Consider the following 105,601-nt stretch of genomic DNA (forward strand, 5'->3'; position numbering starts at 1 on the left):
MWAGCAAGCTCAAGGCCCATAACTGTTCCTGGCACGCCTACTGCGAGACCATGCTCACGGCTCAATTTAGGATTAGCATTACCTTTTTCATCTAAAAAAATATCTTTATGGGCTTTTGCTGGCGCAGTTTCTCGATAATCAATAGCAATAGTTTTGTTTGATTCAGCTATATGCACCATCATAAAACCACCGCCACCGATATTACCGGCACGTGATAGTTAATTAACTGTTAATGCGGCTACTTCCTGTAACTCACTAAGTTAATTCATTGATTGCTTAATGAGTTCATTGTAATAAATGGATGGAATAGAGATAGATAAAAAACTGGCAGAAACAAAAACTTCACAAACCCGGATTTTTAGACAAAAACTCAAGCACTTGTTTTATATGCAAAAATAGATAAAAAGGTAAGACATTAAGTATATTAGCTAAACGAATACCTACACCAATGTGAGATAAGTCTCACAAACAGAAGTAACAGTTAGCTTGAAGGTTTTCCCAACTTAAACTGCTTTTTTAACATTTGTGCAAACATCACCCAATCAGCTAATAGACTATAAAGGGGGTACTCAAACGTTGCAGGTCGGTTTTTCTCAAACACAAAATGCCCTACCCATGCAAAGCCATAACCAATCACGGGTAAAAGCCACAGTTGCCACCACTGTTGGTTAATAAGCGTTAAAACGATCAATGCTATGATTAAACCACTTCCAACATAATGCAGTCTTCTACAAGTGGCATCTTGATGCTGTGATAAATAGAAAGGGTAAAACGACTTAAAATCTTGATATTTTTTTTCACTCATCTTATCGGCTCTACTTATAAATTATTGTGTTTGCGATTGATGCTAAACAGAACTGTACGCAAATTATTGTCCACAACATGACAGTTCTATTTACTTGGATAAACTAGAATTTCACCATCGACACTACCGATTGTTAGCTCAGATAAATGATTAAAGCCTTCACGAGCAAATAATTCTGCATGCTTAGGGTTATTCACAAAAACACCGATACCATCAAGCTCAGGCTGCTCGTCACACCAACTTAACACTGCCTGAACCAGCTTAGAGCCATTACCTTTACTCTGCTCAATTGGCGATAAAGCAATAAATTGCAAAATACCATATTGCTTACTCGGCAAGCTTTCTAAAATACTGTGCTCTTTTTTTATAAGTGCTTGGGTCGAATTCCAACCGGTACCTAACACCATTTTCAAACGCCAATGCCAATAACGGCTCTCACCTAATGGCACTTGATGAGTTATGACACAGGCTACTCCAATAAGTCTTTCACCATCGAACCAGCCAATTAAAGGTTGTTCTTGTTGCCAAAGTTCCGTTAACTCCTCGCGAATAGAGGCGCGTAGTTTCTGTTCGTAACTCGCTTGGTTTGTAGTTGCAAGAGCTTCAATAAAGAAAGGATCATCATGGTAAGCGTTATAAATAATTGATGCCGCCACGCGTAAATCTTCTGCAGTTAAATAAACAGCTCTGTGTTCTTCTAACGTGTTGTGTTCCATGTTTACACTCTTTACTAAACCAAGTTAATAGTTACAACTTAACAAGTTTAAAACATATTGCAATTTTAATGCGGTCACCTAGGCTTAAAGATATCTCAATAGCCAAGTACACGATAAATTGGGGATTAAAATGGATACAACTTCGGCAACACTTGCTCATTTATTTGAACAACTAGGATTGGATTCATCAGATGCGGGAATAAGCGTTTTTCTATCGCAACATACCATCAATGCAAATACGAATTTAATTGAGGCAGACTTTTGGAATAATGCCCAAAGAGCCTTCTTAGAAGAGAGTTTAAAAGATGACGCCCAGTGGTCAGAACTTGTAGACCAACTGGACGTTTTGTTAAGACAATAACTAAAGCTTCGCCGTCATTTAAACCATTTAAGTGCGATGACGCGAAATCGCTTCATTAAATTTTTTGATACGCAGTGTCACCCCAACCGACTAGCTTATTGTCACTAATGACAACTGGAGTACACTCATCTTTAGTAGTCTTGCCGTCGCCTTTACTCCATTGAGTACGGTAAAAGAGTACATTTACTTCTTTCTTAGGGCTCTCGGCATCAGCTTGAGTGACATAAGCTTCACTAAAATCAGCAGTCCCCATTAATACGGTAACTTGATCTCTCGCCATACCTATAGTGAGTTTAGATAAATTTGTTCTGTTTGTTTCCTGTTGTTTTTCCCAATATGAATGACTGCGTTTGCCTTCATGATCACCCACATTCAACACACAACCACTCAATGAAAGACTGCTTACAGCCATTAAAAACGCTAAACCCAATTTTGCTTTCATGATACTTCCTTATTATTTAAATGATTCTCACGTAATTTCTACTCAAACTGCTTTTGAGATACGTTATAATGTTGTCTATTATCATTAAGCTAAAAGCGTGCCAATATTTATATTGTTGATTTTATTAAACATTATTTAATTACTATTAATAAGTAAGTATTTTCACTAATCCATATTGAGGATTTTAACCAATTATGAGTCCAATCGAACAAGTCCTCGCCGCAGCGAAAACCATTGCATTGAATGGCCATACGCCGACTATGGCATTAGTTAAAGGTAAGCTCGGTGGCAAAGTCCCCATGCCTTTGCTCATCCAAGGGTTACAACAGTTTAAAGCTATCCCAAAAGATCAATGGCAGACCTTGCCAGATTTAGGTGATGCACTTGAATCAACCAAACCTTCAATCCAATCAGATTCACAGCTTATCGAACAAAAGTTGCTTGCTCAGATGCAACAAATGAAAAACGAATTTGAAGATAAGGTTAATTTACTTGAGCAACGTATTAATCAGTTAGAGAATCAATTAGAGAACCAATTAGAAAACCAATAGTCATTGTTTAATTGAAGTAAGTGCTTTAAATAGCAATCAGTTAAATACTTGGTGTAAGAAGTTAATAGCTGACAATAAAGTCAGTTGCGCTAATTCATCTCATGAACCACCCAAAAGTTAAACGGAACCCCATGTTTGTCACAGAGCTAAGATTTGAATGTTTTGCGGATACGACTATCACCGCAGCCGAAAAAGCCATTAACCATTACCTCGAATCTTTGCGAGCCAACGGTCAAGTATTGGGAAGAGAATTTGCCGTCGCATTTAATGAAGGTGAGTTTAAAGTTCGGTTATTAATGCCAGAAAAAACCAGTCTATCAAGTCGCCATAATAGCCCTTGGACGAAACAAGCGTTAAATCAGCTCACCGAAGCTAAACTACTTGCTCCTCGAGAAAAGTTTATTGGCCAAGATATCAACTCTGAAGTTAGCAATTCAGAAACCCCAAGCTGGCAAGTGCTTTATACAAGCTACGTTCATATGTGCTCGCCAATAAGAAGTGGTGATAACTTGTTGCCTATTCCCCTTTATCAGATCCCAGCAAGTTTTAATGGCGATCATAAACGGGTTATTCGCTGGCAAACAGAATGGCAAGCTTGTGATGAATTACAAATGGCTGCAGCCACAAAAGCCGAGTTTGCCGCTTTAGAAGAGATTACCAGCCATAAAAGTGACTTATTCAGAAGAGGTTGGGACATACGCGGTAGAGTTGAATTCATCACTAAGATACCGACTTATTACTACTTATACCGAGTAGGAGGCGAAAGCTTAGCCAGTGAAAAAGAACGCGCCTGCCCTCGTTGTGGTTCTAAAGAATGGCGTTTAGATGAACCCTTACTCGATATGTTTCATTTCAGATGTGAGCCTTGCCGCATAGTATCTAACATCTCTTGGGATCATCAGTAAATTGTTATGAAACCAAAAAAATAAAGCCAGACATTTGTCTGGCTTTATTATCTGTTATAAATACCCCGTTAATTGCTCATAACCTGATTAAATTATGATTTTTTGCCTTTAATCAAATCAGCCCACATCATTTTCATTCGTTGCCAAATGCCTGGGTGCGCGACATAGTTATCTTCAACAATTGGTTCAACAGGTGGCATCACACGAGGGGTCAATCCATCAATAAATGCCGCTAAACTGTCAGCGAGTTTATCTTTAGGCTTATCACCAGGAATTTCAATCCACACGCTGCCGTCTTCATTATCTACGGTTATCATTTGATCGCCATCACCTAACACGCCAACAAACCAAGTTGGTGCTTGTTTAAGCTTTTTCTTCATCATCAAATGACCAATCACATTTTGTTGCAAAGATTCAAAGTCTTGCTGATTCCAAACTTGCAGTAGCTCACCTTCTCCCCAAGTTGAATCGAAATACAAAGGCGCAGAAAAATATTCGCCATAAAATGCATTAATGTCTTGGTGCAGTTTAAGCTCTAATGCATGCTCTACATTACTGAAATCTGAGCTGTTTTTACGTTTAACTGTTTTCCAAAAAACCGCATCATCTGATTCAAGATCATACTTACCTTCAATACAGGCGGATCCTTGCCCAAGTGGGAAATAACGGGGAAACTCGCCTAATACATCCTGATAAGCTTGAATATAACGGCTAGAAAAATGATCCAATGAAGTTGAACAAGACACTTAAGATGCTCCAATTTTGGGTTATAATATAAGTCTATTTTGACACGGAAACAGACTAGATGACACACAATCACGACCCCTATAGTGATGCAGATGCACTTAAAGGACTGACTTTAGGTCAAACGACGCAATATCAAGCAGAATATGATGCTTCACTGCTGCAAGGGGTTCCTCGTAAACTGAATCGCGATGCCATTGAATTAACTGATACGCTTCCTTTTCAAGGCGCAGATATCTGGACCGGTTATGAACTGTCTTGGCTGAATGCCAAAGGCAAACCAATGGTTGCCATTATTGAAGTTTACCTCGCTATCGAAAGTGATAATTTAATCGAATCTAAATCGTTTAAACTGTATCTCAACAGCTTTAATCAAACACGCTTTGAATCAGTTGAGCAGGTACAACAAACGTTAGTTACTGACTTAAGCCAATGTGCCAATGGTCAAGTGACAGTCAAAGTCATTGAACCTAAGCATTTTAATACTCAACGCATTGTCGAATTACCAGGTAATTGTATTGACGATCTTGATATTGAGGTGGATGACTACGAGTTTAATCCTGACTATCTACAGGACAGTACTGAAGATAAAAACGTTGTCGAAACGCTCACATCTAACTTATTGAAATCAAACTGCCTTATCACCTCACAGCCAGATTGGGGTAGTGTCATGATCCGTTATCAGGGTCCTAAGATTAATCATGAGAATCTACTTCGCTACTTGATTTCTTTCCGCCAACATAACGAATTCCATGAGCAGTGTGTCGAACGTATATTTACTGACTTAAAACGCTACTGTAACTGTACTAAACTAACAGTATATGCCCGTTATACTCGACGTGGCGGTTTAGACATTAACCCTTTCAGAAGTGATTTTGAGCAACCACCTGAAACACATCGTTTAGCAAGACAGTAATGGTTCTCTAAAAATAAAAAAGCCTGCATTAGCAGGCTTTTTGTTAAATTGTACTTTCATGCTGATATACCGTTTGAATACTCGACTCAATGATTTCTCTCAGCCATTTGTTAGCAGGATCATGATGATGCTTAGTCGGCCAAATACTAAAAATAGAGATTTGCTGGCTGCTAAAAGGTAACTCCATCAAGTTGAGTTTAAAAATCTGCTGGTAACTCTTTGCATAAGTATATGGCGCGATACAAATGGCATCGGATTTACTTACACTCGATAACATCGTCAGCAATGATGACTTCTCTCCATACATTTCACGAACAGGCAAATGTGCAATTGAAATCAATTCTGCAACCCGTTGATTCTGTCGATGTAACCGATAAAACAAGTGCTTCGCACTAAAGTAAGATGCTTCATCAATACCATGTTTAAATACCGGATGGTTATCACGAGCAACACAAACCAGCCTTTCAGTGGCAAGCTGTTTGCTGGAAAAACTGGCTTCTGCTGGTGCAACAATATCAATAGCTAAATCAATATGCTGTTTCTTTAAGGCCTCGTATAAATCATCTTGCTCATAAATGGCTTCGATAAAAATAATTTCAACTCCTTTATCAGCCAGTTGTTGTTCAATACTGGACTGGATAAGGTCAATTACAGACTCATTAGCACTAACATGAAACACACGTTTTGAATCAAGCGGGTTAAACTCTTTAACGCTCATAATGCACTGTTCAATTCCCATCAGAGATGGATTCAGGGATTGATATAAATGATTTGCCATCGCTGTCAGCGCAATACCACGACCTTGCCTGACAAATAGCTCAGCGCCCACTACCACTTTAAAACGATTAACAGCATTACTCACTGAAGATTGAGTTAATCCTAAATGCTCTGCAGCTAAGGAAATGGATTGGTATTCACAAACACAGCAAAATACCCGTACAAGATTGAGATCAAACTTTGCAAGTTCATCATCTGTTTTTCTGTGTGCGTTAACACCACCTGGCAGCATGCTCTACCTCCATTCAATTAAGTAATTACGATAAATTTATCATCAATACATTCACAAAATAAATACCTTAACCCTCTTTTGCCATAGTTATCCTCAGTTATTAAATTGTTAACCTAATCATAATCAATTTAAATAGCTGAGGCTTAACATGAAAAAATCACTACTTGGTTTAGCAATTACCATCACCTTTACCGCACAGGTATCAGCAGCTCAACACGAACATGACCACATTACTGTTGACTATCATGGTAAGCCAGCAACTGCCGCGACCACAGAGTTCAACAAAGAATTAGCCAAGACGCTCAATTTTGACGATAAAGCGGCCTTTGAGCGTTTTAGTAAAAATAAGATTGCAGCATTTGATGAGGCAACGGCAAAGATACTACGCGCAGAGTTCACTTTTATCAGTGAAGAACTGCCAGACTCTGTAAACCCTTCTTTATATCGTCAAGCCCAGCTTAATATGGTGCCAAATGGTTTATACAAGGTACAAGACGGTATTTACCAAGTACGTGGTACTGATTTATCTAATCTCACCTTAATTCGCGGCGAGACTGGCTGGATTGCTTATGATGTTTTGCTAACTAAAGAAGCCGCTCAGCAATCAATTAAGTTTGCATTTGAGCACTTACCCGAAGGTAAAGACTTGCCTATCGTTGCGATGATTTACTCTCACAGCCATGCTGACCACTTTGGTGGCGCTCGTGGTGTGCAAGAACTTTATCCTGATGTCAAAGTTTATGGTTCCAATAATATCACCGCTGAAATTGTTGATGAGAACGTGCTAGCGGGCAACGTCATGAGCCGCCGCGCCGCATATCAATATGGTGCGACCTTAGGCAAGCATGATCACGGTATTGTTGATGCAGCTTTAGCGAAAGGTTTGTCAAAAGGTGAAATCACTTATGTTAAACCTCACTACGAACTCAATCAGCAAGGCAAGTGGGAAACCTTAACCATTGATGGACTAGAGATGGTATTCATGGATGCATCAGGCACGGAAGCTGCCAGTGAAATGATCACATATATTCCATCAATGAAAGCACTTTGGTCAGGCGAACTCACCTATGATGGCATGCACAATGTCTATACGCTTCGAGGCGCTAAAGTACGCGACTCATTGAAATGGTCGAAAGATGTTAATGAGATGATTAATGCCTTTGGCGATGAAGTAAATGTATTATTTGCGTCGCACTCTGCGCCAGTGTGGGGCAATGATGAAGTGAATCATTATCTTCGTATGCAGCGCGATAACTATGGTTTAGTCCATAACCAATCTATGCGCTTGGCCAACCAAGGTGTCGTCATCCAAGACATTGGCGATGCCATTATGGAAACGATTCCACAGAAAGTACAAGACGAATGGTACACCAACGGCTATCACGGTACTTATAGCCATAATGCCAAAGCGGTATATAACATGTACTTGGGTTATTTCGATATGAACCCAGCCAATTTAAACCCATTGCCGACCAAAGCTGAAGCCGAAAAGTTTGTTGAATATATGGGCGGCGCTGACAATGTCGTGCAAAAATCGAAACAAGATTTCAGCCAGGGCGAATATCGCTTTGTCGCTACCGCGCTCAATAAAGTCGTTATGGCAGATCCACAACACCAAGTCGCTCGTGACTTACTGGCTGATACCTATGAGCAACTCGGTTATCAAGCGGAAGGCGCTGGCTGGCGTAATATCTACTTAACTGGCGCACAAGAGCTACGAGTAGGCATTCAAACTGGTAGCCCTAAAACAGCCTCAGCCGATGTCATTAGCGAAATGGATATGCCAACACTGTTTGATTACTTAGCTGTGCAAGTTGATAGTATCAAGGCAGCAAGCCTTGGGGATATTACACTTAACGTAGTTACCCACTCAGGCGATAAAGAAACCAAGCAAACTGATAAGTTATTTGTTGAAATGAGTAACGGCAACTTAAGTAACATCAGTGTCGATACCCTTAAAAAAGCTGATGCTACGCTAACGGTTAACAAAAGCGATGTGGTCAAAGTATTACTTGGTCAAACGACAATGAAAGCGCTATTAGAGTCTGGTGATGCAACAATGGAAGGTGATCCTAAAGCCTTTGCCAATATTGTTTCAAGTTTAGTTAAATTTGAACCTGACTTTGAAATTGTGCCATTAAAGTAACTCAGCCTGAAATGTTTAAGTGCTGATGAATAGTCAAAAAAGAAGGTCGCTTAGCGGCCTTATTTTTTTCTGTCGCAAACACCATCAACAGATAACGAAATACAACTAGTTATTAATGTTAGTACTAATACTCGTATTAATTAAATCAATCCAACTCACTTCTTTCGCAATAACATCCACTTGATTCTCAACTCCACAATCTAAGCTTATGGCGAAACGGTAAACTTGATCAATGCGGCCTAAATAACACTGCCAATTGGAAGTAGTCACATATTCAGTCTGCTCGGCTTCACACTGCTCGTCTTCACACCGCAACCCTAAAGGGATCTTGTCTGACAAACACAACTCCTTTGGTAAAGTTTGAGTGTTTAGCAAGCATTGATATGTAACTGGCACTGAATGAAATTGTAGATTATTAAGCTCAAATGCAAACGATTTAAGTGACAATGCCAAACCTAAGCCCTTGGCTTTAATGTAAGACTCTTTTAAAGACCATAAATCAAAGAAGCGCTCTCGTTGCTGTTTTTCCGGCAATGCCAATAACGCAGCCTCTTCAGGTTTTGAAAAGTAGTGATTTAGAATGGAATGAATGTTCGTTGTTTCACGGCGGCGCTCAATGTCTACTCCAAGTTCTATTTCTGTTTGCTGTTGAGCTGCGCCATTTGTGTTTACCACCCCAATTAACAACCAGTCGCCACTGTGGCTAAGATTAAAGTGCAAACCCGTTTGCGCAAACTGCGCAGCCGTTAATTTCGGTTTACCCTTTTCACCATATTCAAATTGCCACTCATCTGGTTCAACACTAGCAAAATGCGATAACACACTGCGTAAATAACCTCGCACCATTAAGCCTTGCTCTCTAGAGGATTGCTGAATAAAGCGATCAACCTTTTTGACCTCATCTTCAGGCAGCCATGAACGCACGATAGATGCACTCGATTCATCTAATAAATCAGTATTAAGGGGACAGAAAAATAATTGGATGGCGGTTGACGGATTCAATCTAGGCTCGGGCTAAATAGGTAATGTTCCATTGTCGCTTGTTTTAGGAAGCTATTTCAACAAGCAAGGTAACTTATCTATCTGGTTGTGGAGGTAATATGCTGATGTTTAACCGTCAAAACATGGGATGACTGAGCTAAAGCAGCCCCTAAATCCTCCCTAATTTACTCGATAATAAAAAGGGCTGAGCAATGCCCAACCCTCACTCGTTTTACCTTATATATAAAAGGCACTCGTTACTCTGCCAGAGCTTTTACTGCCTTTTGAGGAAGCACATCGTAGTGACTAAAGTGCATCGAGAATTGCCCTTCACCACCTGTCATCGATTTAAGGCGAGTGGAATAATTACTCACATTCGCCAGCGGTGCTTCAACACTCACTTCTACTAATCCATTGCTGTTAGCTTGAGTGCCGCACACAATACCCCGTGCAGAACTAATGTCACCTGTGATTTCACCGACATGGTTTTGAGCCACATGAATTTGCATATCAACAATGGGTTCTAAAATAACCGGCTGAGCGAGTTTTACCGCTTCCATAAAGGCTTTTTTACCCGCCATAACAAAAGCAATCTCTTTTGAATCAACACTGTGATGCTTGCCATCAAGCAAGGTGACTTTCACATCCTGTAATGGGTACCCACCCATTTCACCCGCTAACATGGCTTCGCGAACGCCCTTTTCAACGGCTGGAATGTACTGGGTTGGAACAGATCCGCCCACCACTTTGGAAACAAACTCAAAACCTTGCCCACGGGCTAACGGTTCAACTTTCAATTCAACTTCGCCAAATTGGCCAGAACCACCAGATTGCTTTTTATGACGATATCGATACTCCGCTTCAGCCATAATGGTTTCACGGTAAGCCACTGCTGGGGTATCGGTATCCATGTCGACATTAAATAAATTTTGCGCTTTCTCTAAGGCTATTTGAAGATGTAAGTCACCTTGTCCTTGCAGCACTGTTTGACCTTCAGCTTCGTTGCGACTGATTTGTAAACTTGGATCTTCAGCCACCAGCTTATGTAATACTTCCGATATTTTTTGCTCATCACCACGGCGTTTAGCAGAGACTGCCAAACCAAAAATAGGTTGCGGGAATTTAAGCTCTGGTAAATGAAACTCATCTTCATCATGGCTATCATGAAGCACAGCGCCAACAGATAAATCTTCAAGCTTAGCAATGGCGCAAATATCACCAGGCAATGCTTGATTGACATTGATTTGTTTGTCGCCTTGAAGTTTCATTAAATGAGACACTTTAAACGGCTTGCGACCGCTACCAATAAACAATTTCATTCCCACAGAAATCGTACCTTGATACAAACGAAACACGCCCATACGACCAAAGAACGGATCTATCGCCACCCTAAATACATGAGCTAAAACATGGTCTGAGGCTTTTTGAGTGACATCTATCGGTTTAGCTTCATCGCCGTAGCCTTTAATAAATTGCGGCGGGTTCGCTTCAAGTGGGTTCGGCATTAACTTAACCAGTATTTCTAACAAGGAACTGATCCCAATATCTTGCTCAGCACTGGTAAAGCAAACTGGTACTAAGTGTCCCATTCTTAAGGCTGTTTCTAATGGCGCATGCAATTGCTCTGGCGTAAGTGATTCACCTTGCTCTAAATAAAGCTCCATTAAGGCTTCATCTTCTTCAAGTACAGTATCAACGAGTTCATCTTTTGCTTGAGTAGGATGGCTGAATAAGGTCTTAGCAGTATCGTCACAATGTAAATAGCAATCTACCACATCATCGACCAGACTATCTGCAGTGGCATTGGGTAAGTTAACCGGTAAACAACGGTGACCAAATTGATGCTGAATATCCATCATCACATCTGATACTTTCTGTTCATTACCATCCATGTGATTTATCGCGATGACTACCGCTTTACCTTGGCTTCGAGCAGCTTCAAATGCTCGCTTAGTGACGGACTCAATGCCAACGCTTGCATTCACTACCAACAAAACCGATTCAACACCTGGTAAGGGTAATAGTGCACGTCCAAAGAAGTCGGGTAATCCGGGAGTATCGATAAAATTGATGTGGTGAGATTGATAATCAAGATTTAAAAATGAAGGTTCTAAACTGTGTCGGTGAGATTTTTCTTGGGCAGTGAAATCAGCATGATTTGTACCCTTATCGACCCTGCCTTTTAAAGTGATTGCATCTGCGCGAAAGAGTAACGCCTCGAGTAACGAGGATTTTCCTGCGCCTGTGTGTCCGAGCACTGCCAGATTGCGGATTTGCTCAGTGGTAAACTCAGCCATGATGGCCTCCTTTGTTCACATTATTAAACTATCCATATCTTTGTCTTACTATACCCATGTTACCTCAAGATGCTTTGTCAGGCACAAGCTCGGATAACAATGCAAGGCGTAAACTGAGGTAATTGTTATTCACTTTTCAAAGCTTACAACGTAGCAGTGGTTTTCGAGCTTGCGCCCCGTAGGGCAAGGCAAATAGCACCAATCTGCGTTGTTATAAAATATCTATGTAGAATAACTATACTTCAATTTTATGCCTAGCATCTTGGCACTATTTGCCTTGCTGACTTTGCATCTTGAGGTAGCATGGGTATATGTTTACATTTGGCGATAAAACACCCATAAACTCAGTATAGATCGGTAACATTGTTGAATTATTGATACAGATCACCCTTTACAGCCGTAACGTTTTTTATAACAAAATCACCCATTCAGCTTACAAGTGTTAGCTCTTTCTGGTCGTATCAGTAATTAATTAGTTTCGGGTGATTGTATCGGTCTGAAACCTCAGGTACTCTGCATGCTCGATTGTGATAAAACGCTAATAATGAAGATGAACAAACGTTAATCTTCAGTATTTTTTAGAGAGTCCCAATAGATTGTACGGAGTGTTCATTCTGCTATGGCCGTCCTTAAATGACTGCAAACCGACAAACTAAACCCGCCGCTAAAGCAGTGGTAAAAAAAACCTCTTCCGATTGTGATGTTGCGAGCACACCTGTGCGCCATCGCAATGCGACAACGACTCCCGAAATGCGTCAATTTATTCAAACTTCCGACTTTAGTGTCAGCCAGTTGGCTAAAATTCTGAACATATCAGAAGCCACAGTGAGAAAATGGCGCAAGCGAGATTCCATCAGTGATACACCTAATACACCACATCATTTAAAAACGACTCTTTCGCCTATGGAAGAGTATGTGGTTGTTGGCTTGCGTTATCAGCTGAAAATGCCATTAGACAGGTTGCTAAAAGTCACCCAACAGTTCATCAATAAAGACGTTTCTCGTTCAGGACTTGCCCGCTGCTTAAAACGCTATGGCGTATCGAAACTCGATGAATTCGAAAGCCCGTATGTGCCAGAGCGCTATTTCAATCAATTACCGATTGTTCAGGGTACAGATGTAGCGACTTATACACTTAACCCTGAAACGCTTGCTAAAACTCTGTCATTGCCTGAAGCCACACCAGACAATGTGGTGCAAGTGGTATCGCTAACGATTCCACCTCAACTCACTCAAGCAGACAGTTACTCAATTTTACTCGGTGTCGATTTTGCAACCGACTGGGTGTATCTCGACATCTATCAAGACAACCACACACAAGCAACCAATCGCTATATCGCTTATGTGTTAAAGCACGGACCGTTCCATTTACGTAAATTGCTCGTCAAAAATTACCATACTTTTTTAGCCCGCTTTCCTGGTGCAACTGTGTTGCACTCCATGGAAGCGGCGAACCAAAAAAATAAATCAGCTAAGGATCAGCTGAACACTGGAGACTCAAAATGAGCCAAGCCCCTACAAATCCTGAGACCTCATCTCAAGATAACAACGAGTCGCAAGATACAAGACTGAACAAACGTCTTAAAGACATGCCAATTGCCATCGTCGGCATGGCAAGTATCTTTGCTAACTCTCGTTACCTGAATAAGTTTTGGGACTTAATCAGCGAAAAGATTGATGCCATAACAGAAGTGCCAGATACCCATTGGCGCGCTGAAGATTACTTTGATGCCGATAAAAGCACCCCAGATAAAAGCTATTGTAAACGTGGTGGATTTATCCCAGAAGTTGATTTCAACCCAATGGAATTCGGCCTGCCACCAAATATCTTAGAACTGACTGATACTTCACAATTGCTATCATTAGTGATTGCCAAAGAAGTGCTTGCAGATGCGGGCGTTACCTCTGAGTACGATACTGACAAAATAGGTATTACGCTGGGTGTGGGTGGCGGTCAAAAGATCAATGCAAGCTTAACGGCGCGCCTGCAATACCCAGTGCTTAAAAAGGTATTCAAAAGCAGCGGCCTAAGTGATGCTGACAGCGATATGCTGATCAAAAAGTTCCAAGATCAATACATCCACTGGGAAGAAAACTCATTCCCAGGCTCTCTAGGTAATGTTATCGCAGGCCGTATTGCTAACCGCTTCGATTTGGGTGGCATGAACTGTGTGGTTGATGCTGCATGTGCAGGTTCGCTTGCAGCAATGCGTATGGCATTAACTGAGCTAGTTGAAGGCCGCAGCGAAATGATGATCACAGGTGGTGTGTGTACCGATAACTCACCATCAATGTACATGAGTTTCTCAAAAACCCCTGCTTTCACCACCAATGAAACAATTCAACCATTTGATATCGACTCAAAAGGCATGATGATTGGTGAAGGTATCGGCATGGTAGTCCTTAAACGTCTTGAAGATGCTGAACGCGATGGCGACCGTATTTACTCTGTCATTAAAGGCGTTGGTGCTTCATCAGATGGTAAGTTCAAAAGTATTTATGCTCCGCGCCCTGAAGGCCAAGCTAAAGCGTTAAAACGTGCTTATGATGATGCAGGTTTTGCCCCAGAAACCGTAGGGCTAATCGAAGCTCACGGTACTGGTACTGCTGCTGGTGATGTTGCCGAGTTTAACGGCCTTAAATCTGTATTTGGTGAGAATGACTCAACCAAGCAACACATTGCGCTAGGCTCAGTGAAATCACAAGTGGGTCACACTAAATCTACCGCTGGTACTGCTGGCGTGATTAAAGCCGCCCTTGCTCTGCACCACAAAGTCCTACCGCCAACCATTAACGTCTCTAAGCCAAATCCTAAACTTAATGTTGAGGATTCGCCGTTTTTCGTTAATACCGAAACACGCCCTTGGATGCCTCGCCCAGACGGCACACCCCGTCGTGCAGGTATTAGCTCGTTCGGTTTTGGTGGAACTAACTTCCACTTAGTATTAGAAGAATACAGCCCAGAACACAGCCGTGATGACAAATACCGTCAACGCCAAGTGGCTCAAAGCTTATTAATTAGTGCAGATAACAAAGCAGCCTTGATTGCAGAAGTGAATAAGCTAACTGCAGACATCAGCGCGCTTAAAGGCACAGATAACAGTAGCATCGAGCAAGCTGAATTAGCTCGTATAGCTAAAGTTTATGCCGTTCGCACTTTAGATGCTTCAGCAGCCCGTTTAGGTCTTGTTGTATCAAGCCTCAACGAATTAACCACTCAGCTGGGTTTAGCGTTAAAGCAGCTAAGTAACGACACTGATACATGGCAACTACCTTCAGGCACAAGCTACCGCTCATCTGCTCTTATCACTGTGACAACTAAAGGTAAAAAAGCGGCTAACTCACCAAAAGTTGCGGCATTATTTGCAGGTCAAGGCTCTCAGTACGTCAATATGGGTATTGAAGTCGCTTGTCATTTCCCAGAAATGCGTCAGCAATTAATAAAAGCCGATAAAGTGTTCGCAAGCTTTGATAAAACGCCGCTGTCTCAAGTGATGTTCCCAATTCCAGCCTTTGAAAAAGCAGATAAAGATGCTCAAGCGGCATTGCTTACCAGCACTGATAACGCGCAAAGCGCCATTGGTGTAATGAGCATGAGCCAATACCAACTGTTTACTCAGTCTGGTTTCAGTGCAGATATGTTTGCAGGCCACAGCTTTGGTGAACTATCGGCATTATGTGCTGCTGGCGTTATCTCTAATGATGATTACTACCAGTTATCATTTGCTCGTGGTGCAGCAATGGCTTCATCAGCAATTGATAAAGATGGTAATGAACTAGATAAAGGCACCATGTACGCCATTATCTTACCTGCCAATGAGGCTGATGTAGCAAATAGCGATAACATCGCTAAGTTAGAAACCTGCATAAGTGGATTTGATGGTGTAAAAGTCGCTAACTATAACAGTGCCACTCAACTGGTTATTGCTGGCCCAACTGAATCGTGTGCTGATGCTGCCAAAGCGATTAGTGCATTAGGCTTTAAAGCTATTGCCCTTCCAGTATCTGGTGCTTTTCACACCCCACTTGTTGGACATGCGCAAAAGCCATTCGCGAAAGCCATCGATAAAGCAAAGTTTACCGCTAGCAAAGTTGATTTATTTTCTAATGCGACAGGCGAAAAGCACCCTTCTGATGCTAAATCAATTAAAGCGGCGTTCAAGCAGCATATGTTGCAATCAGTGCGTTTCACTGATCAACTAAACAATATGTATGATGCTGGTGCTCGTGTATTTGTTGAGTTCGGACCTAAAAATATTTTACAAAAGCTGGTTGAAGCAACGCTAGGTAATAAAGCTGAAGCTGTGTCCGTGATTAGCATTAACCCTAATCCAAAAGGCAATAGTGATGTGCAATTACGTGTTGCAGCTATGCAACTCAGCGTAATAGGCGCTCCGCTTACTGAGGTTGACCCTTATCAAGCCCAAATCGCAGCCCCTGCTGTACCAAAAGGTATGAACGTCAAGCTGACTGCAACCAACCATATCAGTGCGCCAACCCGCGCTAAGATGGAAAAATCATTAGCAACCGGTCAAGTTACCTCGCAAGTCGTTGAGACAGTTGTAGAGAAAATTGTCGAAAAGCCTGTTGAAAAAGTAGTAGAGAAAATCGTGGAAAAAGAAGTGATTAAAACTGAGTATGTTGAAGTTGCAGCATCTGGCTCAACAACTGTGTCTAAAGCTGCTGCTCAAGCTCCCCAAGCAATTGCACCTCAAGCACCAGTACAAAGTACTCAAGCTCAAAGTGCTCAAGCTTCAGGCAACTTAGAAGCATTCTTCAATGCACAACAGCAAGCAGCTGATTTACATCAGCAATTCTTAGCCATTCCACAACAGTATGGTGACACCTTTACTCACTTGATGGCCGAGCAAAGTAAAATGGCCGCTGCAGGGCATGCTATTCCTGAAAGCCTACAACGCTCAATGGAGCTATTCCACCAGCATCAAGCTCAAACGCTACAAAGTCATACTTTGTTCCTTGAGCAGCAAGCACAATCAAGTCAAAACGCGTTAAGCATGCTGACCGGTCAAATGCCAGTGACTGCAACTCCTGTTGTTAATGCACCTAATGCTAGTGCACCTAATGTTAATGCACCTAACATTAGTGCTCCGAAAGTTAATGCGCATACAACTGCAAACCCGGTGGTTGCTGCGCCAGCACCCGTCGTTGAAGCTGTGAAAGTAGCGGCTCCTGTAGCTCCAGCATCCAAGCCGGTCGCAATGGCTGCTCCAGCACCACGAATTGAACCAGTAAAAGCACCTGCTCCAGCTGGCTTAAGCGCGGAAACAGTGCTGAATACTATGCTAGAAGTGGTTGCTGAAAAGACCGGTTACCCTACTGAAATGCTTGAGTTAAGCATGGATATGGAAGCTGATCTTGGTATTGATTCAATCAAACGTGTTGAAATTCTAGGAACAGTTCAAGATGAACTACCTACGCTACCTGAGTTAAGCCCTGAAGATTTAGCTGAATGTCGTACCCTTGGTGAAATCGTCGACTATATGAACAGTAAGCTACCCGCTGAAGGGACTCAAATAGCAGCTCTGATTGCTGTTGCAGCACCAGCATCAGGTCTTAGCGCAGAAACCGTGCTTAATACAATGCTAGAAGTCGTAGCTGAAAAAACCGGTTACCCAACTGAAATGCTTGAGCTAAGCATGGATATGGAAGCTGATTTAGGCATCGACTCAATCAAACGTGTTGAAATTCTAGGTACCGTTCAAGACGAGCTACCAACGCTACCAGAATTAAGCCCTGAAGATTTAGCTGAGTGTCGTACACTTGGTGAAATCGTCGACTATATGAACAGCAAGCTTCCTACAAGTGCCGCTGAAGGCTCTCAGCTACCAACTGCTAGTTCTGCTCCAGTAGCATCGCAAGTTCAGTCTGCGGCGCCTGCGTCTGGCCTTAGCGCAGAAACCGTGCTTAATACAATGCTTGAAGTCGTAGCAGAAAAAACCGGCTATCCAACAGAAATGCTTGAATTAAGCATGGATATGGAAGCTGATCTTGGTATTGACTCTATCAAGCGTGTTGAGATCTTAGGTACCGTCCAAGATGAACTTCCAACACTGCCAGAGCTAAGCCCTGAAGATTTAGCCGAGTGTCGTACTCTTGGCGAAATCGTTAGCTACATGAATTCTAAGCTTCCAGCAGTCAGTGCGACAACAGCCGTAGGGACTCAAACACAAGTAACCGCTCCGGCTTCACAAGCATCTGGTTTAAGTGCTGAGCAAGTACAAAGCACCATGATGACTGTGGTTGCTGAAAAGACCGGTTACCCAACTGAAATGCTTGAATTAAGCATGGATATGGAAGCCGATTTAGGCATCGATTCAATCAAACGTGTTGAAATTCTAGGTACCGTTCAAGATGAACTGCCAACACTGCCAGAGTTAAGTCCTGAAGATTTAGCTGAGTGTCGTACCCTTGGCGAAATCGTTAGCTACATGAATTCTAAGCTTCCAGCAGTCATTGCGACTGCTGCCGCAGGGACTCAAACACAAGTAACCGCTCCAGCTGCACAAGCATCTGGTTTAAGTGCTGAGCAAGTACAAAGTACCATGATGACTGTGGTTGCGGAAAAGACGGGTTACCCAACTGAAATGCTTGAACTAAGCATGGATATGGAAGCTGATTTAGGCATCGACTCTATCAAACGTGTTGAGATTTTAGGTACTGTTCAAGATGAACTGCCAACGCTACCAGAATTAAGCCCTGAAGATTTAGCTGAATGTCGAACACTTGGTGAAATCGTCAGCTATATGAACAGTAAGCTTCCAGCAATCAGTGCAACAACTGCGACTGCACCAGTGACGTCAGCTGCTCCTGTTGCCAATGGTTTATCTGCTGAAACAGCCTTGAGCGCCCCGTCAGGTTTATCTGCAGAGCAAGTTCAAAGCACTATGATGACTGTGGTTGCTGAAAAGACGGGTTACCCAACTGAAATGCTTGAGCTAAGCATGGATATGGAAGCGGATTTAGGCATCGACTCAATCAAACGTGTTGAAATTCTAGGTACAGTTCAAGATGAGCTGCCAGGCTTGCCAGAGTTAAATCCTGAAGATTTAGCAGAGTGTCGTACGCTTGGTGAAATCGTCAGCTACATGAACAGTAAGCTTCTTCCTACAAGTGCAGCCGCAGGCGCTAATACACAGGCCTCAGCAGGCGCTTCTCAAGTAGCAGCTCCAACAGTTAGTGGTTTATCTGCAGAGCAAGTTCAAAGCACTATGATGACTGTAGTTGCTGAAAAGACTGGATACCCAACTGAAATGCTTGAGCTAAGCATGGATATGGAAGCCGATCTTGGTATCGACTCAATCAAACGTGTTGAGATTCTAGGTACTGTTCAAGACGAGCTACCGGGCTTACCTGAATTAAATCCTGAAGATTTAGCAGAGTGTCGCACCCTAGGCGAAATCGTTAGCTACATGAACAGCAAACTAACGACAAGCAGTGTTGTGAACACTGCGCCATCAACGGCAGCTGCACCAACTGCCACAGCAGAATTAGCAACCGACTTACCTCCACACCAGGAAGTCGCGCTAAAAAAGCTACCAGCGGCGGATAAGTTAGTTGACTGTTTTTCAAAAGACGCATGTATCGTTATCAATGATGACGGTCATAACGCAGGTGTTTTAGCTGAAAAATTAGTTGCAACAGGCCTAACCGTCGCCGTTATTCGTAGCCCTGAATCAGTCACATCTGCGCAATCACCACTAAGTAGTGATATTGCCAGCTTCACTTTAGCTGCGGTAAATGACGATGCGATTAGCGATGTCATTGCTCAGATTAGTCAGCAGCATAAGATTGCTGGTTTTGTTCACCTTCAACCTCAACTCGCGACATCAGGCAACTTACCATTAAGTGACGCAGGCTTTGTAGCAGTAGAGCAAGCGTTCTTGATGGCTAAACACCTACAGAAACCGTTTGCTGAACTTGCAAAAAATGAACGTGTTTGCTTTATGACTGTCAGCCGCATTGATGGCGGATTCGGATACTTAAACACAACTGAACTTGCCAAAGCTGAGCTTAACCAAGCAGCTTTATCTGGCCTAACAAAAACACTCGGCCATGAGTGGCCTAACGTGTTATGTCGAGCATTAGATATTGCACCAAGCTTTGAAGCGGTTGAGCTTGCACAAGCAGTGATTGCTGAGCTTTTCGATATTGACACAACCACTGCTGAAGTCGGTGTTAGTGGCCAAGGTCGTCACACCCTCACAGCAACAACAGCGGCGCAAACCCGCTACCAAACAACATCACTCAATAGCAGTGACACAGTGCTTGTTACTGGCGGTGCTAAAGGTGTCACATTTGAATGTGCCCTAACCCTTGCTAAGCAAACACAGTCGCACTTTATCTTAGCGGGTCGTAGTGAGCATTTAGCTAGTAATTTACCGACTTGGGCTCAAGGCAAACAAGCTAAAGAGTTAAAGGCTGCTGCGATTGGTTTTATTCAATCACAAGGTAACAAGCCAACACCTAAGCAAATTGATGCATTAGTGTGGCCTATTACCAGCAGTTTAGAAATTGATCGCTCATTAGCAGCATTTAAAGCTGTCGGTGCAAGTGCTGAATACATCAGCATGGATGTCAGCTCAGATGCAGCAATCAAGCAGTCTCTTGCTGGCCTTAAACCGATTACAGGCATCATTCACGGTGCAGGCGTACTTGCCGATAAACACATTCAAGACAAAACATTAGCCGAGTTAGGCCGCGTTTATGGCACTAAAGTGTCGGGTTTTGCGGGAATCATCAATGCGATTGATGCTAGCCAACTAAAACTGGTTGCTATGTTCTCATCTGCAGCAGGTTTCTATGGCAACACTGGTCAAAGTGATTACTCAATGTCGAATGAGATCCTTAACAAGGCAGCACTTCAACTTGCAGCGAACTACCCGCAAGCAAAAGTGATGAGCTTTAACTGGGGACCTTGGGACGGCGGTATGGTCAGTTCAGCGCTAAAGAAAATGTTTGTTGAACGCGGCGTATATGTGATTCCGCTCGATAAAGGCGCAAACTTGTTTGCTCACAGCCTATTGTCTGAGTCTGGCGTACAGCTATTAATCGGCTCAAGTATGCAAGGTTCAGCATCAACTGAAGGCGCTGCTGTAAAAAAGCTTAATGCGGACTCTTCGCGTAATGCCGAGGGTTCGCTGATTCTTTCTTTAAATAATGCTGCAAGTCACCGTGTTGTAAGTAACACAGTGAGTATTGAACGAGTACTAAATCCTGTTGCAATGCCCTTCATTGAAGATCATTGCATCGCGGGTAATCCGGTACTACCAACAGTGTGCGCCATACAATGGATGCGTGAAACTGCGCAGCAATTGTGTGGTCTGCCTGTATTGGTTCAAGATTATAAGCTGCTAAAAGGCATTATTTTCGAGACTAAAGAGCCACAAGTATTAACGCTGAAACTGACGCAAACAGAGTCAGGTTTAACAGCACTGATTGCTAGTCGCATGCAAAGTGATGATGTGGATAGTTTGCTTAGACCTCAGTATCAAGCCAATCTCCTTGTTAATGAGAAAGTTGTCAATGAGAAGGTTGTTAACGATAAGCTAGCAAATGACGCTGTTTCAGACACGCTACCAGCAGTGGCAAAAGACGCCCAACAGTTAGTTGAGTCAGGTAAAGTTATCAGCACAGATAGTGAGCTATATAGCAACGGTAGCCTATTCCACGGTCCTCGCCTACAAGGAATAAAGCAGCTGTTAATTGCCGACGATAAGCAGTTAGTTTGTTCGGTTGAATTACCACAAATTGATGCCAAAGATTGTGCAAGCTTTACACCGCAAACAGATTTAGGTGGTAGTCAGGCTTTCGCTGAAGATTTGCTACTGCAAGCCATGTTAGTGTGGGCGCGCATTAAGCACGATGCAGCGAGCTTACCGTCAACTATTGGTGAAATAACCACTTATGCGCCGTTCGCTTGTGGTGATAAGGGTTACTTAGTGTTAACTGTACTTAAAAGTACCAGTCGTTCATTGACAGCTGATATTGCGCTTTATCATCAAGATGGCCGCTTAAGCTGCACCATGTCGAGTGCCAAAACAACCATCAGTAAAAGTTTAAATGAGGCTTTTCTAGCGCCATCGAAAACCCTAGCTGATTTGCAGGAGTCTGTGTGAGTAATCAACTGACTTCAAAGACTGAAGCAATTAAAAGCATGCGAATAGCTTTAAAACTAGTTGCGAATGAGCAAGTCTCATTCGCAACATCTTCAGTATTTAAAAACAATAACGTTAATGCAAGCAGCTTTGCAGCGATTAAGCCTTGCTCATTAGCTGAAGTCATTGGCGCTTCAGCTATTGATCTTGAAATTGATGTATCAAGCCTAGATGCGAGTTTGACTGAAGCTGTAGTTAGTGAAGCTGTAGTTAGTAAAAGTGCTGTTAATACCGCACTTAGCTTTAATGACTATTTTGCTCAAGCCATCATCCATATCGAGCAGCAACATACGGTATTACTCAGTCACCCTGAATTACCGTATCGCTTATTAATGATGCCTGCGATTGTGGCGGCTAAACATCGTTGCCACCCTCATGCTTACTTAACCGGTTTGGGTGAAGCTGATGATATGCCAAGTGCAATAAACGCAGCATTAGTTCAAGCTAAGCGTGCACACATTACACCGACTCATGTCGATGCGACTCAATTAACTTGTTATAAAGATAAGTTTGCCCAGTTGATTATGCTGATAGGCAGCATCGCAACTCGCAGTGTGCCAAATACAGTTTCAAACAATCAGTCAACTGATGCTCAATACTGGTTTACTGAAATGCACCAAAATCGCGTTGCCAGCTTTAATTTTAGTGAAGGTAATAAGCAACACAGTGCTGTTTTCGTTCAAGGTACTGAGCTTGCGCAAGCAAGTTCATTATTAGATGAAAATCGACTATTTTTGCCAGTATCCGCCAAAGACCTTGGTTCCATGAAGCAGCAGCTGCAAACATTAAGCACTCAATTGGCAGCGCTGCCTGAACAAAATGAAAAAAGTGGCAGCACAGCTATCTCCTTCATGCTTAATCAGCTAAAGCAATTTGATCAGAACCAGCCTTTATCGGCTATCGTTATGGCCAGTTCAGTTGCTAATGCGTTAAGTGAAGTCGATGCAATGCTTGACGCAATTAATAAAGCTGAAGTCACTGCGGAAAATGAAGTCAAGATCCAAGCTAAAAATGCCGTTAATATTGAACACAAAACCCCGTCAGGAAGTTGCTTTTATCTCACTTCAGACCAAGTACTTGGCCAAAGCGGCTTGTGTTTTGTTTACCCAGGCGTGGGCACAGTTTACCCGCAAATGTTTGCTCAATTGCCGCGATACTTTCCGGCATTATTTGCCCAACTAGAGCGTGATGGTGACGTCAAAGCCATGCTGCAAGCTGATAGCATTTATGCTGAAAATGCTAAAACCTCGGACATGAGCTTAGGTGAATTAGCCATAGCAGGTGTAGGCGCAAGTTATATCTTAACTAAAGTGCTTACCGAGCACTTTGGGATAAAGCCTAACTTTGCCATGGGTTACTCAATGGGCGAAGCGTCTATGTGGGCGAGTCTTAATGTGTGGAAAACACCGCACAATATGATTGAAGCAACGCAAACTAACAGTATTTTTACCACTGACATTTCGGGCAGATTAGACTGCGTTCGTCAAGCTTGGCAGCTAGAACACGGTGAAGACATTGTATGGAATAGCTTTGTGGTTCGTGCAGCGCCTGCTGATATCGAAAACGTATTAGCTGATTTCCCACGCGCTTACCTTGCCATTATCCAAGGTGATACTTGTGTGCTTGCAGGTTGTGAAGAAAGTTGTAAAACGCTGCTTAAACAGATTGGTAAACGCGGCATAGCAGCTAATCGAGTAACCGCAATGCACACCAAACCTGCGATGCTTATTCGAGACAACGTCCAAGCCTTTTATCAACAGCCTTTGCATGAGCAAGATGTTATTACCCCTTTCGCAAGCCAAATTAAGTTCATCAGCGCTGCCAGCCAATCGCCGATTAGCTTAACCAGTGAAGCGATTGCAGCATCAATTGCCGATACCTTTTGTCAGCCGTTAGATTTTACACAATTAGTCAATAATGCACGTCAATTGGGCTCCTCGCTGTTTGTAGAAATAGGCGCAGACAGACAAACGACAACATTGATTGATAAAATCTCGCGCACCTCTGAAATGGCGCAAACATGCCAAGCTATTTCAGTTAATGCAAAGGGCGATGACCAAACTGCGCTACTTAAATGTATTGCTCAACTGATTACTCATAAAACCCCAATGTCGCTCGATTACCTTACTGAAACTTTGTCGAGTTTACTCACGACAACTTTGGCGGCAGAAAAAAGAAGTAATCCTCACACAGACAATATGTTGGCCCCTCAATTAGAAGGAGAACAATCTTGAGTTCTCAATCAAATGTTCCCAAGATTGCCATTGTAGGTTTAGCGACTCAGTATCCTGATGCGGATACGCCGGCTAAATTCTGGCAAAACTTATTAGACAAAAAAGACTCACGCAGCACCATTAGCAGTCAAAAGCTCAATGCAAACCCTGCTGATTTTGAAGGTGTGCAAGGCGAGTCTGACCGTTTTTATTGCGACAAAGGCGGCTACATTCAAAACTTCAGTTTTGATGCCAATGGCTACCGTATTCCTGCCGAGCAATTTAACGGACTTGATGACAGTTTTTTATGGGCAACAGATACCGCCCGTAAAGCGCTTAGTGACGCTGGCGTTGATATAAACAACGCGCAATATACCAATACATTAAACCGTACAGGTATAGTAATGGGAACCTTATCGTTCCCAACCGCTAAATCAAATGAGTTGTTTGTTCCTCTGTATCACAGTGCGGTAGAAAAGGCGTTACAGCATAAACTGCAGCAACCAGAATTCACCTTACAAGCTTTTGACAGTGAAGGTTTCAACCAACAAAACACTCATGCATCGTTATCAAATGGAGCCATTGCCCATAATGCATCAAAACTGGTGGCCGACGCCCTTGGTTTAGGTGCTGCGCAATTAAGCCTTGATGCTGCTTGTGCAAGCTCGGTTTACTCGTTAAAGCTTGCTTGCGATTACTTGCATACTGGCAAAGCTGACATGATGCTTGCCGGCGCAGTATCTGGCGCTGATCCATTCTTTATTAACATGGGTTTCTCAATATTCCACGCATACCCTGACCATGGTATTTCGGCGCCTTTTGATAGTAATTCAAAAGGTTTGTTTGCAGGTGAAGGCGCTGGTGTTTTAGTGTTAAAACGCCTTGAAGATGCTGAGCGCGATGGCGATCATATCTATGCGCTTGTGAGCGGTATTGGATTATCAAATGACGGTAAAGGTCAATTTGTATTAAGCCCAAATAGCGATGGCCAAGTTAAAGCGTTTGAGCGTGCTTACGCCGATGCTGCTATGCATGATGAAAACTTTGGCCCTGACAATATTGAAGTGATTGAATGTCACGCCACTGGCACCCCTTTGGGTGATAAAGTTGAGCTGACTTCAATGGAGCGTTTTTTTAGCGACAAGCTCAATGGCAGTAACACGCCACTCATTGGCTCTGCTAAGTCTAACTTAGGCCATTTGCTGACTGCTGCGGGTATGCCTGGGATCATGAAAATGATTTTTGCTATGCGCCAAGGTATGTTACCGCCAAGTATTAACATTAGCGCGCCGATTGCTTCTCCATCGGAGATGTTTGGCCCTGCTACCTTACCTAATGATGTGCTGCCATGGCCTGATAAAGCCGGCAATACTGCTCGCCATGCGGGTGTGTCAGTATTTGGTTTTGGTGGTTGTAATGCCCATTTATTGGTTGAGTCTTATTTTGCTAAAAGCCATGGAGAGAACCATGGTGAACTCAGCACTAGCACCCCGTCATATTCAACCACTCATTCAACGACAATCAATGCGCAATTACCCATGCACATTACCGGTATGGCATCGCACTTTGGCTCCCTTAGCACCATTAATGCATTCGCTAATGCTGTTGCAACAAAGCAAAATGCTTTTAGTGCATTACCAGCAAAACGTTGGAAAGGTCTTGATAAACACCCTGAGTTATTAAGCCAATTTGGCATTGCCGAAACTGCCCCAATGGGCGCTTATATCGACCAGTTTGATTTCGACTTTTTACGTTTCAAAGTGCCGCCAAATGAAGATGACCGCTTGATTTCACAGCAGCTGCTATTAATGAAAGTGGCTGATGAAGCGATACATGATGCCAAGCTTGAGTCAGGCAGTAAGGTTGCCGTGCTAGTGGCCATGGAAACCGAACTTGAATTGCATCAATTCCGCGGCCGAGTCAACTTACATACTCAAATTGCAGCAAGTCTTAAGGCACATGGCGTCAGTCTGTCAGATAGTGAATATCAAGCACTTGAAACCATTGCCATGGACAGCGTGTTAGATGCCGCCAAGCTCAACCAATATACCAGCTTTATTGGTAATATTATGGCGTCGCGCATCTCATCGTTATGGGACTTCAATGGCCCAGCTTTTACCATTTCAGCAGGTGAGCAATCGGTTAACCGCTGTATTGATGTCGCGCAAAACTTATTAGCGATGGAGTCTCGCCAAGAGCCTTTAGATGCTGTGATTATTGCCGCAGTGGATCTATCTGGCAGCATTGAAAATATCGTGCTTAAGACAGCAAGCCTAGCTAAAACGGGCAGCAACCAAGCGCTTAGTATTGGCGAAGGCGCTGGTGCAATTGTGCTGCAAACTGCCACCTCATCAACAGACACAGCAAAGCCACTTGATTTAATCCATCAAGCTTTAGGTGCAGTTGACGCTCCGGCGCAAACTGATGACTCTAAAATCAACAGCCATATACAAAACAGCTATGGCACCATTGATAGTTTAGCCTTTGGTCATCTTGAAAATTTACCAGCAATCACTGATGACTTGCTAACGCCAGCTGGATTAACGGCTGCAAATATTCAATTGTTAGAGCTAAACCAAGCACCTGATTTACTTAACATTGAATCCGCGCAAACGCTTTCACAGTTATATAGTCAGTCAGAGAGCAGTCAAGCTCAATCCTGCATCGGTCACACCTTTGCAGCATCGGGTATTTCCAGCTTACTGCACGGTTTAATACACGGGTTAGTAAACGGACAATTGCAGGCTTCATCGCCAAACAATAGCAATCCACAATCGGTAAATAACACCATTGTTGCCACTGTCAGTGAAAACCAATGCTCACAACTTCTTGTCAGCCAAACAGCTGAGCAGCGAACGGCATTGAACGCACGTATTAACACTGATATTCAGGCGCAAACCGCCAAAAAACTCAGCTTAGTGAAACAAGTCAGCTTAGGTGGCCGCGATATATATCAACATATTGTCGATGCACCTTTAGCTGAGTTAGACAGTATTCGCGCTAAAACGGCCAAGTTAACGCCAGTTGCTAAAAATACACCGTTAACGATGGCCGAGCGTAACCAGTTTATTGCCCCGGCAAGTACAAAGCCTGTGACAGCTGACACTAATCCCCCAAATTCAATGACAACAGAGACTTCTATGCCGTTTTCTGATCGTTCAACCCAGTTCAACCCTAAACCAAGCCCGTCAGCGCCGAAGCAAGTCGCTTCGCCTCAAGCGGTGGCAAGTGTTGCCATCAGCCAAGTGCCACCTGCACACTTAACTGCTTTTGAGCAAAACCAGTGGTTAGCTCACCAAGCGCAGTTAGCATTTTTGAAGAGCCGTGAGCAAGGTTTAAAAGTCGCAGATGCCCTCTTAAAACAAGAGTTAAAGCAAGAGCTAGCCCATGCAAATGGTCAGCCTTATGTAGCCCAATCAGTCTCACAAGCTGTTGCACCTATCCAAGCTGAAAATGTATTAGCTCAGCCAGTTGCACCAGCTCCAGTTTTGCGTCCAGATCATGCCAACGTGCCGCCATACACAGCGCCAGTGCCAGCAGATAAGCCATGTATTTGGAATTATGCTGATTTAGTGGAATATGCCGAAGGCGATATTGCCAAAGTATTTGGCCCAGATTACGCTGTCATTGATAACTACTCACGTCGTGTACGCCTTCCTACAACAGATTACTTATTGGTATCTCGTGTAACTAAGCTCGATGCCACCATGAATCAATACAAACCATGTAGCATGACTACAGAATACGACATCCCTGAAGATGCGCCGTATTTAGTCGATAGCCAAATCCCATGGGCAGTAGCCGTTGAGTCAGGCCAATGCGATTTAATGCTGATCAGCTACTTAGGCATTGATTTTGAAAATAAAGGTGAGCGCGTTTATCGTCTTCTTGATTGTACGTTAACCTTCTTAGATGACTTACCTCGTGGCGGCGATACCTTACGTTACGATATTAAAATCAACAACTTTGCTAAAAATGGCGACACCTTATTATTCTTCTTCTCTTACGAGTGTTTTGTTGGCGATAAGATGATCCTGAAAATGGATGGCGGTTGTGCTGGCTTCTTTACCGATCAAGAGTTGGATGATGGCAAAGGCGTTATTCGCACTGATGATGAAATCAAAATCCGTGAAACAGCATTAAACAACCCGAACAAACCTCGTTTTGAACCGCTACTGCATTGCGCGCAAAATGAGTTTGATTATGGACAAATCCATCATCTACTTAATGCCGATATTGGTGGTTGTTTTAATGGTGAACACCACAACCATCAACAAGCATCGGGTAAACAAGACTCGTTATGTTTCGCTTCAGAAAAGTTCTTGATGATTGAGCAAGTTGGCAACCTGCAAGTTCATGGCGGCGCTTGGGGCTTAGGCTTTATTGAAGGTCACAAAACCTTAGCACCTGATCATTGGTACTTCCCTTGTCATTTCCAAGGTGACCAAGTGATGGCTGGCTCGTTGATGGCAGAAGGCTGTGGCCAATTACTGCAATTCTTTATGTTGCACATCGGCATGCACACCTTAGTTGAAAACGGTCGTTTCCAACCACTTGAAAATGCGTCGCAAAAAGTACGTTGTCGTGGTCAAGTTCTGCCGCAACATGGCGAATTGACTTACCGTATGGAAATCACTGAAATTGGCACTTACCCTCGCCCATATGCAAAAGCAAACATTGATATTTTACTCAATGGTAAAGCGGTGGTTGATTTCCAAAACCTTGGTGTAATGATTAAAGAAGAAGCAGAATGTACTCGTTACATCGGCGACAGTTCTGAGACAAGTACTATTGCTTCAGGTGCAATGACAAACAATAGTCATAACGCGCCTGCATCAGCAAATGCACCGTTAATGGCGCAAGTGCCTGACTTAAGCGCACCGACCAACAAAGGGGTTATCCCACTGCAGCATGTTGAAGCGCCGCTGATCCCTGACTACCCAAATCGCACCCCTGATACATTGCCGTTCACTGCTTATCACATGTTTGAATTTGCCACAGGTAACATCGAGAACTGTTTTGGCCCTGACTTTAGTATCTATCGCGGCTTTATTCCACCGCGTACGCCTTGTGGTGATTTGCAACTAACCACTCGTATTATCGATATTGACGGTAAACGTGGCGAACTTAAAAAACCATCATCATGTATCGCTGAATACGAAGTGCCAACGGATGCATGGTATTTTGCCAAAAACAGCCATGCCTCTGTAATGCCATATTCAGTACTAATGGAAATCTCATTGCAACCAAACGGCTTTATCTCAGGTTACATGGGCACGACATTAGGCTTCCCTGGTGAAGAGTTATTCTTCCGTAACCTAGATGGGAGTGGCGAGTTACTCCGCGATGTGGATTTACGCGGTAAAACCATTGTTAACGACTCAAAACTGTTATCTACCGTGATAGCTGGCAGTAACATTATTCAAAGTTTCACCTTTGATTTAAGTGTCGATGGCGAGCCTTTCTACAAAGGCAGCGCGGTATTTGGTTACTTCAAAGGCGATGCACTTAAAAACCAACTGGGTATTGATAATGGCCGCATCACGCAGCCTTGGCATGTTGAAAACAATGTTGCTGCCGATATCACCGTTGATTTACTGGATAAGCAATCTCGCGTATTCCATGCGCCTGCTAATCAGCCACATTACCGTCTAGCTGGTGGTCAGCTTAACTTTATCGACAAAGCTCAAATTGTTGATAAAGGGGGCAAAAATGGTTTAGGTTACTTGTCTGCATCGCGCACCATTGACCCAAGTGATTGGTTCTTCCAGTTCCATTTCCATCAAGATCCTGTGATGCCGGGTTCATTAGGCGTTGAAGCGATTATCGAGTTAATGCAAACTTACGCCATCAGTAAAGACTTAGGTAAAGGTTTCACTAACCCTAAATTTGGTCAGATTTTATCTGACATCAAATGGAAGTACCGTGGCCAAATTAACCCACTGAATAAACAAATGTCGTTAGACGTGCACATCAGTGCAGTTAAAGATGAAAACGGCAAACGCATTATTGTAGGTGACGCAAACCTAAGCAAAGATGGTTTACGTATTTACGAAGTTAAAGACATCGCAATCTGTATCGAAGAGGCATAAAGGAATAATAATGACTATAAGCACTCAAAACGAAAAGCTTTCTCCATGGCCTTGGCAAGTTGCCCCAAGTGATGCCAGCTTTGACACTGCCACTATCGGTAAAAAATTAAAAGAACTGACTCAAGCTTGTTACCTGATTAATCACCCTGAAAAGGGCTTGGGTGTTTCACAACATGCCCAAGTGATGACAGAAAGCATCAACAGCCAACAAGATTTACCCGTCAGTGCATTTGCGCCTGCATTAGGAACACAAAGCTTAGGTGACAGTAATTTCCGCCGCGTTCATGGGGTAAAATACGCATACTACGCTGGCGCAATGGCAAATGGTATTTCATCAGAAGAGTTAGTGATTGCCCTAGGCCAAGCTGGCATCTTATGCTCGTTTGGCGCAGCAGGATTAATTCCTTCTCGTGTAGAGCAAGCAATTAACCGCATTCAAACTGCGCTACCAAATGGCCCATACATGTTTAACTTAATCCATAGCCCAAGCGAACCCGCGCTTGAGCGTGGCAGTGTTGAACTATTTTTAAAACATAAAGTGCGCACCGTTGAAGCATCAGCATTTTTAGGGCTAACCCCACAAATTGTGTATTATCGCGCAGCGGGTTTAAGCCGTGATAGTCAAGGCGAAGTCGTTATCGCCAACAAGGTTATCGCTAAAGTGAGCCGAACCGAGGTTGCTATTAAGTTTATGCAACCAGCCCCTGCTAAAATGCTGCAAAAACTGGTTGATGAAGGCTTAATTACGCCTGAGCAAATGGAGCTTGCACAATTAGTTCCGATGGCCGATGACATCACAGCAGAAGCTGATTCTGGCGGTCACACAGATAACCGTCCGTTAGTAACATTATTGCCAACTATTTTAGCGCTAAAAGATAAAGTGCAAGCTGAGTATCAGTACAAAACACCTATTCGCGTAGGTTGCGGCGGCGGTGTCGGCACCCCAGATGCAGCATTAGCTACCTTTAACATGGGCGCAGCGTACATAGTTACAGGTTCAATTAACCAAGCTTGTGTTGAAGCAGGAGCCAGTGAACATACTCGTAAACTGCTTGCGACAACAGAAATGGCTGATGTGACCATGGCGCCAGCAGCTGACATGTTTGAAATGGGCGTAAAACTACAAGTGGTTAAACGCGGCACATTGTTCCCAATGCGCGCAAACAAGCTTTATGAAATTTACACCCGTTATGAATCCATTGAAGCCATACCAGCTGAAGAGCGTGAAAAACTTGAAAAACAAGTCTTCCGCTCAACCCTCGATGAGATTTGGGCTGGCACAGTCGCACACTTTAATGAGCGAGACCCTAAGCAAATCGAACGTGCTGAAGGTAACCCAAAGCGTAAAATGGCACTTATCTTCCGTTGGTATTTAGGTCTTTCAAGCCGTTGGTCAAACTCTGGTGAAGCAGGTCGTGAAATGGATTACCAAATTTGGGCTGGCCCTGCACTTGGTGCGTTCAATGAATGGGCAAAAGGCAGCTATTTAGATGATTATACCCAGCGAAATGCGGTAGACTTAGCCAAACACTTGATGCATGGCGCAGCTTACCAAGCTCGCGTTAACTTATTGACTGCTCAAGGCGTTCCGCTTCCAGTTGAACTGCAACGTTGGAGCCCGCTTGATCAGGTAAAATAACCTGACTGCTAATCCGCAGTTGTTGTTTTACAATATGAGCCAGTTATCAGTTCATGGCAAGTTAACGGTAAGTCATGTATCAGACAACAAATTGCGTTATCAGCCTATAACTTTGATCTAGGAATAAATAGTCAAGGAATAGGCTGATGATTAGAACAGTAAAGCAAATTAGGTATCAGTATGAGTGAAACACAAAAATTAGATTTTTCAGCGGTCAATGGCACTACACTTGAGTCATTTAATCAGCAAAAAAATCTGATAAAACGCATGCTAAAAGGCAATAGCGCCCAGTGTAGTGAATGCAATAAACCACTAACACTGCAACTACCACCTAACTCTGCTAAAGCGAAAGCAAGTGAAAAAGCACCCGGTATATATTGCGCCAAAGGTTGTACCGATATTGAACTGGATATGGAAGCCGTTGCGTTGATGAAGTAAGACCAGCGATGTCATAACAGTCATAGTATAAAAGCACCTTAGGGTGCTTTTTTGTATGCTTAGATGCTTAAATGCTTAAATGCTTAGTCAAAGGCCAGTTTATTAACTGTCGTCATGTAAAAAGGCGCAAGACTTTATCTAGCTTCCCCCTAATGCTTGAGTTACAAAACAAGACATCAGCTTGCATTGCAAGTTGAGACTTTTAGAGAGGAGGAATTTAGAAGATTTAGAGACTTTAAAGATGAGCACCCAAAGCCTCTTGTTATAGTCACTTTATTTTAGGTTAGCTATTTTTTGGTTTAGTTCATAGCCACTATCGGTAACGATAGTCTCCACTGAAGCTAACCTTTCTTTTAAATCTTTCACTTCATTTTGAAGCTCATGATTTGCCTTGCTACCAAGTTCATTTTGAAGCTCTTGCAATTGGGCATTTACTTCTGATTTGTACTTGAAATATTTAGAGATAAAAATAGCAATTAAAATTGGTGATGCAAAAGTTAAAATGACTAACAATAATTCGAACATTTTAATTCCCTTTAAATTTATTGTGATACACCTTATTTGGTGCTTATAACGCCTGTTAACAGGCAAAAATAGTTGGTTTTAATTAGCAACAAAGGAGTAAACCAACTGTTTTTTGTCCTTGTTTAACAGCTTTTGGCAATTTATGCCCACATCATGTTGCAAACTGTATTAGCGATTAATCGCCTCTTCCTAGATATGCGCGAATAGATTTTATTTTACCCTCTATATTAAAGGTAATGACATCTACGACATAAAGTACTTCAGTCTCGTCAACTACAATACATAATTCACCTGTAACAGCATCCTTTGCTTCGTAAGTATGTAATATTTCTATTTCGATAGTTCTAGCAGAACTAAAATTCTTTTCAGTTTCAGCAATTACGGTTGCTTTACCTAAGACTGAAATTTTCCAATCTCTCAATGCGACATCATCTGCCAGCATTTCAGAGATCTTTACAATGTTTTTATCAGAATAATGCTTTAAATAAGAAATGAATTGATGTTTGAACGACATACCTTCTCCATTTTTATCTCACTAAAGTTGAATTAAATTGCGAAATTGAATAATTGCATAACAGCTGATTATACGGCTCGCCTGATAAAGCCGACCATTTAAGTTATTAATTTATATCATCCTACATTTACTATCTTATTGATGTAAAGTCGTTTTATTTAGCACTCCTGACAAGTTAATGTGGGATTGCGCGCTAAAGTCGGACATGATTCAAAAAAATAGCTCGGTAAGAATAAATTTTTAAATACAGCGATGATAAATAACCAAATTCTATGACAAGAATTATTGAGACATATTAAACAAAAATGGATGACCTGCCTCGGTCATCCAATACTGTATTAAAATATTTGCCTATAAATACCTTACTAAAACAAAAGGTATTTATGTGTGATACCTAAACTACTTAGTCGGTTTCACGTAAGGAAGCACTCGGAATCCATCGCGTACTTTTTGACTCGGAATGTAGTGACGGAAAGCCAAGTTAAACACACCAGAGTCGTTTGCTGTTTTGATGTTATTCACTGCATCATCGCCACAACCAAAGCTTACAGTGTAAGTACCATCGGCATTTTTCTTAGCCGTGTTTGAGCTAACATTTGCGACCTCACCAAACATGAAGCCTTGCTTGTTGTAGACTGTTACCGACCAAAAAGCTTGGTTCTTAGGGTCTTCAAAGGTTGCTTGATGACATGTGTCTGCAGGGAAGTTTCCAGATACTTCATAGATGTTGTCATCTAACTGCGCGCCGCCCCAGCCGATTGCCGCACCCACCGCGTACTTCTCTTTGGTAAACATCTCTTTTGACGCATCTTCAGGGCTGGTAAACATGCCAAACGTCGCCTGAGCACCGTCTCGCTTCAGTAATTTTGGCATTTCCATCTTAAGATTTTTTTCTACCGCATCAAACGATGTTTCATCCACTTGCATCGCGGTGAATTCACCATCGGCTTTTGCATCGATGCTCATCTTATCTTGGATTTTATGAACTTCATCTTTAGTGAATGTCGCGTCGGTACGAACAATGACATACACGTGGTCGCCACTGTGAGTAGAAAGGTCGAACGTGCCTGAACCGTACTGCATTGGTTGAATGCGGTGGTCTTCTGTAATCACTTCCATCGACATGTACTTGCCTTCAGGGATTTCAGGTAGCGTAATCGTCGCGCCTTGTGAAACATTAATCACTGCCATTGAGTAGTATGTGTCTCGGTTCATTCGAACCACAGGCTGTTTGTCTGTTGGCGTTAACTCACGTTTGTGTAGGAATTTATTGACGCCAGCAAGCTCTTGGTTTTTCAAATATTGGCGTGACGTTTCATATACCGCGTAATTGTCGACGGTTGTAACTTCACCATCGGCATTGAAGAATTCTGTCAAAGTTGACACTTCTTCAGCTGCATAAGAAGAAAGTGAAACTGCGCTTAAACCCAAAACTACTAATGCTAATTTTCTCATTGTTGACCTCTAATAAAATCGATAACGCTAAATCAATACATAGTGATTTGTTGCTGTTAGAACAGTTCGTTAACCGCTCAACTTGTGAACAATGTTATCAAGGCAGCATAAATTCACAAATGACATTTCCGTATAACTAATATGCAGCAAAGTAATGTTACTTAGCAACATTTATTCTTGATTGAAATATAAACAATACAGTAGGCTATTTATACACCATGCAGTTTGGCATTGCCAAGGTGGGTCGTTAACAAAGATACCCTGTTCGAGTTTGTCATAATTATTGTTAACCATCATTAGCGAAATTGGTTTAAATAATTAGTTTAACTAGGAATATTTAATTTTCGTCGTCTGGTGACCTAAATCTCACTTGATTAATTAGTCATATAGGTAAGCAAATGAACCCAACTTTAGACTCTATAAACCAACTAAAGCAGCAGATGGAATCCTCGGTCATCGGCCAACAGCATATGGTTGACACATTGCTGGTCGCGCTACTAACAAACGGCAACGTCCTGCTTGAAGGATTACCTGGCACAGCCAAAACTCGCTCTATCAAATCATTGGCTTCAGCCTTACAAGTTGATCTTGGTCGTGTTCAATTTACTCCAGATTTGTTGCCTTCTGACGTAACAGGCACAGAGGTGTATCAAGACATAGACGGCAAGCCGACACTTACTTTCCAACCGGGCCCAGTATTCAATAATTTATTGCTGGCCGATGAGATCAACCGCTCTCCAGCAAAAGTCCAAGCGGCATTATTGGAAGCAATGGAAGAGCGACAAATCACCGTGGCTGGCAAGACTTACAAACTGCCAGATCTATTCATGGTGTTAGCGACACAAAACCCCGTAGAGCAAGAAGGGACTTACCCACTTCCTGAAGCGCAAATGGACAGATTTATCATGAAAATAAATCTCGATTATCCAGACGCGGATGCTGAAGAGCAGATCATTAAGATGGTTCGCAGTGAGGAGAAACCAAACACAGAGAAACCTGCACCTATTGACCCTCAATGCATTTTTGATGCTCGCGATCAACTGCGCGACATACATTGTAGCGACGCGATGCTTAAATACATTGTCGCGATTGTTGTAGCGACGAGACAACCAAAGCTGTACCCAGAGTCACCGCTTTCACAGTGGATAGGAGTTGGTTCTAGCCCCCGAGCAACTATCGCCTTAGACAAGTGTTCAAGAGCGATGGCGTGGCTAAACGGTAAGGACTTTGTTGACCCTGAAGATGTACGTAAAGTGGTTCATGGGGTTTTGCGTCACCGCTTAATTCTGTCTTACGATGCGTTAGCTGAGGGGATCAGTTCAGACCGAGTTATCGATGAGATTTTGTCTCAGGTTGCTGTAGCGTAACGCGGGAGGTCACCATGGAGACGAAGCCAACATTTGATCCCGATATCTATACAGATTTAAAGGCATTGCGACTTTTAAAATACAAGGCGCATGGCTTTGACTTTCTGCCGAATCAACCAGTTAATAGTGCCTTAACAGGCCGCCATGTATCAAAGCTACGTGGACGTGGGTTGAATTTTGAAGAGATGCGTCACTATCAGATTGGCGACGATATTCGAACCATGGATTGGAAAGTGACCAATAGAACGGGCAAGCCACACGTCAAAATATTCTCTGAAGAGCGCGAGCGTAACGTTTATGTCATGGTCGATCAGCGCACCAGCATGTTCTTTGGCAGCACAGGTCGAACGAAGGCAGTGGTTGCCGCAGAAATCGCTGCTTTGATCGCTTGGAAAGTCATAGACAGTACAGACCGTATTGGTGCCATTGTTTATAACGACAGCAGTGCGTTGCCTATTTCGCCGCAGCGCAGCGCAAACCACGTACTAAAAATACTCAATGAAATTGCGAGTAAAAATCAGCAACTCAAAGCGGAAAAGGCCCAAGACACCCAATCTAATTCGTTTGCTAAATTATTTCATCAGGCGCAAAGGTTGGTTAAGCATGATGGGTTAGTGATTTTGGTTACCGACGGTTATGGCTATAACGAACATAGCGAAGAACAGATAAAAGCGCTGTGTCAGCACAACGATGTTGTGTTGTGCCATGTTACCGACCCGCTGGAGCATGATTTAGCCACGCTGAATAAAATGGTACTCAGCGACGGACAGTTGCAGTTATCAGTATCTGGCCAAGAAGCACAGTTACGGGATGCGTTTGCCAAAGACGTGGTTCAAGCCATCGATAATTTCACGGCAGTGGCGAAGAAATACCGAATTCCTGTATTGCCTTTCAACACAGTAGACCCAACCGATGTTCAGCTTAGAAAAGCACTCGGCGCCAGTTAAACCAACTGAGAATGCAGACTATGACAATTAACACTGGGCTTGAGCCTATACAGCCAGAGAATGTGAATCCATTAATGGCCTCTTTGTCTGAGCCTTCTTTACCAGAAAGCATCTCATGGCTACCGAATGCACCAGGCTGGTACTGGCTCCTATTCTTGCTGTTTTGCTTCACCTTATATCGTGTCTATTTAGTGATTCAAAAGTACCTAGCAAATACATACCGACGTGCAGCCCTGGTAGAGCTCGAGCAGCTCTCTTTGGAGGCTCAATCTGGGGACAATACTTCACTTCAAAAGCTACCACAACTGCTTCGTAGAACGGCGTTATATGCATTCCCTCGTGCTGAAGTTGTCCCTTTAAACGGCAAAGACTGGGAAAACTGGTTAGATAATCATTGTACCAAGCGACAATTTTCATCCAAGTTCTCTACATCTGAACTCTCAGGCGTACTGGCGAAGCTCGCCTACTCCTCAGCAGCAACATTAACGGAAGAAAAAACAAAGACCATCATGGAGAACGTTGCACTTTGGATACAGCATCACGAGGTGTCACATGATTGAATTTGAATACCCGATAGCGTTTGTACTGCTCTGCTTACCTTTTGCTGTGTATTGGTTGTTACCTGTTTACAAAGAGTCAAAAAGCGCGATTCAAGTGCCCTTTTTTGAGCGACTTATTGATGTCTCTTCAAAAGACCCCTCTGAAACCGCTGTCAAAATGAGTCGTCGTAAAGTGCAATGGCTATTGGTGATCATCAGCTACCTTGCTTTAGTGGCCGCAATTGCAAAACCGATGTGGGTGGGCGAACCCATCGAACAAAAGAAATCCGCTCGAGAAATCATGGTCGCACTTGATCTATCAGGTTCAATGTCAGAAGAGGACTTTGCCGATAAAGAAGGCAATAAACACGACCGTTTAACCATTGCAAAACAGGTATTACGAGAGTTTGCAGCACAGAGAGAACATGACCGCTTAGGGTTAATCTTGTTTGCCGACTCCGCTTATGTTCAAGCGCCATTTACTGAAGATATTGAGGTGTGGCAATCGTTACTCGAAGATGTTGAACTTGGCTACGCCGGATTTCAAACCGCTTTTGGCGATGCTATTGGCCTATCAATCGCCGTATTTGAACAAGAACAAAGTCGTCAACGAGTGATGATTCTGCTAACCGATGGTGATGACACCAGCTCGAAAATGCCTCCGGTCAAAGCTGCTGAAATAGCCGCCAAATATGGCGTTAAGATTTACACCATTGCAATTGGTGACCCGAGCACCAAAGGTCGCTACAAGATGGACCTACCCACATTAGAGAAGGTTTCAGCCGCAACTGGCGGGCAAATGTTTCATGCCATGGACCGAAAGCAACTTGAACAAGCTTACGTAACGATAGACCAACTTGAACAACAAGAGTTTGAGCTTTTATCTCATCGTCCGAAACACAGCTTGCACTACTATGCATTTGGAGTATGTCTGGTGAGCAACCTACTCGCCGCCTTAATCGTATTTGGTGTAAACCTGCGTCGTCAAAGACGTCATCAAAAGAAATAAAGCGCGTTATTCGCCGCAGAGAGGAGCTAACCAATGACTGATTTCAATACATTGTTTGGTGGCGATATCACCCAGTTTCATTTCATTCGCCCATTGTGGTTGTTAGCGCTGGTTCCTTTTGTGATGTTTTATCGCGCACTTGTTCAACAAGATGATTTAGTCGCGCAGTGGCAGCCTGTCATGTCTAAAAACATGGTAGAACATCTGTCTCTCAACCAAAATCGAGCACGTATGGTTTCTCCTAATCGATTGTTTTTGGTGTTTGCGGTTCTAGCCACGCTCATTATGGCGGGTCCAACGTGGCAGCAACAACCTTCACCATTTTTTGAAGACAATTCCGAACTGGTGATCGCCTTGGATGTCTCTGATTCAATGAATAAAACCGATATTCAGCCGTCACGATTAGAGCGCGCTAAACAGAAGATCAATCAGCTTGTTGAACTCCGCGGCGACGCAAAAACTGGTTTAGTCATATACGGCGGCAGTGCGCATGTCGCTATGCCTGTCACCAAAGACAAAGAGTTAACGCGATACTTCCTCGATGTATTGGATGGAAGCTTGTTGCCAGATAACGAGAGCAAACCGGCTTCGGTGTTAAAGCCAACGCTCGAGCTAATCTCACAAGCAAAAGCACCATCAACGGTTTTGATACTGACTGACAAGACCAATGAACAAGCGATAGAAAAATTCACTAACGCGTTTGAACAGCAACAACACCAAGTGATCGTTTGGGCGATGGGTGAAAACCCACAAAGTGGCGGAAATGGCACAACAGGTTTAACAGAAAATCAACTCGCTTCACTTTCACAACTGGCGCAAGCGGGTCATGGAAAAATGATTACATTTACTCATGATAATAGCGATACAGAGGCGGTTTATCAGGGCATTAAAAATAACCTGTTTGCGGTCAGCGATAACGCCCTACCTTGGTTAGACGCGGGCTATTGGTTGTTGTTATTGTTGCTGCCTATCCAATTGATGTGGTTTAGAAAAGGGTGGACGCTACAGTGGTAAATAATAAACAAGTAGTGAATCAAAAGTTAGCTAATTCAACGACTTCGACTACAAACACATCCAGTCGTTTAGCTTGGTTCTCCAAACTTAAGCCAATGCACTTATTGCTTGCACTTATTGCTGGAAATCTGATTTTGGGTATCACCGATAAGCACTCATTTTATGATTTTTGGCTATCCAAGGATCAACACGCTTATGTCGAGTTCAAGCAAGACAACTACATTCAAAGTGCCGCTTTATTCGATGAGCCAACATGGAAAGCCTATAGTCGTTATTTGTCTGGTGATTTCCTTGGCGCTATTGACCAATTAAGCCCACAAAAAAGTGAGCAAGGTGACAAACCCGCAGCGATGACTGATTTAGCTAAGTTAATTGTCGCGAACAGCTACGCTCATACGGCTCAATTTGATAAAGCCACGCCGCTTTACAACGAACTGTTAAGCAACGAATCGTATTCAGAACAAGCGACAAACAACCTAGCTGTTGTAAAAGCTGCGATAGAGAAGATTAAGAACACACCACCAGCAAAACAAGATTCAGAAAAAGTCATTGATGATAGAAAATTGGTCGACAACGAACCAAAAGAAGGGAGTCAAAAGGAGCTAATGATCTCTGACCAAGTTTGGTTAAAACAGGTCAGACAGAATCCATCTAAGTTTTTAAGACAAAAATTTCAGCAGGAATACAGCAATGAACAAAACTAAATCGACCGTCCAAGCATTCTCCCTTATGAAATGTTGGTTTGCTGTCTTATCCGCGATGATGGTTTTAATTTCAATGCCTGCAAGTGCTATTAACCTAGACCAGCTTGTCAGTGACGGTGAATTGAAGCTAAACGTTGAAATTAAAACTCAAGATGTCGCTGTGAAACAACAAGTCGCACTCGACGTTGAAGTATTGAGTACCCGCCCCTTTCAAGAAGAGTTGGCATTACCTTACTTAGATATACCCAACACGGCCGTAAAGAAAGATGAGCAGAAAGTCGCTCGTTCAGCACGCACAATTGAAGGCATTAAGTGGTTTACACAAAAAGCACGCTACTATTTGTACCCAATGCAAGCTGGCGAGTTTACCGTCCCTGAATTGAACATTCCCGTTAGTGTAGAATTTGCCATTAAAAACGCTGTTGAAGCTTTTGAAGATATGGATGAAGGTGTTGTTGAAGAGATAGATGAAGCTGTTGTAAAAGGTGTGATTCAATCGCAACCCATTAACTTTACATCCAAAATGCCTGTGAGCAACATTGATACAGACGCCTTGATTGTTAGCCCAAATGCTGAACTTTCAATATCAACCGATCGTCCATTAACCGACGAATTCGAAGTTGGCCATGCTGTCACTGCCACGTATACATTGAGCGTGGCAAATTCACACATGATGCTACTGCCAGAGATAAGCATCCCAGATATTTCTGGCGTTGAGTTGTATCGCAAGCCAGCAGTCAAAGAAAACGTGTTTAATCGCTTGAATAAAAGTAATACCGCGACACTCAAACAGCAGGTAACGTTAATTCTGCAACAGCAAGGGAAAGTAGTTTTACCCAAACAGACCATGACATGGTGGAACACCAAGACAAATCAATTGGAATCTTTGGCTGTAGAGCAGCAAACGCTTCAAGTCGGTGACGCAAAGTTATTAGATTCGTTAAGTACTAACTCAGCTAGTCAAACCTTATCGAATTGGCTGAACCAATATTGGTATTTTCTGGTCATTGCTGGAGTATTTCTTACTGCAGTCACTCACTTAATTAAAAACCATTTTACTGACTTAAAACGTTATTTTGTCGCCCGCCAGCAACTGAAGACCAAAAAGTTAAGTATTCAATTTTGTCGACATGTTGAAGAAAAGCAGTACAGCAAAGCAGTACAGGATATCTATGAGATTACCGGGCGCAAAACCTTTACGAAAGGCGCATTTCAACTGCCTTTAGATTCTGAATCAAACGACATTTGGAAGAAGTTATTGAAGCTTGGCTACGCAAAAGATGCTGAAGGTTCTGCATTAGTACCGCTATCAGTTTCAGAGGCAAAAGTACTATTAAAAGCCATCAATGACTCACTCAAAAGCCGAAGAACGCCGTTTAAGTTTAGTTGGAACCTGAACTAAGCGGTAAACTTAACTAAGCTGCGGTGTTAGCAAAGACGTTGTGCTCAACTTTCACAAACAACGTCTTCAATCACGGACACCACTAAGTTCTTGAACCATTGGTGAGCTGGGCTAGTAATCGTTCGCTTATGTTCAATCAAAAACAGTTCGACCATTAGCTCAGGAACCTTATCAAGAGAAAATATCGGCACTATCTTGTCGCCAACCCCTTCTAATTCAATTAGCTTGTGAGTCGCAACTAAAATGGTACTCGAACTCTGCATCACTTCCACTAACGTAAGGAGCTGCCCACTTTTAAAAGCAATGTCTCTTTGCATTCCGTTCTTAGCTAAATAGGAATCTACTGGGTGTTGCAGACCATAATTGGAACGAATATCGAGCGTGAGATCGACAAAGCGAGATTCTAGGCACTGCTCAAGCGTTATATCTTGAGCTTTTGCTAAAGGATGATTCGCCGAGACATAAAATACCGGATAGATCTGACCAAGACTCACGTAAGGGAATTCTATTGGATTGCTTGGAGGTTCGATGTGAATGGTAAAATCCACATCTCGTGATAACAGCTGACTTGTGGGCGTATTCGCAATGGGATATTCGATAAGGCTCGCGTTCGGAGCATCTTGCATGAACCGCTCAGCAAGGGGAACCGTCAGCATTCGACTCATTAGTGGTGGTATCGAAACGACAAACGTTTGAACACATTCAGCCGGATCAAACGCTGATTTTGCCACTAGGCTTCGCATAGCCAATAACAACTCTTCCAAAGGAGCTTGCAGTTCTAGTGTCTTTTGTGTGGGGACTAAGCCATTAGACTCTCGATAGAACAGTGGATCATCAAAAAGTGTTCGTAAGCGACTTAACGTGCGGCTCATCGCAGGCTGAGACAAATACAAGGTATTAGCAGCACGCGTTACGTTCTTTTCCTTGATTAACACACTTAACGAGACCAACAAGTTTAAGTCCAACCGAGAAAGCTGCTGTTCAATCGTCATCATAAGACATGCACCCAGGTAATATCACATACTAAATAATTACACCTACAGGTCTAACAAACAAGCCGGAGTAACAATAAAGCTATCGAGGTCATGTTCTAAGAGAACAGTTATTATCAAATAAAAGAATACAGCTTGAGAGTTGAGAGTTGATAGTTGAGAATGAAAAGTGAAGAATCTCGTCGTTCAGGTTGAATGAAAGGATAAAGGACTGCTTTGTTGCAGTCTAATCATTGTTTATCACACTTAAGACTATGATTAATAGGTTACCAATCTAACAATACTGAAAAATCCTTAACGCATCAGTTACCCACAAACTTGTTCAGTTTCAACATCGATATACGTCTATACACAGTGCTTGATATAAGTCCTCTTTTATAAACGCTCTGTTATAAACGCTCTGTTATAAGGAACCAATTTCATTTTCTCTTTTACAACTGTCCAGTCGTATGTTCTCTGCCATATGCACTCTGATATATGAGTCCTGTAACAAATCAGCATATGTCGCACTTTTACCAACAAAAATAATGCGTTAACAAATATTTGACCTGTATCAATAATAAGTCTTATTAGCTAAGGCACTATGCCTCATTATTTTTAATGTGGTTTTATTTTTTATGAGTCAAATCAAGGCTAACAACAATATTGAACAAGCGCTAACTGACGATTGCATTCTTTTGTCGACCACAGATCTTAATGGCAATATAAAATACGCAAATAAAGCGTTTGCGGATATTTCAGAATACAGTACTGAAGAGCTTCATGGACAACCACACAATATTGTTCGCCACCCTGATATGCCTAAAGCTGCATTTAAAGCACTTTGGGATCGTGTAAAAGATGGCAAACCATGGTGTGGCATCGTTAAAAATAAAACCAAAACGGGTAAATATTACTGGGTGAATGCGTATATTTCGCCAGTTTTTGAAAATGGCCGTTTACATGAACTTCAATCAGTCAGACGTAAACCATGTCAGGCACATATCAAGTCAGCTGAAAGTATCTACCAGCAACTTAATGAAGGTAAAGACCCTGCTGAGATAACGCCACCACTGTTTAGCTTTACGGGCGCACTCTGCCTATGGGCAGTGTTTATCTCGTTAATTGGCGTTATTTCTTCGTTATTAATGCCAACCATAGTTGCAGCATTTTTTATTCCGTTATTGGCAGGTTTTGGTATTTACTTTCTAACAAGACCACTTAAGGAACTTGAAACTAAAGCCACTAATATCATTGATGATCCTATTGCTTGCGGCATTTTTTCATCAAGTCAAAATGAAATCGGCAAAATTGATTTGGCATTAAATTACCTCGTAACTGAAATGGGTGGCGTAGTTGGCCGCATGGCTGATTCTGCCACATCCATTAGTGAAGAAAGCCAGCAGCTAAATGAAACGATTGCTAACACCCGTGAAAGAGTTCAGGAACAAACACAGCAAACTAGCCAAGCTGCAACAGCAATGGAAGAGATGACCACCAGCTTTGCCGAAGTTAACGAGAACACTCGACAAACCGCCCAAGAAATCACCACAAGTCAGACCGCAGCTAATTTAGGCCATAACAGTATGGTGAAAGTGGTGAGCTCAATTGGCGAGGTACGAAAAGAAGTGGTTCACTTTTCAACAGTAGTAAACACGATTGAACGCGATAGTAAGTCCATTGCCAGTGTACTGGGAGAAATCAAAGGTATTGCAGAGCAAACAAACTTACTGGCCTTAAACGCAGCTATTGAGGCCGCAAGAGCCGGTGAAAGTGGTAGAGGATTTGCTGTAGTTGCTGATGAAGTTAGACAACTGTCAAAAAGAACCAGTGAATCCACCGCTGAAATAGAAAATATCGTGTCAAACTTCCAGCAAAGTACTAAAAGAGCGACTGAAGCAATGGAAGCAGGACAACGACAAGCTGATATTTCAGTGTCGTTAGCAGAAGAAGCTGACGGGGCATTTGAGCAGCTACTGGCATCAATTAATCGAATTCAAGAAATGGCGGAGTTAAATGCTGCAGCAATGAGCCAGCAAACCACTGTAGCAGAAGAAATCAGTCGCTCAATATTACAAATTGATGAGCTTTCAAATCAAAGCCTCGCTCAAACAGAAGACACTCAAGTGAAGTGCGAGCAAATGAACCGACTTTCTAATAAAACCAGTCATCTGTCGAAACAGTTTTGGAAGCAGACTATCGAGCGCACTAAGTAAGCTGAGTTCAGGATAAGTACATAAAGCCAAATATCACCGCAATAACCTTGTTAAAGGTGTATTTCTTAACTAAGTCTAATCACACCGGTGGATCAACTTTGTTAGCGACAGAAGTATTAACCCTAAACCAACCTACTATCGAGCGCCTATCTCGCTTAGCGGGTAATACTTCATGGGGAAATTCTTCACTTAAAAAAATAACCAAAGTCCCTAGTAGTGGCACAACTTTGAGACCTTGTTTATCCTGTTCATTCATATAGAGCACTAACTCACCGCCATCAGCACTGGTCCAGCCTGAATTAAAATAAGCGACAACAGAAAGCACCCGATTAGCTTCACCTTTAAAGGCGTCACAATGGCATTTGTAATAATCACCAGGCCCATAATGAGCGAAATGGCTTTCGAAAGAAAACAACCCTAAGAATAACCGTCGATTCAAATAGTCTTGTAACCTGGCAGTCCAATCAAGCCATTGATTAGCCGGTGTTGCGCCTTCTGTAATCCAACAAATCTCATCTGTTCTCACAAATTCATTCTGCAGGTATTTTTCACCGCGCCCGATACCCGCATTTTTGAATGCTTCAGCCTCAATAGAGAGTTGATGGGTAAGTAGTGATTGGGCTAGCAGTTCAGGCAGTGCACCTAGACGAACGCTGTAACCTTTTTGTTCAAGATCTTGAGCTATCAGTGAAAAAAGCGTTTCGTCATATGAGCTATTAGAGCCATCTGACGCTAAATGATTAACTGCAACCAATTTTAATACCTTCGGTAAAACTTATATCCTCTTAATTAGAAACAACAAAAAAGAGTAATGTTCACCAAGCAAAGCCGCCACTATTGGCATATCAGAGTACAAACGCTTAAGTTAAAAATGCTAACAACTTAAGAGTTTGAGTATCCTTAATCAAAGTCGGTATTATCGATTCAGCTAAGTCATTCGAGTATACATCAACTAATATTTTTATATTGAGAAACAGGTTTTTATAGCGTTTTTATTGTGACTTTATAATAAATTCGAAACTGTAATAACCAAACCTACTAACCTATTTGTGCTTCTACACTTTTTAAATTCAGATTTGCCCTAATATCTAATACATAAGGTTTTTAAAACCAGTCAGTAAAGCTAACAGATGAGTATCAACTCTCTATTCTTTGCTAGTTTCCTATCAATGAGGTTGAAAAATGACAAATGTATATACGCCACCTAATAAGTGGACTATGGAAGAAGAAAACGGTGGCAAGTTTGCAAGTATTAACCGCCCTGATTCAGGTGCAAGGTATGAAAAAACTTTACCTGTAGGAAAGCACGCACTTCAGCTTTACTCCATGGGCACACCTAACGGGCAAAAAGTCACTATTTTACTTGAAGAGCTATTAGTAGCAGGTGTTGAAGCAGCTGAATATGATGCACACTTGATCAGCATTGGTGATAGTGACCAGTTTTCATCTGGCTTTGTCGCTGTAAATCCAAATTCTAAAATTCCCGCATTACTCGATACTTCGCATGAAACGCCAATCAATGTATTCGAGTCAGGAGCAATATTGGTTTATCTCGCTGAGAAATTCGGGCATTTTTTACCGACAGATCTAGCATCTCGCACTCAAGTACTTAACTGGTTATTTTGGCTTCAAGGCTCTGCACCTTACCTTGGTGGCGGTTTCGGTCACTTCTATGCTTACGCGCCTGAAAAGTTTAAATACCCAATAGATAGATTCTCTATGGAAGCCAAACGACAACTCGATGTATTGGATAAGCAACTGGCTAATAACCAATACCTTGCAGGCGACGAGTACAGTATCGCCGATATTGCAACTTGGCCTTGGTACGGAAATTTAGTACTAGGGAATTTATATGATGCTGCCGAATTTTTAGATGTTGAAAGTTATCCTAACTTACTTCGCTGGGCAAAAGAGGTAGAGAAACGCCCTGCAGTTGAACGAGGAAGAATAGTCAATCGCTCTTGGGGAGAGGAGTGGGAGCAAGTCCCTAACCGCAATAGTGCCGAAGATATCGACAAGGTACTTAATTTAAAGCCCAAAACATAATCTCTAGTATTTCAGAGGTAACAAGTACATTTACTCGTTACCTCTTTATTGTTCAAGCTTCTTTCCAATGCACAAACAGGTTCACCATTTAACGGGCACGGAACAGTCACGTCTGTCGCTACCCATAACTCCATATCCCTAAGTTGCTCTTCTTTTACTCATTTTCCTGCTATCCCATTTTACTCTTCAAGTTAAACCGCACTTAAAACCCATAATAATTATCAACTAATAATCACCTTATTTATTGATTTAGTTCCGGTTGATTAATTTGAGATTGATTTAACTTATGTAAAACCGCATTGTGAATATCACCTAACATGGTTTAAAGCGAGTGTACGGTACTGATTTAGCTAGAGAAGGAGTATCTTATGAAGCAATTATCAAACTTAAATTTAGGCTTTAGTGAGTTACTTTCATTCAATAAAAAGACGTCATTAATTACAACCTCTCGTAGGCACTCTTATGTTAAGTTACTGATTATATTATGCTCTACTTACTCAGGTAGCATCTATGCAACTACGATTAGTCTTGAACAATATTTAGGTGGTTATAGCACTGAACTTGCAGGAAAACCTGCACTTACATTTAAATTCACCAGTATAAATAGTGATGATTTTTGCAATATCATCACTACCGAAGAACATATGTTTAGCTCAAATAACCTCCTAGAAAATATAAACTTAAGTGAAAAAAACTTCTACTTAGATTGTGAAGTGGATAATCAGTTTTATATGCTCTCAAATCATTTCCGTACTTACGCACAAGTGTTAATAAAGCAGCCAGATACCAATTTCCCGATGTCGATGCATATTGAAGCAAAACTGGTTACGATAAACGGCGAGTACCTTAATGTTATAAGCGGTGATATATCGCTTAGGAAATAATCTAATCAGCTAAATTTTGGAATATATTATGGAGTTTGATCACGTTAGAACTTATTTACTCTCGAAGCCATTCACTACAGAAAGCTTTCCTTTTGGCGAGGGAACTCATGTATTCAAGGTAAAATCGAAAATGTTTGCTTTAGTTGGCTGGCGTAACGACGCTTTGATGATTAACCTAAAGTGCGATCCTGATGAATCGTGTGCTTTGCGGGATATTTTTAACTCAATAACCACAGGCTACCATATGGATAAAAAACATTGGATTTCTGTTTACTATCCAAATAATCTTACCAATCAGAGAATAATCGAAAGTTCTGCTGCAAATAACTCTGCACCAATTAATCTAGTGCCCACAGGCGAGTTAGAAAGAATTATTGATAATTCATTTATGTTGGTAGTCAGTAAGATGGCAAAAAAAGAACAAACATCGATATTGCTTCACCTGTAATCTAGATTCTTACTTAACTAATTACTTTTCAGCTAAAAGAGCCATATGAACTAATTTTTCAACCAGCTTATCCTGCTTACTAATAAACTGACAGCCTAATTCAACCCCATTTTCAAATGGTTTTACATTACAAATTCTTGCTTCTAATGATATATGCACATCACCTTCACCATTTACGGAGATATTTATGGTCTCACCTTCAATAAGCTCGTCTTGACCTCCTTCACTCGCTTCAACATGACAACCGCTCAGGGATACATCCGTTATTTGAGCTTTCCAAGGCGTTTCTTTTGCTTTAACGGTTGCTGATAACTCTGTTAATACACGTTTAGTTGAACGTAAATTATGAATAATCATTTTTTCAGGAAAATTAAGTGCCATCATTCTTGAAGGAGTACTGAGGGTTTGTTTGATTGTTGTTGAAAATGCAATAACAGATGCTTCGTGGCCTTCTACTAGCCCTCTTACAACGATTTCATTACCTTGAATAAGGTATTGACCAAAGTGACCTAACTTATTGTTTTCGGGGAATTGTACTAATATAAATTGCTCTGGAAGATAGCCTATGAAAGTAGTACCAAAGCGGCCTTTTTGCCCTGCGGGTGTAATAATATCGATATTAACCATTGTCCCGGCTAGTAAAAACCTGAATTCTTTAGACAGGCCTTCTTTTGTATTTACTTGTTTAGTTGGCATTTAACTTCCCTATTACAACGGCTGACCAGTGAAAGATTAGCATATAATTTAACAATCACAACAACAGCTTAACCTTTATTAAATGTTATTCATCTGCTTGCCTCAATCGTATCGAGAGGTCTATTGTGAATACACAAGGTTAAGGTTTTTGATGTTTAACATAAAAGGACGTTGCACCAATTCTGAATAATAGCGGTCGCTACTTTCAGTAACCTCAGCCGTTTACATAGCGTAACGGAGCACAACATGAGAAATTTAGAATTATTTAGCACAGCATCTGTCGATCACTTACTTTGGTCAACTCGCACAGAAGTAACCAATTTAGAGTCTTCAGCACTTGATGTTTTTACTGATTTTGATGTTGCTAGGCCGATTGTAGTGGATGCATCGACTACAGCAATTGGCACTGCAATAATTATGGAGCAAACTCATGCTTACATGCGCTTGGTTGTCGATAAACACAACAAGTTTTTAGGTGTGATTACCCAAAGAGAACTTTCTGATCATAATCTCATGCTTACAGCTAAAAGATTATCACTCACCATTGACGAATTATTAGTGACAGAAGTAATGGTGCCAAGAGAAGAGATTCAGGCATTTGATTATCGACAAATTTCTACTGCAAAAGTCAGCGACGTAGTCAGGCTTTTACAAGAGAATAATTTACATCATATGTTAGTCATTGATCACGAACTGCATCATATTAGAGGGCTAATTGCAGCCAGTGATTTAGCAAGAAAACTGAATATGCCGATAGAAATACACCAGCGCCCTTCTTTCAGCCAGATATTCAATCAAGCGCACTAATTTGTTACAGCGTTACCGATGCTAGAATTAAATGCTATGCATCGGTTTTTACCTGTTTGCTTTGCCTGGTAAAGCGCAGAGTCAGCTTTCTCAATTAACTCTCTAGCTGTAGTCTCTCTTTTAGGAACACAAGAAATGTAGCCTAAGCTTAAGCTGACTGCTTTACTGTCTTTAGGGTGCTTAATCTCAAGTCTTTCAATGCTAAACCTGATATCCTCAGCTAATTGAGCGACATCCTCATGATTGCCATAGCAAATTATGGCAAACTCTTCCCCTCCATATCGACAAACCACATCAGTAGAGCGGACACAAACATTCGCAATCGCTTGGGAAATGTTGATAAGACATTGATCGCCTTCATAATGACCTAACATATCGTTATAGGCTTTAAAGCCATCAATGTCGCACATTATCAAGGAAATGAGTTGCTGTTCTCGGCGCGCAAGATTGATAATAAATTCCAGTTGCGAGTCGAACTCTCTGCGATTATTTAACCCCGTTAAACTATCAAGTTTAGAGAGTTTAAATAACTTTGAGCTAGTACGCTCATGCTCTATTAAACCAAATAATAAAACGGCCTGACCGTTAGCGTCTCTGACAACGGCTCTGGCCTTGCTAGTAAAATACAAAACTTCATTTTGCTTAGCATCGTAATAAGGGAATCGATTATGATATTCGTCAATTGCACCGGATTTTAGCTTTTGATACTCATCGAGGATTTGCTGTGCTTTTTCAGAATCTTTAAGAGCGATATTTTTGTTGTAGTCACCGGCTATTGGACAGGTTTTGCTTACTGAGTGCTGTTGAAGGTTTGGGTCTAATGAAAACATCTCTTGCATGCTTTCATTGCAATAATAAATATTACAGTCTTGTTGTAAGTCGATAATCCACCAAGAAACGCCTGAAAAATTCAACAGTTCTTGATAAAGGTTATAGTACTTTTCAATCCGATCGTTAGGAAATGTCATATTTAATCAGCCACTTTTTATAAGCTAATTAATTAGTCAATTCAATGACTAACTTTCCCTTTAGCAAGATGTTTAAATTCTTAAACCTCATCAAGTATAGACCTTATTGAAGATTCTGCCCTTATAGGCTGATCTTGTGGTTTTTTTTAAGCTTTTATCTTTAAGTAGTAAAGGTTAATGCTATAGTTATAACTATAGCTATAAACGATAATTATTCAGCAAGCCATGATTGAGTCCATAACGGTTCAGCGGTTTTAGTATTTGATAATAATTGCTCAAAAGAATCATATTCTATTCCAGTCCATAACTTGACTTCAAAACTTGCCCCTTTAGAGACCTCTCCTACTCCTTTGGGCGTTCCAGTCATCACAATGTCACCATCTTCTAATGTTAAAAATTCGGCAATGGCGCTTTGTATGTCTGCTACCGAATACATCATCAAATCACTATGCCCTAATTGTGCTAAAACACCATCAATCGTCAATTGAAAACAAAATTTGTCACTTGAGCTGTCAGATGGCAATTCAATAAACTCACTAAACACCGCTGAACCATTAAAAGCTTTTGCTCGCTCCCAAGGTAACTGTTTTGCTTTAAGCTTTGACTGAAGTCCTCGTTTGGTTAAATCCAGTCCAATACCGACAGCCGAAAATTGGTTATTTTCAACTTTAAAACACAGCTCAGTTTCAAAATGGATGGGCTCTTGATGAAATGAGCTCAAGCTCTCTGAAATAGCAGAGTTCGGCTTAATAAACACCACCATATCATCTGGTAATTCATTTCCAAGCTCATGAATGTGATCAACGTAATTCCTGCCGATACAGACAATTTTTGAAGGAATGATTTGCGCTAGGTGTCCACGCTGGTTAATGGTTTTTAATGCCACAATAAATCCTTAACTAAGCTTATTTTTTTAATCAAATATATGTCGAATAATTAGGGGCTGTTGTTCTTTGCTGGTTAAGTTTTGTTCGGAATAAAAGCGTTGTAATCGAGGCGGATGAGTTGATGCCTAGTCATCTAAGCAAAATTCATCCAACAAAGAGTAAAACGCTTTTAGTCGAACCCTTTGGGCAGCGTTTGTTGGCCATTTTTACTGCGTTATCGACTTTTTATGTAGAATAACTACACCACAAAGTCTCAGCCTTGTATAAATGGCCAACAATTCGCTGCAAAAACAACCTAGAAAGATCAACAGGCCCTAATCACTTTCAGAACTAAGTCTTTTGAATGAAACCGACTACACTTTACTAATAATTATCAATAACTTTGATGCCTCTTTGGTTTAGCTTAGCTTATTGATTCCCCGAGCTTGAATCAATACCAATGCTCACTTGCAATTTAACAGCTTAAAATAGAACAAAAAATAATTAATAATATAATCAGCCTTATGTGGGGAAATATGGTTCAGCTCACTATAAAACAAAAAATAGCTCTGGGTTTTGGTTCCATCGGTATACTTTTAGTTATTGGCAGTAGTTTCTTTTACCGCTCGCTTGCGCATATACAAACTGCAAATACCAATATTGCTACTGTTGCTGTACCTGTTCAAAATTACTCAAATGAATTACAAGTCACGCTATTACAGCTCGCCAAAACCGGAAGTTTAGCTTTTTCTTTATCAGCGACAAATGAAATCCAAACAAGCTACCAGCAATTTAAAGCGTTGGAACAAACATATCAGCAGCTCAACCTTCAACTCACAGATAAGGTGAGTCATCGCCCCCAAATGAAAGCCAGTTTAGACACAGCTAACAATGCTTATCAGCAATACTCTCAGCAATCTAACTCTTTATTTAACGCTAAACTTGCAATTGAAACTACAAGGGCTGCATTCAACGCATTAGAGAGTGAGTTTATTACAGCAAGAAACAATGCCAGCAATAACACTATCGATTTGGAAATGTTGCAAGTTCCTAGTGAAGACTTACAGTTATTAGAAGAAGTAACAGGAACAGGAATTAGAATTGACGATGCACTCTATACGCTAGGTAACACTATGCTTGAGTTGCCAAGACTAACATCACTAACCGAGCTTAAAAACCACCAGCAGGATGTCGCGATAATATTAAGTAACATCAGCACCTATGCTGTTTATATTAAACAGCAAGCAGCGACTTTACCTGCCGAGGCACTACTTGAAGATTTAGACAGTCATCTAGCAAAAATAAATACCTTACTCGCCGAGCCTGCCACACTGTATAGCGCTCAAGAGGCTGTCATTAATCAGCAACTGCTAGCTCAAACCAATTACCTCGCTTCCAACAAATCCTTTGAAACCAGTAATCAAGCACTTGAGCAAATAGTGACAATGGCGAATGAACGTTTTACCGAATTAATGCAATTAGCCGGCGATGAGGTGGTTACAGCGCAAACCTTAGCTGTTTCAATGGCGGTTATTTTTATCGTGATGGCTTGTCTAATTTACTTTTTCACTTCAAAAGCCATGCTTGGACCACTCACCGCGGTCAATCGGGCGCTATCTCGCATAGCCAGTGGCGATCTTTCCAGACGGCTAACTAAACGAAATGAAGATGAGTTTGGCTTGCTAATGGATAACATCAATAAGCTTTCTGATGATTTAGCACTATTACTTAAAAACATTCGTAAAGATGCGATTCTACTTGATAAAGCCGCCACTCAGTCACAAAACCAAGGTCAACACATTGCCCAATCCGCAGACAATCAAATTCAGCAAATTGAGCAAGCTAAACAACTAGCTGAACACATTCATCACAGCTCAGGCACAGTAAACAACCAAGTTTATGATGCTGAAGAGCAAATTAAACGCGCTTCAGAGCAAAGTGGTCAAGTTAAAGTTATTGCTAACACCAATCGCGAGCGTATCGAAACCTTATCGACAAGTCTTTACGATTCTGTGGGTATTATGTCTTCGCTAAGTAATCACAGTGATAATATTGGCGGGATCCTCGTGACTATTAGCGCTATTGCTGAACAAACTAACCTTCTGGCGTTAAATGCTGCGATTGAAGCAGCCAGAGCTGGCGAGCATGGACGAGGCTTTGCAGTGGTTGCCGATGAAGTGCGATCCCTAGCTTCACGCACTCAATCATCTACATCAGAAATTCAAACCATGATTAACGCCCTGCAACACGAAACACAAAATGCAGTCGGCGCCATTTCCCAGGGACAACAACAGGCAAAAGATTGTGTCTCACAAAGCCAAAGTTTAAATGATGCAATTGAGCAAATCGAGCAAGCACTAACAACGATCAGCAGTATGAGTCAGCACATCAGCCAAGCATCAAATGAACAGCTTAATTATAGTGAAAAAATTGAGGCTACCATGGCTGAAACCACTGAAACAGCACAGCAAAATGCTGCTGAATCCAGCGCGATGGCTAAACGAAGTGAAGAGCTAAATCAGCTAGCTCACTCATTAAGTACCTCTGTTGAAAGGTTTAAGCTATAGCAATAAAAAGTCACAGACTATCGAACAACTTACCTGTTCAGCCTGTGACTTTTTGTTTATTTTTGTGTTTGTTAACGCTTAACTATTTAAATGCCATATGTGAAAGCCATAATTAAGCATAAGTTGAGATAAACTCATCTAAATGCTCGTTAGCAATTTCAATATCATCACCAACAAACTGGGCAATATGAAACAGCGCTTCGCCTTCATTTGCCACAGGAATATTGGTTAGCCCAATAATGATGCCGTCAGTTGGCGAGCGTAATTCTGTCACTTCGCCGCCTAATGGGTTAACAACGTTAGCCAGTAAACATCCTTTGCTGACTCGGGCACCTATTTTACGTTTAACATTAACTAAGCCGTCCGCTTCACTTCGCAGCCAATAACTGCGGCTTGCATTAATCGAGGCTGTTGGTTTTAGCTTACTGGCTAACATGCCTAAATACCGCATCACGTTTAACACGCCCGTTAAACCTGACTTGATCGATAAATCACTAAACCTAAGCGCCTCACCTGCTTCATATAAAATACAAGCAATGCCTTTTTCATTAGCATATCCACGCATCGAACCTTTTACTGACTTAGAGTCCATAATCACCGGTGCGCCAAATGCGGTAGCCATTGCCATCATGACTTCGTCATCAGTATCACAACGGATCTGAGGGAAGTTATCACGATGAATAGCCCCAGTGTGTAAATCTATAATATGAGTCGCTTTTGTTAATAGCTCACTTGAAAACAAATGAGCTAAGCGACTTGCAAGGGCACCTTTTGCACTTCCAGGAAAACACCGATTTAAATCGCGTCTATCTGGTAAATAACGAGATTGATGAATAAATCCAAACACATTAACAATAGGCACAACCATTAAAGTGCCCGTTAATGTTTTGATATTGATTTTATCAATTAATCGTCGGCAAATTTCAATGCCGTTAAGTTCATCACCGTGAATTGCGGCGCAAACTAACAACACAGGCCCAGGTTTTTTACTATGAAACACTTCAACATGCAGCTCTAAAGGCGTGTCGTTATACAATTTTGCTGCGGGCAATTTGATGCTGGCACGACTGCCAGCATCAATACTAAACTCACCAATTGTAAACGCTTCACGCATAGGCGCCATTAACCAATCCCTTTAGTTTTGGTGCTACTTGGCTTCGCATTTTTTTCAATAAACTGAATAATCTTTTCAGCAACATCAATACCGGTAGATTGCTCAATGCCTTCCAGACCCGGTGATGAATTCACTTCCATCACTAATGGACCATGTTTTGAGCGTAAAATATCAACACCGGCCACATTTAACCCCATTGTTTTAGCAGCTCGAATGGCGGTTGAACGCTCCTCAGGGCTTAATTTAACCACTGTCGCTGTACCTCCACGGTGCAGATTTGAGCGAAACTCACCTTCGGCGCCTTGACGCTTCATGGCTGCAATCACTTTGTCGCCAATAACAAAACAGCGAATATCCGCACCACCCGCTTCTTCGATGTATTCTTGAACCATGATATTGGCTTTAAGCCCCATAAAAGCTTCAATAACACTTTCTGCCGCTTTGCGAGTTTCAGCAAGAACAACACCAATGCCCTGTGTTCCTTCAAGCAACTTAATCACACATGGTGCACCGCCAACCATGTCGAGTAAATCAGGCACATCAGCAGGTTTATTTGCAAACCCAGTAATAGGTAATCCTATACTTTTACGCGATAACAGCTGTAAAGAGCGTAACTTATCACGCGAGCGAGAAATAGCTACAGACTCATTTAATGGATGTACGCCCATCATTTCAAATTGACGTAAAACCGCGGTGCCATAAAAAGTGACTGACGCGCCAATACGTGGAACAACAGCATCAAATTTAGGCAATTCCTCACCACGCATATGAATGCTAGGCGCCATCATATTAATGTTCATATAACAGGCGAGTGGATCAACGATTTGTACTTCGTGACCACGAGCAATCGCCGCTTCTTTAATACGACGAGTTGAATATAAGTTCTCGTTGCGAGACATAATTGCAATGCGCATGCGCTAAGCTCCAAGTAAGTAGGTTGCCGAAGAGTCAACTAAAAAGCGTCCAGCTAACGCTCTACGACCCAGAAGCATTCTAAATTGCATATTGTCACGTTGTGTTAACGTGAGTTCGATATCAAATTGTTGTTCACCAATAATGATCGGGGTTTTAACCACGTAACGATTGGTAATGTGTCCACCAGAGTCTTTCACATGACGGCGATCAAATACCGCAAACTCATGTATCACTTCTCTATCCGACTCTTGCTCTGGGTGTATCCACACCTTGATCCAATCTTGCTCATTTTTAATAAACGGTTTAATTCTAAAAGCATGCAAACATGACGTTTTGGCACCGGTATCAATCTTCATATTGACCCTTTCATTGCCTATTTCAGGAAACGTCGCCCATTCACACCAGCCAAGAATTTCTAATGCTTTATTTGTCATGTTTAACCCTTGCATAAAGAACGTAATCATTAATTTCTACAGTAAAAAACAACCAAAACCTTAATCAAGTTAGGCCGTATATTCACTCAATACAATACCAAGCATTGTATAAACAATCACTTAACTCGATTTAACAGACCACATAAAATTGCTGTCAATCGGTTTGGAAGCGCATAATACTCCTAAAGTTAATAATTACTACAAAAATATTATTAATTTATAAAAAAAATCATACCTGACAGTCAATAAGGGAGATAAAGAATATAACTGAAACAGCCAAAACCACTACAAAACTTAGCGTATTACTCTACTTTAAGCCAAGGTAACTGAAAATCGTTGTTTTAACACTCACTAACAAATTACAACTTTGCACATAAAATGACCAGCGTGATTTGTCACTTTTATATTACGCACCTCAACACTTAGTTGCATCTCAACCAACAGCAAAAATTGCAACTATTATTCAGTATGGCACACTGACACCTCTGCCAATTCATTCAATAAATGACTGTATTAAGCGCAGTAAAACATATCAATTTACCGTGTGAGAGTATTATGTTTAACAAAAGTGGCTTTGAGTTTTTAGAACAACTTGCAAACAACAATGACCGAGAATGGTTTAAAGCCAATCAGCAAGATTATGAAGATAAAGTCAGAACGCCGACGTTAAGATTTATCGAGGCGATGCAAGGGCCAATACTGAGCATTTCACCAAGGCTAACTGCTGTCCCTAAAAAAGTCGGCGGCAGTATGATGCGACCACAACGCGACAGTCGTTTTAGCAAAGATAAAAGTCCTTATAAGCTTAATGTCGGCATTCAGTTCAGGCATTTTCAAGGTAAAGATGTCCATGCACCGGGTTTATACTTGCACTTAGCCAATGATGGTTGTTTTCTTGCTGCAGGGATTTGGCACCCTGAATCTAAAGCCTTAAATGCCATTCGTCATTGCATTGATGAAAACCCAAACGGCTACAAAAAAGCATTATTGGCGTTAGAGAAAGCGGGATTTGAATTATCAGGGGATAGTCTTATTAGACCTCCACGAGGCTTTGATAAAGCCCACCCACTGATTGATGAGTTAAAGCGCAAAGACTTTATCGCCATAAAACCCATCACTATTGACCAAGTGTGCAGCAATGATTTTGTCGAGTTTTGTGCAACAGAGTTTAATCACGTCAGTTCATTGATGAACTACCTTTGCTTTGCGTTAGAGCTTGATTTTTAAAGTAGCGTTTTGAATCAGTGCAAGCCTATATGAAGTACCGAATCATTTCGCTCTAATGGACTTAAGCTTAAATATACTTCAGTTTTAATAAACTTTAGCTTTAATAAACAGCATTCATTCCACCTACAGTTCAAACATCGTCACACTGTACTTCTATGTGGCGATAATTGATTTCTAAACTGTATCTTTCCTATATAACAACCTATATTATTCAATACAATAGAAACAAAAATTCAACATAACAATTTCCTTTGAACTCTCCCCTTTGAACTCGATAGCTTGCATGTTCGAAGTAATGACAGGGCTAGTAGATGATGAAACAAGACTTCAGTACTACCAAAGCAATGACGATTCAACCGTTCATCTTTTTCATCAGCCTTATAGCCTTGACACTGTTACTGTCCATACCTTCTGCCATGGCGGCATCTGCAAACGTGAAATCAGCAGTTAATCGCGCCGAAACAAAGAATACTGGGGTTGAGAAGTTGATCCTTCCCTATGTGTTTAGCACTGACTCTATGGGGTTAAATGTGGGTGTTGGTGCCATGGTCAGTGGTTATCATCAAGAACAAATGACCATTGGCGGTACCGTTTATGGCGGCGATGTCAGTTATGGTGCTGGTGCGGGAGTTTGGAACTATCGTTTACCTAAAACAGACCGATTCTTTATGAGCTTGGTCGGCTTTATGGGTTATTACCCGCAACAAAAAGCCTATGCTGGCGGAGCCGGTGAATACATCCCAGCGGGAACACCATTGCCAGGTAGCAATGACTCATCAAATGAGCAATTTCTGCAAGCTGATGGCGCATCAAATTGGTGGGATATAAAAATTGAATACACACTTCCTATCGGCGCAACGCGTGATAAAAGCACAGTGACCTATGACTTAACTAGAGGACTGCTCACCTCTGAGCCCACTGGAGGCAGCGTTTGGAACCCAATGGAATCAGGCGCCACTGTTGCCGTGCTAAGGCAATTTAACCGCTATGAAAGTTTTGAGCTTGATGATGGTGAACTTGATGGGGCAATTCACGCTATTGAGCTAGGGCTTTTATACGACAATACGGATTTTTCAATCAACCCCAGTTACGGTAGTAAACAGTATGTCGCTATTTCACATGATGCAGGTTGGTTCGAATCAGAAAAACAATGGACTTTTATTGAGTTTGAAGCCAGCAAATACTTCTCATTTGGTGAGTCTGAATATGCCTCGCAACGTATTCTTGCAATGAATTTTTGGACAGGTTATTCACCCACTTGGGAGCTTGAATACAACGAGGAAGGTGGAAGAATAGTCACCAACAATGCCCCGTACAGTGAAGGCGCAACCTTAGGCGGTTTCTATCGTATGCGAGGTTTTGATAATAAGCGATTTCACGATAAAGCCTCTATTTATGCTACAGCAGAGTATCGTTACACCTTGAAATACAACCCCATTGAGGACGTTAACTGGCTTAAGTTTCTTCGTTTAGATTGGTTTCAATTGGTCGGCTTTGTGGAAGCAGGTAGAGTTGGTGAGTCATATACAGCCGATGAATTACTTACTGATATGAAGTACGATTACGGGGTATCACTAAGAGCACTAACCGCAGGGATAGTTGTAAGACTTGATGTAGCGCAATCAGATGAAAGCACCAATGCTTGGGTCATGGTAGATCATCCTTTTTAATCAAACTTTAAATAGCCACTTTCGATAGAACTATTGCCCATCATGTTTACTAACAGGTTTTATCTGAGTGGTGATACGTATTCAACCCCATTTAAAGACATGGTAAACTGCAGCTCAATTAATTTCGTGTTACCAACAGCTTTCAAAACCTTTTGGTAACCACTGTTTGAGTCAATAATGCAGCCAGCTAATCATTCCCAAATACAAGCCACAACACCCGCAGAAAAAAGAGCTCTGAGCTATTCGAGCACCATTAAAAAACTCTTTGATGAAGTGTTAGACACTAAAATGCCTGCGGATAGAATTGTTGCTAACTACTTTAGGGAACATAAAAAGCATGGTTCGAAAGATCGTCGAGTGATCCGCGAAACCTTATTTGGATTATTTCGTTGGTGGGGATGGCTTAAACAGTTAGGTTCGCAACATGACGAACAAACCTGGTTTAAGATGCTGAGTTGTTGCGCCCTATTAGAGCAACATAACTGGCAGCAATTTGCTGACGCTTGGCAAAGTTTTTCAGGTTTTAGCACTGAGCAACATCAAATCATTACAGATTTCATGACTCGGGCTGATCTTACAATACAAGAAGCCAATGCCTTATCTGTTAGCGATAGAAACCAGCTAATGAATCAACTATTTGCTGCTATTGAATTTAAAGAGCAGCAGTTAGTACCAGCTTGGTTCTGGGATGTTTGCCCAATTGAAAATGAAGTTCAACAAATTAAATTGATCGAAGCGATGAGCTCACGTCCACCGATTTGGGCGCGAGTGCAAAAGTACGATACTCACAAAGCGATTAAAGAGTTACAACAAGCCCAGATTGACGCAAATGTAAGTGGTTACTTCGATGATGCTATAAGCCTTGGCAGTAAAAGCATTAATTTAAATGAAGTAAAACTTTATAAGAACGGACAACTTGAAATTCAAGATTTAGCTTCACAAGTGATCGGTAATGTCTGTCAGCCCAAAGCAGAAGAAAATTGGTGGGATACGTGTAGTGGTGCAGGCGGTAAAACCTTACAGCTTCGCTCAAAACAATTACAAGACGCTAAAGGCTCAAAGTCAGCTGGTAGCATCATCTCATCAGATATTCGCTCAAAAGCCCTTGAAGAGTTAAATAAGCGTGCTAGAAGAGCTGGATTTGACAATATATCGATCGCCCGCTGGAAAAGTGATGAACTGCCAGTGGATAAAAATAGCTTTGATGGTGTATTAGTCGATGCGCCTTGCAGCTGCACCGGGACATGGCGCAGAAACCCTGATATGCGCTGGATTGATGACAGAAGTTGTGTCGATGATAGACCTGAGCTTCAGTTAGATATTCTCACCCGTAGCGCCAAAGCAGTTAAATCTGGTGCAACTCTGGTTTATGCCACCTGCTCATTATCACCTCTTGAAAATGAGGACGTCGTTAAACAATTTTTAGCAACTAATAATGACTTTGAACTTGTAGTGAGCACTCACCCTTTTACTGAGCAGCAAAGCGAGCACATCACAGTTTGGCCTTATGAGGCCAATAGCGATGGAATGTATGTAGCGAGAATGGTGAAAGCTTAAAATCACTTACTGAGCTAAAACGCCTAACTACTAATCATAAAAAAACCTAGCAATAAGATGCTAGGTTTTTATTTTCGGTTTTAACATCACACAATTAACTTGATGCTTTAACAGCCTCGGCAATTGACTCTGCCTGTGACTGAGTCATATCGGCATCTGTCGACTCTACCATCACTCGAATTAACGGTTCTGTACCTGACTTACGCAGTAATACTCGACCTCTTTCACCCATAAACTTTTCAGCAGCCACAACCGACTCCTGAACCGAATCAGAAGCGATTATTGCATCTGCATTATCAGCATTTAAGCGAACGTTGATCAGTACTTGAGGAAGTTTAGTCATGCCAGATTTAACATCTGCTAAGCTTTTACCTGACTCAATCACCGCATCAAGTACTTGAAGCGATGCAACCACACCATCGCCTGTCGTAGTGTGTTTCAAGCTTAAGATATGGCCTGAGCCTTCACCGCCCAATTGCCAGCCTGTCTCTTTTAATTGCTCGACAACATAGCGATCGCCAACTTTAGCGCGGACAAAAGGTATGTCCATTTCTTTAAGAGATAATTCAAGGCCTAAATTAGACATCAGCGTGCCTACTACACCACCTTGTAATTCACCTTTAGCTTGCGCTGCTTGAGCCAAAATAAATAGAATTTCATCGCCATCAACTGCATGACCATTATGATCAACAAACAAGACTCTATCGGCATCACCATCTAACGCAATACCGAGGTCAGCTTCATGAACCATCACAGCGGTTTGCAGACTATCTAAGTGGGTTGCACCACAACGTTCGTTGATATTAAGCCCATCTGGTTTGTCATTAATGCTAATAACTTCAGCACCAAGTTCAGCATACACTTCCTTAGCAATGTGATAAGCCGCGCCATTGGCAGAATCGACCACAATTTTAAGGCCAGTCAATGATTTATCTTTATCAAATGTGCCTTTACAAAACTCAATGTAGCGACCTGCTGCATCTGATATACGACGTACCTTGCCCAATTTATCTGAATCAACACACGTCATCGCACCATGATTAATCGCTTGATCAAGTAAATGCTCGATTTCTAACTCTTGAGCATCATTTAATTTGGTACCTGAGTTTGAAAACAACTTGATACCATTGTCATAATAAGGGTTGTGGGATGCACTAATAACCACACCTGCATCAGCTCTAAAAGTCGATGTTAAATAAGCAATCGCTGGCGTTGGCATTGGCCCAACGAGCGCACAGTTGATGCCTGCCGCAGAAAAGCCTGCTTGCATCGCCGTTTCAAGCATATAACCACTAATGCGAGTATCTTTACCGATAATCACTTCTTTGGTGCCTGCTGACGCTAAAACCGTCCCTGCAGCCCAACCTAACTTCATCGCAAAATCAGGCGTTACCGGAAACTTTCCAACTAAGCCTCTTACGCCATCAGTTCCAAAATACTGTCGAGACATAACTACTCCAACTAAAAAAGCCAACTAATTAAAGTTGGCTTTAATAAATAAACGCTAAAAACTATTTAATAAGTTTAGCAATTTCTTGGGTAAATTCAGAGCCTAATTTAGGGTCGCGCAAACCATATTCAACAAATGCTTTCATATAGCCTAATTTGTCACCACAATCATGTGATTTACCAGTCATATTAAATGCTTCAACTCTATCTTGTTCAATTAGCATATCAATAGCATCGGTCAGCTGTATTTCGTCGCCAGCACCTGCTGGAGTTTTTGCAAGTAAACCCCAGATCTTTTCTGATAAAACATAACGACCAACAACTGCAAGGTTTGAAGGGGCACTTCCAATCGCAGGTTTTTCAACCATGGCGACAATCTTTGCAGACTCACCAGAAGCGATTGTTTCACCACTACAGTCAGCAATACCATATTTATTTACCTCAGAATCAGGAACTGGAGCCACCATAATCTGACTTGCAAAACTGGTTTGATAACGCGCAATCATGGCTGCTAAGTTATCTGTTTTTTGATTTGCAGTATATTCATCTAAAATAACATCAGGCAGAACAACCGCAAAAGGCTCATTACCAATACATGGTTTTGCGCATAACACAGCATGACCAAGGCCTTTAGCTTCACCTTGGCGCACATGCATAATAGTAACATCTGCAGGGCAAATAGACTGAACTTCTTCTAGCAGTTGCCTTTTAACACGTTTCTCTAAGGTTGACTCTAACTCATATGAAGTATCGAAATGGTTTTCAATGGCATTTTTACTAGCATGAGTAACTAAAACAATTTCTTTAACTCCTGCTGCAACACATTCATTAACGATATATTGAATAAGCGGCTTATCAACAATTGGAAGCATTTCTTTTGGAATTGCCTTGGTTGCAGGCAACATCCTAGTTCCTAATCCTGCAACTGGAATAACGACTTTCATATTTCATCCTTAATGTAAATTATATTTTTATAAAATTCTTATAAGCTGCTATTTTACATGAATTATTAACGTACAACTCTACTCCACAGCGATAATTTTTTTGACTACCATCACAAATAAAAGGGGTGACTATGTGCCAAAAAACTCCCGTGCTTCGAGGTATATTAACTGAAGGTTCATTTGCAAATATTGGATAATCATATCCAGTTATTTCAAGTTCAAGTACTAATGCATCAAAGAATATTTGAGCAATTAGCTCAATCGATGCACCTTCAGGTGTACGTAACTGAACACAACTAATGCAGTGTTCAACAGCCTTATTCAAATCATGTTCTAACATCAATTAGACTATTAGTAATATTGATATATAGCATCAATAAATTCATTCAATTTCTCTTTGGGTAAGCGATTGACTCCTGCAGCTGCCGAACGTCCACCACCAGTGTCAAACTGACTACAAATATCACCAGCCCCTTGCTTATTAGCTAATGGAGCTCGTAAAGAAACAGTGTATGTTTCATCATTATTATCTGTTAATACCGCATGGGCAAGATCCGGAGATTGATTCGCAAGATAATTTCCGTAAACACCACTGATACGCTTTGCCCAGACAGTATTAGGAAGTTCAAAAATAGCGAGTTTTTTATTTAAGACTAAGTGAGCAATAGACTTTGCATTTTCAAAGTCAGACTCATAAGCCGTTTTAAGTTTATAAAAAGGAGAACTATGATCTTCAAAAACGTCAAAAGGACATGAATAAACTAACAAGGCTTCAAACAGTTTTGCAGGTTCATAATGCAAATCAGAGACAGTTGAACCATAACCATTATAATTTATTAAAGTGCCTAGTTCTTTTAACTGCTCCGACTGAGCTGATGATAAACCTTGCTGAAGACACAATTCATCAGCTTTTGCGAACAAGTTATCGCCATAAGCCGCTGTGATGGCCCAATTACGATATTGGCCATTTAGCAGATTATCAATAATTAAAGAAGTGCAGGTATTAGCATCTAAATCAATATGAGCATCAAGGTTTTCACTGGTAGGAATGTCACCACTGCGATGATGATCGGCATAAAATACTGAGGCACCATCATCGATAACTTGCTTTAACGCTTCAATGTTTTTTTCCATTGAAATATCTAATACAGTAATGACATCGCCATGATTAGCCTTAACCTGCTTTAGAAGCCCAATATCTCTTTTAACACCGGTTACAAGAGTGCTCTTTTTAGGGCTTGATAGACGAAGTTGTATTAACGCAATTATTCCGTCGGCATCACCGTTAAAAACATCATAGTTCATTAATATCAATCCTTCGAAATATAGTTGTTTGTAATTAAGTATTCAATCACTTGCATAGCACAAGCTTCAATTCCTTTATCAGCAGTCAGTACTTGTATCTCTGCTTCATTCGGCGCTTCGTATGTCGAATCTATACCGGTAAAGTTTTTAATCTCACCTGAACGGGCTTTTTTGTATAACCCCTTAGGGTCACGTTGCTCGCAAACTTCAATTGGAGTATCAATGAAGACTTCAATAAACTGACCTGGCTCCAACTGTTGACGCACCATATCTCTGTCTTGCTGAAAAGGTGAGATGAATGCCGTCGTGACAATTAATCCTGCATCAACAAATAACTTTGACACTTCTCCTATGCGACGAATATTTTCAACCCTATCCGCATCAGAAAAGCTTAAGTCTCCATTCAAACCATGCCTAACATTATCCCCATCAAGCACATAAGTTTTGCAATTAAGTTCATACAACATTCTATCGACAGCATTAGCAACGGTAGACTTTCCTGAACCACTTAAACCAGTGAACCAAAGTACTGCAGGCTTATGACCATTTTTCTTAGAACGGTCTTCAAGACTAACGCTGGCATTATGCCAAACTACATCTGATGACTTATCACCAGTAACTTCTACTTCTTTATATGGACTTTGAGACATGAAAAATCCTTAACTTTTTCAAGTTTAATTCTTATTAATAAAACGGGAAAAATATGGGTACAGCGATAATTACAATTGCGCCATATACTAAGCTGACAGGCAAGCCGATTTTAATAAAGTCTTTTATTCTATATTGCCCTGCGTTAAATACCATCAAGTTAGTTTGATAACCATACGGGCTGACGAAACTTCCGCTAGCTGCAAAAGCAACAGTCATAACAAATGGTAAGATATCCACGCCAAAACCGAGCGCTAGACTATAAGCAATAGGGAACATTAACGCCGCAGCCGCGTTGTTAGTAACCAGTTCCGTCATTAGCCAAGTCAAAACATAAACCAATATAAGTGCTAAATAGACATGTTCTTTATCAACACTGTGATTTACAAACTCGCCAAGAACATCAACAACGCCAGCATTAACTAACGCGTGAGAAAGAAGAATTGCTGAAGAAACAATTAACCAGATATCAGTGGGTAATCTTCGCATTATTTCATTGACATTTAATGCCTGTGTGAACAGTAAAGCGCCAAGTAAAATAACTAAGCCTTCAAGTAAGTCAATCGCACCAAACGCAGCTAAGCCAATGGTAGTAATAAAACCTGCAACAGAAAGCCAAGCTTTCCAACCGTTTAATCTTACTTCGGTTTCAACCCCAGATAAGACAATAAAGTTTTTGCTAATATTTCGACGAGATTTGAAATCATCACCTACGGCGAGAACAAGGAAGTCACCCGCCTTGATTTGCACATCGCCTAACTTACCTGAAATTTCTTCGCCATCCCGCCTAATCGCAACCACAGCAGCATCAAATAAAGCTCTAAAACCTAGGCTTTTGATGGTGCGCCTCACTAGAACGCTTTCTTGACGAACAACCACCTCAGTTAGGTTTGAGTCTTTTAGTTCATTCTTATGAGCAAAGGTTTCTAAACCTGAAAACTGACTAAGTTGGCCAACTTTAGTGATATCTCCACTAAAAATTAACCGATCATGCAATTTTAATATCTCATTAGGTGAAACAGGACTAATCAACCTTCCTTCTCGAACCACTTCAACTAAAAATAGTGACTCTAAATGTCGTAATCCATTATCTTCAACAGAGCGATTGATAAGCTCAGAGTTTTCAACAACTTTAGCATCAATAAAGTAACCTTTTGAGTTGTCCATTTCATGCTTATTTTCAGGTAAAAAACGGACGCAGATAGCCAAAACTAAACCACAGCCAATGACCAACATTAACCCTATTGCGGTAAATGAGAAAAACTCAAGAGAGTGCCCTTCTGCATCGATAAACAAGCTGTTGACGATTAAATTTGTAGAGGTACCAATTAACGTCAATGTACCTCCAAGTATTGCAGCATAAGATAAAGGTAATAGCAGTTTGCTAGCAAAATGGTGAGGGTTATTTCGAATAGGGGATAAAAGTGTTGCGACTACAGCAGTATTATTTAATAGCGCTGAACAGGCCGTTGTAACAGCAAAGAGTCTAACAAATGTGGATTTATAACTGACTAAGATAACTTTAGAGGCGATAATCCTTAATAATCTGGTCTTTTCTAAAGCAAAAGAACAAATAATCAATAGGATTAAGGTTATTAATCCTGGGTTTGCAATACTTGAAAGCAATTGTGCTTTCGAAACCAAGCCCATTGCGACTAAGGAAATTAATGTAAGACCAAAGACTGCTGCAGGCCGACTTTGAAACTTTAATAAGCCTAGAATAGTCAGCAAAAAGAGCGCAATAGTGATATAGGCATCTATAGACATAAGTTCAACATTTAAAATATGAAAAAACAATAAAAAAGGCTGCTAGCAGTTTAATTGCATCGCAGCCTTTATAGCTAGCACTATAAGCCATTAACTAATGACTTTTGCTCCCCAATGAGGGTAATGCTTTCTAACTAACGCATTGAACTCTATTTCGAATTCTGAATGTTCAGAAGTAGATTTAGTTTCTTTGCCTGTAATTTCTTTACGGATCATACCAGCGCCAACTGTCACATTGGTCAGTCTGTCGATGATAATAAACGCACCCGTTGCGCGGTTGATACCATATGCATCAAATTGCACAGGCTCGTTGACTGCGAAGTTACAACTTCCCATCTCATTAAGAGCAAGTTGAGTTGCAGGAAAGACCTCTAAAGTATTGACATCAACACGGTGATTTACTGACTCAACATGGCCATAAACAGACTTACTGCCAACTTTAATAGCGTACTCTCTATCTACATGCAGTGCTTCTTCTGTCATCCAAACAACATCAGCTTCAAAATGACTAGCAGAAGACGTCAATTCATGCGGTCTAACTAACATATCACCACGACTAATATCGATTTCATCTTCTAAAGTGATAGTGATAGCCATGCCTGCTGTTGCTTTTTCAATGTCGCCATCAAAAGTTACAATCGACTTAACTTTACTTTCTTTTCCTGAAGGCAGCGTTTTAACCGTATCACCAACACGAATATCACCTGAAGCTATCGTTCCGCAAAAACCTCTGAAATCCAAGTTAGGTCTGTTAACGTACTGAACCTGCATTCTAAATGAATCTGATTTAGCTCTGTTGATTGATACTGTATTCAACAACTTCATCATTGTTGAACCAGGGTACCAAGGCATGTTGGCACTTTCGTTGACAACATTGTCACCTTTTAAGGCAGAAATAGGCACAAAGCGAACATCATCAAATTCGAGATTTTCGGCAAATTCACGATAATCTTTTTTGATATTTTGATAAACAGATTGCTCATAATCAACCGCATCCATTTTATTGATCGCGATAATGACATGCTTAATGCCTAGCTGCGAACAAATAAAACTGTGGCGACGAGTTTGAACTTGCACACCATGACGAGCATCAATCAAGATGATAGCTAAGTCAGCTGTAGACGCACCTGTCGCCATATTGCGAGTATATTGCTCATGACCAGGAGTATCGGCAATGATAAATTTACGTTGCTCTGTGGCAAAGTAGCGATAAGCAACATCAATAGTAATGCCTTGCTCACGCTCAGACTGTAAGCCATCAACTAACAAAGCTAAATCGAAAGAGTCATCTGTAGTATTAAAACGCTTTGAGTCCTTTTCAATAGCTGCCATCTGATCTTCAAAAATCATTTTACTATCAAAAAGAAGTCGACCGATTAAGGTAGATTTACCATCATCAACACTGCCACAGGTCAAAATGCGCAGCATGTCTTTATTTTCGTGTACTTTTAAATAAGCTTCGATATCAGAAGCGATAAGAGACGTACTATTAGACATCAATAATTCCTTAAATTTGTTCTATATTTTAAGCTTAATCTGCTTAAATTAAATTCAAGCCATCCTGAAGGTGGCACAAAGAGGGAAAAGTTTAGAAGTAACCTTCCATTTTTTTCTTCTCCATTGAACCAGCTGAATCATTATCAATAACTCGTCCCTGGCGTTCAGAAGTCGTACAAAGTAGCATTTCTTGAATAATTTCTGGTAAAGTTTGCGCTACAGAATCAACCGCACCCGTTAACGGATAACATCCTAACGTTCTAAAACGGACCATTTTATTTTCAGCAGTCTCGCCTTCTTTAAGCTCCATACGCTCATCATCAACCATGATTAACGTGCCATCACGTTCGACAACAGGACGCTCTTTGGCAAAATACAGTGAAGGAATTTCAATACCTTCTAGGTAGATATATTGCCAGATATCAAGTTCAGTCCAGTTTGACAGCGGGAAAACGCGGATACTTTCACCTTTATCAACTTTACTGTTATAAATATTCCATAACTCTGGGCGCTGATTTTTTGGATCCCAACGGTGTTTGCTATCGCGGAATGAATAAACACGCTCTTTAGCTCGAGACTTTTCTTCATCACGACGAGCACCACCAAAAGCAGCGTCAAAACCATGCATATCAAGAGCTTGTTTAAGGCCTTCCGTTTTCATAATATCGGTATGCTTTGCACTACCGTGAGTGAAAGGACTACAATTCATTTCCATACCGCGTGGGTTTTTATGGACAATTAAATCAAACCCATACTTTTCAGCCATTTGGTCTCTGAACTGGATCATTTCTTTGAACTTCCAGTTAGTATCGACATGCATTAATGGAAAAGGAATTTTCCCAGGGTAGAAGGCTTTACGAGCAAGATGTAAAAGAACAGATGAATCTTTACCTACGGAATAAAGCATGACTGGGTTATCAAATTCGGCAGCGACTTCACGCATAATGTGAATAGACTCTGCTTCCAGTGCTCTAAGGTGGGTTAATCTTTCTTCATTCATGGTATTTTATTATCCTAATTTAAATACTTTAATGCAGCGATAAATCACTTACTTCAAATTAAATTGTGTCGAGCTTAATAAATTCAATTCAGTCGTTATTTATAGAGGACTGAAACGTTACTAACGTTTGATAGAGAAGGATTTTATCACAAAAAATATGACGAATAATCCTAAACGTACTGAATCAGTTTTTTTTAGCAAAAAAAATGGTTATAACATTGATTTTTAATGATTAATATTTTTATATAACTTATAAAAAGTTATCCGTTCGAGACCAATTGTCTTTATAACAATTTCGCTTCCCTAGTAAACCGTCCATAATCCCTTGCATCATAAATAAACAACGTTGTTTTCTATGTTTCTGCATTATTGAGTTGAGGATAAATTTAACTGGCATCAACGAAATGCAGCGTACTTTCCAATACAAAGGAACATAAGGACGTCTGGATAAAATAAAAATGTTTCTAAACTGGTAATAAAGCCGGATTGGCGAACCAACACGATAAGTGACACCGACAAATTTACTTCTGGAGTCACCTAGTCGGTGTACCATTTCAACATGCTTTGCCCGAGCAACATTTAAGCCCTTGCTTTTGGCTCGCCAGCACCACTCATGATCGACACCATCAATAAAAAGGGACTCATCCTTATAGCCAACCTCGTCAAGTGCACCAAGATCAATTAACATACCTGAAGCAATAATCTGATTGACACCAACTAGCTCATCATAATCAAAAATATCTCTTTGGTATCTTGCTCTTTCACTTCGCTGTGTAAACGAACACTTAATACTCGGTCCAATAGCAGCTAAATCATGCTTCATTGCTCTAGAAGCTTGTAACAAACTGGTTAGCCTAAAAACCATATCTTCAGGAATAAGGCTATCTTGGTCCAATAACAACCCATATTCACAGCCTAAAGTAAGTAGCATTCTTAAGCCATGATTATGACCTCTTGCTATACCAACATTTTCAGGGAAGTGTTCATAATGATAGGAAGAGATTATTGATTCAAAGTTATGCTTTTCAGGGCTGTTATCAATAATAATGACATGTTCAACTTGGCTATAAACCCTTGTTAGTAAACGTTCTACCATACTAAAGTCAGGCTTATATACAACAATAATAGCGCCATTCATATCTAATCGTGGCCTATAAGCGTTTTCAGTAAAAACCTATCTATACGATAAGCCATTTTTATCACCCAAGCAGGCATCATCCTAAGAACTAATACTAGTCCTGCATAAAGATAATTTCTAATCGTTCTCTGATTAAGAACCTTCATAGCAGTTAAGCGTGCTCTAAACTCATTAAAAGAAAGTGCCTTTCCACGACGTTGATAAAAACTACCTAAGCGACGAAAGTTTAGTAAAGGCTCCCTCAAATTTGCAAACTTAAAACCAGCCCCTGCCAATGTGATCCAAAAAAAGTAATCTTCCGTATTTCTCATGTGCTGGATATACCGGTGACCTTGAGTGAAGATAGTATAACGCATCACTACAGTTGGGTGATTAATAGGGCATCTTCTAGATAAAGCTTTAACTAATGCAGTATGCTTTGTTGGCAAACATCGAACCCCGATTTGATTACCATTATCATCAATCTCCCAAAGAGCCGTTCCTAATACATCAACATCTGGATGTTTTTCCATTAAGGCCATTTGCTTTTCAAATCTGTGTTTTACACAAAAATCATCAGCGTCCATTCTAAAAAAATACTTTGGCTCAAACTGAAGTGTCCAATCGATGATAAAGTTCATAGAAGCACTTAGTCCTTGGTTTTTTAAACCATGAACTAACACGACTGTAGGATTAGCTTTTTCAACTTTATTCAAATAAAGAGATATTTCATCAGGGACGCTTCCATCCATAACAATAACGAATAAAGAAGCTTTTGAGCTCTGTAAAAGAACACTATCAACTGCTTGCTTTAACCAAGGTAGCTTATCTTTGGCATATACAGACATACCACAAACAGAAATTATTGAACTAGGTAAAGAGTGAGAAGACTGCACAACATACTGGTCATTAAACGACGTGACTTTGACCATTAAACACCACTCTGATTACGTAAAAATATTAAAATTAATGAGTTAAACTTTTATTACAACATAATACTTTTTAAAAGTGATACATACAAACAATAAAGTAAAAACAAGCCAATAAACCACTCCAAAAATCAAATGTTAAGAGTCATTTTAACTTCAGTAATTCATTATAAGTAGAATATTCATTTTTAAACAAAACCTTGAATAATTCTCTATTTTTGTTACAAAGAGAACTTACTCCAGCTGCTCTATTTAAAGTTAAGTTTGGGAGCTGCATTTTTAGTCGTTCTGCTAATTTATTGATATCTTCAGCATAGTGTTCTGTTCTACCAATAAAATCATAATTGTCATGGCTTAAGCCATTAGTGTAAAAACTATTACAGCCAAATTGTTTCTCAAAACGCGTTTCTTGAATCAAATGATTAAAAAGCAAATGCTTATCAGCAGCAAACCTTTTGTCGCATAGAAACTCATCTCGAATTATCTCAAATTGAACACTATTTTTAACATTGAGCCAATGATTAAAAAGCGACCAAGCACGCTCAGATGGTTCCCTCAACCAAATCATTTTCCTTGCATTTGGGTAAATAACATCCTGGTTTGGATGATACTTGAAGTGACCGTGTAATAGCTTTGCTGAAGGTGGACACCAAACACAGTTCCCTTTATTTAACTCACTAGCAAAAGTCTCTTTATATGCGTATTGAACTTTATTGAGCCCCATTCCTTTTTCTAATGCAAAGCGTAATGAGGTACCCGCTGTTTTAGGGATATGATAAGAGAGCCATTCCACATTGGGAAAAATTGCATTTTCATTAACCGTAACTTGATGTTGCTTCAAACGGTTTTCTAGAGCCAACCTACGGCTATCATTATACTTCGATGCAACGATGCGAACTAGCTTATTCAATGTAATTCCTTAATGGCGAAATTTTCTCGATTTTGCGTAAGGTTTGGATTATACGCAGGGTCCATATCAATGATATGACCCCAGCGTTGTTGCAAATAGGCTAACTCTTTATTAAACCTCAGTTGTTTATCAATCGTATCTTCAGCGCCTCTAGATACTGATTCATGATGATAAAGAACAGCCTCTGCACAATATAAATTGCGCTTACCAAGTTCAAGCACTTTCAGACAAAAATCGACATCATTGAATGCAATAGCTAAGTCTTGTTCATTTAAACCACCAACAGCCCAAAAGTCTTCTTTTGACACCAATAAACAGGCAGCAGTGACCGCACTGTAGTTTTGAGTAGCAATCAAGCGATTCATATATCCTTGGTGATCTGCAGGAAAGTATTTGTGCGCATGGCCTGCTCCGCCGCCATACCCCATCACGACACCCGCATGTTGAATTCTATTACTTGAATACAATAGTTTTGCTCCCACACAACCAATATCGCTGCGCATAACTTGCGAAACCATATCTGATAACCAATCTGCTGAGATCACTTCAATATCATTATTTACTAATGCTAAAACATCTCCTCGAGCATGCTTTGCCGCAAAATTATTAATCGCTGAATAATTAAACGGCTCTTTATATTCAAGGACTCGTATTTGGGGGTGTTCATCTAACGTTGAAAAGTAGCGTAAACAGTCATCATCATCAGAGCCATTATCGACTAATAAAATTTCATAATTAGAATAAGTTGTCTTTTGTAAAATCGAATCGATACAAGATTTAACAAGTTCCATTCCATTTCGCGTAGGAATAATCAGTGAGACTAGAGGGAGATTCTTCAATGGCCAGCGAAGGTGAAAAACTGCCTCCGTCGAATCGACTAACTCAGCATGTTTACTTAGTACTTCGCTTAAATAAGCACGCCCTTCATTCATACTAAGCTCAACTGTAGCGCGTGAAACTAACACTAAAGGTATATGTACTATATCTTTAATATTGTGACGTAAATACTGTTCACTTAAAAATCTAACGATACAAAAGGCATGTAATTCAGGAGAGGTATTTGAAAAAGTCCTCAGCGAACTTATCCAAACACCAGAACGTATATAGCCGTTGGTCAACTGTAAATCAGGGTTCCAATCAGGCTTAAAGTCAGGTTGTGTGCGTTTCGACTTATCAAGAGGCAAAATATCGGTGTCAACATAGGCAACTTTAGTGATTTGCAAGATATTAGCGGCTAAAGAATGCCCAAGTGACGATGATATAACATCACCAGAAAAAACTATAAAACATGGAGCTTCAAGCTGTTCAGAAGATAAAAATGCACTATTTAGTTCACTAATAAAATCGATAGAAAGTTCAGTAAAGCTGTTAGACACACTAGTTAACACCGACTGTATCTCAGAGCTTGACCAAACAATGATGTGCCCATAATGGCGACTGTCATTGATGCTATCTAAAGTACGCTTAAATAACTTTTCATCGGAGCTATCAACACAAATGACAATATTTAAAGGACTTAAACCCATATTTGCAGTCACATACTTTTGTAAACGCTTATCCTGAAAGGTTAAATACTTATCATATTGTTTCTGCGCTTCCGCAATTGTAGGTAACTGATATAAAATACCACTGTGATGAATGTTTTTGGTATACATCGCTAGCAAGTATGGAGAGTCTTTTAGAATATCAACCCACTTTTGGGGCAAACACTTCATAGCCAACTTAGCTAGGATAACAATCATCTTTCTAAACCACATTTACATTTCCCATCAAGCTGAAGCCCTTAACAATTTCCCATTAAACCGATACATCTTAACTATATTTCGAAGCTATATTAAGTTTATGTCTTAGAAGACTTACTATTAAAAAAGCGTTTCTTAGTACTTGATATTCTTTGCTTAATACTAGTTTTAGGTTTATCAACCAAATCTTCTTTACGACTCATCGCTTGATAATAAGCGTTTATTTTACGAATAATCAGAGGGCGTTTAGGGTCGATACTATAAGCGGTTTCAAAAAACTCATTGGCAAGCGAACCATGTCCACGTTGCTCAAGAAACAATCCTACTTCACGGCAAACATCAACTCTATTTTTCACTTTAGGACTAAGCAGCGTATTAGTTAACTGCTTATGTTGTTTGTATTTTTCATCGAAACTACGTCCGTTAGTTTCAACATTGAAAAGTGAATAAAAATCAGCACAAGGCAAAATATAGTTTTGATTGCTACAAACCTGTTGGTGTAAGTTACTTATTAACATTGGATTTATTTTTTCCACATGTTTTAAGACGCTCTCAAATCGTTTTAAGCTTACCGTTTGCTCTTTAAATGCTCGTTGGCTTAATGAAGACAATTCATCTCTAAAGTTATTAAGTTCAGGTAAACTGAATTTTTCAATAAAATTGTCCAATTGTTTTAACAAATCGATTTTATGCTTTTTATATTTTTCTGGCGGCATCAAGCTATAACTAAAGTCCCCTAATTCATAGGCTTGCAAGGCCAAATCTAGTTCAACAGAGTTACTTTTATCCAAGAAATAATTTGCATTTCTTTTAAACTCTAAGGCTTCAAGACTGTAAGAACTATTAATTTTAGTTGACTCAACCTCTAATGATTCAACACCTACCGCCTGCAGTAAATCTTGAATAATGTTACCTTTAAAAAATTCATTTTTTGAGTAAGGGCGAATTAAAACATTGATCTTTTCATCCCGCTCCAGTAAATCAGAAAGTACTGAAAAAACTTTAAAATTAACAGTTTCTGGCAAGCGGAACGGTTCAATGTTCTGCTGTCTTTTGACACTCTGATTATAATTAGATTCAATTAACTCAAGGGGATTTCTTAAGTAAAATACAAATTCAGCATCAGGAAAAACCTTGTAAAGCTCAACAACTCGGAGAAAAAAAAACTCAGATGAAAGGAGCAGTATATTTTCAGGATTATTACTAAACTCACGCTTTAAAGTCGCAACTTTCTCCGTATTTAAAACCAGCATCCCTGAGCTTAAGCGGTCGTAAATCGAGTATAAATTACCACTGCTGACATTATTAGAATCTAATTCATGCTCAGGGTAGTAAATGCCAGATGAGGATAAAACCTCTCGATGACTATTTAGCCAATGCTGAATGGCGGAGGTACCCGTTTTACCTGGGCCTGCATGGATATATATTTTTTTCATTTTTAACTCTGAAATACGTTCATTCTTTTAATAAAATCAATCTTTTCTCGAGTTTCAATAGGTGTTTTTCAATCAACTTACCACCAGGTCTATACTTTTGGGCCAACTTCATTAAGTTGTAAGATTTTGAAATATCAATACTTTCAAAGTACAAAGCTGAGTCTCTTATTAGATCTACATCTTTTCGACTTAGTGTTTTCGACCTGATTTTGAAAGAGTTATGTGCCTGAATCACATCATCCAACATTATATTTTTTAGGATTTTTTCAAGTGTTCCACTTTCTTCAAAAGGCGCAGTATAAATATCATTAATAACTTTAAAATACCGGCACTTAATGTACACTTTCGCGTTATTGATATATTTTTCTAAAGTGTAATCCCTATTAAAGCTGACTTTGCTATTGTTATAATCGTCTAGTTCTGCACTAGGGGGAGCATAATACATTCCACTTGTATTTAATAAGTACCCATCCCTATTATCTTTAAAAATTGATTTATTTGCTTTTTCACCTTTAGGCCTTCCTCTGCCTAGGAGAGAAATATACTCCATCTGGCTTCGGTACATTCGATGCACCACAAAAAATGGGTTCAAGTCCCCTGCTAGATACTCCTTACTAACTCGACCATTTTTCCTACCTTCAAAGATAAAATCGCTACCATCAGCTAATTTATATTTAGCACCCTGTGCATGAACATTATGAACATCAAGTTTTTCAACATCTAAAGCTAATGAAAAAATTGATTTTACAAACCGACCTTTACGACCGACTATTTTTTTTGAAAAAGCAGCACTAAATGACATTTCCTCACAATATTTAATAAACCACTCGAAACTGATAACATCAGACGGTATTAGTTTTAAACATTCATGTATTGATGTTTTGAAGTCCTTAGGGACCCAAAACTCATCAATATCTAGAAAAAGAATATGAGTGAATCCTTCTAACTTAGTGCTATTCATCGCTTCTAGATATGCCGATTCTTGAGGCTTCTCATGTGTACCATCGAAGTATTTATCAGCGTTTATGAATTTGACACTAGTTAATGGTTGGAGTAGCTCAGAAAGCTCTTCCGTATTATCGGTAGTATTATTGACATAAATATCTATGGCATCGAACCCAAAATACAAATGATGGAATATCCACTCAGGTAGATAGGCAGCTTCGTCTTTAGCGATTGCAACTAACTTAACTTTATAGTTCATACTTTATCCATTTTACTTCGCAATGTTAAAATCATATCCATTTGCAATGCTGTGAGATCTTCTAGTTTTTGTATCTTTTCATAGAGAGCTGCTGTTTCATCACTATTTTCTGTAAGAAGTTTTAATGACAGTACTTCATCGAACGGAATTTTAGGAAAGTAACGTTTAGCTAACAGTTCATTAGACTCTTGAAATTTGTCATATAACAATGAAGTCAGTTCTCTTGATAAGTCATGACGGTATTTGGTATTAAGTAGCTTATCCGAATTCGGGCAAAGCTCTGTAATATGCTCTTTGACTTTCTGGTCATGGATATCACTATAAACCTCATTAATTCTCGATAATGAATGGCACATTGCGCTACTCAAACCAGAATTACTATCTTGAATATCCATATTTAAATTGTTGACGTTTATTTGAGATCTACTACAAAAATCAAATAATAAATTCTCTTTTACTAGATATTTGCGGTTTAACGGAAATACTTTCACCATCTGTTCTGGGTAATACTTTCTTAAGTGCCTAGCAATAAAAAGGAAATCGCCAAACTTAGTTTTCGACATTTTCTTTATATAACTGTCTAAACTTTCACCCGCTTTATGGCCCCATTGCTGCCAAGCTGAAACAAATAAAGAGTCCTGTTTTCGAATATAATAAACGACTCGAACTGAAGAGAATTTTCGATTAAATAACTCGTGAATAGATTTAGTTTTCTCACTCGAAATTGCATTAATTAAATTTTCTGCAGAAATAATAACCCGGCGACAGCCTTGCTCTTCAGCAGTCGAAATTAATTGATCTAACTTAGTTTCTAACTCAGCAATGTTGACCTCACCAGATTGAATCTTTGCAAGGTAATCTCTAGGCGTTTGCGTTAACTGAAATTGATACTGCTTATTATTCGGGAAATTGAAATTTACATCAGGCAGAAAGATGCCTCTTTGACGGAATACTACCCTATTGTTATAAATAAAGTCTTGGATCGTGGTAGAACCACATTTTGAGTGACCCGGGTGTAGCACTAAATCAACCATTCTACTCACCTAAAAACGGAAAACGCCCGAACTGACTGACTAAAGGACCCCATTTGAGGATCTCTTGCTCATCTAATGACTTGCTCCCAGCAAAAGGATTATCCCAGCCAGCTGCATGCCATTTATCCAGAGGGTTTAAAATATGAAAGTTATTAAAACCAAAATCACCCGGTATTTGTGAATCTGCCACGGCATTATCACCAACGTGAATGAATGTTGCAGGTTGTGCTATCTCTTCTTTCAACCAAGCCCACATTGTGCCACTGTCTTTACGTAGACCTGATTCGCTTGACACAATCAAACGATAGCCATTGGCTACCCCTGCTTTTTTCAACATCATAGTGACTTGATGTTCAGTATAATAGGTATCTGAAATCACCATAACGTCTTTACCTGTTACAATGAAGTGATTGATAATATCTACCATTTCATTTTTAGGTTCGATCATGTCAAGATCATAAGCGAACTCTAATTGTGCATTTTCTTTAGCAAAATCATCGTTCCAACCCAGTGTTTCACCTAATTGTTGATAAGTTTCAAAAATGGTCACATCACCAACAAAGTTTTTCTGTTTACGCACTTCAAACTCGGCTTGATTACGTAAAGCAACAAACTCATGAGCATCTTTGACAACGTCGTCACTGACTAATTTTTTACCTAGTAAAAGCTTGGCATAGTCTGGTACAAAAAAGCGCCGCATGACCAAAGTATCAAATACATCGAAAGAAATAGTCTCAAATGGCTGTAACTGGTTTTTGATACCTTCAGCTCTGTTTACATAATTCGCTAATATATGTGATTGGTCATAAGTAAATTGACCAAGAGGAGGATAATAAAATAGCTGCTTATAGCCATTTTTTTCGGCCAATAAGCCGACACAGCGTTCGAGGGCATGTAATTCTGAACCGTCATTGGGTAAAGGTTCTTCAGGGAAGTCCTCATACTGGTAATTTACATCTAGCATCTGCTTTAATGCTGTAGGTCTCGCCCAAAACATTCCACCTGCTGGGTAGGCTAAAAAGTCAGAATTAATAGAGATATCCCATTGGTCAACCCACTTTTTTGTAAAAGGTTTGTTTTTTAACCAATGATTAACCCAATTTGGCATCATCCAAAACGAAGTTGGATAGTACATACCGCATTTAGGATCTGCAGCAAATTGATTTAACACTTGTTTAATGACATGTTTATCATTAAGTAAGTATTCACCTAAGTAATCAGCCCACTGCGTTTGCTCACGACCTGAATACAATGACTTTTTAGAGTGCAAATGACAAAATAAATCGTATTCAAGTAATGCTTGTGAAAACTCGACAAGCATAGGTCCAAAATTACGACCTCGGTTAGGGACGACCTTTATTGTGATCTTATTAACTGTGTCTAAGGCTGATAATTGCTGCTGAACAGAGTCGATAAACTTCTCATCACTGACACTAACAAACACATCAACATTGCTCGGAAAGTTGCTTAAGCACTGCGTGTAATAATCAACAAAATCTTGATAAAACACATGTAAACATATCGCGATTTTAAACTCTGTTACTTTATCATCTGCACTTATATGAATAGGCTTACTTGGACGCCATTTCGGCGCAGCTGGGACTGAATGTCGCCTTTCAGCAAGCCCTGAAGAGAGGTAATGAATCAGTGGGTTTTCACCAGAATGATACACATCAACATTGGCTTTAAAGTAAGTTTCAGTATCAAACGCCGGGCTTGGGTTTACATTCGAAAAAAACGATTTTTTTGCGAAGTCCTCAAACGCTTCAAGTTCGCAACTAAAAGATCTTCTTTGATAGTTGCTATACCATTGAAGGTCAAATAATCCATGACTCTTGGCTAACTGCAACATATTGCTTAGTTCTGCTTTGGTGTAGCTTTTCTTGGCCTTTATAGGCTTGTATGAACCAGTCTGAATAATATGTTCAAGCTTTTTAGCAACTTTCAATAAGGCAGCGTTCCCTTTTATAGTGGCTGCAACGCGCGGAAATTTATTATTAATAACATTTCTGTAATTCATTGTTTCAACCCAAAAAATTGTAAAGCGTCTACGGTTCCATTACCTGTTACATCATCATCAATGGCAAATAGATGATGACTAGATCTCGGGATCATATTGGGCTTTTCTAGGTATTGTGTGAGTAATTGTTCTACTTCGTCATGACTATATTCAATTGCATTTTTTGATGCTGTGCTCACAAATGAAACGGCGCCATTCATTATTTGCGTTAAGTCATGAAAATACTTTTGTGCATTAACTTTCCGGCCAAAGTAAAAATCATAATTATCTTCGTTTAGCTGATTAACACGAATATCCTGAAACTGTCCCTGAGGTGCAGTCAATATGGCCTCTAAAAACATTGAACGATCAAGAGGGGTGTATCCCTCGCCCATTTTTTTGCCTTCTTTGAGATAACCAATCATTTTAGCTTGCTGATTTTCGATCTCAATAACGCCAGGTTTCGAAGCAATCAGATAGTGTCCTATTGTTGGTTTATCAAGCAAGATAGTCATGAGTTTTTGAATCGTGCCGGAGTACCCCACATCAACAAAATTTATGGTTTCTAGTTCGAACATCCCAAGTTCAGCCAAATAAGCTAAATAAGCTTGTTTAGTCGGGGCTATAATTTGAGAAAGTTTGCTTTGCTGGCTCGTAAATAACCTTTCCACATCTGCAATATCACTGGGTAATGAAATGATTTTATTAAGTTCATTTTCAGTAAAAAATGATGTCACTGTCGCGTTGCTCAACATAAACCGTGTTCTAAGCAATTCTTTAACCGTGCCATCAAAACTGAAGTCTAATGAATACGCATAACTACGTGGATCATCTAGCATAACTTTAAACATAAATGCTCTAGACACGAGCAAATACTCACTGTTTGGAGTAATTTCTTGCGAGCTACAGTGCTCAGAATATGCCTGCTGAAGCCAATAACCTTCTCTCGCCAAAAAGAACAACTTGTCATTTTTTTGCTGAGAATAAGTCGCTAGCTTGTTGGAAAAAAAGCTTAATAAAGGACCTATAAAGGTTGCCCCAAAATGCGAATATTGCGGAATTTCAGGGTTTAACTCAGTACAATTTATCATATAAAATCTAGTTCACTATGTTGATGTAGCCCCGAGCCATAATAGCTAATCACTCAAATTAGCCGGCAAATACTACCTTGTATTAAAAGGGGAGTAAACGAATCAAATGTTCAATATACAATCTCATTAATTGAACAAAAAAAGGTGTTTACAATACAACCAATAACAACAATAAGGGCAACATCCTCAACCCTTTGTCAAAATTGTTAACTTATATATTAAACATTAATCGCTATGGGTATCATTAAAGATTGCCATCATCAAACGGATCAAATGTTGACGACTAATAGACACTGGCGACTCTTGCACAGTTTGCTGTTCATCGAGCTCGTTAAAAAGTTGCTCTTTATTAAGATATTCTTTAGCAACCTTTAAGTTTGAGTCACTGTAAAAATCTTTGATTAGAGTAACTTGCTCTGAGGTGATTAAACCTTTAACACTTGCCGCCTTAGGAATTGCTGTTGGTATTAACTGTTCGCACTTATTTAATAACTTGTGTCTTTGATATGGGGACAACCCCTTAGCTTGCATGTTAACTAATCTGGCAACCTCTAACATTGCGGGGCCCCATTTCTTATTTTCATGTACAGCAGCGAGCTGCAATGACTTAAGATCATTAACGCCAATCAAAGACAGGAAATCTGTGCAGACATCACCGTTAAGGCTAGCTTTATCATAAACCCTAACAACAATTGATTTCTGATTAAAATAGCTCGACCACAAGGTCAATAACTTATGATAATTGTATCGGAAAGTCTGTTGTTCATGAGAGGTAAATGCTTGTGCAAATGTAAGCTCACTACCCGATTTTATTGAGGTTGAATAAGATGATTCAATATAACCTTGCTGAGGTCTGAGGTAGATAATAATTTCAGGTTCGATATTCAGTTTATCAAAAAAATCTTTCATGAATGTCAGCGCTTTATCCCGTAACCGAGAGCTAAAATGTTCCGCGCTTAATACAATCGTTTTATCTGGATTTGCAATAATACACCTTGCAAGGGCATCCCAATAAAAGTTTTGTTCGTGTTTAACCTTTGGCAAAAACTCCATGTAGCGGCCATTATTATCTAACGGATGCAGGGCATTGACTAGGTCAAAGTGGGCATCATCTCGAGGGCCAATATGAGGGTAGATAATACCTTGTTGAGCTAAATTGGCACGGTTTTGCTGTAAACACTTTTGAATACTGGTAGTACCCGTTTTTTCAGTACCAATATGAATAATAACCTTGGTCATTAAGTTATTTCCTTCACACTTTGGCTTTCAAGGAAATACTTTTCATCAAAGCTGTAATTTTGTAATTTCATTTCTTTGCTACAAACATCTTTGAATTGTAAAACCTGTGCATCTGTCCAACCAAAATCAGCAAGTGATTTAGACCTAGAGGCCGATTTGGAGGTCTGCTCAGGTTTATCATCAGATGCTAATTGTTTGAATAATATATTGTGCTGACGTGGTTTTAAGTCAACCAAAGCAGTAACTTCGTTAGCAACACTCTCAGGCATACAAGCCATATTAAACTGATCAACCTCAATAAACCATTGGGTATGCTTGAGTGACTGAGTGATCTTTTGTTTGGTTTTACGCCAGACAACGAAAGATTGCCTCCACTGCTTAGCGTGTTGTTCAAACTTCACTTTAGGAAACTTAATCAACCGAGATTGAATATTTTCCATGCCTCTTCTTTTACAAAAAATTACTTTTGCATTAGGCCAAGCTATTATTGCTAATGGCAGTCCAGCTAGCATTGGAATTCCCGGTGTTTTATCTAAATGCACTAGGTCACCATAATATAAACGATAAAGTTTTCTCAGCACATTGAGCTGCTCTGCTAACATCAATGTTTTAGGAATGGCGTTGACTAAATTGCCCTTTATGTTGGCTGTGCGAGATTGCTGAAAAAAGCTATCAGCGGTTTCCAACAACAAATTAAAGCCCTGTATCGCATGTGATTCACCATGTGCATTAGCTTTTAACGCTTTGCGACATGCTTTCCCCAAAGCTGATGTACCTGAGCGTGGTGAACCCACAACAAATACGACTTTTTCAGGTAGTTCAACGGACTGTATAAAACCTGTAGCTATGGTTTCCTCAACATTATCGCCATCCACAGTTTCAATTTCTGCTTTGACGACAAAATGTAAATCTTCAACCAAATCTCTCTGCGATAATTCAATATCAAACCGATATGGATTCATCTCAGCACTGAGTGACAATTGCTGAGTGAGGTTTTTTGCTTCCGTTAGCTTTATGTTGGAATCTAATACTGAATTATCTAATAAATGATAAACATTTATCGACTTAATGAGTCCGGTAGAAATCATCCGCCCAGCAATGCTGAGCACGGGTTCAGTTAAGGTGCCAACAGAAGCAGTATTCAACACGACATTATTATTTGTGTCGACGTCAATAAAAAAACTATACATATTAATGATTAACCAACTGATTAGTTAGTTTATAACTCTCTGATAGTGAAAGGGGTTTAGCGATATTTTTTACTAATTTTGCTTCAATACTTTTATCTAATAAAATGGTTTCAAGCGTTTCAGCAAGTGATACAGCGCTTCGAGATCTAAAATGCAATCCTGTTACATTATGCTCGACCTTTTCTTTCATTCCACCTATGTCGCTTACAATAAGAGGTTTACCATGGCTTAACGCTTCTTGAATAACCATTGGGGAATTTTCCCACCAAATTGACGGTACGACTACCCAATTTACATCTTGTAAAATCCCACCTAGCTCATGAGGTTCGTAAACACCGTGCATACGCACAACATCAGATAATGAGCGTAATTGTTTATAAATTTTCTTTTTAAACTTATCTGACTGAGTCGTAAAATTCGCACCATGAATTTCAATTAGACATTGTTGACGTAACTCTAGAGGTAGAAGTAACATCGCCTCCAGTAATACATCGATGCCTTTAAACGGGTTAATCTGACCAATATAAGCGATGCGAACTTTGGCATCATTTTTTACATTAACAGGTGGTATATCTACGCTTTTTTGTCCATTTTCAATCACATGAATTTGTTCTGCTGCGATACCCCAATCGATATAACGCTGACGTAAGAAAGCCGATGGTGCAATAAAACTATCCACCCACTGAAAACAATTTTTAATGTATTGCTTACGTAAGAAAAAATCACCTGGCGACTTTTGCGGAAAACAGCTATTACATTCCCGGGGACCTGATTCAAAGCAAAGTTTTTTATCCTCGCCTGATTTAATCATTAAGCCTGCATTATGACAAATCGCATAATACTCGTGTAACGTAAGCACTAACTTAGTATTAGGTAAGACTTTTTTTATGATTTTAAGTAACTCAATGCCCAATAAAAAATAATGATGACAATAAATAACCTCTGGCTTTAACTGGGTTAATAAGTCAGCAAAATCCCCCCACAAGTGACGAGTTTTAATATTTGAAAACAGAAAAAAATCATCATGAGTGGTATGAAATAGCATTTCCCGCTCATTTTTGATGGTAGAAAAAGCAGCACCACCATGAGGTTCAACAGCAGTTCTTGCTAAAAAGTAAGCATCATCACCTTGACTTAAGCACTCTTTATAAAATTGATAAGCAGCTTGCTCACCGCCACCTTTATTAAACTCTGGATGGCCATGGGCAATAACAAGCACTTTTTTAGACATGATTTTGTTTAACCTCTTCGATTGCATGACCCCATTTATTTTTTTGATATAAGCCATTTAGCAATGTTAATTTGTATTTCCAGTCGCCACTATCTACCAGGTTCTGTGATAAACGCTCAAGGTGGAATAAGCTCTCTTCAGTATCTAGATAAATTTTCTTCTTTTGCTGATAAACCTTTAAACACAGATCTGAATCTTCAAAATCACCAAGAATATAACGGGTATCAAAACCACCAATAGACTGATAGAAATCTTTTTTCAGCAGCATGCATGCCCCGGTCACTAATTCTACTTGAACAGTTTTATCTGTTTTTACCAATTGTGAAGGCATTCCTTTATGGGGGTGGAAATTCATCCATATGCCAGGGTAATAAGCGTCTTGGCTAAACTCCATGCCTATATGTTGTAAAGTATTATCTTCGTAAAGTAATGTAGCGCCTAAAATACCAATATCGTCTATCTTATTGAATTTACTCACGAGTCGACTTAACCAGCCTGACTCACTTGGTAATACATCTGAATTTAACGCAATTACGTATTCACCAGCAGCATGGTTAACCCCAAGGTTATTTGCACCAGCAAAACCTAAGTTCTTACCTGCAAATACGGTTTTAAAAGGCATTGAGTAGGTATTAAAAACCCCATGGCAAGTAATTAGAAATTCACGAGCTATTTTAGGGTCATCCAATACATAAATGATTTCATGGTTAGCCATGTCACTATCACTTATGAACATGGCTATTTGATGCTGGATAAAATCATAACGGCCATAAATAGGAATAATGAGCGATACCACAGGCGATTGAATCGCATCACCAAACTGTTGAACTTGGGGAATAGCGCCTTCCATCAATCGCTCAGATTGCCAGATATCAGCAAGATGCTTTAATACTGCAAGTTGACCTTGGATGAAGAAGTCTGCTTGATGAACATCAATAAGTGCCAAATAAGCTTTTAATATTTCAAGCTTTGTCTGCGCCATCACATGATTTGAAATAGTCGATGATATCGAGTTACCACCGTCTATATTCAATGAAACAGATTTAGCATCAAATTCGTCAGGTAAGCGACAAGCGCAAACAAATCCAGCCTCGTACTCTAATGATAAATTGAGTTTTTCGTTTAGATCATGACGAATGAATCGATAACATTCAGTAATTTTAATCTCGTTTCCGGCAGCATCAGCAACCACAACATCACTTAAAGGTTTATCAGTTAATGCCCAGCCCTTAAAATAAAAAAGGTTATTGTCTAAAATAAAGCAATCATCAAAAAAGTGCTCAATATTAGCTTGCCGAACTTCATGATTGTTGTTCTGTTCTGGGTCAGCTAAAACTTCTGATACTGCATCTTTACTTGCAGGTTGAGACAATATTATCGCCTGCAAATCTTCAACGAATAATGTTTTAGCATCACCTAAAGCATTGAAAATCACCTCAGGATTATTGATTATTTGAGGCTGTAATGTCGAAGTATCAAATTCAACGCTATCAATTTCTAAGGTTAATGCATCCAGCTCAACCTCGCCGCATGCGACACAGGCAACAAAGCCTTTTACAATTGCTTCTTGAGGTAACCCAAGGGCATCTTTTACGTCAGCTCGTTCATAACCCTGCCACTTAGATAATAATTCCGTTTTATCATGTAACAAAACCCTAATGTGTGGTTTTTCTGTGTGGCAAACCAGCCAACCAGACATAGTCCAAACACCATCGTTATAAGAAACAAAGTCTATATGCACATTGACATCAAATTTAGGTGGTACCATTATTTCTGACACTGAATACCCTTCTAATAAAACTAGTATTAATAAAACTCAAGATAGCAAGTAAGCTACTTTAGCAAATTAGCAACCCTAAATCAGAGTAGATGCAAAACTTCAAAACAAATCTAGGTCAACAGCCTATTAATTAGCCAAAGTGCTTTCTAAGCCAAGTCTTTACATGTGGAATCTTCATTCGAGAGATTTGCTTCTCTTGATTAACGACTTCTCCAACGAATGGCAGCACTACACCATGGTGCCCATTTAATCGATTGCAAATGACTTGATTACATTTTATTCTGCGAGGACTTCGTGGACCGCAAATGTTAATAACCTCGCCGTTTTCAGGCATAAACACACAATTATGCAAGCCCGAACCTTCAAGACCAGCCATTATTTTTGTCTGGGAAAATATCTCAAGCTGCTCCGTAAAACTGAGCTCTTGAGGGTGAATAATAATAAAGCCATGTTCAATAAAAGCTTTTTCAATTTGAGCTTCATTCAATACTTTTCTTTTGCGTTTCTGGAAGGCAGAACGAGATAAATAAATACGTTGATGAGGCTCTTTTTGGCTAGAGACATGGGATGTTAAAATACTTTGATAAGTATCGATATAACTAGGGTGAGCTTTATTAACAATATAGAATTGTGAATTTGGTACAAATAAATACTCAAAATAAGTATCCTCAGTCACAATATGTATTTTATCTAAATCAATACCAAACGCACTAAAACAGGCATTAGCAAGCGATGAGGTACCACTTGTTTTTCTGGGAATAACAAATTCATTAAAAATAAAGCCATCATAGTCAGCTTCTTTTGTAGCCCATAATCGAGACAGCGTTTCCAACAAAAAATGACCATAATGCTCTGTATAAAAGCCCAAATATAAATATCGTCCTTTCTTAACATTGTTTAATGCAAGTTCATTAGGCATTATTGATTGGGGCGATAATTGTGGAAATGGTTTGGGTCCAGTATGTGCAGGATCCTGCCTTAAACCGTTCTCAACTAGCTCACCATCTTGGCTATACACTCCACCAGTAAAGGTTTTATCAGTGCGATTTACGTTTGTAGGTACCACCCTGCCATTTTTCACCGTTTGAACATTTAAGCTATAGCTATTAATAAAACTCACAATACACCCTTTAAAACCTATCAACACTGTAGATTCATCATATCAACAAACAAATACTTGCTAAATCATATCTTTATACTTTATAAAAACAGCATCTTTAGCTTTTATTGTTATTTTACCCTTATTATTGTATTTCCTATTATTAATTAACAAAATATTTCTTTCAGTCAAATCAGTAATATCTAACAATATTGGCTTTCTAAAAGGATTCGCAATCACAAGTCCGTTTTCAAACTTTCTATACACCACTTCAGCTCCTGAAGTAATGCTTAAATCTGAGATGTGTATTTCTTCAGCATCAGACTCAAACTGTAAATGGTTTAAGCCAGCTTTTAGTTGTTTGAAATAAAATCGGCTTTCAAACAAATGATTACCACTCCAAGTCATATTTTCTTGGCTTTGCTCTAAATTAGGCATAATAGAGATATAGCTAACCTGCTCATTTTTAGAATTCAAATTTGTAGATTTGGATTTTGAATTCATAACCAATACAACATCATCAACACTGACTAGCGAGAAGGTACAAGAAAACTGTTGAGCTCCAGTTCCTATACGCTTAAAAATGTTAACTTTTTCACTAGGTACATAAATTGAGTTTTTCTGTTCATCAATAGCGACTTTACATTCCATAGGTTGACTATCGCTGATTTTATAATGCATTGGAGGGGATATTGCTTTACCAAGCCAATTATTATACTTTTTTTTCCGTCCCGTTAATTCAGGCCAATTATCAATTTTTTTACCTTTGGGTCTGTAAGCTGGGGCTATCGTTGCGTCCATAATCAATGCTGCTGCGACTCTCAATTTTCGAGTATTCTCAGTTGGCGCAACAGATTGACCTTTTTTTGAAGGTAACTCCCCTAGTTTGATATAACTGAAACAAGGTGAGTAACAGTTATCATTCCAAAATAAATGCCTATTCATCCCTGAAGACCATTGTTCGATTTCAGGATCCCAATGGCTTGGCCAGGTTTCACTTTCAATTCCGTTAAGTAGCCCAAACTCTCGTTGCTGATTTAATTCATTACCGTCTGCTAGTAGAAGCTTATTATCACCCAGCTTCTGCCTCAATTGGGTTAAAAAATGGCGAACCCCGATGCTATATTGATTAGCAGCCTGATTATCTAACGAGCTAAATTTCCCATCAAAATTATAATCAATTTTATTTTTTCGTGTGTGATGACCTAATCCACGATAGCTAGCGAGTACATCAAATTCAATTCCATCAAATGAAGATAACGAGCCTTTATTACTCATATAGCTAAGTAAATTATCTGCTAAAGCTTGAGCCATTGACTGACCATAATCGGCTTTACTTCCTAATTGAGTAAAATTATAACGCCATAAGGATTGCTCGCTCCCTTTAGCAAAAGGGGCTTGTGCAACATGTGGCGCTAAATAGGCGTTACCTTTGTCAAATGAAAGAGGCTTAGTATTAAATTGCCCGCGTGCGACAGTAATTGAACTTTGTTTTTTATTGATAGAGACTAATTTAACTTGCTCAACTCTATCCCAGTTAAGCTTTCCATTAGCACCTCGAGTCACAATAGCAATATCATCATTGCCTTTATTGCCTCGTCCCCATCCCTGCTTAAATACATCTGTATTGTTTACTTTTATGACCGTCGCATCTGCAGATGGAGTAATTTTACCTTTTGCATCAGTACCAACAAAATACGTCCAATCTTGGTGTTTAAAAGCATCTAAATCAAAACGAGGGTCTCTGGCATTACCATTGAAATGTAATAACATCAATTTTTGCGGGAATTCACTTTTATACTTAAGAAACTTCTTTTGAGCCTCACCACTCCTTCCTGGAATTTCTTCATCTAAGGCTTTAACAACCATACCATCAAGTTTTGACCAACGATTTTTCCACTTTTCGTAAGGAATAGTTTCATTGGCAGCGCTGTTTTCTGCGTTTCTAAAATATATTGCTTTGGGGTATTCCTCGCCCATGATCGTTAGCGATGATAAGTCACTACTTATCACTGCAGAAGGTGCCACACTAAGCAATATAAGTAAGCAGCAGCTTACTCTTTCGATACACGTCATCATTCTCACGTCCTTATGATAGTTAAGTGTTTTAATATACCAAGATTACTGTGGACTTGCTTATTCTTCAGCAAAAAAAGAGCTATCTGCATGTTGAAAAACAACTACACAGATAACTCTTGTTAAATATAATTTCGATTTAGCTTTTAAAGACTAAAAACTAATTAACCGCCTGTGAACTTATCAACTCAAGGCTACTACCATCTAATACTGTTATTGTTCGTAATTCAGTAGATTGGTTTATCCCTTCAATAACAATATCCATCACGCCATCTTGATTGATATCTTCACTAGTCAAAGAAAGGCTCTCCCAACGGCCAGTTAAGCTATAACGACCAAACTCAGAGAGTGTTTGTCCATCTTTTACAATCAACTGCACTGTGCGATTACTTTTGGTATAGCCCAATAAACCGTATTCATTAAAGCCATCATTGTTTAAATCACCAAGTTCTTTAACTTGAATATCTTCCCAACTAGCTGGCCAGCTGATATTCGCTATACGAGTATTAGGTAGCGCGCCGTCATTGATACGCAAGAACACTTTGCCCGTATTAGGGTTTGTTCCTACTATCGCCACTTCACGTATGCCATCACCCGTTCTATCTGCCACTAAAATCGGCGTCACATCAATTAAGTCAGCAGGCCAACTAAAGGTGCGAATTACGCCGCGTTTATCATGACCTTTTTTAACAACCCACTGATAACGGCCATCATCTTTACGCTGACCAAACTGACCCCAGTCAGTCGTGCCATCGCCATCGATGTCATCCATTTCAATTAATTGGATATCAACCCATAACTTATTCCAGTTATAGACCTCAACTTTTGAACTGGCATCTGCGCCGTCATAAATAAACAACTGGCCTTTATCCAAGCGAGTATGACGACCGTATAATGCCACTTCAGGCACACTATCAAAGGTAACATCTGTCATAGTCACAAAGCTTAAACGGTCCCATAAGTTAGGCCATTTGAAGGTTTGATAAGCTGCTTTAGTCGCGCCATCTTTTACCACCAGCTGACGCGTACCATTACCTAAATGTACCCCGCTAATCGCATACTCCTGAATGCCGTCTTGAGTTAAATCAGCTAAAGCCTCAAAACTCACGTCACCTAAGGTCGCAGGCCAATTCCAGTTGCCATATTTAGCTCCTGTAGCACCATCATAAACCGCTAATTGATAACGGTTAGCACTGACGTCAAAACCAAAGATACCGATTTCACCAACACCATCAGCGTTACGATCGGTAAGTAAGTTAACGCTTGCCGATTCATAACTGTGGTTAAGGCTGAAACTTGCAAGTTCAGACGCATCAACACCACTTAATAGTGTGACATCTACAGCCGTATCACCAATCTGATATTTAAGCCAGTCGGAAACTCCGTTACCGCTAATATCTGCAACCTTAACTAATGTATCCTTTTCACCAACGCTGATGTTTGGGTCTAGAGGATTACTGCCATTGTTGTATTCTGTGCCATCATCAACACCATCACCATCGGTATCTGGGTTATTTGGATCAGTACCTAACAATATTTCTTCAATGTTGGTTAACCCATCACCATCATTGTCAGCCTGTGCATCTGTTGGATCAAACGGGTCTAACCCATAATAAAGTTCCAAGTCGTCTGGAATACCATCATTATCGACATCACTTGGAGTAGCTGTTAATGCAATGCCAGAAACCGACACTTCAAGTTCATTAATAAGTACACCGCTTAATGTCAATTCTGTAATATTATCCGATTTAACATCAAAGTAGACCGTTAATACTGAGCCAGACTGCCCAAGAACAACACCCGAAGCCATCGCTATTTTTAGCTCACCTGGTGTTTGATCATTTTGTATCATATTCCACTGACTAGTTAGCGAGCTTTGCTCAACACTGAGTAAACTCACATCGCTGGTGCTAAATGATAAAGTGAGATCGATTGCGCTAGTGTTCGGTTGATTCACATATAAATCAACCACGATAGCATCATCAACCACTCGGCGGTTAAACCAGCGAACACTTCCATCAACAGCATTAATCTGGCTTGCTGACATGGCATTGCCACTTGGGTCTCCAACCAAGTAAGCCGTAAAGTCTTGCCCAGTTAAATCACTGTTAACATTAGCAAGGCTTCGCTCTTGAGGGGTAAATTGCCAAATAGCAGCACTACCCGTTAGCGGTAATGGAGTTAAGCCAGCCGCATACTCTAATACAGTGTTAACCTCCATGGCCGTGACTTTTCCATCCCCATTAAGATCTGCGGCATCTAATGCCCTACCATCTAGCAGTGATGAGCCTGTAATGTGTTTGAGCATTAATGCGGCATCAAAAGAAGTAATTTTCTGACTTGTAGGCTCAGCTACATGGGTCGCTCGCAACGTGTGCGATCCTGTGTTAACGCCAAACAAGCTATAGCTTCCATTGGTATTACTCAAGGATTGAGACACGCCATTATCAAGTAGCACTTCAACGTCTGGCATGGGTTCATTTGCAGCCCAATGGTTGATGCTCCCACTTACCGCATAGCCTTTGGCAATGTTCACATTACCGGAGTAAGCCGTTGCACTTATCGCATTGTCATTTAGCGACACATCAGACAGCGAGATTTCAGTCGTGCTTTCAACATCTGCTATTACGGAAAACTCTAACCACAACAATGATCCACTACCACTGGCGGTACTACCGCTGCTTGCTGCTGCAATATTGACACTGCCGTTAACGGGCTGATATTGCTCCATTGTCCAACTGCCCACTAGAGCGCCTTTACGCACTTGCTCCAACCTAAGTTTAGTAGCGTCATAGTTAATAATTAAGCTCATGGCTTTTAAACCGTTGACATTATTAACGCTAATTGGCACATCTAAGGTTTGACCTGTGCCAGCTTGAATATCTTCAATACCCACGCTCACATCTGATGAGGTATAAGTGAACGCCCCTGCAAGTCTTGATGATTTACCATCATTATTGGTTACTGTGACATCTACTTGCGCCGGATAATGGCTAGCCGTTGTGCACTGCAATTCACTGTCGCTAATGCGGTTAGGTGACATACACACAGTATTACCTACCGCAATTGATACCCCCTCTTTAAAGTTTCGCCCTGATAGCGTCAGTAAAGTACCGCCATCAGCAGCGCCAGTGTTAGGCTGCAATGCTGTGACGACTGGCGCATCGGTCACAAAAATTTTGTGAGGTGTCGCTGTGCGGCCACTAAAGGATGATGAGGTGCCATCAGTTGCTTCAATAAAATACTCCACCCCTGGTGCTTGCATTGCACTGCCAGGAATAGTGGCACGATATTGACTCCCTTGCTGATTAGACATAGGCACAGTGACATAAGCGCTATTGCCCATGGTGCGGTAGTTAAGGCTAACACTGCTTACAGCAATGTTGTCGGTAACGTCTGCCTGCACAAATACGTTGGCACCAAAACCTGCCTCATTAAGAGGAATATGGCTAATAACAGGCGCAATCGTATCTACAGGCGTTGCAGAGGCGATATTTGAACCATCTGATTCACCTGCGGCTGATACCACTTTAAATTGATAGAAATAAAGTTGTCCAGGTTCGACGTTTTCATCTTTATACTGATGAGTCTCACTTTCAATTAAAGACTGATGTATACGTTGATAAGAGCCATTTTGCTCGGTTGCACGATAAAGGTTGTAGCCATATAAGGTTTCAAAATCATCCTGAGACCAAGATAAATCAACAAACCCTTCACCGGCACTGGCTTGTAATGTTAATGCCTCTAAACCACTACTATTGACTGAAAAGCGATAACGCGCGTAATCATTACCTGTCACTAACCATGCATTATCCGCGGCTACCGCACCTTGAATACGTACATATTGATAGCCATCACTGGCAACGGGTGAAATGGCAGCTTGGCCTCGCCATGTTCGTGCATCAACCCAGTCACCTGTGACACCAAAATCAGTATATGGATAATCAGGGCCAAACCAAGCTTTAGGCTGTACGTTAGTGTCCATATCACGGTTAAAGCTCACTTGCCACTGCATGGTTTCTGCGCCGAATTTGTTGTCTTCACGGACATTGCCATCAACATCAAGTAATTGTACATCGGCCACAAACGGGTAGGCGCTTTCAGGTGCGACTGTTAATCGTGGCCCTACTTTGGCTTTATTAAGATTAAAGTCATCATTGTAATCAATAATGGCGGTATCGATTAAAAAGTCGCTGTCGGTGCCCCAAAAGTTACCACTAAAATCTTCATAAGCTGGGTCGCCCGATTTTTCGGCGGTATGAATTTGCAGCCATAAATCTGGGCGCGGATCCCAATAGCGGTTTAAAAAGGCATTATTTTTAAACTGAGTAGCCGATTGAAAACTATTTTCAATATAGCTGGCTAAGGCGGCTTTTAAGCTTGTTTCACCTGGGTCGGTATCAAACTCGATAATATAAACATCGGTTGTGTAATCAGGTCTTACCCGAGTGAGCGCATCTTCGCTGTTGTAGGTGTTAATATAGTGCTCATACCAATAGCTATAATCTACAGGATAATAACCTTCACAACCCCAATCATCGTTGCTGCAATACTCGTTAGCTTGCTCAATTTTCTCCAACTTCCAACTGGCCTCATCAGCAGCTTGGCATTGATAGTCACCTGCTGCGTGACACGTTGCATAATCACTGTAACCATTATTATCAAGTACTTGTTGTAGCTCTTGATTAAGCAAGTCAGCTTGTTTTTGCTGATATCGGCTTTCAATCCAGCTTCGAGTGAGTGGTTCATCTGGCGTAAAGGCACATAAAACCGGATCGCTAAATTCATCCCAACAATTAAAATTACTGTTAATGGTGTCCCAAAGCTTATCTTTAACATAAGTGAGTTGTGGCTTTTTACCTTGTATGGTAATTACTTGCGGGTTTTGAGTGCGGTTATTCCAATACAGCTGCCCCTCGGTAAAATCATAATTTGGCGTTTCGCCATTGCTCCAGGCATAGCTGTCATCTGCCTGCAGTATATAACCGACATTGGCTCTAGAGCTGATGTTACTTTCTGCGTCTCCCATCGCACCATATAACCAATCAGATAGTGCGGTAAACTCATCAGCATCTGATACTGTGGCTAGCGAAGCACCATCACCCAGTTCGCTAACAAAGGCTTGTGCATCTTCAAGCTGCCAGCCCTGAACATAAGCTTGATAGTAACTGCTGTTATTAAAGATTAACGGCTTAGATAAACTATGAGCTAACTTCGCATCAACCGCAGGGCTTTTTAATACACTGGGATAGATGGCTCCCTGAGCACTTTTCTTGGTATTACCTAAAAAAACATTGCCTTTACCAATTGCTGAATCGCTATAGAGTCCATTTATTGCATTAGAGTTTTCGATTAAGGTTTGTGTTATCCCCCCAGGAATATCGACTTGAAGCGTTTCACTGGCATTTACTTCGCCTTCCTCATCCCACGGATAAATAGCACCTAACGAATTTATTCTACTAGTTAATATATCAATGCCTGCTAAGTTACTTGTCTGCTCGCTTCGCCAGTATTGATTATCCTTTTCATAAAATAGTTGATAACTTTCAATACCTCTAGAGAATTGAACAAATTCAGCGGTTATTTTATTGCTGTTATTGTAACTTTGATAATTGTAATTATTAAAATTAACCAACTCTGCATATTTAAAACTCACTTGTTGAGCATCTGTAGTACGCACTACCACCATGCGGTCGGGGAACAAATCTGACGGTTTAAATACTGCGGGTTGATCGATAGAGCCTTCGACTATCAACGAACCTTCAACCTGCAAATAGCTATTGTTGAACTGAGCATAAACATCATCGGGCTGACTGCCCCAAAATTGCACCTGTACCCCAGGGCCCATTTTTAAGGTGATATCTTTTTCAATCAACACCGGCTTATCAATAATGTATAGCGCTTTGCGATCAAGGGTGATCACTCCATCCACTACACCATCGGTATCGAGTAACCCTCCGGCAGTGCCCGGCGCATCGCTGTCTAAAATAGACGGTAATTCAATGCCGCGATTGACCAATAACTGAAACTCGGATTCCGACTGATAAGTTGAGGTGTCTAATGGATCAAGTCCATTAGTGCCAGTAAACTTAACCTTAATATTGATAATATGGTTATTAGGGGTATCGTCGCTAATTTTGAAAGTAAATGGATCGCTAACACCGGTGACAACACCATCTACATCGTAAATTAAGCCATTATCATCATTACCAAAAGTCCCCACAGATTGATAATCAACAGTATCAGTTAACCATTGCACATAGGGATCAACACCAACAGCACCATCAACGGATGCCTCTAGAGTGACTTGCACATTATCGGCCTGGCCCCACTGATTACGTACAATCACGGCTAAATCAATCGTTTCGCCCGCATCGACCTTACCATTGTTATTGCCAGCACCTTGATTGCCACCATCCCATAAATAATGTTCCAGATAATTAAGTTTAGGCTTAGGGGTATTGGTAAGCGCTTCTAATGCATCAATACTGTGATAAGAAATAGTCGGTTTATTAACATCATAGGTTTTACCTTGTTTCATTGGCCCAGTTGCGCCCAATTGCCCCATAATAAAACGCGATGAATATGTAGCTTTATCGTCAAAGCGAGTACGCACTAACGCTGCAATACCTGCGACCACAGGCGCGGCCATTGAGGTGCCATCCCATTTGGCATAACTATCGTTAGGTAAGGTTGATAAAATATTGACACCAGGCGCCATGACTTCATACTCGACGCTGTCATCACTTATACAGTCAAAATTTGAGAAACCCGCGAGGTAATCGCCTTTACTGTTAGCCGTTGGTGACTCAGCCATAACACCGAGTACCCAAGGATAAGCTGCAGGATAAGATACTGAATAGGGTTTGCCACAAAGTTGATTGTTAGGCATGCCATTGTTACCGGCTGAAGCAATAAGTACTGAAGTACCAAATGCAACCGCCAGCGCATCTTCTTCAGCTTTAGAGTAGCTTGTACCACCAAATGACATATTGATAATGTCAGCACCATTTTCTGATGCATAGTAAATAGCTTCTGCTATATCGGCACTGGTTAACACACCACTATATTGAGCCGCCTTAATTGCCATAATTTGCACGTTAGGGGCAACACCAACAACGCCTTCATTGTTATTATTTTTTGCAGCAATAATGCCAGCGACATGCGTACCATGACCATGATCATCCATTGGGTCGCCATGATGATCCCAAGTTGAACCAACAACTGACACTCCGTGAATATCATCGATGAAGCCGTTATTGTCATCATCCATACCGCTATCAGCTATTTCACCACGGTTGACCCACATATTAAGCTTTAAATCAGGGTGGTTATAATCGACACCGGTATCAATCACGGCAACCACTACATCACGATTACCATTTGGATCAAAACCTTGATCTGACAACCATTGCCAGCCCTCAGGTGTATGGGTGCTTGATAAATGCCACTGCTCATTATATTGGGGATCATTGGGTAAGGGTAAAGCGGCTGTTAAGGTTCGAATTTGCAATTCTTCTACATACTCCACATCACCTCGAGTGGCTAACTGCATCAATATTTTTTCATGTTGCTTGGTATCATCAAGTTTAACCCTATACCAGCGACTTGCCTCTTTTTGGGCTTTAACAGTTTGTGACGCAACCGCACTTAAGCCACTATTTTTTTGTAAGCTGTACTGCGTGTCACTTGATTTATATAACGGGCTTAGATTTGCGCCTTGTATATATGGCACAGAAGAAGTTGAAAATGAGCTTAAATTGTTAGTATTGGCTTGTAAAAAAACAGGAGCAAATTTTACTAATAATTCACCAGATTCACATTCATTGCCTTTACAACGATTAATTTTTTCATCAATACTGGCTGTAGGCGAACCTGTAGCTGATAAGCCTTTATAAGGCCCACGAAAGTGAGTTTGCTTTAGTAACTGTGCTGCATTAGGTAAGCTTTGAGGGTTTTCGTTTACCCCCTCAACAAGCTGAGTTTGAATAGATTCGTCACTTATATTGCCTGCAATAATATTAGGCGCTGAGCTTATTGATGCGGCAGCATGGCAAGATATTGACATATATAATGCACTCATTGCTACGAGTACAGGCTTAATATTCTTATTATTCATTATTAATAGACCTTGAAGTTCAATTTCAAAATAGTCGTTCCTGACTTAGCGTTAATAATATTCACAATATTTAATGGTATAACAAAAGCGCTTTACTCATCACAAACATTAACCACCAAGACAACTAACACTGGCAACGTGACTATTACAATTAATACGGCGGATATCAACAAATAATATTGATCTAAAACAACAATTCAATCTTTACCAATTCAGCCAGATATAGGGTAGCTCATTAAATAAACTACCAAATACAGTATTGACACAAACAACTAAAAAATCAATCACTTAATACAGTAAAAGCTAATACAGTGAAGGCCAATACAGTAAAAGCTAAACCTGATTAACATTAATTCATATACCTATAAGGTTAGCTATAAAACAAACAATTAAAACCCTCGATAATACTCAACAAATCTTTTACTAACATAATGAATAATGATAATGAATAATGAATAATGAATAATGAATAATTAATAATGAATAATGAATAATGAATAATAAATAACATTTTAAAAGTTAAATACCCGTATTGATTATTTACAGACAATTTAGATTCACGAATAAAACCGCATATTGTGTGATAAATATTAAATAAAGTTTTGAGCTATAGAGAAGTAGAAATATTCCAACCTCAGAATTTATATTTCGCGCATTATCGATTCAAGATAACAAAAAGGCCACGAATGTGGCCTTTTTAGTTTAATAAGTCATGAAGGTAGTGGTTTACTCCATAACAGTACCTTCAAGGTAAGATAAATCTGAGCCATTCAGAACGGTTACAGCTTGTTGATAAGTTGACTGACTTACACCTATGACAATAACATCATCTAAACCATCCTGATTCACATCTTGTGATTCAAACGACAAACCTTCCCACTCAACACCTATCGTATATCGTCCATATTCAGTTAATGAACTACCATCCTTGATAATTAATTGTGCTGTTCGGTTTGATTTTGTGAATCCTAATAACCCGAACTCATTAAAACCATCGTTGTTTAAATCTCCAAGCTCTTTAACTTGAACATCTTCCCAGCTAGCAGGCCAACTAATATTAGCTATTCGAGTATTGGGTAAACGACCGTCATTGATCCGTAAAAACACTTTACCTGTATTTGGATTGGTACCAAATAAGGCAACTTCACGGATATCATCACCCGTTCTATCACCGACGAGTAATGGTTTTACATCAACTAAATCACTTGGCCAACTAAAGGTACGGATAACACCTCGTTTATCATGGCCTTTTTTAACTAACCATTGATATCGACCGTCATCTTTGCGTTGACCAAACTGTCCCCAGTCAATCGTACCATCATTATCTAAGTCGTCCATTTGAAGTAAGCTGATATTTTCCCAAAGCTTGTTCCAGTTATATACATCAACTTTTGAAGAAGCATTCGCACCATCGTAAATGAACAATTGCCCCTTATCTAAACGAGTATGACGACCATATAAAGCCACTTCAGGAACACCATCAAATGTTACATCTGTCATGCTCACAAAACGGGTATTATCCCAAAGATTAGGCCACTTAAAGGTTTGATACCCCGCTTTGGTTGAGCCATCTTTTACAACCAACTGACGAGTACCGTTTGCTATATGTACTCCACTGATTGCGTACTCTTGAATTCCATCTAAGGTAAAATCAACTAAAGCTTCAAACTTGACCTCTTTTAATGTTGCTGGCCAGTTCCAAGCGCCAAACTTATTTCCTGTCACGCTATTATGCACGACAAGTTGATAGCGGTTAGCTGAGGAGTCAAAACCAAATAAGCCAATTTCGCTGATACCATCAGCATTTCGGTCTTTCAATATAAACACTTCAACTTCATCAACTAAGTGAGGGATAGAGTAAGAAACTATTGTTGCAAAGGTAGCACCACTGATGACTTTGAAACTTTCCTCTGATGAATTAATTGTATAAACAACCAGCCAGTCATTCACTCCATCACTGTCTAAATCATCAAAAGCAATAAGCGTTTCAGCTTTACCAATAAAACTATTCTCATCTAAAGGGTCGCTACCATTTGCTATTTCAGTACCATCACTAACTCCATCGCCATCACTGTCTGCATTGTTAATGTCGGTACCTAAAGCGATTTCGTCAATGTTGGAAACTCCATCACCGTCAGCATCTGCTAATGCATCTGCAGAATCAAGAGGGTCCAGACCTAACGCTAATTCGATACCATCATCAATACCATCATCATCAGAGTCAGGATCATTAGGTAATAAGCCCGCTAACACTTCATCTAAATTAGATATGCCATCTCCGTCTTTATCTAATGCAGCATCGGCACCATTAGTAGGATTTAGCCCATAAAGCACTTCAAGGCCATCATTAATGCCATCATTATCACTATCGGCATTATTAACTCCTGTACCTTGAGCTAACTCTTCTTCATTAGTTAAACCATCATTATCAGCATCTAAATAAATATCTTGATCATCTAATGGGTCCATTTCGTTAGCGACCTCGACATAGTCGCTTACGCCATCATTATCAGAGTCACTGTCAGTAGGATCTGTACCTAACGCTAACTCTTCATCATTCGTTAAACCGTCATTATCTAAGTCAGGATCAAACCTGTCATCGATAAAATCGATGTCATTATCGTAAAAAGCAAAATAGGCATCACCTAATTGTGTGAAATTACCTCTCCAATCTTCACTGTTTAAAGTAATCTCATTTACTGCAATATAAGATTCAGGTGAAACAAACGACATTAATGCCACACTTTGGTTGACATAATTAGTTTCTAAATTTAGAGCCACACTATTCACTGAGGCTGTAATACTCGAGATACTAGGAAGACCAGAAATCAATTCAGCATCGACATTCAGAGATTGAGAAACATCTGTATTAACAGCATTATAAGCATCCGTTCCTGTTAAAGATAAGGACCTCATTCCTACATCAACTGATTCAAAGTCAGTAAAGGCCGACATATAACCCCAAACGGAGCCGTCTGCTGAGTTTCCAGCTGTCGAATCAAAATGTAAGCTTGTAGTGATATTTCTATTGGAACGTTCAACCACTGAAGAAACAATTACATTAGATTGCCCAGCAAGATCGTAGTTAGCACTTTCTAGAATATTAATTGGCATCTGATAAGTAATGGAAGAATCGCCTTGATCATCAACGACCACAAGGTTCACTATATGTTGACCAACTGATAAGGCCTCAGTATTTATAGTTTGTTCATAAAATACAAAAGGGGAGCTTTGTGATAAAGCTAAAACTGCTGCTTCAGTTCTATCAGTTGTATCAAAAAATACCTCTGATTGATTGATTTGACTTGCACTAACGTCAAAAAGGCACACTAAAGCATAAGCTGAAATCAGACGGCTAATGTGGTGTATGGGCACAAGTTTTCTATATATTGTAATATTCATCTTATGCCACCCTTAGCGTAACCGAGCTATTGCGACCGCCTTAACCTTCAAAGCTCCTGATGTACTTAAACTACTGTTTGCTTCAAACAGAGGATAAAAATACGGCTCTACGGTATTTTCAGTGCGCTGTTTTGCAAACTGAAGATATGAAAAAGGTCCGCCGTGAACACCTAGATCAATGATACTGCCGTCAACGTCACGGTACCCTGCATTATCAAGCCCAGCGTTAATCCCTGGCGAGCCTGTATCGAGTACGTAATCAACTTCATCAATAAATTTAGGATCTAGCTCAATCAGATTGTCATCTAAGCTGCAATCTCCAACATTGTTAAAGCATAAGTTATTTGAAAAGACACTATAGAGTTCACTTTTAGAACTATCGAGGTTAAACACATTAGGCTGAATGTTATCGCTAATAATATTATTGATAAATTTCACTTCGGCAGAGAAATGAAGAGCCTCAGCATAATTTGGCGTAGCATCAAATAGTGCCGTAGCCTTAGAGTCAAAAACATTATTACTCACATTCCAAAAGCCTTCAGTAGAAGCACCAATCTGCATCATCCTAAAAGCACCTGGTGTTCCTGTCGCAGAATAAGGGTTTAGCCCTTGTACGACGATATTATTTGAAAAATCACCATCACCTTCAAGTGTCATCATCGAGTAATTGGAATTAGAAACAGACACTCCAGACTCTGCAGAAAGAGTTTGCGAAAAGCTATTACTCATAACACGAGAATAAGAGCCAACTAAAGAATTTGAAGAAATTGTTAACATGCTAGAATTATGTATAAATGAATTGCCAATAATATGGGCCTCAGCACCATAGGCCAAAAGTCTTAATGATACATAATTCAATTCGTTACCAGCAAAAATAAAACTATTTTTCGCCCCCATCTGATAAAAATATGAATTAAGACCTGAGAAGCTGTTACCAACAATGATCAAATCATCAATAACAAACTTATTACCATCGGCATCCGTTGTTTCATAAACCTGAAAGTCTATCTGAGAAAACTGATTTTCTAACAGTGCGACTGAGCTAATTGCACCATCAATTTCAAGTCTCGGTCTATTGGTGACGGATGCTCCTTCATAATAAAAAATCCCTTGCATAATAAAGTCTGTATCTGCGCCTTGAATTTTAATCGCAGGTATGTTGCTGCCCCCAGCAAAGTATACCCTTGGAGTCGCTGCTGCATTAATTGCTCTAATCGTTAGACTTTTATCAACAATTAAATCATCATTTGATAATGTATAAATCCCATCTTCTAGAATTAACACATCGCCACTAACAGCAGATGAAACAGCAGTTCTTAAGGTATTAGAACCAGGAGAAACGGAAACCTCTGCAGCAAAAACATTTTGTGAAAGTATCAACAGTGCAAATGAAAAGAAGCTTAAAATCTTTATTCCATATTTACTCATTTTTATCTCCCTCTTATAGATTTTTCTAAAATCAAGCTTACTAACCAACAAATAGAAAACTTCAACAGCAAGTGCCACACCTTAAAAACATAACACACCACTAACAATTATACACAAAACCACAACAAAACGAGTATTAATGACTGGGGTCTCTATCATAGACAGAGTTGTGAACAACACAGATAAGGTATTCTTATTATTCCCATTACTATTATCAAGCAGTTATGCTGACGCAATACCCCAGTTCTAAGGGAAGTGCATAGGCTATAAAGGTATTGATATCCAATGGGACGGTATTGAAGAAGTTGCAATGTTTGGCATTCATGAGTCGGTCCCCAAGCTAATAACTAGGGACTCAATCAATGGTGATTTATTACAAGAAGTGAATTGGTTATCTAATTGGGTTAACCCAAGTTTTTAAGTATTGAAGATAAGTCAGGCTGTAAGTACGACAAAGACAACCCCAGTATTACCGTAAGTGATAAATCTGCTATAACTGTTTGGAGCGACCCTTACCGTGAAGAGTATTCCAAAGAACCAAGAGATACGAGTTTAAATGCTGGCGTATACGGCACGATATTTATCGAAGAGTAAGACTTAATATCAAAATTTAGCTGAGTAGATACTCAGGCACAGCATAGTTGATTATAACCACCTACCTAAAGTAGGTGGTTTAACTGCCTATAAGCTAATCAAGCAGCCAGTTATTCATCAGAGTAAATATAGTCTGATAATCCTCTGACATGATCATAGGTTTATTATTTCTATTTTGCTCTGTTACGATATTAAGGACATCGTCTGAAGCAAAGTAACTCAATATAAAGTCATCCTCTCCATTATGCTCTGACACACTAACGACAATCTGCCCTTCATCATTAATACTCCAAGGGACAAAGTAAGTATCAACATCAGTAACTAATGCTTGATTATTTTGCAAGAAGCCTATTGAAAATGAGTTAGGGTCAATATTTATGCTACCTTCCTCTGCATTATCTTCTATAAAATGAAAAGACTTATTGAGAATATCCTCTTCGGTCCACATTTTTGTAATATTGCCATTCAATAATTTTTTTGTATACAAGCCTAATTCATCATCGGAAACAGATATTCCAAATTGATTTGATACATACAAAAAGTTTTTGTCTTCAATTTCACCATTTTCATGATGGATTTTTAAAATACTATTTTCAACAGAGTAAGGAAATACCATATTCTGCTTAGTTAAAAACTCTCCATCAAACAATAAATGTCCTTCAGGTTCTTGTGAACGAACTTCATCATTAAAAGAAGTATAGAATCGAAAATCATTTGAGTTTTTGGCAAGTAAAAAAGATTCAAGAGTGACTCGTTCAGGCTCTAAAATTCGATCAAATAAAACATTATGAGTATAACCATCAATAACTGACACTCTAGAATTTTTAGAAATATATTGCTCTCCAGTTAGCGCAAAATCTAACACTCCATCGCCATTGGCATCATATATATCAAGGTGAACGTTATACCATTGATGATCCCATGTATATAACTGGAGCTGCTTGCCTGTGACAACACTTTTTATACTTAATTTAATCTCTTCAGAAATAGTATCTATCCCTAAAAGCGCTATTTCATCGACGCCATCATTATCTATATCATGTATATTAATGACTTGTGATCCTAAGCCCCAAGTGGTTGGCCAAGTAATATTTTTTACTCTTCTATTTGGTAGTCTTCCATCATTAATTAATGCCTTATATCTGGCACTGCCAATATCATAACCTACGATCGCAATATCATTGATGCCGTCATTGGTCATGTCGTTAACAATAAAAGGCTTAGCTTTAAGAATGGTTGAGTTCCAAGTCAGTGTTCTTATTGTACCAACTTTAGTTGAGCCCTTCTTAATCACCAACTGATAGCGACCGTCATCAATACGTTGACCAAACTGTCCCCAGTCTTTGGTTCCATCGCCATCAATATCTTGTAATTGAAGTAACTCAATATTTTCCCAGTTTTTAACCCAATTGTATGTTGTTAATTTACCTGAAGGATTATTGCCATCATATATAAATAACTGACCATTATTACGTCGCTTGTGAAGCCCAAATAATGCAACTTCAGGAATCGTATCTCCAGTAAAATCTGTCATTGTTATAACACTTGGGTTAGTCCAATTATCAGACCATTTAAAAGTATTAACCTTGTTCTTATACTTTCCGTCTTTGACTTGTAATTGAGTTGTTCCATTTGCTTTATGGGACCCAACAATGGCGAATTCGCCGATACCATCAAGAGTTAGATCTTCTATTTCAATAAATTCAGGAGAGTATAAGCTGGGATTCCAAGTCCAAGTATTTACTATATTGCCAATCGCACTATTTAATAAAACAAATTGGTACTTTTCATTGTCAACATTAAAACCAAAGAGACCAACATCTCTAACACCATCTCCAGTTCTGTCCTTAACCCAATGGTATGTTCTTTCTGTAAAGTTTTCAGGAAAGTAATATTGTGTAATGAAGGTGCCATCAACTCCTGAAAAAATGTCAAACTTTAAAGAGTCATACTCACTACCGTATACAACCCAATCTGTTATTCCATCATTGTTAACATCTGCTAATAACTCTACTCCTTCAAATTCAGATGTTGCACTTACCATAAATGACAAGCTACTTAGCACAATAAAATAGATCG

Annotated in this window: 72 protein-coding genes and 2 pseudogenes; 28 read left to right on the plus strand and 46 right to left on the minus strand. The window is 40.2% G+C overall.

All coding sequences use genetic code 11. The features are described from left to right. The 3 genes and pseudogenes from FNZ24_RS05165 to FNZ24_RS05175 all read right to left on the minus strand — a co-directional run. Positions 1-218, minus strand: a pseudogene (locus FNZ24_RS05165) (gamma-glutamyltransferase); the annotation flags it as partial. Between the two features lie 263 nt (positions 219-481). Beyond that, positions 482-805 carry a DUF962 domain-containing protein gene (locus FNZ24_RS05170; protein ID WP_153913399.1) on the minus strand — a complete coding sequence of 108 codons (324 nt, stop codon included), beginning with the start codon at positions 803-805 and terminating at the stop codon, positions 482-484. A gap of 86 nt (positions 806-891) precedes the next feature. Beyond that, the gene (locus FNZ24_RS05175) at positions 892-1,521 is read right to left on the minus strand and encodes a GNAT family N-acetyltransferase (protein WP_153913400.1); all 630 of its coding nucleotides are present in this window, start codon (positions 1,519-1,521) and stop codon (positions 892-894) included. 130 nt (positions 1,522-1,651) lie between these two features. On the opposite strand from FNZ24_RS05175, the gene FNZ24_RS05180 reads away from it, so the two are divergent. Continuing rightward, positions 1,652-1,882, plus strand: a complete 231-nt coding sequence (locus FNZ24_RS05180) for a DUF2789 domain-containing protein (RefSeq protein ID WP_153913401.1) — start codon at positions 1,652-1,654, stop codon at positions 1,880-1,882. A gap of 55 nt (positions 1,883-1,937) precedes the next feature. Here the strand turns inward: FNZ24_RS05180 and FNZ24_RS05185 are convergent, their stop codons facing one another. Continuing rightward, the gene (locus FNZ24_RS05185) at positions 1,938-2,324 is read right to left on the minus strand and encodes a DUF3192 domain-containing protein (RefSeq protein WP_153913402.1); all 387 of its coding nucleotides are present in this window, start codon (positions 2,322-2,324) and stop codon (positions 1,938-1,940) included. 194 nt (positions 2,325-2,518) lie between these two features. On the opposite strand from FNZ24_RS05185, the gene FNZ24_RS05190 reads away from it, so the two are divergent. Together FNZ24_RS05190 and FNZ24_RS05195 are read left to right on the plus strand one after the other, a co-directional pair. Continuing rightward, a complete protein-coding gene (locus FNZ24_RS05190) occupies positions 2,519-2,875 on the plus strand; it encodes a hypothetical protein (RefSeq protein WP_153913403.1) in 357 nt (118 codons plus the stop codon). A gap of 131 nt (positions 2,876-3,006) precedes the next feature. After that, on the plus strand, positions 3,007-3,780 hold the full coding sequence (locus FNZ24_RS05195; protein WP_153913404.1) for a Zn-ribbon-containing protein: 774 nt from the start codon (positions 3,007-3,009) through the stop codon (positions 3,778-3,780). 92 nt (positions 3,781-3,872) lie between these two features. On the opposite strand, the gene syd is transcribed toward FNZ24_RS05195, so the two are convergent. Beyond that, entirely contained in the window at positions 3,873-4,526 is a 654-nt protein-coding gene (gene syd, locus FNZ24_RS05200) for a SecY-interacting protein (protein ID WP_153913405.1), read from the minus strand. Positions 4,527-4,585: 59 nt separating this feature from the next. Here syd and queF point away from each other — a divergent pair, with 59 nt between their 5' ends. Then, a complete protein-coding gene (gene queF, locus FNZ24_RS05205) occupies positions 4,586-5,440 on the plus strand; it encodes an NADPH-dependent 7-cyano-7-deazaguanine reductase QueF (protein ID WP_153913406.1) in 855 nt (284 codons plus the stop codon). A gap of 43 nt (positions 5,441-5,483) precedes the next feature. Here queF and FNZ24_RS05210 read toward each other — a convergent pair whose 3' ends face one another. Further along, positions 5,484-6,449 (minus strand): LysR family transcriptional regulator, encoded by a 966-nt coding sequence (locus FNZ24_RS05210; protein ID WP_153913407.1) that lies wholly within the window; start codon positions 6,447-6,449, stop codon positions 5,484-5,486. 148 nt (positions 6,450-6,597) lie between these two features. Here FNZ24_RS05210 and FNZ24_RS05215 point away from each other — a divergent pair, with 148 nt between their 5' ends. Beyond that, positions 6,598-8,595 carry an alkyl/aryl-sulfatase gene (locus FNZ24_RS05215; RefSeq protein WP_153913408.1) on the plus strand — a complete coding sequence of 666 codons (1,998 nt, stop codon included), beginning with the start codon at positions 6,598-6,600 and terminating at the stop codon, positions 8,593-8,595. 105 nt (positions 8,596-8,700) lie between these two features. Here FNZ24_RS05215 and FNZ24_RS05220 read toward each other — a convergent pair whose 3' ends face one another. Both FNZ24_RS05220 and fusA read right to left on the minus strand, forming a co-directional pair. Further along, positions 8,701-9,597, minus strand: coding sequence for a 4'-phosphopantetheinyl transferase family protein (locus tag FNZ24_RS05220; protein ID WP_228768385.1), 897 nt, complete (start codon positions 9,595-9,597; stop codon positions 8,701-8,703). A gap of 236 nt (positions 9,598-9,833) precedes the next feature. Next, the gene (gene fusA / locus FNZ24_RS05225) at positions 9,834-11,873 is read right to left on the minus strand and encodes an elongation factor G (protein ID WP_153913409.1); all 2,040 of its coding nucleotides are present in this window, start codon (positions 11,871-11,873) and stop codon (positions 9,834-9,836) included. A 633-nt stretch (positions 11,874-12,506) separates the two neighbouring features. Here fusA and FNZ24_RS05230 point away from each other — a divergent pair. From FNZ24_RS05230 to FNZ24_RS05255, 6 genes are all read left to right on the plus strand, one after another. Continuing rightward, entirely contained in the window at positions 12,507-13,379 is an 873-nt protein-coding gene (locus tag FNZ24_RS05230) for a transcriptional regulator (protein WP_228768386.1), read from the plus strand. Next, entirely contained in the window at positions 13,376-22,009 is an 8,634-nt protein-coding gene (locus FNZ24_RS05235) for a type I polyketide synthase (RefSeq protein ID WP_153913410.1), read from the plus strand. The genes FNZ24_RS05230 and FNZ24_RS05235 overlap by 4 nt, the downstream gene beginning before the upstream one ends. Further along, positions 22,006-24,282: a PfaB family protein gene (locus FNZ24_RS05240; protein ID WP_153913411.1), complete on the plus strand. Its 2,277-nt coding sequence runs from the start codon at positions 22,006-22,008 to the stop codon at positions 24,280-24,282. Before FNZ24_RS05235 ends, FNZ24_RS05240 begins: the two co-directional genes overlap by 4 nt. Further along, positions 24,279-30,353 carry a beta-ketoacyl synthase N-terminal-like domain-containing protein gene (locus FNZ24_RS05245; RefSeq protein WP_153913412.1) on the plus strand — a complete coding sequence of 2,025 codons (6,075 nt, stop codon included), beginning with the start codon at positions 24,279-24,281 and terminating at the stop codon, positions 30,351-30,353. The genes FNZ24_RS05240 and FNZ24_RS05245 overlap by 4 nt, the downstream gene beginning before the upstream one ends. A gap of 10 nt (positions 30,354-30,363) precedes the next feature. After that, positions 30,364-31,992 carry an eicosapentaenoate synthase subunit PfaD gene (pfaD, locus tag FNZ24_RS05250; RefSeq protein WP_153913413.1) on the plus strand — a complete coding sequence of 543 codons (1,629 nt, stop codon included), beginning with the start codon at positions 30,364-30,366 and terminating at the stop codon, positions 31,990-31,992. A 180-nt stretch (positions 31,993-32,172) separates the two neighbouring features. Further along, positions 32,173-32,430, plus strand: a complete 258-nt coding sequence (locus tag FNZ24_RS05255) for a hypothetical protein (RefSeq protein ID WP_153913414.1) — start codon at positions 32,173-32,175, stop codon at positions 32,428-32,430. A gap of 273 nt (positions 32,431-32,703) precedes the next feature. On the opposite strand, the gene FNZ24_RS05260 is transcribed toward FNZ24_RS05255, so the two are convergent. The 3 genes from FNZ24_RS05260 to FNZ24_RS05270 form a co-directional block, all read right to left on the minus strand. Then, entirely contained in the window at positions 32,704-32,955 is a 252-nt protein-coding gene (locus FNZ24_RS05260; protein ID WP_153913415.1) for a hypothetical protein, read from the minus strand. A 175-nt stretch (positions 32,956-33,130) separates the two neighbouring features. After that, positions 33,131-33,469 carry a nuclear transport factor 2 family protein gene (locus FNZ24_RS05265; protein ID WP_153913416.1) on the minus strand — a complete coding sequence of 113 codons (339 nt, stop codon included), beginning with the start codon at positions 33,467-33,469 and terminating at the stop codon, positions 33,131-33,133. Between the two features lie 399 nt (positions 33,470-33,868). After that, entirely contained in the window at positions 33,869-34,924 is a 1,056-nt protein-coding gene (locus FNZ24_RS05270) for a DUF1254 domain-containing protein (protein ID WP_153913417.1), read from the minus strand. 386 nt (positions 34,925-35,310) lie between these two features. On the opposite strand from FNZ24_RS05270, the gene FNZ24_RS05275 reads away from it, so the two are divergent. From FNZ24_RS05275 to FNZ24_RS05305, 7 genes are read left to right on the plus strand one after another with little or no spacing between them, the layout of a single operon-like run. Then, positions 35,311-36,291 (plus strand): AAA family ATPase, encoded by a 981-nt coding sequence (locus tag FNZ24_RS05275; RefSeq protein ID WP_416384816.1) that lies wholly within the window; start codon positions 35,311-35,313, stop codon positions 36,289-36,291. A gap of 14 nt (positions 36,292-36,305) precedes the next feature. Then, complete coding sequence (locus tag FNZ24_RS05280) at positions 36,306-37,238, plus strand: DUF58 domain-containing protein (protein WP_153913419.1); 933 nt, start codon at positions 36,306-36,308, stop codon at positions 37,236-37,238. A gap of 11 nt (positions 37,239-37,249) precedes the next feature. Then, positions 37,250-37,798, plus strand: coding sequence for a DUF4381 domain-containing protein (locus tag FNZ24_RS05285; protein WP_228768387.1), 549 nt, complete (start codon positions 37,250-37,252; stop codon positions 37,796-37,798). After that, entirely contained in the window at positions 37,791-38,786 is a 996-nt protein-coding gene (locus tag FNZ24_RS05290) for a vWA domain-containing protein (RefSeq protein ID WP_228768388.1), read from the plus strand. The genes FNZ24_RS05285 and FNZ24_RS05290 overlap by 8 nt, the downstream gene beginning before the upstream one ends. Before the next feature lie 33 nt (positions 38,787-38,819). Further along, complete coding sequence (locus FNZ24_RS05295; RefSeq protein ID WP_153913420.1) at positions 38,820-39,800, plus strand: VWA domain-containing protein; 981 nt, start codon at positions 38,820-38,822, stop codon at positions 39,798-39,800. Further along, a complete protein-coding gene (locus FNZ24_RS05300; protein WP_153913421.1) occupies positions 39,794-40,504 on the plus strand; it encodes a hypothetical protein in 711 nt (236 codons plus the stop codon). Before FNZ24_RS05295 ends, FNZ24_RS05300 begins: the two co-directional genes overlap by 7 nt. Next, positions 40,491-41,906, plus strand: coding sequence for a BatD family protein (locus FNZ24_RS05305; protein ID WP_153913422.1), 1,416 nt, complete (start codon positions 40,491-40,493; stop codon positions 41,904-41,906). The genes FNZ24_RS05300 and FNZ24_RS05305 overlap by 14 nt, the downstream gene beginning before the upstream one ends. A 44-nt stretch (positions 41,907-41,950) precedes the next feature. Here FNZ24_RS05305 and FNZ24_RS05310 read toward each other — a convergent pair whose 3' ends face one another. Then, a complete protein-coding gene (locus FNZ24_RS05310; RefSeq protein WP_228768389.1) occupies positions 41,951-42,859 on the minus strand; it encodes a LysR family transcriptional regulator in 909 nt (302 codons plus the stop codon). 656 nt (positions 42,860-43,515) lie between these two features. Between FNZ24_RS05310 and FNZ24_RS05315 the strand changes: the two genes are divergently transcribed. Then, positions 43,516-45,093 (plus strand): methyl-accepting chemotaxis protein, encoded by a 1,578-nt coding sequence (locus tag FNZ24_RS05315; RefSeq protein ID WP_153913424.1) that lies wholly within the window; start codon positions 43,516-43,518, stop codon positions 45,091-45,093. A gap of 79 nt (positions 45,094-45,172) precedes the next feature. Here FNZ24_RS05315 and FNZ24_RS05320 read toward each other — a convergent pair whose 3' ends face one another. Beyond that, the gene (locus tag FNZ24_RS05320; RefSeq protein ID WP_153913425.1) at positions 45,173-45,847 is read right to left on the minus strand and encodes a 2OG-Fe(II) oxygenase; all 675 of its coding nucleotides are present in this window, start codon (positions 45,845-45,847) and stop codon (positions 45,173-45,175) included. Positions 45,848-46,275: 428 nt separating this feature from the next. Here FNZ24_RS05320 and yghU point away from each other — a divergent pair, with 428 nt between their 5' ends. From yghU to FNZ24_RS05335, 3 genes are all read left to right on the plus strand, one after another. Then, on the plus strand, positions 46,276-47,139 hold the full coding sequence (yghU, locus tag FNZ24_RS05325; RefSeq protein ID WP_153913426.1) for a glutathione-dependent disulfide-bond oxidoreductase: 864 nt from the start codon (positions 46,276-46,278) through the stop codon (positions 47,137-47,139). Positions 47,140-47,507: 368 nt separating this feature from the next. Continuing rightward, positions 47,508-48,023, plus strand: coding sequence for a hypothetical protein (locus tag FNZ24_RS05330; RefSeq protein ID WP_153913427.1), 516 nt, complete (start codon positions 47,508-47,510; stop codon positions 48,021-48,023). A 28-nt stretch (positions 48,024-48,051) separates the two neighbouring features. Then, complete coding sequence (locus FNZ24_RS05335; RefSeq protein WP_153913428.1) at positions 48,052-48,471, plus strand: MmcQ/YjbR family DNA-binding protein; 420 nt, start codon at positions 48,052-48,054, stop codon at positions 48,469-48,471. A 21-nt stretch (positions 48,472-48,492) separates the two neighbouring features. On the opposite strand, the gene FNZ24_RS05340 is transcribed toward FNZ24_RS05335, so the two are convergent. Continuing rightward, positions 48,493-49,167: a flagellar brake protein gene (locus FNZ24_RS05340; protein ID WP_153913429.1), complete on the minus strand. Its 675-nt coding sequence runs from the start codon at positions 49,165-49,167 to the stop codon at positions 48,493-48,495. 246 nt (positions 49,168-49,413) lie between these two features. On the opposite strand from FNZ24_RS05340, the gene FNZ24_RS05345 reads away from it, so the two are divergent. Then, complete coding sequence (locus FNZ24_RS05345; RefSeq protein WP_153913430.1) at positions 49,414-49,974, plus strand: CBS domain-containing protein; 561 nt, start codon at positions 49,414-49,416, stop codon at positions 49,972-49,974. Here the strand turns inward: FNZ24_RS05345 and FNZ24_RS05350 are convergent. Beyond that, positions 49,971-50,942 (minus strand): GGDEF domain-containing protein, encoded by a 972-nt coding sequence (locus FNZ24_RS05350; protein WP_153913431.1) that lies wholly within the window; start codon positions 50,940-50,942, stop codon positions 49,971-49,973. The two genes, FNZ24_RS05345 and FNZ24_RS05350, sit on opposite strands and share 4 nt — an antisense overlap. 211 nt (positions 50,943-51,153) lie before the next feature. Then, on the minus strand, positions 51,154-51,828 hold the full coding sequence (locus FNZ24_RS05355; RefSeq protein WP_153913432.1) for a fumarylacetoacetate hydrolase family protein: 675 nt from the start codon (positions 51,826-51,828) through the stop codon (positions 51,154-51,156). 122 nt (positions 51,829-51,950) lie between these two features. Here FNZ24_RS05355 and FNZ24_RS21945 point away from each other — a divergent pair. Further along, a pseudogene (locus FNZ24_RS21945) lies at positions 51,951-52,163 on the plus strand (hypothetical protein). Between the two features lie 181 nt (positions 52,164-52,344). Beyond that, positions 52,345-54,375 (plus strand): methyl-accepting chemotaxis protein, encoded by a 2,031-nt coding sequence (locus tag FNZ24_RS05360; protein WP_153913433.1) that lies wholly within the window; start codon positions 52,345-52,347, stop codon positions 54,373-54,375. A 112-nt stretch (positions 54,376-54,487) separates the two neighbouring features. Here the strand turns inward: FNZ24_RS05360 and FNZ24_RS05365 are convergent, their stop codons facing one another. The 3 genes from FNZ24_RS05365 to FNZ24_RS05375 are packed head-to-tail and all read right to left on the minus strand — an operon-like array spanning position 54,488 to position 56,838. After that, positions 54,488-55,498, minus strand: coding sequence for a succinylglutamate desuccinylase/aspartoacylase family protein (locus FNZ24_RS05365; RefSeq protein WP_153913434.1), 1,011 nt, complete (start codon positions 55,496-55,498; stop codon positions 54,488-54,490). Beyond that, complete coding sequence (gene rimK, locus FNZ24_RS05370) at positions 55,498-56,403, minus strand: 30S ribosomal protein S6--L-glutamate ligase (RefSeq protein ID WP_153913435.1); 906 nt, start codon at positions 56,401-56,403, stop codon at positions 55,498-55,500. Before rimK ends, FNZ24_RS05365 begins: the two co-directional genes overlap by 1 nt. Positions 56,404-56,406: 3 nt before the next feature. Then, positions 56,407-56,838 carry an ATP-dependent zinc protease gene (locus FNZ24_RS05375; protein WP_153913436.1) on the minus strand — a complete coding sequence of 144 codons (432 nt, stop codon included), beginning with the start codon at positions 56,836-56,838 and terminating at the stop codon, positions 56,407-56,409. Positions 56,839-57,393: 555 nt separating this feature from the next. Here FNZ24_RS05375 and FNZ24_RS05380 point away from each other — a divergent pair. The 3 genes from FNZ24_RS05380 to FNZ24_RS05390 all read left to right on the plus strand — a co-directional run bounded on the left by FNZ24_RS05380 (position 57,394) and on the right by FNZ24_RS05390 (position 61,292). Further along, positions 57,394-58,065, plus strand: coding sequence for a DUF2461 domain-containing protein (locus FNZ24_RS05380; protein ID WP_153913437.1), 672 nt, complete (start codon positions 57,394-57,396; stop codon positions 58,063-58,065). Between the two features lie 311 nt (positions 58,066-58,376). Further along, positions 58,377-59,735 carry a BamA/TamA family outer membrane protein gene (locus FNZ24_RS05385; protein ID WP_228768390.1) on the plus strand — a complete coding sequence of 453 codons (1,359 nt, stop codon included), beginning with the start codon at positions 58,377-58,379 and terminating at the stop codon, positions 59,733-59,735. A gap of 177 nt (positions 59,736-59,912) precedes the next feature. Continuing rightward, on the plus strand, positions 59,913-61,292 hold the full coding sequence (locus tag FNZ24_RS05390; RefSeq protein ID WP_153913438.1) for an RsmB/NOP family class I SAM-dependent RNA methyltransferase: 1,380 nt from the start codon (positions 59,913-59,915) through the stop codon (positions 61,290-61,292). A gap of 94 nt (positions 61,293-61,386) precedes the next feature. Here the strand turns inward: FNZ24_RS05390 and glmM are convergent, their stop codons facing one another. From glmM to FNZ24_RS05525, 27 genes are all read right to left on the minus strand, one after another. Beyond that, positions 61,387-62,742, minus strand: coding sequence for a phosphoglucosamine mutase (gene glmM, locus FNZ24_RS05395; protein WP_153913439.1), 1,356 nt, complete (start codon positions 62,740-62,742; stop codon positions 61,387-61,389). A 61-nt stretch (positions 62,743-62,803) separates the two neighbouring features. After that, positions 62,804-63,685: a UTP--glucose-1-phosphate uridylyltransferase GalU gene (galU, locus tag FNZ24_RS05400; protein WP_153913440.1), complete on the minus strand. Its 882-nt coding sequence runs from the start codon at positions 63,683-63,685 to the stop codon at positions 62,804-62,806. Between the two features lie 19 nt (positions 63,686-63,704). Further along, complete coding sequence (locus FNZ24_RS05405; protein ID WP_153913441.1) at positions 63,705-64,025, minus strand: hypothetical protein; 321 nt, start codon at positions 64,023-64,025, stop codon at positions 63,705-63,707. Between the two features lie 11 nt (positions 64,026-64,036). Next, complete coding sequence (locus FNZ24_RS05410; protein ID WP_153913442.1) at positions 64,037-64,990, minus strand: DHH family phosphoesterase; 954 nt, start codon at positions 64,988-64,990, stop codon at positions 64,037-64,039. A gap of 5 nt (positions 64,991-64,995) precedes the next feature. After that, positions 64,996-65,640 carry an adenylyl-sulfate kinase gene (gene cysC / locus FNZ24_RS05415; protein ID WP_153913443.1) on the minus strand — a complete coding sequence of 215 codons (645 nt, stop codon included), beginning with the start codon at positions 65,638-65,640 and terminating at the stop codon, positions 64,996-64,998. A gap of 34 nt (positions 65,641-65,674) precedes the next feature. Next, entirely contained in the window at positions 65,675-67,405 is a 1,731-nt protein-coding gene (locus tag FNZ24_RS05420; RefSeq protein ID WP_153913444.1) for an SLC13 family permease, read from the minus strand. 90 nt (positions 67,406-67,495) lie between these two features. Further along, on the minus strand, positions 67,496-68,902 hold the full coding sequence (gene cysN / locus FNZ24_RS05425) for a sulfate adenylyltransferase subunit CysN (protein WP_153913445.1): 1,407 nt from the start codon (positions 68,900-68,902) through the stop codon (positions 67,496-67,498). A gap of 91 nt (positions 68,903-68,993) precedes the next feature. Then, positions 68,994-69,902, minus strand: a complete 909-nt coding sequence (gene cysD, locus FNZ24_RS05430; protein ID WP_153913446.1) for a sulfate adenylyltransferase subunit CysD — start codon at positions 69,900-69,902, stop codon at positions 68,994-68,996. Positions 69,903-70,152: 250 nt separating this feature from the next. Further along, positions 70,153-71,040, minus strand: a complete 888-nt coding sequence (locus FNZ24_RS05435; protein WP_153913447.1) for a glycosyltransferase family 2 protein — start codon at positions 71,038-71,040, stop codon at positions 70,153-70,155. A 2-nt stretch (positions 71,041-71,042) separates the two neighbouring features. Next, positions 71,043-71,951: a glycosyltransferase gene (locus FNZ24_RS05440; protein WP_153913448.1), complete on the minus strand. Its 909-nt coding sequence runs from the start codon at positions 71,949-71,951 to the stop codon at positions 71,043-71,045. A 142-nt stretch (positions 71,952-72,093) separates the two neighbouring features. Next, the gene (locus FNZ24_RS05445) at positions 72,094-72,858 is read right to left on the minus strand and encodes a sulfotransferase family 2 domain-containing protein (protein ID WP_194945001.1); all 765 of its coding nucleotides are present in this window, start codon (positions 72,856-72,858) and stop codon (positions 72,094-72,096) included. Next, positions 72,855-74,615: a glycosyltransferase family 2 protein gene (locus FNZ24_RS05450; protein ID WP_228768391.1), complete on the minus strand. Its 1,761-nt coding sequence runs from the start codon at positions 74,613-74,615 to the stop codon at positions 72,855-72,857. The genes FNZ24_RS05445 and FNZ24_RS05450 overlap by 4 nt, the downstream gene beginning before the upstream one ends. Positions 74,616-74,698: 83 nt before the next feature. Then, a complete protein-coding gene (locus tag FNZ24_RS05455) occupies positions 74,699-76,036 on the minus strand; it encodes a hypothetical protein (protein WP_153913450.1) in 1,338 nt (445 codons plus the stop codon). A gap of 19 nt (positions 76,037-76,055) precedes the next feature. Next, positions 76,056-77,240 (minus strand): glycosyltransferase family 2 protein, encoded by a 1,185-nt coding sequence (locus tag FNZ24_RS05460; protein ID WP_153913451.1) that lies wholly within the window; start codon positions 77,238-77,240, stop codon positions 76,056-76,058. Beyond that, positions 77,237-78,274, minus strand: a complete 1,038-nt coding sequence (locus FNZ24_RS05465) for a hypothetical protein (RefSeq protein ID WP_153913452.1) — start codon at positions 78,272-78,274, stop codon at positions 77,237-77,239. The genes FNZ24_RS05460 and FNZ24_RS05465 overlap by 4 nt, the downstream gene beginning before the upstream one ends. A 1-nt stretch (position 78,275) precedes the next feature. Further along, positions 78,276-80,294 (minus strand): rhamnan synthesis F family protein, encoded by a 2,019-nt coding sequence (locus FNZ24_RS05470; RefSeq protein ID WP_153913453.1) that lies wholly within the window; start codon positions 80,292-80,294, stop codon positions 78,276-78,278. Beyond that, positions 80,291-81,124 carry an HAD family hydrolase gene (locus tag FNZ24_RS05475; RefSeq protein WP_228768392.1) on the minus strand — a complete coding sequence of 278 codons (834 nt, stop codon included), beginning with the start codon at positions 81,122-81,124 and terminating at the stop codon, positions 80,291-80,293. The genes FNZ24_RS05470 and FNZ24_RS05475 overlap by 4 nt, the downstream gene beginning before the upstream one ends. Before the next feature lie 465 nt (positions 81,125-81,589). Next, positions 81,590-82,603: a hypothetical protein gene (locus FNZ24_RS05480; protein ID WP_153913454.1), complete on the minus strand. Its 1,014-nt coding sequence runs from the start codon at positions 82,601-82,603 to the stop codon at positions 81,590-81,592. Further along, the gene (locus FNZ24_RS05485; protein WP_153913455.1) at positions 82,603-83,793 is read right to left on the minus strand and encodes a sulfotransferase; all 1,191 of its coding nucleotides are present in this window, start codon (positions 83,791-83,793) and stop codon (positions 82,603-82,605) included. The genes FNZ24_RS05480 and FNZ24_RS05485 overlap by 1 nt, the downstream gene beginning before the upstream one ends. A 1-nt stretch (position 83,794) precedes the next feature. Continuing rightward, positions 83,795-85,024, minus strand: coding sequence for a glycosyltransferase (locus tag FNZ24_RS05490; RefSeq protein ID WP_153913456.1), 1,230 nt, complete (start codon positions 85,022-85,024; stop codon positions 83,795-83,797). Then, on the minus strand, positions 85,017-86,804 hold the full coding sequence (locus FNZ24_RS05495; RefSeq protein WP_153913457.1) for a glycosyltransferase family 2 protein: 1,788 nt from the start codon (positions 86,802-86,804) through the stop codon (positions 85,017-85,019). The genes FNZ24_RS05490 and FNZ24_RS05495 overlap by 8 nt, the downstream gene beginning before the upstream one ends. Before the next feature lie 130 nt (positions 86,805-86,934). Further along, entirely contained in the window at positions 86,935-87,924 is a 990-nt protein-coding gene (locus FNZ24_RS05500) for a glycosyltransferase family 61 protein (RefSeq protein WP_153913458.1), read from the minus strand. 60 nt (positions 87,925-87,984) lie between these two features. Next, positions 87,985-89,931 (minus strand): hypothetical protein, encoded by a 1,947-nt coding sequence (locus FNZ24_RS05505; protein ID WP_194945002.1) that lies wholly within the window; start codon positions 89,929-89,931, stop codon positions 87,985-87,987. A 208-nt stretch (positions 89,932-90,139) separates the two neighbouring features. After that, the gene (locus FNZ24_RS05510; protein WP_153913460.1) at positions 90,140-98,098 is read right to left on the minus strand and encodes a S8 family serine peptidase; all 7,959 of its coding nucleotides are present in this window, start codon (positions 98,096-98,098) and stop codon (positions 90,140-90,142) included. Between the two features lie 726 nt (positions 98,099-98,824). After that, positions 98,825-101,500, minus strand: coding sequence for a hypothetical protein (locus FNZ24_RS05515; protein WP_153913461.1), 2,676 nt, complete (start codon positions 101,498-101,500; stop codon positions 98,825-98,827). Positions 101,501-101,512: 12 nt separating this feature from the next. Next, the gene (locus FNZ24_RS05520; RefSeq protein WP_153913462.1) at positions 101,513-102,928 is read right to left on the minus strand and encodes a hypothetical protein; all 1,416 of its coding nucleotides are present in this window, start codon (positions 102,926-102,928) and stop codon (positions 101,513-101,515) included. A 688-nt stretch (positions 102,929-103,616) separates the two neighbouring features. Further along, positions 103,617-105,601 (minus strand): hypothetical protein (locus FNZ24_RS05525; protein WP_228768393.1); only part of this gene is annotated, 1,985 nt, incomplete at its 5' end.

It is taken from the genome of Shewanella sp. TC10 (assembly GCF_009663145.1).
GTDB lineage: Bacteria > Pseudomonadota > Gammaproteobacteria > Enterobacterales > Shewanellaceae > Shewanella.

Excerpts from the sequence above, each read along its gene's own strand:
- FNZ24_RS05470 (WP_153913453.1), bottom strand. The coding sequence starts at position 80,294 with ATGAATTACAGAAATGTTATTAATAATAAATTTCCGCGCGTTGCAGCC.
- FNZ24_RS05170 (WP_153913399.1), bottom strand. The coding sequence starts at position 805 with ATGAGTGAAAAAAAATATCAAGATTTTAAGTCGTTTTACCCTTTCTAT.
- FNZ24_RS05195 (WP_153913404.1), top strand. The coding sequence starts at position 3,007 with ATGTTTGTCACAGAGCTAAGATTTGAATGTTTTGCGGATACGACTATC.
- cysD (WP_153913446.1), bottom strand. The coding sequence starts at position 69,902 with ATGAATGAAGAAAGATTAACCCACCTTAGAGCACTGGAAGCAGAGTCT.
- FNZ24_RS05435 (WP_153913447.1), bottom strand. The coding sequence starts at position 71,040 with ATGAATGGCGCTATTATTGTTGTATATAAGCCTGACTTTAGTATGGTA.
- cysC (WP_153913443.1), bottom strand. The coding sequence starts at position 65,640 with ATGTCTCAAAGTCCATATAAAGAAGTAGAAGTTACTGGTGATAAGTCA.
- FNZ24_RS05235 (WP_153913410.1), top strand. The coding sequence starts at position 13,376 with ATGAGCCAAGCCCCTACAAATCCTGAGACCTCATCTCAAGATAACAAC.
- FNZ24_RS05405 (WP_153913441.1), bottom strand. The coding sequence starts at position 64,025 with ATGTTAGAACATGATTTGAATAAGGCTGTTGAACACTGCATTAGTTGT.
- FNZ24_RS05340 (WP_153913429.1), bottom strand. The coding sequence starts at position 49,167 with ATGCCAACTAAACAAGTAAATACAAAAGAAGGCCTGTCTAAAGAATTC.
- FNZ24_RS05465 (WP_153913452.1), bottom strand. The coding sequence starts at position 78,274 with ATGGTTGATTTAGTGCTACACCCGGGTCACTCAAAATGTGGTTCTACC.
- FNZ24_RS05360 (WP_153913433.1), top strand. The coding sequence starts at position 52,345 with ATGGTTCAGCTCACTATAAAACAAAAAATAGCTCTGGGTTTTGGTTCC.
- FNZ24_RS05515 (WP_153913461.1), bottom strand. The coding sequence starts at position 101,500 with ATGAATATTACAATATATAGAAAACTTGTGCCCATACACCACATTAGC.
- cysN (WP_153913445.1), bottom strand. The coding sequence starts at position 68,902 with ATGTCTAATAGTACGTCTCTTATCGCTTCTGATATCGAAGCTTATTTA.
- FNZ24_RS05305 (WP_153913422.1), top strand. The coding sequence starts at position 40,491 with ATGAACAAAACTAAATCGACCGTCCAAGCATTCTCCCTTATGAAATGT.
- FNZ24_RS05265 (WP_153913416.1), bottom strand. The coding sequence starts at position 33,469 with ATGTCGTTCAAACATCAATTCATTTCTTATTTAAAGCATTATTCTGAT.
- FNZ24_RS05260 (WP_153913415.1), bottom strand. The coding sequence starts at position 32,955 with ATGTTCGAATTATTGTTAGTCATTTTAACTTTTGCATCACCAATTTTA.
- FNZ24_RS05295 (WP_153913420.1), top strand. The coding sequence starts at position 38,820 with ATGACTGATTTCAATACATTGTTTGGTGGCGATATCACCCAGTTTCAT.
- FNZ24_RS05450 (WP_228768391.1), bottom strand. The coding sequence starts at position 74,615 with ATGTGGTTTAGAAAGATGATTGTTATCCTAGCTAAGTTGGCTATGAAG.
- FNZ24_RS05350 (WP_153913431.1), bottom strand. The coding sequence starts at position 50,942 with ATGACATTTCCTAACGATCGGATTGAAAAGTACTATAACCTTTATCAA.
- FNZ24_RS05385 (WP_228768390.1), top strand. The coding sequence starts at position 58,377 with ATGATGAAACAAGACTTCAGTACTACCAAAGCAATGACGATTCAACCG.
- FNZ24_RS05335 (WP_153913428.1), top strand. The coding sequence starts at position 48,052 with ATGGAGTTTGATCACGTTAGAACTTATTTACTCTCGAAGCCATTCACT.
- FNZ24_RS05510 (WP_153913460.1), bottom strand. The coding sequence starts at position 98,098 with ATGAATAATAAGAATATTAAGCCTGTACTCGTAGCAATGAGTGCATTA.
- FNZ24_RS05365 (WP_153913434.1), bottom strand. The coding sequence starts at position 55,498 with ATGGCGCCTATGCGTGAAGCGTTTACAATTGGTGAGTTTAGTATTGAT.
- FNZ24_RS05390 (WP_153913438.1), top strand. The coding sequence starts at position 59,913 with ATGCAGCCAGCTAATCATTCCCAAATACAAGCCACAACACCCGCAGAA.
- FNZ24_RS05315 (WP_153913424.1), top strand. The coding sequence starts at position 43,516 with ATGAGTCAAATCAAGGCTAACAACAATATTGAACAAGCGCTAACTGAC.
- FNZ24_RS05520 (WP_153913462.1), bottom strand. The coding sequence starts at position 102,928 with ATGAGTAAATATGGAATAAAGATTTTAAGCTTCTTTTCATTTGCACTG.
- FNZ24_RS05475 (WP_228768392.1), bottom strand. The coding sequence starts at position 81,124 with ATGTTTAAAGTTATGCTAGATGATCCACGTAGTTATGCGTATTCATTA.
- FNZ24_RS05280 (WP_153913419.1), top strand. The coding sequence starts at position 36,306 with ATGGAGACGAAGCCAACATTTGATCCCGATATCTATACAGATTTAAAG.
- yghU (WP_153913426.1), top strand. The coding sequence starts at position 46,276 with ATGACAAATGTATATACGCCACCTAATAAGTGGACTATGGAAGAAGAA.
- FNZ24_RS05420 (WP_153913444.1), bottom strand. The coding sequence starts at position 67,405 with ATGTCTATAGATGCCTATATCACTATTGCGCTCTTTTTGCTGACTATT.
- FNZ24_RS05440 (WP_153913448.1), bottom strand. The coding sequence starts at position 71,951 with ATGGTCAAAGTCACGTCGTTTAATGACCAGTATGTTGTGCAGTCTTCT.
- FNZ24_RS05270 (WP_153913417.1), bottom strand. The coding sequence starts at position 34,924 with ATGAGAAAATTAGCATTAGTAGTTTTGGGTTTAAGCGCAGTTTCACTT.
- fusA (WP_153913409.1), bottom strand. The coding sequence starts at position 11,873 with ATGGCTGAGTTTACCACTGAGCAAATCCGCAATCTGGCAGTGCTCGGA.
- FNZ24_RS05230 (WP_228768386.1), top strand. The coding sequence starts at position 12,507 with ATGACTGCAAACCGACAAACTAAACCCGCCGCTAAAGCAGTGGTAAAA.
- FNZ24_RS05455 (WP_153913450.1), bottom strand. The coding sequence starts at position 76,036 with ATGAAAAAAATATATATCCATGCAGGCCCAGGTAAAACGGGTACCTCC.
- rimK (WP_153913435.1), bottom strand. The coding sequence starts at position 56,403 with ATGCGCATTGCAATTATGTCTCGCAACGAGAACTTATATTCAACTCGT.
- FNZ24_RS05410 (WP_153913442.1), bottom strand. The coding sequence starts at position 64,990 with ATGAACTATGATGTTTTTAACGGTGATGCCGACGGAATAATTGCGTTA.
- FNZ24_RS05480 (WP_153913454.1), bottom strand. The coding sequence starts at position 82,603 with ATGACCAAGGTTATTATTCATATTGGTACTGAAAAAACGGGTACTACC.
- FNZ24_RS05180 (WP_153913401.1), top strand. The coding sequence starts at position 1,652 with ATGGATACAACTTCGGCAACACTTGCTCATTTATTTGAACAACTAGGA.
- FNZ24_RS05345 (WP_153913430.1), top strand. The coding sequence starts at position 49,414 with ATGAGAAATTTAGAATTATTTAGCACAGCATCTGTCGATCACTTACTT.
- FNZ24_RS05290 (WP_228768388.1), top strand. The coding sequence starts at position 37,791 with ATGATTGAATTTGAATACCCGATAGCGTTTGTACTGCTCTGCTTACCT.
- glmM (WP_153913439.1), bottom strand. The coding sequence starts at position 62,742 with ATGTCTCGACAGTATTTTGGAACTGATGGCGTAAGAGGCTTAGTTGGA.
- FNZ24_RS05375 (WP_153913436.1), bottom strand. The coding sequence starts at position 56,838 with ATGACAAATAAAGCATTAGAAATTCTTGGCTGGTGTGAATGGGCGACG.
- FNZ24_RS05285 (WP_228768387.1), top strand. The coding sequence starts at position 37,250 with ATGCAGACTATGACAATTAACACTGGGCTTGAGCCTATACAGCCAGAG.
- FNZ24_RS05185 (WP_153913402.1), bottom strand. The coding sequence starts at position 2,324 with ATGAAAGCAAAATTGGGTTTAGCGTTTTTAATGGCTGTAAGCAGTCTT.
- pfaD (WP_153913413.1), top strand. The coding sequence starts at position 30,364 with ATGACTATAAGCACTCAAAACGAAAAGCTTTCTCCATGGCCTTGGCAA.
- FNZ24_RS05210 (WP_153913407.1), bottom strand. The coding sequence starts at position 6,449 with ATGCTGCCAGGTGGTGTTAACGCACACAGAAAAACAGATGATGAACTT.
- FNZ24_RS05190 (WP_153913403.1), top strand. The coding sequence starts at position 2,519 with ATGAGTCCAATCGAACAAGTCCTCGCCGCAGCGAAAACCATTGCATTG.
- FNZ24_RS05380 (WP_153913437.1), top strand. The coding sequence starts at position 57,394 with ATGTTTAACAAAAGTGGCTTTGAGTTTTTAGAACAACTTGCAAACAAC.
- FNZ24_RS05330 (WP_153913427.1), top strand. The coding sequence starts at position 47,508 with ATGAAGCAATTATCAAACTTAAATTTAGGCTTTAGTGAGTTACTTTCA.
- FNZ24_RS05215 (WP_153913408.1), top strand. The coding sequence starts at position 6,598 with ATGAAAAAATCACTACTTGGTTTAGCAATTACCATCACCTTTACCGCA.
- FNZ24_RS05255 (WP_153913414.1), top strand. The coding sequence starts at position 32,173 with ATGAGTGAAACACAAAAATTAGATTTTTCAGCGGTCAATGGCACTACA.
- FNZ24_RS05485 (WP_153913455.1), bottom strand. The coding sequence starts at position 83,793 with ATGTATAGTTTTTTTATTGACGTCGACACAAATAATAATGTCGTGTTG.
- galU (WP_153913440.1), bottom strand. The coding sequence starts at position 63,685 with ATGAAAGTCGTTATTCCAGTTGCAGGATTAGGAACTAGGATGTTGCCT.
- FNZ24_RS05175 (WP_153913400.1), bottom strand. The coding sequence starts at position 1,521 with ATGGAACACAACACGTTAGAAGAACACAGAGCTGTTTATTTAACTGCA.
- FNZ24_RS05490 (WP_153913456.1), bottom strand. The coding sequence starts at position 85,024 with ATGTCTAAAAAAGTGCTTGTTATTGCCCATGGCCATCCAGAGTTTAAT.
- FNZ24_RS05460 (WP_153913451.1), bottom strand. The coding sequence starts at position 77,240 with ATGAACTATAAAGTTAAGTTAGTTGCAATCGCTAAAGACGAAGCTGCC.
- queF (WP_153913406.1), top strand. The coding sequence starts at position 4,586 with ATGACACACAATCACGACCCCTATAGTGATGCAGATGCACTTAAAGGA.